This window comes from Arthrobacter sp. Cza30, assembly GCF_059090765.1.
The window spans coordinates 222,022-334,212 of the sequence record NZ_JBNHGA010000002.1; the positions used below are offsets into that span (position 1 = coordinate 222,022).

Annotated in this window: 105 protein-coding genes, 1 tRNA gene, 1 pseudogene and 2 riboswitches (2 of these 109 cut by a window edge); of the genes and pseudogenes, 44 read left to right on the plus strand and 63 right to left on the minus strand. The window is 69.5% G+C overall.

The genetic code is table 11. The features are described from left to right. Positions 1–514: the start of an MMPL family transporter gene (locus AC5RVZ_RS06285; RefSeq protein ID WP_494064926.1), read on the minus strand. Its footprint begins 1,631 nt before the window's first position; only the first 514 of its 2,145 coding nucleotides appear in the window; its start codon is at positions 512–514; its stop codon lies off the left edge, out of view. 116 nt (positions 515–630) lie between these two features. Between AC5RVZ_RS06285 and AC5RVZ_RS06290 the strand changes: the two genes are divergently transcribed. From AC5RVZ_RS06290 to AC5RVZ_RS06320, 7 genes are all read left to right on the plus strand, one after another. Continuing rightward, the gene (locus tag AC5RVZ_RS06290; protein ID WP_494064927.1) at positions 631–1,113 is read left to right on the plus strand and encodes a MarR family winged helix-turn-helix transcriptional regulator; all 483 of its coding nucleotides are present in this window, start codon (positions 631–633) and stop codon (positions 1,111–1,113) included. A gap of 57 nt (positions 1,114–1,170) precedes the next feature. Next, positions 1,171–1,977 carry a class I SAM-dependent methyltransferase gene (locus AC5RVZ_RS06295; protein WP_494000697.1) on the plus strand — a complete coding sequence of 269 codons (807 nt, stop codon included), beginning with the start codon at positions 1,171–1,173 and terminating at the stop codon, positions 1,975–1,977. 27 nt (positions 1,978–2,004) lie between these two features. Then, positions 2,005–3,582, plus strand: coding sequence for a phytoene desaturase family protein (locus AC5RVZ_RS06300; RefSeq protein WP_494064928.1), 1,578 nt, complete (start codon positions 2,005–2,007; stop codon positions 3,580–3,582). A 35-nt stretch (positions 3,583–3,617) separates the two neighbouring features. Next, positions 3,618–4,238, plus strand: a complete 621-nt coding sequence (locus AC5RVZ_RS06305; protein WP_494064929.1) for a LysE family transporter — start codon at positions 3,618–3,620, stop codon at positions 4,236–4,238. A gap of 130 nt (positions 4,239–4,368) precedes the next feature. After that, the gene (gene pabB / locus AC5RVZ_RS06310; RefSeq protein ID WP_494064930.1) at positions 4,369–6,402 is read left to right on the plus strand and encodes an aminodeoxychorismate synthase component I; all 2,034 of its coding nucleotides are present in this window, start codon (positions 4,369–4,371) and stop codon (positions 6,400–6,402) included. A gap of 86 nt (positions 6,403–6,488) precedes the next feature. Further along, positions 6,489–7,448, plus strand: a complete 960-nt coding sequence (locus tag AC5RVZ_RS06315) for a GlxA family transcriptional regulator (protein ID WP_494064931.1) — start codon at positions 6,489–6,491, stop codon at positions 7,446–7,448. 123 nt (positions 7,449–7,571) lie between these two features. After that, complete coding sequence (locus AC5RVZ_RS06320) at positions 7,572–8,210, plus strand: HD domain-containing protein (protein WP_494064932.1); 639 nt, start codon at positions 7,572–7,574, stop codon at positions 8,208–8,210. A 91-nt stretch (positions 8,211–8,301) separates the two neighbouring features. Here AC5RVZ_RS06320 and cls read toward each other — a convergent pair whose 3' ends face one another. Next, positions 8,302–9,780, minus strand: coding sequence for a cardiolipin synthase (cls, locus tag AC5RVZ_RS06325; RefSeq protein ID WP_494064933.1), 1,479 nt, complete (start codon positions 9,778–9,780; stop codon positions 8,302–8,304). Positions 9,781–9,866: 86 nt separating this feature from the next. Here cls and AC5RVZ_RS06330 point away from each other — a divergent pair, with 86 nt between their 5' ends. The 3 genes from AC5RVZ_RS06330 (at position 9,867) to AC5RVZ_RS06340 (ending at position 12,510) form a co-directional block, all read left to right on the plus strand. Continuing rightward, on the plus strand, positions 9,867–10,739 hold the full coding sequence (locus AC5RVZ_RS06330; RefSeq protein ID WP_494064934.1) for an aminodeoxychorismate lyase: 873 nt from the start codon (positions 9,867–9,869) through the stop codon (positions 10,737–10,739). A 60-nt stretch (positions 10,740–10,799) separates the two neighbouring features. Further along, a complete protein-coding gene (locus AC5RVZ_RS06335; RefSeq protein ID WP_494064935.1) occupies positions 10,800–11,165 on the plus strand; it encodes a VOC family protein in 366 nt (121 codons plus the stop codon). Between the two features lie 169 nt (positions 11,166–11,334). Next, positions 11,335–12,510: a zinc-dependent alcohol dehydrogenase gene (locus AC5RVZ_RS06340; protein ID WP_494064936.1), complete on the plus strand. Its 1,176-nt coding sequence runs from the start codon at positions 11,335–11,337 to the stop codon at positions 12,508–12,510. 59 nt (positions 12,511–12,569) lie between these two features. Here the strand turns inward: AC5RVZ_RS06340 and AC5RVZ_RS06345 are convergent, their stop codons facing one another. Genes AC5RVZ_RS06345 through AC5RVZ_RS06355 form a run of 3 tightly spaced genes read right to left on the minus strand, consistent with a single transcriptional unit; the run spans position 12,570 to position 15,510 of the window. Next, positions 12,570–13,367 carry an energy-coupling factor transporter transmembrane component T family protein gene (locus AC5RVZ_RS06345; RefSeq protein WP_494064937.1) on the minus strand — a complete coding sequence of 266 codons (798 nt, stop codon included), beginning with the start codon at positions 13,365–13,367 and terminating at the stop codon, positions 12,570–12,572. Beyond that, positions 13,364–14,881 (minus strand): ABC transporter ATP-binding protein, encoded by a 1,518-nt coding sequence (locus AC5RVZ_RS06350; RefSeq protein ID WP_494064938.1) that lies wholly within the window; start codon positions 14,879–14,881, stop codon positions 13,364–13,366. Before AC5RVZ_RS06350 ends, AC5RVZ_RS06345 begins: the two co-directional genes overlap by 4 nt. 8 nt (positions 14,882–14,889) lie before the next feature. Continuing rightward, complete coding sequence (locus AC5RVZ_RS06355) at positions 14,890–15,510, minus strand: ECF transporter S component (RefSeq protein ID WP_494000707.1); 621 nt, start codon at positions 15,508–15,510, stop codon at positions 14,890–14,892. A gap of 42 nt (positions 15,511–15,552) precedes the next feature. Next, a riboswitch (TPP riboswitch) is annotated at positions 15,553–15,686 on the minus strand. Positions 15,687–15,855: 169 nt separating this feature from the next. Here AC5RVZ_RS06355 and AC5RVZ_RS06360 point away from each other — a divergent pair. Beyond that, entirely contained in the window at positions 15,856–16,116 is a 261-nt protein-coding gene (locus tag AC5RVZ_RS06360; RefSeq protein ID WP_494000708.1) for a DUF4235 domain-containing protein, read from the plus strand. A 109-nt stretch (positions 16,117–16,225) separates the two neighbouring features. Here the strand turns inward: AC5RVZ_RS06360 and mnhG are convergent, their stop codons facing one another. Genes mnhG through AC5RVZ_RS06390 form a run of 6 tightly spaced genes read right to left on the minus strand, consistent with a single transcriptional unit; the run spans position 16,226 to position 22,669 of the window. After that, entirely contained in the window at positions 16,226–16,750 is a 525-nt protein-coding gene (mnhG, locus tag AC5RVZ_RS06365; protein ID WP_494064939.1) for a monovalent cation/H(+) antiporter subunit G, read from the minus strand. Then, positions 16,740–17,024, minus strand: a complete 285-nt coding sequence (locus AC5RVZ_RS06370; protein ID WP_494064940.1) for an MrpF/PhaF family protein — start codon at positions 17,022–17,024, stop codon at positions 16,740–16,742. The genes mnhG and AC5RVZ_RS06370 overlap by 11 nt, the downstream gene beginning before the upstream one ends. Then, a complete protein-coding gene (locus AC5RVZ_RS06375; RefSeq protein WP_494064941.1) occupies positions 17,021–17,581 on the minus strand; it encodes a Na+/H+ antiporter subunit E in 561 nt (186 codons plus the stop codon). The genes AC5RVZ_RS06370 and AC5RVZ_RS06375 overlap by 4 nt, the downstream gene beginning before the upstream one ends. Next, entirely contained in the window at positions 17,578–19,200 is a 1,623-nt protein-coding gene (locus tag AC5RVZ_RS06380; protein WP_494064942.1) for a Na+/H+ antiporter subunit D, read from the minus strand. The genes AC5RVZ_RS06375 and AC5RVZ_RS06380 overlap by 4 nt, the downstream gene beginning before the upstream one ends. Beyond that, positions 19,197–19,670, minus strand: a complete 474-nt coding sequence (locus AC5RVZ_RS06385; protein WP_493978131.1) for a Na(+)/H(+) antiporter subunit C — start codon at positions 19,668–19,670, stop codon at positions 19,197–19,199. The genes AC5RVZ_RS06380 and AC5RVZ_RS06385 overlap by 4 nt, the downstream gene beginning before the upstream one ends. Continuing rightward, positions 19,667–22,669, minus strand: a complete 3,003-nt coding sequence (locus AC5RVZ_RS06390; RefSeq protein WP_494064943.1) for a Na+/H+ antiporter subunit A — start codon at positions 22,667–22,669, stop codon at positions 19,667–19,669. The genes AC5RVZ_RS06385 and AC5RVZ_RS06390 overlap by 4 nt, the downstream gene beginning before the upstream one ends. A 240-nt stretch (positions 22,670–22,909) precedes the next feature. Between AC5RVZ_RS06390 and AC5RVZ_RS06395 the strand changes: the two genes are divergently transcribed. Next, a complete protein-coding gene (locus tag AC5RVZ_RS06395; protein ID WP_494064944.1) occupies positions 22,910–24,286 on the plus strand; it encodes an MFS transporter in 1,377 nt (458 codons plus the stop codon). A 15-nt stretch (positions 24,287–24,301) separates the two neighbouring features. Here the strand turns inward: AC5RVZ_RS06395 and dcd are convergent, their stop codons facing one another. The 4 genes from dcd to AC5RVZ_RS06415 form a co-directional block, all read right to left on the minus strand. After that, a complete protein-coding gene (dcd, locus tag AC5RVZ_RS06400; protein WP_494064945.1) occupies positions 24,302–24,883 on the minus strand; it encodes a dCTP deaminase in 582 nt (193 codons plus the stop codon). Between the two features lie 202 nt (positions 24,884–25,085). Continuing rightward, positions 25,086–25,943: a tryptophan 2,3-dioxygenase gene (locus tag AC5RVZ_RS06405; protein WP_494064946.1), complete on the minus strand. Its 858-nt coding sequence runs from the start codon at positions 25,941–25,943 to the stop codon at positions 25,086–25,088. Between the two features lie 93 nt (positions 25,944–26,036). After that, positions 26,037–26,654 (minus strand): DinB family protein, encoded by a 618-nt coding sequence (locus AC5RVZ_RS06410; protein ID WP_494064947.1) that lies wholly within the window; start codon positions 26,652–26,654, stop codon positions 26,037–26,039. Positions 26,655–26,705: 51 nt separating this feature from the next. Continuing rightward, the gene (locus tag AC5RVZ_RS06415; protein WP_494064948.1) at positions 26,706–27,521 is read right to left on the minus strand and encodes a DUF1684 domain-containing protein; all 816 of its coding nucleotides are present in this window, start codon (positions 27,519–27,521) and stop codon (positions 26,706–26,708) included. Between the two features lie 222 nt (positions 27,522–27,743). Here AC5RVZ_RS06415 and AC5RVZ_RS06420 point away from each other — a divergent pair, with 222 nt between their 5' ends. The 5 genes from AC5RVZ_RS06420 to AC5RVZ_RS06440 all read left to right on the plus strand — a co-directional run bounded on the left by AC5RVZ_RS06420 (position 27,744) and on the right by AC5RVZ_RS06440 (position 32,320). After that, positions 27,744–29,063 carry an extracellular solute-binding protein gene (locus tag AC5RVZ_RS06420; protein WP_494064949.1) on the plus strand — a complete coding sequence of 440 codons (1,320 nt, stop codon included), beginning with the start codon at positions 27,744–27,746 and terminating at the stop codon, positions 29,061–29,063. Between the two features lie 14 nt (positions 29,064–29,077). Beyond that, positions 29,078–30,037, plus strand: coding sequence for a carbohydrate ABC transporter permease (locus AC5RVZ_RS06425; RefSeq protein ID WP_494065503.1), 960 nt, complete (start codon positions 29,078–29,080; stop codon positions 30,035–30,037). Further along, positions 30,037–30,879 carry a carbohydrate ABC transporter permease gene (locus AC5RVZ_RS06430; protein WP_494012903.1) on the plus strand — a complete coding sequence of 281 codons (843 nt, stop codon included), beginning with the start codon at positions 30,037–30,039 and terminating at the stop codon, positions 30,877–30,879. Before AC5RVZ_RS06425 ends, AC5RVZ_RS06430 begins: the two co-directional genes overlap by 1 nt. A 24-nt stretch (positions 30,880–30,903) precedes the next feature. Then, positions 30,904–32,172, plus strand: a complete 1,269-nt coding sequence (locus AC5RVZ_RS06435; RefSeq protein ID WP_494064950.1) for an ABC transporter ATP-binding protein — start codon at positions 30,904–30,906, stop codon at positions 32,170–32,172. 74 nt (positions 32,173–32,246) lie between these two features. Then, a tRNA-Gly gene (locus AC5RVZ_RS06440) sits at positions 32,247–32,320 on the plus strand. A 72-nt stretch (positions 32,321–32,392) separates the two neighbouring features. On the opposite strand, the gene AC5RVZ_RS06445 is transcribed toward AC5RVZ_RS06440, so the two are convergent. Next, entirely contained in the window at positions 32,393–33,268 is an 876-nt protein-coding gene (locus AC5RVZ_RS06445) for a hypothetical protein (RefSeq protein WP_494064951.1), read from the minus strand. A gap of 138 nt (positions 33,269–33,406) precedes the next feature. On the opposite strand from AC5RVZ_RS06445, the gene panD reads away from it, so the two are divergent. Further along, on the plus strand, positions 33,407–33,820 hold the full coding sequence (panD, locus tag AC5RVZ_RS06450; protein WP_494064952.1) for an aspartate 1-decarboxylase: 414 nt from the start codon (positions 33,407–33,409) through the stop codon (positions 33,818–33,820). A gap of 16 nt (positions 33,821–33,836) precedes the next feature. Here the strand turns inward: panD and AC5RVZ_RS06455 are convergent, their stop codons facing one another. After that, positions 33,837–34,316 carry a nucleoside deaminase gene (locus AC5RVZ_RS06455; protein ID WP_494064953.1) on the minus strand — a complete coding sequence of 160 codons (480 nt, stop codon included), beginning with the start codon at positions 34,314–34,316 and terminating at the stop codon, positions 33,837–33,839. A 109-nt stretch (positions 34,317–34,425) separates the two neighbouring features. Between AC5RVZ_RS06455 and AC5RVZ_RS06460 the strand changes: the two genes are divergently transcribed. Next, on the plus strand, positions 34,426–35,412 hold the full coding sequence (locus AC5RVZ_RS06460; protein ID WP_494064954.1) for a hypothetical protein: 987 nt from the start codon (positions 34,426–34,428) through the stop codon (positions 35,410–35,412). 80 nt (positions 35,413–35,492) lie between these two features. Here AC5RVZ_RS06460 and AC5RVZ_RS06465 read toward each other — a convergent pair whose 3' ends face one another. The 16 genes from AC5RVZ_RS06465 to AC5RVZ_RS06540 all read right to left on the minus strand — a co-directional run bounded on the left by AC5RVZ_RS06465 (position 35,493) and on the right by AC5RVZ_RS06540 (position 50,187). After that, positions 35,493–37,532, minus strand: a complete 2,040-nt coding sequence (locus AC5RVZ_RS06465; RefSeq protein WP_494064955.1) for an NHL domain-containing thioredoxin family protein — start codon at positions 37,530–37,532, stop codon at positions 35,493–35,495. Further along, entirely contained in the window at positions 37,529–39,730 is a 2,202-nt protein-coding gene (locus tag AC5RVZ_RS06470; protein WP_494064956.1) for a bifunctional copper resistance protein CopD/cytochrome c oxidase assembly protein, read from the minus strand. The genes AC5RVZ_RS06465 and AC5RVZ_RS06470 overlap by 4 nt, the downstream gene beginning before the upstream one ends. After that, positions 39,723–40,385, minus strand: coding sequence for a copper resistance CopC family protein (locus AC5RVZ_RS06475; RefSeq protein ID WP_494064957.1), 663 nt, complete (start codon positions 40,383–40,385; stop codon positions 39,723–39,725). Before AC5RVZ_RS06475 ends, AC5RVZ_RS06470 begins: the two co-directional genes overlap by 8 nt. A 48-nt stretch (positions 40,386–40,433) precedes the next feature. Further along, on the minus strand, positions 40,434–41,045 hold the full coding sequence (locus AC5RVZ_RS06480; RefSeq protein ID WP_494064958.1) for a hypothetical protein: 612 nt from the start codon (positions 41,043–41,045) through the stop codon (positions 40,434–40,436). 144 nt (positions 41,046–41,189) lie between these two features. Continuing rightward, positions 41,190–41,474, minus strand: a complete 285-nt coding sequence (locus tag AC5RVZ_RS06485; RefSeq protein ID WP_136785733.1) for an HU family DNA-binding protein — start codon at positions 41,472–41,474, stop codon at positions 41,190–41,192. 349 nt (positions 41,475–41,823) lie between these two features. Beyond that, a complete protein-coding gene (gene rpsN, locus AC5RVZ_RS06490; RefSeq protein WP_127512988.1) occupies positions 41,824–42,129 on the minus strand; it encodes a 30S ribosomal protein S14 in 306 nt (101 codons plus the stop codon). Between the two features lie 2 nt (positions 42,130–42,131). Beyond that, positions 42,132–42,299: a 50S ribosomal protein L33 gene (rpmG, locus tag AC5RVZ_RS06495; protein WP_127512989.1), complete on the minus strand. Its 168-nt coding sequence runs from the start codon at positions 42,297–42,299 to the stop codon at positions 42,132–42,134. Beyond that, positions 42,299–42,535 carry a 50S ribosomal protein L28 gene (rpmB, locus tag AC5RVZ_RS06500; protein WP_136785732.1) on the minus strand — a complete coding sequence of 79 codons (237 nt, stop codon included), beginning with the start codon at positions 42,533–42,535 and terminating at the stop codon, positions 42,299–42,301. The genes rpmG and rpmB overlap by 1 nt, the downstream gene beginning before the upstream one ends. A gap of 412 nt (positions 42,536–42,947) precedes the next feature. Next, entirely contained in the window at positions 42,948–43,439 is a 492-nt protein-coding gene (locus tag AC5RVZ_RS06505; protein ID WP_494064959.1) for a MarR family winged helix-turn-helix transcriptional regulator, read from the minus strand. Positions 43,440–43,519: 80 nt separating this feature from the next. Beyond that, complete coding sequence (locus AC5RVZ_RS06510; RefSeq protein ID WP_494064960.1) at positions 43,520–44,299, minus strand: SGNH/GDSL hydrolase family protein; 780 nt, start codon at positions 44,297–44,299, stop codon at positions 43,520–43,522. Positions 44,300–44,346: 47 nt separating this feature from the next. After that, a complete protein-coding gene (locus tag AC5RVZ_RS06515; protein WP_494064961.1) occupies positions 44,347–44,685 on the minus strand; it encodes a YnfA family protein in 339 nt (112 codons plus the stop codon). A 39-nt stretch (positions 44,686–44,724) separates the two neighbouring features. After that, a complete protein-coding gene (locus AC5RVZ_RS06520) occupies positions 44,725–46,080 on the minus strand; it encodes a transaminase (RefSeq protein WP_494064962.1) in 1,356 nt (451 codons plus the stop codon). Positions 46,081–46,110: 30 nt separating this feature from the next. Beyond that, positions 46,111–46,908 (minus strand): ABC transporter permease, encoded by a 798-nt coding sequence (locus AC5RVZ_RS06525; RefSeq protein WP_494064963.1) that lies wholly within the window; start codon positions 46,906–46,908, stop codon positions 46,111–46,113. 11 nt (positions 46,909–46,919) lie between these two features. Continuing rightward, complete coding sequence (locus tag AC5RVZ_RS06530; protein WP_494064964.1) at positions 46,920–47,855, minus strand: ABC transporter permease; 936 nt, start codon at positions 47,853–47,855, stop codon at positions 46,920–46,922. Then, a complete protein-coding gene (locus AC5RVZ_RS06535; RefSeq protein ID WP_494064965.1) occupies positions 47,855–49,018 on the minus strand; it encodes an ABC transporter ATP-binding protein in 1,164 nt (387 codons plus the stop codon). The genes AC5RVZ_RS06530 and AC5RVZ_RS06535 overlap by 1 nt, the downstream gene beginning before the upstream one ends. Next, positions 49,018–50,187 carry an ABC transporter substrate-binding protein gene (locus AC5RVZ_RS06540; RefSeq protein WP_494064966.1) on the minus strand — a complete coding sequence of 390 codons (1,170 nt, stop codon included), beginning with the start codon at positions 50,185–50,187 and terminating at the stop codon, positions 49,018–49,020. Before AC5RVZ_RS06540 ends, AC5RVZ_RS06535 begins: the two co-directional genes overlap by 1 nt. Before the next feature lie 424 nt (positions 50,188–50,611). Here AC5RVZ_RS06540 and AC5RVZ_RS06545 point away from each other — a divergent pair, with 424 nt between their 5' ends. Continuing rightward, the gene (locus tag AC5RVZ_RS06545; protein ID WP_494064967.1) at positions 50,612–51,106 is read left to right on the plus strand and encodes an Lrp/AsnC family transcriptional regulator; all 495 of its coding nucleotides are present in this window, start codon (positions 50,612–50,614) and stop codon (positions 51,104–51,106) included. 74 nt (positions 51,107–51,180) lie between these two features. Continuing rightward, positions 51,181–52,569 (plus strand): aspartate aminotransferase family protein, encoded by a 1,389-nt coding sequence (locus AC5RVZ_RS06550; protein WP_494065504.1) that lies wholly within the window; start codon positions 51,181–51,183, stop codon positions 52,567–52,569. A gap of 76 nt (positions 52,570–52,645) precedes the next feature. Here AC5RVZ_RS06550 and AC5RVZ_RS06555 read toward each other — a convergent pair whose 3' ends face one another. The 5 genes from AC5RVZ_RS06555 to AC5RVZ_RS06575 form a co-directional block, all read right to left on the minus strand. Next, positions 52,646–53,197 (minus strand): hypothetical protein, encoded by a 552-nt coding sequence (locus AC5RVZ_RS06555; RefSeq protein WP_494064968.1) that lies wholly within the window; start codon positions 53,195–53,197, stop codon positions 52,646–52,648. A 141-nt stretch (positions 53,198–53,338) separates the two neighbouring features. Next, positions 53,339–54,388 carry a siderophore-interacting protein gene (locus tag AC5RVZ_RS06560; protein WP_494064969.1) on the minus strand — a complete coding sequence of 350 codons (1,050 nt, stop codon included), beginning with the start codon at positions 54,386–54,388 and terminating at the stop codon, positions 53,339–53,341. Positions 54,389–54,491: 103 nt separating this feature from the next. Next, positions 54,492–55,361 (minus strand): ABC transporter ATP-binding protein, encoded by an 870-nt coding sequence (locus AC5RVZ_RS06565; RefSeq protein WP_494064970.1) that lies wholly within the window; start codon positions 55,359–55,361, stop codon positions 54,492–54,494. Next, positions 55,362–56,459, minus strand: a complete 1,098-nt coding sequence (locus AC5RVZ_RS06570) for a FecCD family ABC transporter permease (RefSeq protein ID WP_494064971.1) — start codon at positions 56,457–56,459, stop codon at positions 55,362–55,364. It abuts the gene before it with no gap. A gap of 116 nt (positions 56,460–56,575) precedes the next feature. After that, complete coding sequence (locus AC5RVZ_RS06575; RefSeq protein WP_494064972.1) at positions 56,576–57,694, minus strand: FecCD family ABC transporter permease; 1,119 nt, start codon at positions 57,692–57,694, stop codon at positions 56,576–56,578. Positions 57,695–57,890: 196 nt separating this feature from the next. Here AC5RVZ_RS06575 and AC5RVZ_RS06580 point away from each other — a divergent pair, with 196 nt between their 5' ends. Together AC5RVZ_RS06580 and AC5RVZ_RS06585 are read left to right on the plus strand one after the other, a co-directional pair. Further along, a complete protein-coding gene (locus AC5RVZ_RS06580) occupies positions 57,891–58,454 on the plus strand; it encodes an alpha/beta fold hydrolase (protein WP_494064973.1) in 564 nt (187 codons plus the stop codon). Then, positions 58,430–58,630, plus strand: a complete 201-nt coding sequence (locus tag AC5RVZ_RS06585; protein WP_494064974.1) for an alpha/beta fold hydrolase — start codon at positions 58,430–58,432, stop codon at positions 58,628–58,630. Before AC5RVZ_RS06580 ends, AC5RVZ_RS06585 begins: the two co-directional genes overlap by 25 nt. A 38-nt stretch (positions 58,631–58,668) precedes the next feature. Here AC5RVZ_RS06585 and AC5RVZ_RS06590 read toward each other — a convergent pair whose 3' ends face one another. After that, entirely contained in the window at positions 58,669–59,706 is a 1,038-nt protein-coding gene (locus AC5RVZ_RS06590; RefSeq protein WP_494064975.1) for an LLM class flavin-dependent oxidoreductase, read from the minus strand. A gap of 166 nt (positions 59,707–59,872) precedes the next feature. On the opposite strand from AC5RVZ_RS06590, the gene AC5RVZ_RS06595 reads away from it, so the two are divergent. Continuing rightward, positions 59,873–61,906, plus strand: coding sequence for an acyl-CoA dehydrogenase family protein (locus AC5RVZ_RS06595; protein WP_494064976.1), 2,034 nt, complete (start codon positions 59,873–59,875; stop codon positions 61,904–61,906). Positions 61,907–61,920: 14 nt separating this feature from the next. Here AC5RVZ_RS06595 and AC5RVZ_RS06600 read toward each other — a convergent pair whose 3' ends face one another. Together AC5RVZ_RS06600 and AC5RVZ_RS06605 are read right to left on the minus strand one after the other, a co-directional pair. After that, positions 61,921–62,805, minus strand: coding sequence for a hypothetical protein (locus tag AC5RVZ_RS06600; RefSeq protein WP_494064977.1), 885 nt, complete (start codon positions 62,803–62,805; stop codon positions 61,921–61,923). A 93-nt stretch (positions 62,806–62,898) separates the two neighbouring features. Continuing rightward, a complete protein-coding gene (locus AC5RVZ_RS06605) occupies positions 62,899–63,948 on the minus strand; it encodes a DMT family transporter (RefSeq protein ID WP_494064978.1) in 1,050 nt (349 codons plus the stop codon). 85 nt (positions 63,949–64,033) lie between these two features. Between AC5RVZ_RS06605 and AC5RVZ_RS06610 the strand changes: the two are divergent. Next, positions 64,034–64,808 (plus strand): annotated as a pseudogene (locus tag AC5RVZ_RS06610) (MerR family transcriptional regulator). A gap of 13 nt (positions 64,809–64,821) precedes the next feature. Here the strand turns inward: AC5RVZ_RS06610 and AC5RVZ_RS06615 are convergent. From AC5RVZ_RS06615 to AC5RVZ_RS06625, 3 genes are all read right to left on the minus strand, one after another. After that, positions 64,822–65,580 carry a gamma-glutamyl-gamma-aminobutyrate hydrolase family protein gene (locus AC5RVZ_RS06615; RefSeq protein WP_494064979.1) on the minus strand — a complete coding sequence of 253 codons (759 nt, stop codon included), beginning with the start codon at positions 65,578–65,580 and terminating at the stop codon, positions 64,822–64,824. A 4-nt stretch (positions 65,581–65,584) separates the two neighbouring features. After that, entirely contained in the window at positions 65,585–66,709 is a 1,125-nt protein-coding gene (locus AC5RVZ_RS06620; protein WP_494064980.1) for a glutathione S-transferase family protein, read from the minus strand. 76 nt (positions 66,710–66,785) lie between these two features. Then, positions 66,786–68,405 (minus strand): PucR family transcriptional regulator, encoded by a 1,620-nt coding sequence (locus tag AC5RVZ_RS06625; protein ID WP_494064981.1) that lies wholly within the window; start codon positions 68,403–68,405, stop codon positions 66,786–66,788. A gap of 155 nt (positions 68,406–68,560) precedes the next feature. Between AC5RVZ_RS06625 and AC5RVZ_RS06630 the strand changes: the two genes are divergently transcribed. The 3 genes from AC5RVZ_RS06630 (at position 68,561) to AC5RVZ_RS06640 (ending at position 72,674) form a co-directional block, all read left to right on the plus strand. Then, entirely contained in the window at positions 68,561–70,054 is a 1,494-nt protein-coding gene (locus AC5RVZ_RS06630) for a CoA-acylating methylmalonate-semialdehyde dehydrogenase (RefSeq protein WP_494064982.1), read from the plus strand. 12 nt (positions 70,055–70,066) lie between these two features. Further along, positions 70,067–71,437 carry an aspartate aminotransferase family protein gene (locus AC5RVZ_RS06635; RefSeq protein WP_494064983.1) on the plus strand — a complete coding sequence of 457 codons (1,371 nt, stop codon included), beginning with the start codon at positions 70,067–70,069 and terminating at the stop codon, positions 71,435–71,437. 145 nt (positions 71,438–71,582) lie between these two features. Continuing rightward, positions 71,583–72,674, plus strand: coding sequence for a GTP pyrophosphokinase (locus tag AC5RVZ_RS06640; protein ID WP_494000753.1), 1,092 nt, complete (start codon positions 71,583–71,585; stop codon positions 72,672–72,674). A 66-nt stretch (positions 72,675–72,740) separates the two neighbouring features. Here AC5RVZ_RS06640 and AC5RVZ_RS06645 read toward each other — a convergent pair whose 3' ends face one another. Beyond that, complete coding sequence (locus AC5RVZ_RS06645) at positions 72,741–74,006, minus strand: MFS transporter (RefSeq protein ID WP_494064984.1); 1,266 nt, start codon at positions 74,004–74,006, stop codon at positions 72,741–72,743. Between the two features lie 115 nt (positions 74,007–74,121). Continuing rightward, positions 74,122–75,171 carry an iron-siderophore ABC transporter substrate-binding protein gene (locus AC5RVZ_RS06650; protein ID WP_494065505.1) on the minus strand — a complete coding sequence of 350 codons (1,050 nt, stop codon included), beginning with the start codon at positions 75,169–75,171 and terminating at the stop codon, positions 74,122–74,124. A gap of 252 nt (positions 75,172–75,423) precedes the next feature. Here AC5RVZ_RS06650 and AC5RVZ_RS06655 point away from each other — a divergent pair, with 252 nt between their 5' ends. The 11 genes from AC5RVZ_RS06655 to AC5RVZ_RS06705 all read left to right on the plus strand — a co-directional run bounded on the left by AC5RVZ_RS06655 (position 75,424) and on the right by AC5RVZ_RS06705 (position 84,892). Then, positions 75,424–77,136, plus strand: coding sequence for an amidohydrolase (locus AC5RVZ_RS06655; protein WP_494064985.1), 1,713 nt, complete (start codon positions 75,424–75,426; stop codon positions 77,134–77,136). Then, on the plus strand, positions 77,133–78,569 hold the full coding sequence (locus AC5RVZ_RS06660; protein ID WP_494064986.1) for an NAD(P)/FAD-dependent oxidoreductase: 1,437 nt from the start codon (positions 77,133–77,135) through the stop codon (positions 78,567–78,569). Before AC5RVZ_RS06655 ends, AC5RVZ_RS06660 begins: the two co-directional genes overlap by 4 nt. Before the next feature lie 11 nt (positions 78,570–78,580). Further along, entirely contained in the window at positions 78,581–80,059 is a 1,479-nt protein-coding gene (locus AC5RVZ_RS06665; RefSeq protein WP_494064987.1) for a gamma-aminobutyraldehyde dehydrogenase, read from the plus strand. Positions 80,060–80,235: 176 nt separating this feature from the next. After that, complete coding sequence (locus AC5RVZ_RS06670; protein WP_494064988.1) at positions 80,236–80,391, plus strand: hypothetical protein; 156 nt, start codon at positions 80,236–80,238, stop codon at positions 80,389–80,391. Between the two features lie 68 nt (positions 80,392–80,459). Beyond that, complete coding sequence (locus AC5RVZ_RS06675; RefSeq protein WP_494064989.1) at positions 80,460–80,960, plus strand: methylated-DNA--[protein]-cysteine S-methyltransferase; 501 nt, start codon at positions 80,460–80,462, stop codon at positions 80,958–80,960. 47 nt (positions 80,961–81,007) lie between these two features. Beyond that, entirely contained in the window at positions 81,008–81,532 is a 525-nt protein-coding gene (locus AC5RVZ_RS06680) for an RNA polymerase sigma factor (protein ID WP_494064990.1), read from the plus strand. Next, the gene (locus tag AC5RVZ_RS06685; protein WP_494064991.1) at positions 81,529–82,161 is read left to right on the plus strand and encodes a methylated-DNA--[protein]-cysteine S-methyltransferase; all 633 of its coding nucleotides are present in this window, start codon (positions 81,529–81,531) and stop codon (positions 82,159–82,161) included. The genes AC5RVZ_RS06680 and AC5RVZ_RS06685 overlap by 4 nt, the downstream gene beginning before the upstream one ends. Then, positions 82,158–82,823, plus strand: coding sequence for an alpha-ketoglutarate-dependent dioxygenase AlkB family protein (locus tag AC5RVZ_RS06690; RefSeq protein WP_494064992.1), 666 nt, complete (start codon positions 82,158–82,160; stop codon positions 82,821–82,823). The genes AC5RVZ_RS06685 and AC5RVZ_RS06690 overlap by 4 nt, the downstream gene beginning before the upstream one ends. 69 nt (positions 82,824–82,892) lie before the next feature. Next, on the plus strand, positions 82,893–83,495 hold the full coding sequence (locus AC5RVZ_RS06695) for a DNA-3-methyladenine glycosylase I (RefSeq protein WP_494064993.1): 603 nt from the start codon (positions 82,893–82,895) through the stop codon (positions 83,493–83,495). Positions 83,496–83,641: 146 nt separating this feature from the next. Next, complete coding sequence (locus AC5RVZ_RS06700; RefSeq protein WP_494064994.1) at positions 83,642–84,034, plus strand: universal stress protein; 393 nt, start codon at positions 83,642–83,644, stop codon at positions 84,032–84,034. Between the two features lie 3 nt (positions 84,035–84,037). Beyond that, on the plus strand, positions 84,038–84,892 hold the full coding sequence (locus AC5RVZ_RS06705; RefSeq protein WP_494064995.1) for a DNA-3-methyladenine glycosylase family protein: 855 nt from the start codon (positions 84,038–84,040) through the stop codon (positions 84,890–84,892). A gap of 81 nt (positions 84,893–84,973) precedes the next feature. On the opposite strand, the gene AC5RVZ_RS06710 is transcribed toward AC5RVZ_RS06705, so the two are convergent. The 3 genes from AC5RVZ_RS06710 to AC5RVZ_RS06720 all read right to left on the minus strand — a co-directional run bounded on the left by AC5RVZ_RS06710 (position 84,974) and on the right by AC5RVZ_RS06720 (position 88,988). Beyond that, positions 84,974–85,885 (minus strand): aldo/keto reductase, encoded by a 912-nt coding sequence (locus tag AC5RVZ_RS06710; RefSeq protein ID WP_494064996.1) that lies wholly within the window; start codon positions 85,883–85,885, stop codon positions 84,974–84,976. A 91-nt stretch (positions 85,886–85,976) separates the two neighbouring features. Continuing rightward, positions 85,977–87,281 carry an MFS transporter gene (locus AC5RVZ_RS06715; protein ID WP_494064997.1) on the minus strand — a complete coding sequence of 435 codons (1,305 nt, stop codon included), beginning with the start codon at positions 87,279–87,281 and terminating at the stop codon, positions 85,977–85,979. 360 nt (positions 87,282–87,641) lie between these two features. Further along, complete coding sequence (locus tag AC5RVZ_RS06720; RefSeq protein WP_494064998.1) at positions 87,642–88,988, minus strand: NAD(P)/FAD-dependent oxidoreductase; 1,347 nt, start codon at positions 88,986–88,988, stop codon at positions 87,642–87,644. Positions 88,989–89,244: 256 nt separating this feature from the next. Between AC5RVZ_RS06720 and AC5RVZ_RS06725 the strand changes: the two genes are divergently transcribed. Beyond that, positions 89,245–89,895 carry a hypothetical protein gene (locus tag AC5RVZ_RS06725; protein WP_494064999.1) on the plus strand — a complete coding sequence of 217 codons (651 nt, stop codon included), beginning with the start codon at positions 89,245–89,247 and terminating at the stop codon, positions 89,893–89,895. Here the strand turns inward: AC5RVZ_RS06725 and AC5RVZ_RS06730 are convergent. The 7 genes from AC5RVZ_RS06730 to AC5RVZ_RS06760 form a co-directional block, all read right to left on the minus strand. After that, positions 89,892–91,319: an L-serine ammonia-lyase gene (locus AC5RVZ_RS06730; protein ID WP_494065000.1), complete on the minus strand. Its 1,428-nt coding sequence runs from the start codon at positions 91,317–91,319 to the stop codon at positions 89,892–89,894. The genes AC5RVZ_RS06725 and AC5RVZ_RS06730 overlap by 4 nt on opposite strands. Before the next feature lie 86 nt (positions 91,320–91,405). After that, positions 91,406–92,557 (minus strand): glycine cleavage system aminomethyltransferase GcvT, encoded by a 1,152-nt coding sequence (gene gcvT, locus AC5RVZ_RS06735; protein WP_494065001.1) that lies wholly within the window; start codon positions 92,555–92,557, stop codon positions 91,406–91,408. A gap of 15 nt (positions 92,558–92,572) precedes the next feature. Beyond that, the gene (gcvP, locus tag AC5RVZ_RS06740; protein WP_494065002.1) at positions 92,573–95,452 is read right to left on the minus strand and encodes an aminomethyl-transferring glycine dehydrogenase; all 2,880 of its coding nucleotides are present in this window, start codon (positions 95,450–95,452) and stop codon (positions 92,573–92,575) included. 171 nt (positions 95,453–95,623) lie between these two features. Beyond that, a riboswitch (glycine riboswitch) is annotated at positions 95,624–95,723 on the minus strand. A gap of 126 nt (positions 95,724–95,849) precedes the next feature. Then, on the minus strand, positions 95,850–96,362 hold the full coding sequence (locus tag AC5RVZ_RS06745; RefSeq protein ID WP_494065003.1) for a mycothiol transferase: 513 nt from the start codon (positions 96,360–96,362) through the stop codon (positions 95,850–95,852). Between the two features lie 131 nt (positions 96,363–96,493). Continuing rightward, positions 96,494–97,543 carry a S66 family peptidase gene (locus AC5RVZ_RS06750; RefSeq protein ID WP_494065004.1) on the minus strand — a complete coding sequence of 350 codons (1,050 nt, stop codon included), beginning with the start codon at positions 97,541–97,543 and terminating at the stop codon, positions 96,494–96,496. Between the two features lie 36 nt (positions 97,544–97,579). Then, on the minus strand, positions 97,580–98,974 hold the full coding sequence (locus AC5RVZ_RS06755; protein WP_494065005.1) for an MFS transporter: 1,395 nt from the start codon (positions 98,972–98,974) through the stop codon (positions 97,580–97,582). Between the two features lie 223 nt (positions 98,975–99,197). Next, positions 99,198–99,842 (minus strand): GntR family transcriptional regulator, encoded by a 645-nt coding sequence (locus AC5RVZ_RS06760; RefSeq protein ID WP_494065006.1) that lies wholly within the window; start codon positions 99,840–99,842, stop codon positions 99,198–99,200. Positions 99,843–99,991: 149 nt separating this feature from the next. On the opposite strand from AC5RVZ_RS06760, the gene AC5RVZ_RS06765 reads away from it, so the two are divergent. Continuing rightward, positions 99,992–100,228, plus strand: a complete 237-nt coding sequence (locus AC5RVZ_RS06765; RefSeq protein ID WP_494065007.1) for a hypothetical protein — start codon at positions 99,992–99,994, stop codon at positions 100,226–100,228. Positions 100,229–100,296: 68 nt separating this feature from the next. Beyond that, positions 100,297–102,186 carry a glycogen debranching N-terminal domain-containing protein gene (locus tag AC5RVZ_RS06770; protein WP_494065008.1) on the plus strand — a complete coding sequence of 630 codons (1,890 nt, stop codon included), beginning with the start codon at positions 100,297–100,299 and terminating at the stop codon, positions 102,184–102,186. Positions 102,187–102,208: 22 nt separating this feature from the next. On the opposite strand, the gene AC5RVZ_RS06775 is transcribed toward AC5RVZ_RS06770, so the two are convergent. After that, positions 102,209–103,366, minus strand: coding sequence for a baeRF2 domain-containing protein (locus tag AC5RVZ_RS06775; RefSeq protein ID WP_494065009.1), 1,158 nt, complete (start codon positions 103,364–103,366; stop codon positions 102,209–102,211). Between the two features lie 257 nt (positions 103,367–103,623). After that, positions 103,624–104,808 carry a TerC family protein gene (locus AC5RVZ_RS06780; RefSeq protein ID WP_493978892.1) on the minus strand — a complete coding sequence of 395 codons (1,185 nt, stop codon included), beginning with the start codon at positions 104,806–104,808 and terminating at the stop codon, positions 103,624–103,626. Positions 104,809–105,139: 331 nt separating this feature from the next. Here AC5RVZ_RS06780 and AC5RVZ_RS06785 point away from each other — a divergent pair, with 331 nt between their 5' ends. Next, positions 105,140–105,463 (plus strand): hypothetical protein, encoded by a 324-nt coding sequence (locus tag AC5RVZ_RS06785; protein WP_494065010.1) that lies wholly within the window; start codon positions 105,140–105,142, stop codon positions 105,461–105,463. Between the two features lie 15 nt (positions 105,464–105,478). Here the strand turns inward: AC5RVZ_RS06785 and AC5RVZ_RS06790 are convergent, their stop codons facing one another. The 3 genes from AC5RVZ_RS06790 to AC5RVZ_RS06800 are packed head-to-tail and all read right to left on the minus strand — an operon-like array spanning position 105,479 to position 109,277. Then, complete coding sequence (locus tag AC5RVZ_RS06790; RefSeq protein ID WP_494065011.1) at positions 105,479–106,336, minus strand: glycosyltransferase family 2 protein; 858 nt, start codon at positions 106,334–106,336, stop codon at positions 105,479–105,481. Continuing rightward, the gene (gene rfaE2 / locus AC5RVZ_RS06795) at positions 106,333–107,883 is read right to left on the minus strand and encodes a D-glycero-beta-D-manno-heptose 1-phosphate adenylyltransferase (RefSeq protein WP_494065012.1); all 1,551 of its coding nucleotides are present in this window, start codon (positions 107,881–107,883) and stop codon (positions 106,333–106,335) included. Before rfaE2 ends, AC5RVZ_RS06790 begins: the two co-directional genes overlap by 4 nt. Then, positions 107,880–109,277, minus strand: coding sequence for an aldehyde dehydrogenase family protein (locus tag AC5RVZ_RS06800; RefSeq protein WP_494065013.1), 1,398 nt, complete (start codon positions 109,275–109,277; stop codon positions 107,880–107,882). Before AC5RVZ_RS06800 ends, rfaE2 begins: the two co-directional genes overlap by 4 nt. Before the next feature lie 390 nt (positions 109,278–109,667). Between AC5RVZ_RS06800 and AC5RVZ_RS06805 the strand changes: the two genes are divergently transcribed. Beyond that, the gene (locus AC5RVZ_RS06805; protein WP_494065014.1) at positions 109,668–110,858 is read left to right on the plus strand and encodes a glycosyltransferase family 9 protein; all 1,191 of its coding nucleotides are present in this window, start codon (positions 109,668–109,670) and stop codon (positions 110,856–110,858) included. Here the strand turns inward: AC5RVZ_RS06805 and AC5RVZ_RS06810 are convergent. Together AC5RVZ_RS06810 and AC5RVZ_RS06815 are read right to left on the minus strand one after the other, a co-directional pair. After that, complete coding sequence (locus tag AC5RVZ_RS06810) at positions 110,824–111,525, minus strand: SDR family oxidoreductase (protein ID WP_494065015.1); 702 nt, start codon at positions 111,523–111,525, stop codon at positions 110,824–110,826. The genes AC5RVZ_RS06805 and AC5RVZ_RS06810 overlap by 35 nt on opposite strands. Positions 111,526–111,592: 67 nt before the next feature. Then, a protein-coding gene (locus tag AC5RVZ_RS06815; RefSeq protein ID WP_494065016.1) for a PfkB family carbohydrate kinase crosses the window boundary here: on the minus strand, positions 111,593–112,191 show its 3' portion. The gene runs 763 nt beyond the window's last position; only the last 599 of its 1,362 coding nucleotides appear in the window; the start codon falls outside the window, past its right edge; the stop codon is at positions 111,593–111,595.

Below are 112,191 nucleotides of genomic sequence, written 5' to 3' on the forward strand. Positions count from 1 at the left end.
CGTCGATGCCGCCGAAGGCCTCCACCAGATCGGCGATGAAACCGGCCGGTCCGGTCACATAGCCCGTGGCGGAAGCCGGGAGCTCGGCCGCCAGCACGGCGCGCAGGCCGGCGACCACCTCGCCGGTATCCAGGTCCTCGGGCACCGGAACGATGAACTGCACCGCTTCGAGGTCTTCGGACGGAATCGGGCCGGCCACCCCGGCGGCGCCGCCTCCCCCCGGCCCGACGGCCTCCGACAGCCGTTCGGCCAGCGGGGCATACTCCGCCAACTGCTGCGGCTGGAGCGGGCCCTCGAATTCGACGACGACGATGGCCGGGACCGCATCGGCGCCCAGGAACCGCTCCTGCCATTCGCCCGCGGCGGTGGATTCGGCTCCGGCCGGAAGGAATCCCGCCTGGTCGTTGGTGGACACCTCGGAGAGCTTGCCGAAGGTCGGTCCGCCCAGGCCCGCGGCGGCGAGCCAGGCAACCGCCACCAGGGCGGGCAGGAGCATTCTGAGCCAACGGGCCATGGGAAACCGAACCTCTGTCAGTCGACGGTCTAAAACAAGCTCCACTATAGAGTAGTTCCAAGGTGGAGATAAGCCTCAGGTGAACTATCCTTGGAGAGGTTGCCGGAGGGAGGAACGTGGCGCACAAGGAAGAGCGGCTGCTGCTGTTGCTGCAGCAGTTCGTGGTGGAGAGCGAACGGTATATCGAAGCGGTCAGCCAGCGGGACGCCCTGCACCGCACCGACCTCAACGCCCTGGCCGCGATGGTCCGGGCCGCCGCCGACGGCCGCACGGTGACTCCGGGCAGCCTGCGGAACGAGCTGCACCTCAGCTCGCCGGCGACCACCGCGCTGGTGGACCGGCTGGACCGCTCCGGCCACGTGAAGCGCACCCGCAGCGACACCGACCGCCGCAAGGTGCACCTGGAGCTGACGGACCTGGCCCGCGCCACCGGCGGCGCCATGTTCGCACCGCTGGCCCGCAACATCGGCCGGGTGCTCTCCGACTATCCGGCGGAAGACCGGCAGCGGCTCGCGGCGTTCCTGGCGGACATCATCGCCGCCACCGAAACCGCCTGTGCCGAAGTCGCGTCGGCCGAAGTCACGTCGGCCGACAAATAGCGCAACATTCCGGCACGGCAGCTACGTGGCCGCGGGGCCGCGGAGTAGTCTCCCACTATGAAGGACGAGGTCTACTCCCACGGACACCACAAAAGCGTGGTCAAAGCCCATGCGATCCGGACCGCCGAGGACTGCGCGGCCTACCTGCTGCCGGAGCTCAAGCCCGGGATGATGCTGCTGGACGTGGGCTGCGGCCCGGGCAGCATCACCGTTGACCTGGCCGAGCGGGTGGCCCCGGGACAGGTGACCGGATTGGACCGGTCCGACGATGTCCTGACCCAGGCGGCCGAACTCGCCGCCCTGCGCGGGATCGAGAACGCCACCTTCGTCGCGGGCAACATCTACGACCTCGAGTTCGATGACGACACCTTCGACGTGGTGCACGCGCACCAGGTCCTCCAGCACCTGACCGACCCGGTCGCCGCGCTCTACGAGATGCGGCGGGTGGTCAAGCCGGGCGGCATCGTGGCCGTCCGGGACGCCGACTTCCACGGCATGAGCTGGTACCCGGAACTGCCCGAACTCGACGACTGGATGGAGACCTACCAGCAGCTCGCCCGCGGCAACCGCGCCGAACCGGACGCCGGCCGGCACCTCATCGCGTGGGCGCAGGCGGCCGGCTTCCACGACATCACGCCGTCGTCGTCCAACTGGCTGTATGCCACCGAGGAGCAGCGCCGCTGGCAGGGCGAGGTCTGGTCGGAGCGGGTCCTGCACTCCGGCTACGCGGAACAGTCCCTGGAGCGGGGGCTGATCGACCGGGCCGGGCTGGAACGGATAGCCCGGGGGTGGCTGACGTGGGCCGCTGCCCCGGATGCGTGGTTCCTGATTCCCAACGGCGAGATCCTGGCCCGCAAACCCTGATCCCGCCGGCGGGACGGAAGGACTGACATGCCCGAACACTACGACGTGGTCATCGCCGGCGGCGGCCACAACGGCCTGGTCGCGGCCGCCTACCTCGCCCGCGCCGGGCGGAGCGTGCTCGTGCTCGAACGCGAAGACCAGGTCGGCGGCGCCGCGGTGTCGGCGGAAGTCTTTCCCGGCACCGGGGCCCGCATCTCGCGCTATTCCTACCTGGTCAGCCTGCTGCCGCGGCGCATCATCGACGACCTGCGGCTGGACCTGCGGCTGCTGCGCCGGCGCTTCTCGTCCTACACGCCCCTGCCCGGGACCGCGGCGGGCCTGCTGGTGGACAACCAGGACCCGGACGCCACCCGCTCCTCCTTCGCCGCCGTGGGCGCGGCCACCGACTTCGAGCCCTTCACCGGGTTCTATCAGCGCACCAGCCGGCTGGCCCGGGCCCTCTGGCCCTCCGTCACCGAACCGCTGCCCCGCCGCTCCGAGGTGCGCAGCAGGGTCGGCGACGACGAGGCCTGGCACGACTTCATCGACCGGCCGATCGGCGAGGCGGTCGAGCGCAGTTTCGGCTCGGACCTGGTCCGCGGCGTGGTGCTCACCGACGCCCTGATCAGCACCTTTGCCGGCGCCCACGACGCCTCGCTGCAGCAGAACAAATGCTTCCTCTACCACGTGATCGGCGGCGGTACCGGCGACTGGGACGTGCCCGAAGGCGGCATGGGTGCGGTCAGCGCGGCGCTGGAAAAGGCGGCCCGCAGCGCCGGCGCGGAGCTGCGGACCCGGACGCGCGTCACCTCCGTCTCCCCCGAGGGAGAGGTGACGTACGACGACGGCGGCGCGGGCGGCGTCGTCGTCTCGGCCGAACGCGTGCTCGCCAACGTCTCCCCCGCCGTGCTCGACGGGCTGCTCGCCGCCGCCGGCGCCGGGCCGGCCACCCGGCCGGAGGCGGCGCCGGAAGGCGCACAGGCGAAGGTGAACCTGCTGCTGTCCCGGCTGCCGAAGCTGCGGGACGGCTCGGTGGCGCCCGAGGCGGCGTTCGGCGGCACCTTCCACATCAACGAGTTGTACTCGCAGCTGGAAGGGGCCGCCGCCGAAGCGGCCGCGGGCCGGGTGCCGGATCCGCTGCCCGCCGAGATCTACTGCCACTCCTTGACCGACCCGTCCATCCTCTCGCCGGAACTGCAGGCAGCGGGAGCCCACACGCTCACCGTGTTCACGCTGCAGACCCCGCACCGGCTGATCACCGAGGCGAACAACGACGCGATGCGGCAGCGGCTGCAGGACGCCGTGCTCGCCTCGCTCAATTCCGTACTCGCCGAGCCGATCGAGGACTGCATCCTGCGCGATCAACGCGGAGAGCCGTGCATCGAAACCAAGACCACCCTGGACCTCCAGCGGGAGCTGAACCTGACCGGCGGCAGCATCTTCCACGGCCCCCTGGACTGGCCGTTCGCCGAAGACGACGAACCGCTCGACACTCCGGCGCAGCGCTGGGGCGTGGGCACGGCGCACGAGCGGATCCTGCTCTGCGGGGCCGGCGCGCGGCGCGGCGGCGGGGTCAGCGGCCTGGGCGGCCACAACGCCGCCATGGCCGTGCTCGAGTCCCGCTGACCGAAACCCGCCGGTCCGCACCGTAGGATCATCTGGTGCAAATCTCGTTATGGCTGGCGCTGCTCGGCGCCACGCTGGTCATCAGCTTCACCCCCGGCGCCGGCGCCATCAACACCATGAGCAACTCGCTCAACGCCGGCTTCCGCCGTTCCATCTGGGGGATTCTGGGCCAGCAGGCCGCCCTGGTCGTCCACGTGGTGATCGTGGCGCTGGGCCTGGGCCTGCTGGTGTCCACGTCGCCGATGCTGTTCGCCGCCATCAAGTACGCGGGTGCGGTGTACCTGATCTACCTGGGCCTGCGGCAGTTCTTCGCCAAGCCGACGGGCGGCGCGGAAATCGAAGAGTCGCGGCGCAACGAGCCCGCGTTCTCCATGTTCCGGCGCGGTCTCTGGGTCAACCTGCTCAACCCGAAGGCGATCGTCTTCTTCCTGGCCTTCATGCCCGGCTTCATCCGGCTGGACCAGCCCCAGCTGCCGCAGTACCTGGTCCTGATCGCCACCGTGGTGGTGGTGGACATCCTCGTGATGTGGTTCTTCTTCGCCGCCGCGGCCCGGTCCTTCCAGCGCTTTACCCGGACCACGCGCGGGCTGATGATGATGAACCGGGTCTTCGGCACGCTGTTCATCGCCGTCGGCCTCATGCTGGCGTTCCTGTAGCCCGGTTCTCATAGACTCGAAGACATGTACCGCATCATCGCCGCCAGCACCGGCAGCCCCTGCCGCCGCGATCCGGTCCGGGGGCATCCCCCGGTCCGGGCCGCCGCCGCGACCGGATGCGGGGCAATCAGTGCGCACTAAGCCCGTACTGGTCGCCGTCGACGGGCGCTCGGGGGCCGGCAAGACCACGCTGGCCGTGGAACTGGCGGCGATGCTGCGGGTCCACCGCACGGTATCGCTGTTCCACTTGGAGGACATCTACCCCGGCTGGCACGGCCTCGCCGGCGGGCAGCAGCGGTATCTGGAAACCGTGCTGCGGCCCCTGGCCGCCGGGGATACCGCGCGCTGGACCGCCTGGGACTGGGACGGGAACGGCGACGGTGCCTCCCGCACCACGGAGCCGGCCGACGTGGTGGTGTTCGAGGGCGTCGGTGCCGCCCATGCCGCTGCCCGCGGGCTCCTCGACGCCGTGATCTGGCTGCAGGCGCCCTCCGCCGACCGGCGCACCCGGGCCCTGTCCCGGGACGGCGATACGTATGAACCGTTCTGGGACGTCTGGGCGGAGCAGGAAGAGGCCTGGCTGGCCGGCGACGACGTCGCGGCGGCCGCCGACGTCGTCGTCGTCGAATCCGGTCCCTCCGGCACCGATCCGGCGCAGGTGCTCCACGCGCTGGCCTCGGTGCCCGCCCTCGAACACGCCCTGGCCCCGGAGCGTGCCGCCCGCGAGGGCGTCCGTCTGGTCGCCGAACGCCTGGCCGCCTATCCGGACGCCGAAGAAATCTACCGGCGCCTGTACGCCGGCTCCCCCCGCAGCGTCTGGCTGGACAGTTCCAACACCCGTGAATCCGCCGACCGCAACCGGATCAGCGTCCTGGCCGACGACGGCGGAGCCTTCGGCGCCTGGGCCGAGCATCGCAACGGCACTACCGTGGTCGGCCGGGGCAACGCCACCGCCCGGGTCCGTGGCGGTTTCTTCCGCTGGCTGGACACCGTGTGGGGACGCCGCACCGTCACGCTGCCGGCCGGGGTCCCCGGGAACTTCGCCCTGGGCTGGCTGGGCTACCTGGGCTACGAGCTCAAGCGCGAGACCGGGGGCTCGGACGTCGGTGCCGGGGTGCCGAACGGGGCGCCGGATGCCGCGCTGCTGTTCGCCGGCCGCGCCGTCGTGCTCGACCACGAGCGGCAGTGCACGTGGCTGCTCGCCCTGGCCGGCCCGTCCGCGGGGGACGACACGGACGCCTGGCTCGCCGCTGCCGGCGCGGTGGTCAGCGGTCTGCCCGCGGCCGCCGGCCCCGCCCCGGCTCCGGCCGCGCCGCCACAGGCACCGGAATTCTGGTCCCGCGACACGCGCGAGGCCTACCTGGCCAAAATCCGGGAAGCGCAGGCGGAAATCACCGAGGGCAACACCTACGAGGTCTGCCTGACCACGGAGCTGCACGCGACCGCGGCGGAACCGCTGGACCCGCTGGACACCTACCTGGCCCTGCGCAGCCGCAACCCCGCGCCCTTTGCCAGCCTCCTGCGGTTCGGGCGGCTCACGGTGGCCAGCACGTCGCCCGAGCGGTTCCTGGGCCTCGACGCCGGTGGCCGGCTGCGGGCCGAACCGATCAAGGGCACGCGGCGCCGCCTCCCGGATCCCGACGCCGATGCCGCCGTCGTCGAAGAACTCGCCGGCAGCGCGAAGGACCGCGCCGAGAACATCATGATCGTGGACCTGCTGCGCAACGACCTGAGCCACTTTGCCGTGCCGGGCTCGCTGCAGGTCAGCCGGCTGTGCGCCATCGAGTCCTACGCGACGGTGCACCAGATGGTGTCCACGATCGACGCGCAGCTGTTGCCCGGGGCGGTGCGGGCGGAGGCCGTGGCCGCGGCTTTTCCCGCCGGATCGATGACGGGCGCCCCGAAGATCAGCACCATGGACATCCTGGACCGGTTGGAGACCGGACCGCGCGGCGTCTACTCGGGGGCTGTGGGCTACTTTTCGCTGGACGGGGCCGCAGACCTGTCCGTGGTGATCCGCACCCTCGTGATGGACGGCAACCGGTTGAGCCTGGGCGTCGGCGGCGCCATCACGGCCGATTCCGTGCCCGACGACGAATGGGACGAGGTCCGCGCCAAGGCCTACGGGGTGCTCTCGGCGCTCGGGGCAACGTTCCCGGAGTAACGCATAGACTGTGCCGCCAGAGGTGGACGGCTCGGAGAACCCGTGACCAGAATCGAGGAATTGTTGTGCCAGGAGCAGCCAGCACCATGACCACCCGCGTGGGCATTTTGGTCTTCGACGGGGTGAAGCTGCTCGATGTCGCCGGCCCGGCGGAGGCATTCGCAGAGGCAAACCACCTCGGCTGCTCCTACGAACTCGTCTTCCTGTCGCCGGACGGGAACGACGTCGCCTCCTCGGTCGGGCTGCGGGTATCGGTGGATGCCGCGGCGGCCGGTGCCGGCAGCTTCCACACCGTCCTGGTGGCCGGCGGGGACGCCCTGCCCGGCGGCCTGCTTCCGGCCGGGCTGGTCGACGCCGCCGGGCATCTTGCCGGCAACACCGGGCGGATGTCGTCCATTTGCACCGGTGCCTTCGTTCTCGCAGCGGCGGGGCTGCTGGACGGGCGCCGGGCCACGACGCACTGGAAGCACACCCGCGAGCTGGCCCGGCGTTATCCGGGGACCCAGGTGGAGCCGGACGCGATCTTCGTCAGCGACGGCCGGATCCACACCTCGGCCGGCGTCACGGCCGGGATCGATCTGGCCCTGGCGCTGATCGAGGAGGACCACGGCCCGGACCTAACCCGCGAGGTGGCCCGCTCCCTCGTGGTCTACATGCAGCGCTCCGGCGGGCAGTCGCAGTTCTCTGCGCCGCTGCAGGGAGATCCGCCCAGGTCTTCGCCCCTGCGGCCGGTGCTCGAGGCCGTGCGCGCCGACCCGGCGGCGGCGCTCTCTGTTCCCGCGCTCGCCCGGGACGCCAACCTGAGCGTGCGGCACCTGACCCGGCTCTTCCGCGAAGAGCTGCAGACCACGCCGGCGAAGTATGTGGAGCTCGTCCGCTTCGACACCGCCAAGGCCCTGCTGGACTCTGGATACAGCGTCACCGAGGCCGCCGAACGCTCCGGGTTCGGCAACTCCGAGGCGCTGCGGCGCACGTTCGTGGCACGGATCGGCGTGCCGCCGTCGAAATACCAGCAGCGTTTCCGGTCCACGGCGAAGAACGGCTGAACGCTTCCTTGCGCCGTGGCCGAATCCGAGGGAATGTCGTCCTCCGCGACGGGGCACGCAGCCGGCCGACCGGGCAGTGTGGAGAGTAGGCACACCTCCGTGCCCTGGACAAAGGAGACATTCATGGCTGAAGTCATCGCAGGCATCACGATTCCCGACACCAAACTCGTCCGGAACGCCACCGAACTGGTCCGCGACACCACCAACGACCTGTTGTTCGACCATTCCCGGCGCGTGTACCTCTTCGGCGCCCTCCAGGGCCAGCGCCTCGGCCTCGACGTCGACCACGAGCTGCTCTATGTCGGCGCGCTCTTCCACGACTTGGGCCTGACCGATACGTACAGCACGGACCACCTGCGCTTCGAGGTCGACGGCGCCAATGCCGCCAAATCCTTCCTGCTGGAGCAGGGACGTTCGGAAGAGGACGCAGCCACGGTGTGGACCGCCGTCGCGCTCCACACCACCCCCGGTGTCCCCGAATTCATGGACCCGGAGATCGCGTTGGTGACCGCGGGGGTGGAAACGGACGTGCTGGGGATCGGCTACTCCGATCTCGACCGGACGGCCATCGACGCCGTCACCGCGGCGCACCCGCGGCCGGACTTCAAGCGGCAGATCCTGGCGGCGTTCACGGAGGGCAATAAGCACCGCCCGGAGACCACCTTCGGCAACGTCAATGCCGATGTGCTCGAGCACTTTAGCCCCGGCTTCCAGCGGACCGACTTCGTGGACATCATCCAGAACTCCGCCTGGCCCGAATAGGCGCCCGCCGGGTGCCGGCGGCAGTAACGGCAGGCGTGTGGACGGGGCGCACGGCCGGCACGCAGGCCGTGCGCCGGCCGTGGGGCCCGGATTACTGCAACGTGGCCGTCAGCCTGGCCACGTTGTCCACGTAGCGCTGCCAGCGGGGCCGCTGCCTCCACTCCTGCAGCGTGAGCTCCCGGGAAATGACCCGATAGCTGTCCTGGATCTCCGAGACCTTCTCAACGATGTGGTCCCCGAGCATCATCACGGAGACCTCCATGTTCAGGGAGAAGGACCGCATGTCCATGTTGCTGGAGCCGATGACCGCGACCTCATCGTCCACCGTGAAGTGCTTAGCGTGCAGCACCAGCGGCTTCGGGTAGCGGTAGATCCGCACGCCGGCCTCCAGCAGCGCCTGATAGTAGGACTGCTGGGCGTGATGGACCAGCAGCTGGTCGCCGCGTTCGGAGACGAACAATTCGACCTCGACGCCGCGCTGGGCCGCCGTCGTGATGGCATAGAGCAGCGAGTCATCCGGAACGAAGTACGGGCTGCAGATGGACAGCCGCTCCACCGCCGCATAGATGAGCGTGTTGAACAGGCGCAGGTTGTTCTCGGTTGCGAAGCCGGGGCCGCTGGGCAGGGCCTGGCAGGTCATGGGGCCGGGCTCGCGGAAGGGGGCCGGGGTGAACAGCTCGCCTTCGAGCGTGTCGTCGGTCTCGCTGGACCAGTCGGTGGCGAACACGACGTTCAGCGCGGTGACAATGGGGCCTTCGTAGCGCGCCATCAGTTCCACCCATTTGCGGCCGATCTTATGGCTGGACGTGCGGCGGTAGCCGGGCTCGATCAGGTTTTGCGACCCGGTGAACGCCACCCGGCCGTCCACCACCAGGATCTTGCGGTGGTTGCGCAGGTCGATCCGGCGCCACTGGCCGCGGACCGGCAGGACGGGCAGCATCCGGCGCCACTCGATGTCGGTGGTCTCCAGCCAGCGGCGGAACTTGCGGTAGCCGGCGACGCGGAGGGTGCCGATGTGGTCGAACAGCAGGCGCACGCGGACACCACGGGCGGCGGCTTCTTCCAGGGCGGTGAAGAGCTTGCCGGTGGTTTCGTCGCGGCTCATGATGTAGAACTCGATGTTCACGAACTCACGCGCCTCGCGCACGGCCTCGGTCATCGCGTCAATGGACTCGTCGTAGTCCGGATACAGCTCCACGTGGTTGCTGTCCACCATGGGGAAGGCGCCGAGCCGCCGGTTTAACTCTGCCGCCGAGTGCACCCAGGCCGGGGCTTCCTGCTCGCTGGTGGGCTCCTTGAGGTTCCGCGTGGCGGCCCACACCCGGCCGTTGATCTCTGTCTGCTTGGCGATCCGGCGCTCCGAGAGGCGGAACCTGCCGAACATGAAGAAGAGCAGCAGCCCGATCAGCGGGATGAAGAAGATGGCCAGCAGCCAGGCCATGGCGGTATTGGGGCGGCGGTTCCCGGGAATCACGCCCAGGGCGATGATGCGGATGGCCATATCGACCACGCCCAGAATCACGACAGCCCACTCGGGGAATGTGCCCAGCCCCGCAAACGACCACAGCACGCGGCTGTTCCTCCCCTCCCGCCGTGTGCCGGCGCAATCCTCCCAGCCTACCCGGCGTTTGGGGGCAGACTCACTAAGCTGGAGCCATGACAGTTCTGGTGTTTTTGGACCCTGCCCACGAGGCTGGACGCGTCGCAGATGCCTCCCGGCCGCAGCTGATGGCCACCGATCTCGGGGCCACCCGCGGGGACGGCATCTTCGAGTCCCTGCTGGCAGTCGACGGGGTCCCGCGCAAGCTGCAGGCGCATCTGGACCGGCTGGCCAGCTCCGCCCGGGCCATGGACCTGCAACTTCCCTCCCCGGAGGCCTGGGAGCGTGCCATCGCGACGGCGATCGCCGAGCACCCGCCGGTCGAGGAACTGGTGATCAAGCTGCTGGTGACCCGCGGGGTGGAAGGCTCCTCCGCGCCCACGGCCTGGGTCCAGGCTTCGCTGGTGCCGGCGGCAGGGCGGCGCCAGCGGACCGACGGCATTTCCGTGCTGCTGCTCGACCGCGGGTACGACAGCTCGCTGGCCGAGCGCGCCCCGTGGCTGCTCATGGGGGCCAAGACGCTCTCCTACGCGGTCAACATGGCGGCGCTGCGTTATGCGCACAAGAACGGCGCCGACGACGCCATCTTCACGTCCAGCGACGGCCGCGTGCTGGAAGGCCCCACCTCCACGGTGCTGATGGCGCGGGTGCGCGACGGCGTGAAGACGCTGGTGACGCCGCTGCTGGAGAGCGGCATCCTGCCGGGCACGTCCCAGTCGGTGCTGTTCAAGGCGGCAGAAGCCGCCGGGTGGCGGCTCGGCTACGGTCCGCTGGAGCCGCACGACCTCTACGAAGCCGACGCCGTCTGGCTGGTTTCGAGCATCCGCCTGCTCGCCCCGGTCAAGAGCATCGACGGCAAGGAGATCCCCGTCTCGCCCGACCTGACCCAGGAACTAACGGCCCTGCTGGCCCAGGGCAGCCGGGAGTAGCCGGTGAGGAACATCGCGCTTGACGCTGACCCGACCGGGTCTTCCGAGGCGCCGCCGCCCATGTTCCTGAAGCTTGAATGCGTCTGCGTTCCGACGGTCGACGTCGAGGCCTCCGTCGGATTTTATGCCGGGCTTGGGATGCGGGAGTCCTGGCGGATCAGCCGCAAGACTCCGGCAGGACAGGATTGGACCCTGGTCGGCATGCGCTTTCCGGACGGGAACAGTTCCGAACTCGTCCTCAGCAACAACCCCGACAACCGGCGCCTCGAGGTCGAAGTGTTCGTTGGCGATGTCCGACGCGCCTACGAGGAGCTGTCTTCCGACGGCGGAGTGGAATGGATAGAGGCGCCCTTCGCCACCGAGTCGGGGCATGTGGCCGTGATGCGTGCGCCCGACGGCAACGTCTTCGTCCTGGTGGGTGCGTAGGACGACCTCCTGCCCATCTGCCTGCTGAAAAACGTCCCCCGGCACAGGAGCCTTCCGGGATCGGGACCCGCTTCGACCACCGCGTTACTGCAGTGTTAGGGTCGATTGGACCGAAATGATCAGCATGCTGTCGTTCCGTCCGGGGCGGCAGCCCCAGAGAAGGAGGGCAATGAAGGCTCTGACGTGGCAAGGGAAGCGTTCGGTCAGCGTGGAGGAGGTCCCGGATCCGCGGATCCAGGAGCCCACGGACGCGATCGTGCGGATCACCTCGACCGGAATCTGCGGCTCGGACCTGCACCTCTACGAGGTGCTCACTCCCTTCATGGACAAGGGCGACATCATCGGACACGAGCCCATGGGGATCGTTGAGGAGGTCGGCTCGGCCGTCACCCACATCAAGGCCGGGGACCGGGTGGTCATCCCGTTCAATGTCTCCTGCGGCCACTGCTTCATGTGCCGACAGGGCCTGCAGTCCCAGTGCGAGACCACCCAGGTCCGCGAGTACAACAACAATGCCCAGTTCCTGGGCTACTCGAGGCTCTACGGCTCGGTGCCCGGCGGGCAGGCCGAGTACCTGCGTGTCCCGCACGCGGACTACGGACCCATCAAGGTGCCCCACGCCGGTGAGGACGAGCGCTACCTGTACCTCTCCGATGTGGTGCCCACCGCGTGGCAGGCCGTGCAGTACGCGGCCCCGCCGGAAGGCGGCTCCCTGGCCGTGCTCGGCCTGGGCCCCATCGGCCAGATGTCCGCCCGGATCGGCCGGCACCTCGGCTACCGGGTGCTGGCGGTGGACCCCGTCGCGGAGCGGCGGGCCATGGCGGAGCGCCACGGCATCGAGACGCTGGACCTGCACGGCGACGTCGCGGACGACCTGCGGGAGCGCACGGGCGGCCGCGGGCCCGACTCGGTGGTGGACGCGGTGGGCATGGAGGCGCACGGCTCGCCCGTGGCCGGCGCGGTCCACCAGGCGGTGGGGCTGCTGCCGTCCGCCGTGGGCCGCAAGGCGATGGAGGCAGCAGGGGTGGACAGGCTCGACGCGCTCTACACCGCGATCGACGCCGTCCGGCGCGGCGGCACGATCTCGATCAGCGGCGTGTACGGCGGGATGAAGGACCCTCTGCCGATGCTGACCATGTTCGACAAGCAGCTCCAGCTGCGGATGGGCCAGTGCAACGTGAAGCGGTGGATCGACGATCTGCTGCCCCTGGTCGACCACCCGTCGGACCCGCTGGGCGTGCTCGACCTGGCGACCCACCAGGTTCCGCTGGAGCAGGCGCCGGAGATGTACGAGAAGTTCCAGAAGAAGGAGGACGGCTGCATCAAGGTGGTGCTCAAGCCGTAGTCCTGAACGGATCGGCGGACCCCGGCCGGCGTGGATCGCCGGGGTCCGCCCGTACCGGTTCACACGAAGATGAAGTTCCAGGTCCCGGCGGCCACCGCGGCAGCGGCGGCTGCGCCGGCGATGACCGCCCCGCCCAGCACCACCCACACATCCACCATGCTGTAGGTGGATTCGCGCGCCCAGGTCCGGGGCCCGGCGCCGAAGCCGCGGGCCTCCATCGCGACGGCCAGCCGGGTGGCCCGGCGGATGGCCTGCACGATCAGGCCGAACGCCTGGCCCGCGAACGCGCCCGCCTTGGCCAGCGGCCGGTTCTCCGCCCCGACACCGCGGGCGCGGCGCGCCAAACCGAGGGTGCGCCATTCCTCCACCAGCAGCCCCACCAACCGCATGGCGGCCAGCGCTCCCAGCACGAACCGGTGGGGCAGCTTCAGCTTCTGCGCCAAGGCGTCCGCCAGGTCCGTCGGGTCGGTCGTCAGGAGCAGGAAAATGCCCGGCAGCGCAACGGCGAGCGACCGCAGGCCGATGGCAACGCCGCCGGCCACCGAGTCCTCCGTGAAGATCAGCGGACCGAACCGGAACAGCACGGCCCCGGTCTTCTCGGCCAGCAAGGCCGTTGCCCAGGCCCCGACGGCAGACGCCGCCAGCAGCGGCCAGCCTCGCTTCAGCAGCAGCCACGGGCTGACACCCAGCACGGGCATCAGCAACAGTTCCGCGGCCAGCACCACGGAGGCGCTGACCCAGTCCACACTGAGCATGACCACCACGGTGACCAGGGCGGCGGCGGCCAGCTTCGATACCGGGTTGGCGCGGCTGAACGGGGAGGCGGCCAGCCGGGGGTTCATCAGGTCCATACTCATGCTGCCCTCCCAAGCGGCTGGGCCGGGCGGACGCCGCCGTCAGCCACCCGGACGCCGGCGCCGCCGAGCGCGGCGGTGAAGTCGTCGTCGTGCGTCACCGAGACTACGCTCCGGCCCTCGGCCACCAGCTCGGCCAGCAGCGTGACCAGTTCGGCCCAGGTGTTGGCGTCCTGTCCGAAGGTCGGCTCGTCCAGCATCAGGATGTCCGGGCCGGTGGCCAGCATGGTGGCTACCGACAGCCTGCGTTTCTCCCCGCCGGAGAGGGTGAACGGGTTGGCCTGCAGCAGGCGGGTCAGCCGGAGCCGCTCGGCGATCGTGTCCACCCGCCGCCGGACGCTCGCCTCGGGCAGTTTGGCCACGCGGCGCGGGCCGAATTCCAGTTCGTCGAGCACCGTGCCGGTGAGGAACTGGTGTTCCGGTTCCTGGAAAACGCTGCCGATCCGGGTCACCAGCTGCGCGGACTTCCACTTCGCCGGGGACAAGCCGGCACCGCGCTGCAACGCCGGCGTCGCCGAGAGATCCCCTCCCGCGGGTGCCAGCAGGCCGGCCAGGGTGAGGGCCAGGGTGGATTTGCCGGCACCGTTCGCGCCGGTGACGCTGAGGGCCTGCCCGGCCAACAGGTCCAGGTCCACCCCGCGCAGCACCGGCGCGGCTTTCCGGTTCCGCGACACGTCCAGTGCCGCCGCCCGCAGCAACGGGCCGCCCGGGGCCGGTGCCGCGGGCAGCTCCAGCCGCGGGGTATGACCGGGAACCCAGACGCCGGCCTCGATCAGCCGGGCGCGGGTGGCGCCTTCGGCGAGCACCTGGTCCGGCGGCCCGTCGGCCAGCACGCCGCCGCCGGCCGCGAGCACGATCACGCGGTCCACGACGTCCGCCCAGACCGCCACCCGATGCTCGACCACCACCAAGGTGGCGCCGGTGCGGTCCAGCACCCGGGCCACGGCGTCCCGTACTTCCCGCACCCCGGCGGGGTCCAGGTTTGCCGTCGGCTCATCCAGCAGCAGCAGCCCCGGCCGCATGGCCAGGACCGAGGCCAGCGCCAGCCGCTGTTTTTGGCCGCCGGACAGCGCCGACGTGGGATGGTCCAACGGGACGGCCAGGCCGACATCGGCCAGGGATTCACGGACCCGGTCCCAGATCAGCCCGCGCGGCAGCGACAGGTTCTCCGCCCCGAAGGCCACCTCGTCGCCGACCCGGGCCAGCACCAGCTGGCTCTCCGGATCCTGCAGCACGAGGCCGGCCCGGCCGCGGGCCTCGGAGGGACGCACCCCCGCCACGCTCAACCGGCCGGTCTCCTCGCCTTCGCCCTCGTCGCCGAGGACGCCGGCCATGGCGTGCAGCAGCGTGGACTTGCCGGCCCCGGAGGCGCCCAGCAGCAGGACCCGTTCGCCCGGGGCGATGCTGAAACTGGCCGCGCGCACCGCCGGATCCTTGCGGCCGGCATGCCGCCAGCCCCACCCCTCGGCGAGGACGGGCACCGGGCGGGGCGCCGCCGTCGTACTCTGCGCTCCCATTAAACGGCTCAGGCGTCTGCCGTGCGTCCCGCGGCGAAGGAGGACAGCGCACCCGTCTTCGCCAGGCCCCTGACCGCCAGCCACGGCAGCAGCCCGGCAATCACCACGCCGGACACGGCCGCGAAGCCCACGTAGGCGAGCTGCCATTCGGCGGCCCACAGCATGTTGTAGAGGATGTTCTCGCTGATCGACAGCGCCAGGCCTGCGCCCAGGCCGGCCAGCAGCGCCACGCCGAGATTAAACCTGCGGTACAGAAAGAGCAGGAAGACGACCTCGGCGCCCAGGCCCTGGATCAGGCCGGAGACCAGGACGGTCATGCCGAAGCTCGTGCCCAGCAGCGCGGAGACAACCGCCGCCAGCATCTCGCAGTAGATGGCGGCGCCGGGCTTGCGGATGATCAGCCCGCCCAGCACGCCCGCCATCAGCCAGCCGCCGGTGTACAGCCCGGCGGAAGGCGGGAAAGCTATGGTCAGGCCCTCGATCAGCGGCCAGCCCGCCGACCAGGCCCAGAAGATGACGCCGACGGCCACGGCGACCACCGAGGCAACGACGATGTCCACCACCCGCCAGCCGTAACGCTGCTTCCGGGCAGGGGTGGGCGTGGCGGGTGCATTCGAAACGGTACTCATGGAATCCTCCTGGTTGCAGGAGGGGAGGGCGGCCACGCGGCGCGCCCCGAGAACTCGACTCCCTTCGCCGGTACTAACCGGAGCAGGTTCGAGGGTCTGCGGTCTATCCGCACTCTCAGCGTCCCTCCCGGTCTCCGGTGTGCACCGGCCGGTCGGACGCTCCCCTGTCGTCACTAGATGCTGTCTGGCAGCACGTACCAGTCTACACTCGCCCGCAGCGGCGGGCATTCGGGCGCAGACCCCGGGAAAATGCACGAGGGCTTACGGCCCCGGCGGGTGCCGGGCAGTAGGCTGGGAACCGGAACAGCAGTTGAGACGGGGCTGCGGCCCCGGAAGGGAGCGGGCATGAGCGTTGTGTTGAGGCTCTTGGGCACACTGGTGAGTATCGGCGCGGGCCTGGCAGCCAGCCAGCTGCTGGGGCTTGTCTGGAAGATGGTCACCGGAAAAGATGCGCCCAAGAGCGACGATGACCTGGAGAACAGCCTGCGGGCGGCGGTGGCCTTCGCCGTGGTGTCCGGCACCGTGGCGCGGGTGATCCAGGTGCTGACCAAGCGCGCCACCGCCAAGGCGGTCATCCGCTACGACAAGACCCGGGAAATGGTCTAAGCGGTCCCTTGAGGATTCCGATGGGGGACGGGCCGCGGGCCCGTCCCCCATCGCGTTCTGGTCCCGGCCGCCGGCGCCCGCCCGCGGCCCGGTCCCCTTGGCCGGCAGGTTACGGAGCGTCCGCGGGCCCGGCGTCGTCCTGGTCGGTCCGCCCGGGAGCGGCCGCCGCCCCCGCGGTTCGCCGTTCCCCCGGCTTCCCGGCGTCCTGGCCGCCGGTGACAGCACGGCTGCCGGTGTCGGCACCGGCAGGCATGGCGTCATCGGATGACGCCACGGAATCTTCCTCCGCCGCCGCCTCCACCACCGCGTCGAGGTCGTCCACGCTGAGGATTTCCTTGCGCAGGTGTTTGGTGCGGTAGCCGGCCCGGCCCACCATGTGGGCGGACACCGGCACGGTCAGCAGCTGGAACAGCCAGGCTATGAGGAGTATGGGCACCGCCACCCAGCTGCGCAGCTGCAATCCCAGTCCCGTCAGCAGCAGCAGCAGGCCGAAGACCTGCGGCTTCGTGGCGGCGTGCATCCGCGAGAGCAGGTCCGGAAACCGCAGCAGGCCGATGGCCGCGGCCAGGGACATCCCCGCGCCGGCGATCAGGCAGACGGCGGTCCCGATGTCGAGGATCAAGTCAGTGTTCACGGGGCCGCCCGTCCGTCACGAAACGAGCCACGGCGACCGAGCCGATGAAGCCGACAACGCTGATGACGACAACCAGTGTCAGGTTGTTCATGTGGCCGCCGGCGGCCATGTCCACGATGAGTCCGGCGCAGACGATCGCCAGCAGCACGTCGATGGCCAGCAGCCGGTCCAGCAGCGACGGCCCGCGGGCCAGCCGGATCAGCGACAGTACAGCGGCCACGGCCAGCACCGCGCTCACGACGATTTGCGCAACCGGAATGATGTCCCCGTTCACACCGCACCTCCCCTGCCGGTACCTTCGGCCTTGACCATCGCCAGTTCTTCCTTCGTGCCCATCGTCCGGATCAGGCCGGCCTCGATCCGCCGCACCTGTGCGCGGAAACGCTCGGCGGCCTCCTCGGTGGCCACGTCGATCACGTGCAGGTACAGCGTGGACGTCGAGCGGTCCACGTCCACCACAAAGCTGCCGGGGATCAGCGAAATGGCGTGCCCGGTGGCAGTCACGAGCAGGTCCGAGCGGCTTCTCAGCCGGACCGCGACCACCGCGTTGCGCAGCGTCGGGCCGCGGGTCAGCGCCAGCCACAGGACTTGGACGCTTGCGACCGCGACCTGCCACACGAACGTGGCGGCGAAGATTGCCGCGGCCAGCGGATTGAAGCGCCCGCTGAGTTCGACCGGCGGCAGGTAGAACAGGTTCACGATGAGCAGCGCGATCAGCAGGCCGAAGATCAGGTTGCCCGGGCTGAAATCCTGCCACAGGGAGCCCCAGAGGATGACCAGCCAGGCCAGCAGCGGCAGCTCGACCCAGAGGGAGATGCGCGGTTTCCTCATTGGCCCCCCTCCTGCAGGGCGCCCTCACCCAGGACGGCCTCGACGTAGGGGGTGCGCTGCAGCATCTCGCGCGCCGCCTGGTCGCTGAGCTCGAACAGGGGCCCGGCGAACACCGTCAGGGCAACGCCCATCGCCACCAGCCCGACCGTCGGCCAGACCATGGGCAGCGGCAGCAACTGAACGATGCCCCGCCCGGTGAACCGCCCGTGCGGAGCGTTCTCCACGTGGCGGGTGGTCCGCAGCGCGGACCCGTCGGGCTTGGTAGCCACCAGGACCGGGTCCGGGTGCTCGGCGTCTTCCGGGCGGCGCCAGAACACGCGGTTCCAGACCCGTGCCATGGCCAGCAGGGTCAGCAGCGACGTGACCATGCTGCCCGCCACGAGCACCCAGGCGACCGGCGTGCCCAGTTCCACGCCGCCCTGCACCAGGCCGATCTTGCCCAGGAAGCCGGAGAAGGGCGGGATGCCGGCCAGGTTCATGGCCGGGACGAAGAACAGGATGGCCAGCAGCGGCGACAGCTTGGCCATGCCGCCCAGCCGGTCCATGTTCGTGGTTCCGCCGCGGCGTTCGATCAGGCCGGCCACCAGGAACAGGCTGGTCTGCACCGTAATGTGGTGCGCCACGTAATAGACCGCCGCGCCGAGCCCCACCACCGAGGACATGGCCAGGCCAAACACCATGTAGCCGATGTGGCTGACCAGCGTGAAAGAGAGCATGCGCTTGATGTCGATCTGGGCCACGGCCCCGAGGATGCCCACCACCATGGTCAGCACCGCCACGACCATCAGGAACGTGTTCAGCCGGTCGCCGGGGAACAGCAGGGTCTCCGTACGGATCATGGCGTAGACGCCCACCTTGGTGAGCAGGCCGGCGAACACCGCGGTAACCGGCGCCGGCGCCGTCGGATAGGAGTCGGGGAGCCAGAAGGACAGCGGGAATACCGCCGCCTTGATGCCGAAGGCCACCAGCAGCATCAGGTGCAGCGTCATCTGGGTGGCCGGATCCAACTGGCCGAGCTTGATCGCCAGGTCGGCCATGTTGATGGTCCCGGTGGCCGCGTAGATCATCGCGATGGAGACCAGGAACAGCACCGAGGAAATGACGCTGACGACGACGTATGTCACCCCGGCGCGGATCCGCGGGCTGGTGCCGCCCAGCGTCATCAGCACGTAGCTGGCCGTGAGCAGCATTTCGAAGCCGACGTACAGGTTGAACAGGTCGCCGGTCAGGAACGCGTTGGAAACCCCCGCCACCAGGATCAGGTAGGTCGGGTGGAAGATTGAGACCGGGCCTTCTTCGTCGCCGTCGGTCATGCCCTGCCCGGAGGCATACAGCAGCACCGCCAGGCTGACGGCGGAGGAGACCACCAGCATCAGGGCGGACAGCTCATCCACCACCAGGGTGATGCCAAAGGGGGGAAGCCAGCCGCCGAGGTTTACCGCCTGCGCGCCGTTGGTCCACGCCGAGGCCAGCAACACGGCTTCCAGTGCCAGCGTCACCGTGAGGGTGGTGGCACCGGTCCGGCGCTGGGCGTTGGGGTGGCGGATCAGCACGAATGCCAGGGCAGCACCCAACAGCGGCAGGACTACTGCCAGCGGCGCGAGGGTGGCGGCGTTCACTGCTTCCTCTCCATCCGTGACCTGGTGGTGGCTGGCGTTTCTTCGGCTTCGTCGGGCGGCACGAACTCGGTGGTCTCGGCCGGAATTTCCGCGTCGTCCTCGGCGTCGAAGGTGGGCTGGTTGGCCACCCGGCGGTCCTCGATGTCGTCCTGGACCTCGTCCTGCCGTCCCAGCACCCAGGAGCGGTAAATGATGGCCAGCATGAAGGCGGTGACGGCGAAGGAAATCACGATGGAGGTCAGGATCAATGCCTGCGGCAGCGGATCGCTGTAGGCGTCGGCGGGGATGTCACCGCCGAAAAGGGGTGCTAGGCCCGCGGGCCCGCCGGTGCTGAGCAGCAGCAGGTTGGCGCCGTTGGTGATGAGCATGAGGCCAAGCATGACCCGGGTCAGGCTGCGTTCGAGGATCAGGTAGACGCCCACGGCGAACAGTACGCCCATCACCAGCAGCAGCGTCAGGTTCACGGTCACCGGGACACCTCCTCCTCGATCGTTGCGGGTACTTGCAGTTCGGCGGCCTTGCGGCGGCCGTGGGTCCGTTCCTCGGTGCGTTCGTCGATTTCGGCGCCGAAGCTGCGCAGCACGTCCAGCACCAAACCCACCACCACCAGGTAGACCCCGATGTCGAAGATCGTCGAGGTGACGAATTTGTGGTCGCCGAAGACCGGGAGGCTGAATTCAAGGATCGCGCTCTGGAAGACCTGGCCGCCCAGGAAGAGCGGGACGACGGCGGTCAGCGCCGCGGCCCCAAGCCCCAGTCCGAGCAGCAGGCCGGCGCTGATGGGGGTGGCTTCGGCCAGCTCGATCCGTCCGCCGGCCAGATAGCGGACGGTCAGCGCGATACCGGCCAGCAGGCCGCCGGCGAATCCGCCGCCGGGGAGATTGTGCCCGGTCAATAGCAGGTAGACGGAGAAGATCATCACCGAGTGGAAGAGCAGGCGGGTGATCACCTCGAAGATGATGGAGCGGCGTTCCGGGGCCAGGGTCCGGCCGGCCACCAGCCAGGCGTCGCGCGGGACGAGGGCGAACTTGCGGGCCGTCGCCAGGGCCGCCGCCTCACGGTCCGAGTGCGCCACCGTCTCGTAGCCGCGCCCCACGGACCCGCTGGCGACGGCGTCCACGGGCTCCGGACGCTTCTCCCCGCGGCTCCGGATGAAGATCAGGCTGGCCACGCCGGTAGCTGCCAGGGCCAGCACGGAAATCTCGCCGAACGTGTCCCAGGCCCGGATGTCCACCAGGATGACGTTGACGATGTTCTCGCCGCCGCCGCCCTCATAGGCCAGCTGCGGCAAGGCCAGGGACACCGGATCGGCCGTGCGTGACGCCATCGCCGTCATCGCGATCACGATCATTGTGAGGCCGAAAGCGGCTCCGATGATGGCGCGCAGCAGTTTGAAGCGCCCCGGCGTGCGCAGCCACAGCCGCGCCGGCAGGGAACGAAGGGCCAGCACGATGGCCACCAGCGAGACTGTTTCCACCAGCAGCTGGGTCAGCGCCAGATCCGGCGCCCCCTGCATGGCGAAGATGAAGGCCAGCCCATAGCCTGCCACCGAAACCATCAGCACCGCCATGAAGCGCTTGTTCGCGCGGATGGCACCAAGCGCGCCTGCCGCCACGATCAGCCCCGCGATGGCCTGGGCCGGGGTATCGAACCACACCAGGCTCTCGGGCAGCGGGGCGTCCATCAGGACGATGGCGCTCAGCGGAGTCACGATCGCCACGATCAGGATCACGCACAGGTAGAAGACCAGCGAGCCCCGCTGGGTCCGGCCGGTGACCCAGATGGCCACCTCGTCCAGCACGCCGATGATGCCGCGGTAGATCCGGTCCGCGTCCGGGATGAAGCGAATCCGGGCCTGGAAGGCCGCTATCGGGGTGCGCAGCAGGAACAGGGCGACACCGGCGGCGATGGTGATCACGGTCAGCCCGAGCGCCGGCGTCAATCCGTGCCACAGCGCCAGGTGCGTGGCCGCGGTGTCCAGGGTGAAGAGTCCGGCGTAGGGGGCGACGGCGGCTTCCACCGGGGCGGGCCAGAGCCCGAACACCACCGTGGCCACGGCGAGCACGGCCGGAGCCGCCAGGAAGGCCCACGGAATGGGCTTGAACTCGATGGCCGCGCGGCCGGGTTTGGCCGCGAACCCGCCCCAGACGAAGCGGGCACTGTAGGCGAAGGTCAGGATGGACCCGGCCACCACGCCGGCCAGGAGCAGGCCTCCCGTCCAGCCGGAGACTTCGGCCCGGTGGACGAAGGCTTCGTAAACCGACTCTTTGGCGACGAAGCCCAACAGCGGCGGCAGGCCCGCCATCGACGCGGCACCGATGACGGCGACCACGAACAGTTTCGGGGCCTTGCGGTACAGGTGCGACAGCTCGCGGATGTCACGCGTTCCGGCCTGGTGGTCGATGATGCCCACCACCAGGAACAGCGTCGCCTTGAAGAAACCGTGGGCCAGCAGCAGGCCCATTCCCGCCAGCGCGGCTTCCTGCGAACCGAGCCCGACCACCAGGGTCAGGAAGCCCAGTTGGCTGACCGTCCCGTAGGCGAGGATCAGCTTCAGGTCGTTCTGGCGCATGGCTTGCCAGCCGCCCACCAGCATGGTCAGCAGCCCGAGCCCCAGCACGACGCCGTGCCAGTAGTCGGTGCTGGAGAATCCGGGCGACAGCCGCGCCACCAGGTAGATGCCGGCCTTGACCATGGCGGCGGCATGGAGGTAGGCGCTGACCGGGGTCGGCGCCGCCATGGCCGCCGGGAGCCAAAAGTGGAGGGGCACCAGCGCGGACTTGCTGACCGCACCGATGAGTACCAGCAGGATGGCGATGTCGATGATCTGGCCGTGCGCCATCAGCGTTCCGGCTGCCGCGAGGATCTCGGAGATCCGGTAGGTGCCGGCGGTCTGGCCGATGATCAGCAGGCCAACCAGCATGGTCAGCCCGCCGAGGGTGGTAACCATCAGGGCCTGCAAGGCGGACCGGCGCGCCGAGAGGCGGTGCCTGGCGTACCCGATCAGCAGGTAGGACAGGACGGTGGTGAGTTCCCAGAAAATGTAGAGCAGGATCAGGTCGTCTGCGGTGACCAGGCCGAACATGGCGCCGCTGAAGGCCAGCAGCTGCGCGCCGAAAGGACCGATGTCCGGATCGTCGGCCTTGAAGTAGCGGGCGCAGTAGAACAGCACCAGGGCGCCGACACCCAGGATCAGGATGCACAGCACCGCCGCGAGGGTGTCCATCCGAAAGGCCAGTTCCAGCTGCAGGCCCGGGACCCACGCGAAGACCTCCGACGGCGGGGCGTTGGGAGCGTCGTCCAGCGCTGCCTGGCTCGACCCGGTGTAGTTGTCGAAGGTGGCGATCAGCCAGACGAATCCGGCGGCGGGAACCGCGGCGAGGATATAGAACGTCGACCGACCGAGCTTCCGGAAAATTAAGGGCGCTATAAAGGCCACCGCAAAAAGCAGGGTGAGCACAATCAGCACGAGGATACTCCGGAACTTCCTTCAGGTTTGCCAAGGATTAGACGGACAGGGCCAAGGTCCATTCTACCCATGGCATAGACGGCGCGGCCCCCGCGGAGGGCCGCGGACAGCAGCCGGGAGGGCCGCGGACAGCCGCCGGGAGGGCCGCGGCGGGTGGGTGATCTCGCTGTTCGCCAAAGATTCACGCGGCTCCCGGCGCTGCTCAAAGTTCGCAGCAGGCGAAACGGATAGCATCGCGGTATGACTGAGTCGGCCGGCATTCCGGCAACCCACACGGCGGGCGGCGCGGCCGCGGAGCGGTTGAATAAAAAGCACGTCCTGGCCTGGGCCTCCTGGGACTGGGGCTCGGCCGCCTTCAACGCGGTCATGACGACCTTTGTGTTCACCGTCTATCTGACCAGCGACGCCTTCGGCGGCGAGGCCTTCGCGTCCGAAATCCTCGGCTACGGGCTGGCCATCGCCGGGCTGGCCATCGCCCTCCTCGCCCCGGTCACCGGGCAACGCTCCGACACCGGGGGCCGCCGCAGGCTGTGGCTCGGGCTCAACAGCGTCGCCGTCGCGGTACTGACCGGCCTGTGCTTCTTCGTCTTCCCCTCCCCCGGCTTCCTCTTCCTGGGCGTGGGACTCATTGCGCTGGCCAACATCTTCTTCGAGTTCGCGAACGTGAATTACTACGCGATGCTCACCCAGATCTCCACGCCGTCGACCATCGGCAAGGTCAGCGGCTTCGGCTGGGCCATGGGTTACGTCGGCGGGGTCGTGGCGCTGGCCCTGGTGCTGGTCGGGTTTGTCCTGCCCGAAACCGGCTGGTTCGGCGCGACGGCGGAGAACGGACTGAACATCCGCCTGGTGGCGGTGTTCTGCGCCGTGTGGTTCATGGCCTTCGCGCTGCCGGTACTGTTCGCCGTCCCGGAGATCCCGCGCCAGCCTGCCGCCGCGTCGCTGAGCTTTTTTGCGTCCTATGGGCTGCTCTTCCGCCGCATCAAGGCGATCTTCACCTCCAGCCCGCACACGATTTTCTTCCTGATCGCCAGCGCCATCTTCCGCGACGGGCTCGCGGCGGTGTTTACCTTCGGCGGGGTGATCGCCGCCGGCACCTTCGGCTTCTCGCTCAGCCAGGTGATCGTCTTCGCCATCGCCGGAAACGTCGTCGCCGCGATCGGCGCGGTCGCGGGCGGGATTTTGGACGACCGCATCGGCCCGAAGAACGTCATCGTAGGGGCACTGGTCGGGCTGATCGTCGCCGCCGTCGCCATTTTCGCACTGGGCCCGGACAACCACATGTTCCTGGGCAACGCCTGGACCGGCGACACCACGTTCTGGGTCTTCGGCCTGCTGCTGTGCCTGTTCGTGGGGCCGGCCCAGTCGTCGTCGCGGGCCTACCTGGCCCGGCTCGCGCCGCGCGGCGAGGAGGGCGAATTCTTCGGCCTCTACGCCACCACCGGGCGCGCCGTCAGCTTCCTGGCCCCGTCCCTGTTTGCGCTGTTCATCACTGTCTTCGGCGAACAGCGTCACGGCATCCTGGGTATCCTCGTCGTGCTGGTCGCCGGCCTGCTGGCGCTGCTGCCGGTCAAGACACCGGCACGGATCCAGCGCGCCAGTACGCCCCGCGCCTGAGCCGCCCGGCCGGCGTCAGCGTTCGATGACGGTGCGGTGGAAGTTCTGGTAGCTGCGCGAAGCCGTGGGGCCGCGCTGGCCCTGGTAACGGTTGCCGTATTCGCCCGAACCATACGGATGCTCCGCCGGCGAGGACAACCGGAAGAAGCACAACTGGCCGATCTTGGAGCCCGGCCAGAGCATGATCGGCAGCGTCGCCATGTTGGAGAGTTCCAGCGTCACGTGTCCGGAGAAACCGGGATCGATGAATCCTGCGGTCGAGTGGGTCAGCAGGCCCAGCCGGCCCAGCGAGGATTTGCCCTCCAGCCGGGCCGCTATGTCATGGGGCAGCGTCACGGTCTCGTAGGTGGAGCCGAGCACGAATTCGCCGGGATGCAGGACGAACGGTTCCTCGGGGTCCACTTCCACCAGCCGGGTCAGCTCCGGCTGCTCCAGCTCCGGGTCGATGTGGGCGTACTTGTGGTTGTCGAACAGCCGGAAGAACCGGTCGAGCCGCACGTCGACGCTTGAGGGCTGGATCATGTCCGGCTGGAACGGATCCAGGACGATGCGTTGGGAGTCCAGTTCGGCACGTATATCGCGGTCGGAGATCAGCACCCTTCAAAAATACACGGGACCGGCGCTCTCCCCTGACGCATGACGCGGCCGCCGCCCGGGCTTTTGCACCGGGCCCCTGTTCGGAACGGTGTCAGCGGTGCGACGATTGAACCAGGCGGGCCGCAGCACCCTCGGTGGCGGCCACCGGGCCGCTGTCGGCGGGGGAACGAACGGCCTCCGCCGGCAGCTTCGAAGCCGGTGGTCAGGCTTTGCCGATTTCCGTGCGCACCGCGTACAGCTCCGGGAAGAAGGTGAGCTCCAGCGCCCGGCGAAGGAAGCCGGCGCCGGAGGATCCGCCGGTGCCATGCTTCATCCCGATGGTCCGCTCCACCGTCTTCAGGTGCCGGAAGCGCCAGAGCTGGAAGTTGTCTTCCAGGTCCACCAGTTCTTCGCAGGCCTCATAGACGTCCCAGTTCGCGCGGGCATTCTCGTAGACGGCCTTGAACGTCCCTACCAGTTCCTGGTTGAACTCGTGGGCCTCGGTCACATCACGGTCCAGCAGCTCCGCCGGAACCGGGTAGCCGTGCCGGTGCAGGTAGGCCAGGAATTCGTCGTACACGCTGCTCTGTTCCAACAGCTCGCCCAGCATGGCCTGGGCGGCCGGATCGTCGGCGAAGACGGCCAGCATGCCCTTGTTCTTGTTGCCCAGCAGGAACTCCACGGCACGGTACTGGTAGGACTGGAAGCCCGACGCCGCACCCAAATCGCCGCGGAATTCGGCGTATTCGGAAGGCGTCAGCGTGGCCAGCACCGACCATTGCTCGGTCAGCGAGCGCTGGATGTGCTTAATCCGGGCGATGCCTTTCATGGCGAACCGCAAGTCGTCGTCGCGCAGCTTCTGCCGGACGGTGCGCAGCTCGTGCAGCACCAGCTTCAACCACAGCTCGGACGTCTGGTGCTGAATGATGAACAGCATCTCGTCGTGGTGCTCCGGGCTGCTGACCGGGTGCTGGGCAGAGAGCAACTGGCCCAGGGACAGGTAGGAGCCATAGCTCATCTTGTCCGAGAAATCAGTCTCGATCTCGTCCTCGAGACGTCGGGTGTTCTTGTCTACGGTCATGGCGGCTTCCGTCGGTCCTCCTGCCTCGTTGCAGGCCTGCTACCAGCCTACGACCCCGGCGCCGCGAATGCCCCGCCGCCGCGCTGGGGCCCCTCAGCCGCGGACCGAGGAGTCCCACCGCCACGTCCGGCCGCGGGTTTCGGGCGTCCTGCCGCTGGCGTGGAGCAGATCCTGCCAGGGATCGTCGGTGCGCCGCGCCGCCGGGAAGATGCGGTTCAGCACCCGCCTGATGACGGCGTCGTCGGGCCGGTAGCCGACCCCGTGGACGGCTAGTATGTCGAATCCGTGCAACACGGCTTCGGCGATGCCCATCGCCGCGAAACCGGAGGCGTCCGAGGTCCCGGCCGGATGGTAACCGCGGTGGGTGTGGGGGGCCGCGGCCGTCACCGCGTAGAGCAGTCCCGCGGCGGCATCGAAACAACTGGCGATGCCGGCCGTTCCCGTGGCAGGGTCGGGCCAGAACAGGATCTGCGGCCCGCCCGGGCGCCAGGGCGGAGGGTCCAGCAGCGCCACGTAGCCGTCCTGCGGCGGGTTCCGCCCCGACAGCTGCAGGGCGTAGAACGCGAAGTCGTCCATGATGTGGGCCACCGTCTCGCGGCAGCTCCACTCCAGCTCCAGCGCGGGCTTGTCCCAGGCATCGTCAGGGAGCTCCGCCAAGCGGCCGGCCAGGTCATCGGTGATGGTGCGGAAATCCTCCGCCGTTGGTTCCATCCGCCGATCCTGCCGCAGAGAAGCCGCAAGCGCCACCTTTCCGGGAGATGCTCAGCCCATGCGGCGCTCCCCGGCCTCCACCGGCGCCGCAATGATGTTGCCTTCCACCGGCATCGGGCAGGTGCCGAACTCGGTGAAGGCGCTGGGAAAGTTGGTGGCCCGGTTGAAATCGATCAGCACCGTGCCGTCGGGGCCGGGACGGCGGGTCACCACGGAACGCCAGCCGGCGGTGCTGTCTCCGTTGGTTTCGTCGTGGAAGTTCAGCGACAAGGCGCCCAGTTTCTCTTGCTCCGCCACCAGGGTATGGACGGTTCCGCCCAATTCGAAGCTGACCGTGCCGACGGCGGTGGCGATGCCTCCCACGTCCGGGTTCGACGTGGCTATCTGCAGCGTGAGGGGCTCCGGATACGCCTCGAACCGGCCGGCCACCACCAGGTCCGGGTTGTAATCGAAAACCGGGACCCCGTCGAAGTCCTGCCGGTTGGGCGAGTCGTTGTCCCGGGTCCGGATGGCGTACCGGTCGCCGCGGACGGCCAATTCGACGGCGATGCTGCCGCGGCGCACCCAGAGCAGCGACTCCTCGTTCCCCAGGGACGCCGTCAAGGTACCGACGGCCGGCTCCCCGCTGTCTGCCAGGTACAGGCCGTCCTCGGCGCCCGCCGTCAACGAGGCGTGGCCGCCGCCGGATGCCGGCCCGGTGGCGCTCCACAGGCCGCTGATCTTTTCCATCCGCGCGGGCTCGGCCGGCAGCCACTGCAGCGAGGTGAGCGTCAGCCAGCCGTGCTCCGCTGCCAGCGCCTGGTTCCGGTTGTCCCTGAACCGGAGCCAGCTTTCCCGCCGGCGGGTCTCGTCGCGTGGAGTGGTCATGCTCGCCTTCCCTCAATCAATTGCCGGGCACTTGCCCGGCGGTACGGGGCACAACGTGCCGCCCGGCGTGCGGTATTCCCCGGCCCGCAGTCCCCCGACCTCCCCCGAACCATGGCGCATTCGCCTGCAGGAGAATACGCTCTATTTCACAAGGCTGCGTGGCACAAAGCGCAACGGAAGCCGGGCGGCCAGTGCGTCTACCAGAATGGGAGGCTCATGCCGATGCCCAAGGACGAAAACCGGCGGCGCCGCCGGCGCGCGACGGCCCGCTTGGGGGCGGCGGTGACGCTGGCGCTGGGAGCCACGCTGCTGGCGGGCTGCAGCCCCGAGGATGGAACCCCCACCCTAACCTGGTACATCAACCCCGACGACGGCGGGCAGGCGACGATCGCCGAGCTGTGCACCGATCAGGCGGACGGCGAGTACCGGATCGAGACGTCGCTGCTGCCCAATGACGCGGCCTCCCAGCGGGAGCAGCTTGCCCGGCGCCTTGCCGCCGGCGATTCGTCGCTGGACATCATGAGCCTGGACCCGCCGTTCATCCCCGAACTGGCCGAGCCCGGGTTCCTGGCGCCGGTACCGGACGATGTTGCGGAGCGCACCACGCAGAACGTCGTGGAAGGCGCGCTCGCGGGGGCCACATGGAAAGACGAGCTGGTCACCGTCCCGTTCTGGGCCAACACCCAACTGCTGTGGTACCGGAAGTCGGTGGCCGAAGCCGCCGGTCTGGACATGACGCAGCCGGTCACCTGGCAGCAGCTGATGGATGCCGCGGCCGAGCAGGAGAAGTTCCTGGGCGTCCAGGGCCAGCGCGGCGAGTCCATGACCGTGTGGCTGAACGCGTTGGTCGAATCGGCAGGCGGGCAAATCCTGGAGAACCCCGAGGCGGACGCCGACCAGATAGAGCTGGGGCTGGCCGGGGAGCCCGGGACGGCTGCGGCGGAAGTCATCTCCACCATCGGCCGGGAGGGGCTGGGCGGCCCCGGGCTGCCGACCCAGGACGAGAACAACTCCATGATCCTGTTCCAGGGCGACGAGGGCTCGTTCATGGTCAACTGGCCGTTCGTCTGGCCGGCCACGAACACCGCCGCGGAAGACGGCACGGTGGACCCCTCGCTGATCGAGGACATCGGCTGGACGCTTTACCCGCAGATGAACGACACCGACCCCGCCGCCCCGCCGCTGGGCGGCATCAATCTGGGCGTCGGCGCCGCGAGCGAGCATCCCGACCTGGCCTACGCGGCCATCGAATGCATCGTCACCCCCGAGAACCAGGCCGAGTACTTCATCACCAACGGCAACCCGCCTTCAAATACGGAGGCCTACGAAGATCCGCGGATCGAGGAGTCCTTCCCGATGGCGGACACCATCCGCGAATCACTGGAGCTGTCCGCGCCGCGGCCGCAGACCGTCTTCTACAACGAAGTTTCCACCAGCCTGCAGCAGAATTTCGCCCCGCCGTCGCAAGTGGATCCGGCCACGACGCCGCAGGAAACCTCAGACTTCATCGTCTCCGTTCTACGGGGGGAGAACCTGCTGTGAGCACCTCGACCGAAATCCCCACCCAGCCCGCCAGCGGGACCGGACGGGCCGGGCGGCGGCGCGCGGTCCAGCAGTACAGCGACCGTGCCAAGGCCGAGCGGCGGCTGGGCTGGCTGCTGGCCGGTCCCGCCTTCGTCATCATGCTGGCCGTCACCGCCTACCCGATCCTGCAGGCCGTGTTCGACTCGCTCTTCAGCTACCGCCTCACCGCGCCCGACGAGCGCGAGTTCATCGGGCTGGGCAACTACGGCGTGATCCTCACGGACATGGTCTGGTGGCGGGACCTGGGCGTCACGCTGCTGATCACCGTGGTGACCGTCGTCGTCGAACTCGTCCTGGGCTTCGCGCTGGCCTTGGTCATGCACAAGGCGCTGAAGGCGGTGCGAGGCTGGCTGCGCACCGCGATCCTGGTTCCATACGGCATCATCACCGTGGTGTCTGCGTTCGCCTGGTTCTACATGTTCGATATCAACTCCGGCTTCGTGAACTCATGGTTCGACTGGGTGCCCGGGATTGATCCCGACCTGAACTGGTTCGCCAACACCGGAACATCGCTGAGCGTGATCATGGCCAGCGAGATCTGGAAGACCACGCCGTTCATCTCGTTGCTGCTGCTCGCCGGCCTGGCCCAGGTCCCCGACGAACTCACCGAGGCGGCGGAGGTCGACGGCGCCACCTGGTGGCAGCGGATGCGGCGGGTGATCCTGCCGAACATGAAGGCGGCGATCATGGTGGCCGTCCTGTTCCGCGCGCTGGATGCGTTCCGCATCTTCGACAACGTGTTCATCATGACCAACGGCGCGTTCGGCACCGAGGTGCTGTCGCTGCTGGCCTACCGGACCTCGATCGGGCGGCTGGAAATCGGGCTGGGTTCGGCGGTGTCCGTGCTGCTCTTCGTCTGCGTACTGCTGATCTGTTTCATCGCCGTCAAGCTGTTCAAAGTGGACCTCGCCGGCCAGAGAGGAGGCAAGTGATGAGAGCGTCGCGGACCAAGGAGCGGGTCATCTGGACCATCATCTCCGTGCTGGTGCTTATTTATGCGCTGTTCCCGGTAGCGTCCATCCTGGCCACCTCGTTTAAGCTGCCCAGCGAACTGACCTCCGGACAGTTCCTGCCCAACACCTGGACGGGTTCGAACTACGAGCAGATCCTGGTCGGCTCGGCGCAGGAGCTGTTCCTGAGCTCGCTGCGGAACTCGATCGGCATCGCGCTGATCGCGACCTTCATCGCCGTCGTGCTGGCCACCCTGTGCGCCTACGCCATCGCGCGGCTGGATTTTCCCGGCAAGAAGGTCATCCTGACCACCGCGCTGGCCGTGTCCATCTTCCCGGTGATCTCGATCGTCACGCCGCTGTTCAACATCTGGCGGAACGTCGGCCTCTATGACACCTGGCCCGGGCTGATCATCCCCTACCTCTCGCTGACCCTGCCGATCTCCATCTGGACCCTGGCCGCGTTCTTCCGCCAGATCCCGTGGGAACTGGAACAGGCCGCACAGGTTGACGGGGCCACCACCTGGCAGGCGTTCCGCAAGGCCATCGTGCCGCTGGCCGCACCCGGTGTCTTTACGACGGCGATCATCGCCTTCTTCATCGCGTGGAACGACTTCGTCTACGGCATCTCGCTGACGTCCACCGAAGCGGCGCGGCCGGTTCCCGCGGCGCTGGCGTTTTTCACCGGCGCCTCCCAGTTCGAATCCCCCGTCGGCGCTATCTCCGCGGCGGCCATCATCGTCACCATTCCCATCGTGCTGCTGGTCCTGCTGTTCCAGCGCCAAATCGTCTCCGGCCTGACCCAAGGCGCCGTCAAGGGCTGAGCCCGCGGCAGGAAAGGAAATCCCATGGCATCGATCACGCTGCAGAACCTCGTCAAGGAGTACGGCGACGGTTTCGCCGCCGTCAACGACGTCAGCATCGACATCGCCGACGGCGAGTTCATTATCCTGGTGGGACCGTCCGGCTGCGGCAAGTCGACCCTCCTGCGCATGATCGTGGGGCTGGAGGACATCACCTCCGGCGACCTGTTGATCGACGGCGAGCGCGTCAACGAGAAGGCCCCTCGGGACCGGAACCTGGCCATGGTGTTCCAGAATTATGCCCTCTACCCGCACCTGACCGTGTTCGAGAACATCGCGTTCCCGCTGCGCCTGGCCAAGGGTAAGTTCACCGAGGACGATATCCGGAGGCGCGTCACCGACGCCGCGAAGACCCTGGAACTGACCGACCACCTGGAGCGCAAGCCGGGGAACCTGTCCGGCGGCCAGCGGCAGCGCGTGGCCATGGGCCGGGCGATCGTGCGTCAGGCCGATGCCTTCCTGTTCGACGAGCCGCTGTCCAACCTGGACGCGAAGCTGCGCGGCCAGATGCGCTCCGAGATCTCGCAGATGCAACGGCGGCTGGGAGTCACCAGCGTCTACGTCACGCACGACCAGACCGAGGCGATGACCCTTGGCGACCGGGTGGCGGTGCTGAAAAAGGGCTTGCTGCAGCAGATCGCTTCCCCGCGGGAACTCTACGAGCAGCCCGTCAACCTGTTCGTGGCGGGCTTCATCGGATCGCCGTCCATGAATTTCCTGCCGGCCACCTTGGAGGGCAACGTCCTGAAGACGCCGATCGGCGACATCCCCGTGTCCGGTGACAGGGCCAGGGCGGCCGAAGGCAGGAAGGTAGTGCTCGCGGGTTTGCGGCCCGAGTTCTTTGAGGACGCCTCCCTGGTGGAAGAACACAAGAAGGACCGGGGATCCACGTTCATCGCCGAACTGACCCACACCGAGTGGCTGGGCAACGAGCAGTACGGATACATCAACTTCGACCCGGACCCCGCCGTGCGGGAGCTGCTGAATTCGCTGGCCAGCGAGATGGACGCCGAGGAACTGCGGCCGCAGATCGTGGTCACGCTGGATGCCGCCAGCCGGATTCGCGGCGGGCGCTCCGCCGAACTGTGGCTGGACACCCGGAAGATGCACCTGTTCGACCCCGAGACCGGTGAAAACCTGACCCGTGATGCCTCGGCCGGCGCGGCGCTGACGGAGGAAGCCAACCGTGCCCGGGCAGAGGAAATCGCCGAAGCCCGCGAACGGGAAGCCTCCACGGCCGGCCAGCCGGCCTGAATTCCGGCCAGCCGCAGAACTGGGGTAAACTCGGTTTCGTTGTTGACCGGATCCGCCTGCACGGCGGATCCTGTGCGGGCGTAGCTCAATGGTAGAGCGCTAGCTTCCCAAGCTCGATACGCGGGTTCGATTCCCGTCGCCCGCTCCACCCGCACTGCGCACCCCGGCCCCTCGGACCGGGGTGCCTTTGTTTGTCCCGTCCCTGCGGGAAGCGGCCGCCCTACTCGTCGTCGTCCGGCACGAAGCCGGCACGGTCGATGGCCCGGTGGTAGTGCATGCCCGCGGCACCGCCCAGAAGCGCCCCGGCGAGACTCGCCAGCAGCACCACGGCCAGCGCCACCAGGGCCGGCACCGCCAACTGCCCGATGGGGCGGTCGATAACCGGCGCCGGTCCCGTCAGCAGGCCGAGCCCGCCGGCGGACAGCCCGACCACGCCCGCGATGACCGCCATGACCAGGCCCCAAAGCCAGACCGCGAAGCCCTGCCGGACGCCGTCGAACCGCGCCATCCGTCCGGCCACGTAGCCGCCGGCAAAATAGGCGATCAGGATGCCGGCCGCCAATGCCGCCCCCGCGATCATGGCGTCCGGCCCGTTGCCGGCGGAGATGTCGTCCAGCCGGCCGCGCACGTCCGCCTCGTTGGCGAGGCCGAAAACCGCGGCGGCGCCGGCGGCGGCCGCGGCGAGCAACACGATCATGGCCGTGGCGGCCAGCCAGCCGAAAAACGCCGACCCCAGCCTCAGCCCGCCGTAGGCATTGTGCTGCCGCTGGTACAGCAAGTCCTCGTCGAGGGTCGGTTCGGGGCGGTAGGCGCTGGTGTCCCGGTAGCTCCGCTCGGCGTACATCCCGTCATCCGGGCTCCCGCCGGCGGCGTCGGGGTCCATGCCGTCCGCCGTGGGCCGGCGGCCGAACTCGGCCGTTTCCGGACGGTCGTTGCGTGTGCGGTCCCGGCCCGCCACCGGCATCGCCTCGGTCGGCGGAGGGTCGGCCTGCGCGGGCTCGGTCCCGCCGTCCCGCGGTGCGCGGGCGGCTGCCGGAACATCGTCGCCCGGCCGCACCCCGCCGTCCTGCCGGCTGCTGCCGATTTCCGAACTCATCACATGCCTCCTGCGTCGATCGCCCTCGCTGAAGCAGGTTGTTGCCCCCTGTGGGTACACCCTAGACCCGCCGCCTGCGGCGGGCCAGATCGGGAACCCTTTCGGGGGCGGCCGGGGCGGGGACTAAACTGGGAGGCGATGATGCGCAAAATGTTCAAGTCCAAGATCCACCGTGCCACGGTCACGCACGCGGATCTTCACTACGTCGGGTCCGTGACCGTGGACCTCGACCTGCTGGACGCCGCCGACATCCTTCCCGGCGAGCTGGTTTCCATCGTGGACATCACGAACGGCGCCCGGCTGGAGACGTACACCATCGCCGGCGAACGCGGCTCGGGCGTGCTGGGCATCAACGGTGCCGCCGCCCACCTGGTGCACGAAGGCGATCTCGTCATCCTGATTACCTATGCCGACATGACCGACGACGAGGCCAGGTCCTTCGTTCCGTCGGTGGTGCACGTGGACGCCGGCAACAGGATCGTCGACCTGGGCTCCGATCCGGCGGAGTCCGTGGACGACGGGCTGATGCGCCCGCCGTTCGCGGTCAAGTAACCATCCCCGACGGCGCTCAGCCCCGGTGGTACTGCCGGTGCAGCCCGCGGACCTCGTCCGCCAGTTCGCCGGACGGCCCGTCGACCACGGTGCCAGGCGCCACCTGCTGAATCGGCAGCGCGGCCACCGGCGCCGGCCCGACGCCCCACTCCGCCAACCACCGGCCCAGCTGTTCGGATGACACTGCGTAGACAATCCGTCCCAGGCCCACCCAGGCGTGCGCCGCCGAACACATCGGACAGTGCTCGCCCGAGGTGTAGACGGTCGCGGCCCTGCGTTCCCCGGGCGGCAGGTTCCTGGCGGCCCACCGGGCGATCTCGAACTCCGGGTGCCGGGTATGGTCCCCGTCCTTGACGCGGTTGCGGTCCTCGAACACGACGGTGCCGCCGGCATCGACCAGCACCGAACCGAACGGCTCGTCGCCGTCGTCCAACGCTTCACGCGCCAGTTCAACGCAGCGCCGCAGATGCATGAGGTCCTTCGTTGCCAGTTCCATGGGCCGATTATGGCAGAGCGGCCGGCCGCCGGCATGTAACGCAGCTGACACCGATCCGTGGAACCGCGCCAACAGGTAACGGGCGCCCCCAGCAGGTAACGTAGGGCGGGTGGGAAATTCGACAGTGCTCAGGACCGTGGCCACGTGGCTGCTGTGCCTGATGCTTGCCGTGGCCGCTGCCGCCGTGACGATCATGCTGGTCAATGCGTTCGTGTTCAGCCCGCAGCACCAGGTGAAGGCGTACTTCAAAGCGTTGGAAGACGGCGACGGCGGGGCGGCGCTCGGTCTGCTGCACGCCACCGTGCCGGATGCCAACGCCGCCATGCTCGACGGCGCCGCGCTCAAGGCCTCGGTGGAGGACATCGAAGACCTGGAAGTCGGCGATCCGGTGCCGGCGGGCGAGGACAAGGTGGACCTGCCCGTCCAGTACACGGTTGGCGGGGCGCCGCACACCTCGACGTTCACGTTGGAAAAGACCGGCACCACGTGGATCTTTTTCAACCAGTGGTCCTTCGTGCCCAGCACTCTTCCCACCATCAGTGTGGACGTGATCAACGAGAACGAGGCCTCGCTGAACGGAACCCGGGTGGCGCTGCCGGACGGCAAGAATTCCTTTGCGGTGTTCTATCCCGGCACCTTCGAGGCGCACTACGCGAGCGACTACTTCGCCGCCCCGGTCGTGGAATCCGTGCTGACCGGCCCGGAAAACGCGCAGGACGCCCGGCTCTCGCTGGCGACGGCTGCGACCCCCAAGCTGGTTCAGGACCTGGGCGCCCAGGTCAACGCCTTCCTCGACTCGTGCGCGGAGCAGCGCGTGCTGCAGCCCTCCGGCTGCCCGTTCAGCGCCGCGATGGACCGCGTCCAGGACAACACCATCAACTGGTCGATCGTGAAGTACCCGGACGTCAAGATAGAACCCTTCAAGGGCAGCTGGGTGCTGAGCCCGCTGACCGGCGTCGCGAAGCTGAACGTCGTGGAGATCGATTTGTTCACCGGCGCCTCCGTCGAGCGGGAGATCGAGCAGGAGTTCGGCTTCACCGGCCGGCTGTCCGTCATCGACGGCAACGTGACCCTGACCCCCGTCGTGGAGTACTGAGTCCGCTCCTGACCAGACGCCGGAGGCGGACAGGCTGTCCTGTCCGCCTCCGGCGTTGTCAGACCCTGCCGCGCGCCCGCCTAGTTCAGCCCGCGCAGGTCCAGGGTCATCTCGCCCGTTCCGGAGCCAATGACCACGGGGATGCCCCAGTCCTGCTGGTACAGGTGGCAGGCGGCATGGTCCGGGATCTCGCCGCCGGGTTCGCCGTCGCAGGCCGCCGCCCGTGCGGTGATGTGCAGGACGCCCTCGGCGACCTCGTCGGACAGCACCAGTTCGCGCACCAGCCCCACCGAGGTGCCGGCGCCGGAAACCAGCAGGTTCTCCGGCGAAGAAGAGATCTTCAGCTGGGTCGGGTCGCCCCAGCGGTCATCCAGCTTCTGGCCGGTGGGGGCCGCGAAGCGGACGGTCAGCGCCAGAGGCCCGGCCGAGACCTCGGTCTTGGGCCGCTGCGTCTGCGAGGCCCCCTCGTCCACCTTCAGGGCCTCCTGGGGGACGGGAAGCCGGACGAGCTGGTGCTTGTTCGCTTCCACCACCAGCAGCAGCGGCTCGCCTCCCCCGGCCACTGCAGAGGTGTCCAGCATGACGTCGGACGGCTCGGCCAGACCGCGTGCCAGGGTGGAGACGGTCCCGCTCACCGGGTCATACCGGCGTACCGCCCCGTTGTAGGTATCCGCCACGGCCACCGAGCCGTCCGGCAGGACGGCCACGCCCAACGGATGCTGCAGCCGCGCCTCGGCTGCCTCCCCGTCGCGGAATCCGAAGTCGAAGAGACCGGTGCCGACGGCGGTGGAGACGTGTGCCCGCTGCTCGCCCTTGACCTCCACGAAGGAGATCTTGCGCAGGGCCGACGTCTCCGAGTCCGCGACCCAAATGCCTCCCGCCGCGTCCTCGGCCAGGCCCGACGACTGGGCGAACCAGGCCGCGGTGGCCTCGCCGTCCTGCAGGCCTTCCAGCCCGGTACCGGCAAGGATGGCGACGGCGCCGGAGGCCGGGTCGAAGGTGAAGATCTGGTGCACGCCGGCCATGGCGATCACCACTGCCTCCAACCGGGTCGACCACAGGACGTCCCACGGCGAGCTGAGCGAGACGGCGAGCGGGTCGGCGGGAAGCTGCTCCCGGCCCGATGCGATGGCTTCCGCCAGTTCCTCCCCCAGCGCTTCCCCGGAAGCCGCTTCGTCCGCCACGGATCCGGGACCGGCTTCGGCGAGCCCCGGCGCGGTGCGCTGGGAGCCGGCATCGAGCAGCCGCTGCACCCCGCTGCCGGCGATCGTGGTCACCTCGCCGGTGGCCAGGGACAGGCCGCGGAGGCGGTGGTTCACGGAGTCGGCAACGACGACGTCGTAGCCCGCCGTCCCGCGGATTCCTTCCGGAAGCAGGGCCACGCCCTGGGGCTCGTTGAACTGAGCGGCATCGGCCGGCCCGTCCTGCCAGCCCTTCACGCCCGAACCGTAGGTCTTGAGCACGGTCGACAGGTCCGCGGCCAGTTCCACCAGCCGGTGGTGGCCGGTGTCGCTGACCAGGAAGGACCCGCCGGCGGAGCCGACGCCGTCCGGCAGCGGGATGGCCTTGCCCGGGAAGCGCAGGTCGCCGGCGGTGGTTTCCGCGGGCACGTACGGCCCGTCGCCGCGGTGCAGCGTGCCCTTGGCTTCGTGTTCGGCCACCAGCTCTTCCACCAGCGACGCCAGGCCGCCGGAGTGGCCCTCTCCGGACAGGTGCGCCACGATGTAGCCCTCGGGGTCCACGACCACCAGCGTCGGCCACGCCCGGGCGGCGTAGGCCTGCCAGGTCTCCAGCTCCGGATCGTCGAGTACCGGGTGGTGGATTTCGTACCGCTCCACGGCCGCCGCCAGCGCCACGGGGTCGGCCTCGTGCTCGAACTTCGGGGAGTGCACGCCGACGGTGACCAGCACGTCCTTGTACTTTTCCTCCAACGGCCTCAGCTCGTCCAGCACGTGCAGGCAGTTAATGCAGCAGAAGGTCCAGAAGTCCAGCAGCACAATCTTGCCCCGCAGGTCTTCCAGCCCCAGCTGCTTGCCGCCGGTGTTCAGCCAGTTGCGCCCCACCAGGTCCGAGGCACGGACCCGGTAGTTGCTGCGGATGGTGTCGGCTGCCTCAGTCATCTGGTTTCTCCTTGTGTCCGGCCGGCGTCATCCGGTTCCGGAACGGGCGGCTGCCCGGTGGTGGTTGTCGGAAGTTCATGGTCGCCGGAGTCCGTGCCGGGCCCGGCGGCAGGCCGTGCTGCCCCCGGCGGGACCAAGCGTGCATCCTGCCGGGCCATCTTGGCAAACATATCGTTATAAGCCGCCAGTTCGGCGTCGTTATTCCTATCGGCCGAACGATCTTTACGCTTTGTTTCCCGCGCGTCCGACCGCGACCAGGCAATGGCCACTCCGACGGCGATGCAGAGGGTGGGTATTTCCCCGATGCCCCACATGATGGCCCCGCCGAGCTGCTGGTCGTCCATGGCCGGCAGTCCCCACTCGCGTCCCATGCTGCCGAACCAGGAGGCCTGGATCAGGGCCGTGGAGCTGGTCAGGGCGACGCCGAAGAATGCGTGGAAGGCCATCGTCGCGAACAGCAGCAACAGCCGCAACGGATAGGGCGCCCGCCGCGGCAGCGGATCCTGGCCGATCATCGAGAGGATGAACAGGTAGCCGGTGAGCAGGAAGTGCAGGTTCATCAGCTCGTGCCCCACGTGCTCGCGCAGGGCGAAGCCGAACAGCGGCGAGTAGTAAAAGATGATGATCGAGCCGGCGAAGTTCGCTGCCGTGAAGAGCGGATGGGTGATGACCGCGGAATACTTCGAATGCACCAGCCAGAGGATCCATTCGCGCAGGCCCTTGCTGCCGTCGCGGCGCGGCGGCAGCGCCTTCAGCGCCAGCGTGACCGGCGAGCCCAGCACGAGGAACAGCGGCACCACCATGGTCAGGGCCATGTGGTCCAGCATGTGCGCGCTGAACAGCACCATCCCGTAGACTGCCGGCGCCCCGGACGTGACGTAGGTAAGCGCCAGCAGGCCGACGATCCAGCTGATGGTCCGGGCCACCGGCCAGCCGTCTCCGCGCCGGCGCAGCCTGGCGGCCGCGACCAGGTAGGCGATGCCGGTGACCAGGGCGAACGTCACCCACAGCCAGTCCCACCGCCAGACGGTCAGCCAGCTGCTCCCGACCAGTTCCGGCGGCAGCTCGTAACCGGTCAGGATGCGTGCCGGGGACGCGTCCGGCGGCAGTTCCTCGGGCGTGGGCGGCGCGGTGCGGGCCAACGCCGTGGCCACGCCGAACACCGCGGCCATGATGAGGAGTTCCACGGTGATCAGCTGCCACAGGACGCGCTTGCCGGACTTTGTTCCGAGTTCGGGGATGATCCACTGCCGGTGCATGAGGCCGATGGCCCCCAGCAGCAGCGTGGCGAGGGCTTTGATCACCACGAGTACCCCGTAGGGGCTGGAGAGCTGGTCCAGCGAGGTGATCCGAATGGACGCGTTGATGATGCCGGAGAAGAACACCAGGCCGAAGCTGATTAGCGCCAGCGATGAGTAGCGGCGCAGCACCTGCCCGGTGATGTCCTTGGTGCCCAGCGTCCCGGAGATGACCGCGAGCACGATGATTCCGCCCACCCAGAGGCAGGCTCCCAGCAGGTGCAGTCCGATCGAGTTGACCGCCCCGTAGTGGTCGTCGCCGCCGGCCGAGTGGCCGATCAGGGCCATCGGCAGCAGCCCGCCGATGGTGGCCAGCGCCAGGGTGGCGCCCAGCCCCGGGAGGGAGCGGAGCCCGAAGATCAGCGTGGCCACGACGGCGGCCACCATGGTGATGGCGAGCCAGGCCTGGCCGGTCCCGATGTCCGTCATGAAGCCGATGAAGCCGGCGGTGTAGTTGGCGTCCCCGCTGACGGGCAGCCCGGCGACGTCGGAGAAACTGAAGACCAGCACGGCCATGGCAGCCAGCGTCCAGACGACGGCGGCGACCGCGGCCAGCCGCAGCGCGGCCGTGAAGGCGGGATGCTCGGGGCCCTGGTCGCCGTTGCCCGGCCTGCGGCCGGGACGCAGCTGCCGGGGAAGGATGCCGACGGCGAAGAGCAGCGCCGCGATGACGGCAGCCAAAGCGGTGTTGTTGGCGGCCTTGGCCACCGGCAGCGCCCATCGGGTCAAGGCGCCGGGGTCGGAGAGCTGGCGGGTAGCGGCCGCCCCGGAGTACAGCAGGGCTGCCGCCAGCGCCAGGACGAGGACGACCGCACCGGCCAGGAGCCATCCCCTGCCGATCCCGTCGGCGGTGATCGCAGCAGGACGCCGGTCAGCCGCAGGGGTCAGCCGCTCAGCCACGACCGCCAGCGCCTCCGCCCCGCTTGCTCATCACGAAGGCGGCCAGTCCGGCCAGGATAGCCAGCGTGCCGGCGCCCAACGCGAGGAACAGTCCGGCGCCGCCGGCGCCGCCCTCTTCCCCGGCCACCTCGGCGGTGTCGCCGGCTGCGGCTGCGGATGCCGGAGCGGAGGCCGAGGCAGTGCCGCCGGCCGCGAGGGAGAATTTTGTGGTTCCTTCGATCGGGTGGCCGTCGCTGGAGACAACCCGCCAGCCAAGCTGGTAGTCGCCGTCGGGCATCCCGTCCTGCAGGGGAATGGTGACCTCGCGGCCGCCGAGCACCGGCGCTCCGGCGGCCCAGTCGGTGCCGGCGGTGTCCAGGACCTGGGTGGTGGTGCCGATATCCATCACATTCGCGCTGAATTCCAGCACGATGTTCTCGGGCTGGACGTCGAGGACGGCGCCGTTTTCCGGGGTGGATCCGATCAGTTCGTCGTGGGCCGCGGCCGGGCGTGCCAGCGTCAGCGCCGCCGACAGCCACAGCAGCATGGCGACCAAGGCGGCCGCGAGCAGCCGGCGCAGGCCCGCCTGCCGGGCAAGGCGTCGGGCGTCCTCGCGGCGCTGCCTGGCTGCCGAAGGCCCGGAGGCGGCAACGCGGACGGGTGCAGGGGTGTTCATCAGGGGGTTCATCACGTTCTTTCGTCGGGGGATGCGCGGGTGCGCCGGTCAGAAAGCGTGATGCAGGGGCGGCCCCCGGTGCCGCAGGGAAAGCAGCGGCGCTCCAAGCGCGGCGAGGGTTCGGACAGTCCGTGCCCCGGGGCTGGCCAGCCTGGCCCGCGGTACCGGATGCCAGCCGTACAGCCGGCGCGGGATTGCCAACAGCATGGTTCCGGCCAGGGCCGCGGCAGCTTGCTCGCCGCGGCGCAGCAGCAGGACCGTTGCAACGGCAGCGGCAAGGTGGGCTGCGAGCATCGCCGGATCCTCGGCGGCGGCCGGCGGGGCTGGTGCGGCCGCCACCCAGTCGCCGGGAGGCAGCGCCGGGCCGTGGCCGGCATGGGCTCCCGCGCCGGGGGTTATTCCCGCCGGGGCGCCGTGGCCCGCCCGGAAGAGCAGGTGGTAGATGGCCTGGCTGCCTCCCACCGCGGCCAGCAGGCGCGGCCAGGACAATGACTTGCCGGCCAGGCCCACGCAGACGAGCCCGGAGAGGGCGAGGGACAGGGACCAGACGGCCAGCGCGGGCGCGTGCCCTCCGCCGGCCAGATGCGACAGCGCAGCCGCGGAGGTGGCCACGGCAGCGCCGAGCCAGCCGCGCAGCAGCCGCGCTTCCCGCTGGACCATGCCGAGTCCTCCGTCCGATGCTTCCGGGTGTGCCAATGGCGCACGCCCCGCCCGGCTATTTTACCGCCGGTAGAAGTTAAGGCGTTAAAGAGCAGGACCGCCACCGGTTGCCGGTGACGGTCCTGCGGAAGCCTGGTGGGAAAACTACTTCTTGGCGACAGCAGCCTTCAGCTTGGAACCAGCGGTCAGCTTCACGCTGTGGCCGGCCGGAATCTGGATGGATTCGCCGGTCTGCGGGTTGCGGCCGGTGCGGGCCGCGCGGTCGGTGCGCTCGACGGCGAGCCAGCCCGGGATGGTGATCTTCTCGCCCTTGGCGACGGAGGTCGCGAAGATGTCGAACACGGCGTCCAGGACACCGTTCACTGCGGTCTGGCTGGTGCCGGCCTTCTCTGCAACAGCTGCAACAAGTTCACTGCGATTGATAGCCAATTTTTGTCCTCCTGGACTGCTTCGGTTTGGTCAGAGCCTCCGCAGGCTGCGGAAAAGCTACTGAGCGAAAACTTACCAGCTTGGCCGCCCCGATCCGGCAAAATCCGCGGAATCTGGCGGAATTTTTAGCGAAATCCCCCGAATTTGGGCCGATTCAGCCCCGCGGGGTCCGCTTTTTGCGCCGAGAGCATATGATGGGCCGTTTCCGCGCGCCCCGGCTGCCCCCGGTTTCGTGTGGCACGGCCGTCGTTCTCCCCGCTGCCTGCCGGAGCCTCCCGGGCATGGCAAAGGCGGCGGCCCTGTTGGACCGCCGCCTTAATGCAGCTTCACCGGGAAGCCGGCCGGATTGCTACCAGCTGGACTTCTTGATGCCCGGCAGTTCGCCGTTGTGCGCCATGGTACGGAAACGCACGCGCGAGATTCCGAACTTCTGGAGCGTGCCGCGGGGGCGGCCGTCGATCTGGTCGCGGTTGCGGACGCGGACCGGGGACGCGTTGCGGGGCAGCTTCTGCAGGCCCAGGCGGGCCTCTTCGCGGGCCTCATCGGTCGCGTTGGCGTCGACCAGGGTCTTCTTCAGCTCGGCACGCTTCGCGGCGTAACGCTCGACTACGACCTTGCGCTGCTCGTTGCGAGCAATCTTGGACTTCTTGGCCATGTTTAGCGCTCCTCTCGGAATTCGACGTGCTTGCGGATGACCGGGTCGTACTTCTTCAGGACAATGCGGTCCGGGTCGTTACGACGGTTCTTCCGGGTCACGTAGGTGAAGCCGGTGCCGGCGGTGGACTTCAGCTTGATGATGGGACGTACGTCCTTGTCCTTAGCCACTAAAGCTTCACACCCTTCGCGAGGAGCTCGGCGACGACAGCGTCGATGCCGCGAACGTCAATGGTCTTGATGCCGCGGGCCGAAACCTGCAGCGTGACGTTGCGGCGCAGGGACGGAACCCAGTAGCGCTTCTTCTGAATGTTCGGATCGAACCGGCGCTTGTTGCGGCGGTGCGAGTGCGAAATGCTGTGGCCAAAGCCGGGCTCGGCTCCGGTCACCTGGCAGTGTGCTGCCATGATCTCTCCTCCAGTTGTAGTAAATATTGACGGACCTGACGCAGAAACGTAAGTAAAGCGCCTGCGAATCTGCGTGTAAGAGCGCCCGCCACCAGTTGTGACACCGTTATTACTGCGACTTTCCGGAGGTGAACCTGGCGGGGTGAGATCCAGCCGAAGTGCCTCGCCGCGGGGAAGACGGTGAAGTCAGGTGCAATAAGCCGCTTGCCTCCCGGGGGAGGCACGGCCTATCCGCGACCCTCAATTCTAGGTAAACACGGACGCCACGCAACGTCGCCATCCCCCCGCCTGGGCAAGGGGGTGCCAAGTTGCGTGACTTAACGCCTTTCCATCTTAGGGGCAGCGGCGGTTTGGATCAAACCAGCGGCCGGCCCTCGACGGCGGCCGTGAACCGCGGCGCCGGGCGCGCGGCTCAGCTGTTCAGCCGCGGTTCGCGCAGCACCCAGCTGTTGGGCTCCAACTGCTGCACGATCTTCTTGCCGATCCGCTCCAGGTCCTGCACATCCCTGCGGTCCAGTCCGTCGAAAACCGCCTGGCGCACGGTCTCGACGTGTCCCGGCGCCAAGGCCACGATCGCGTCCATCCCCGCATCCGTGAGCAACGCCATGGTCACCCGGGCGTCGTCGGCGCACTGCGTCCGGGTAACCCAGCCGCGGCCCTGGAGCTTTTTGACCACGTGCGAGAGCCGGGACAGCGAGGAATAGGTGCGGGAGGCCAGCTCGCTCATGGGCAGCGACCGGTCCGGAGCCTCGGACAACATGGCCAGCACGTTGTAATCGAAGAGCGTCAGCTTGCCCTCCCGGTACAGCGGGGCGTCGAGGTTGCCCGGCAACAGGGTGGACACCGCCAGCAAGGCCAGCCAGGCCTGGCGTTCTTCGGGGTCGAGCCAGCGTGCAGAAGTCATGCCTCTATTCTGCCATAAAACTTGAGGCTTCAACTGTTAGGCCGGGCGGGCCGGCACCAACCGCTTCTGCCCGCACGGCACTAGACCCGTCCGGTGGCGTGGAGCCCCGTGAGCTGCGGGTACTTCGCGGTGAGCGAGTCCCCCGAGGACGTGCCGCGCAGCCGGCGTCCCATCCACGGGCCCAGGTGCTCGCGGGCCCACCGGACGTTGGCGACCATCGCGCGCCGGCGGGTCAGCGCCGCCAGGTCCGGCAGCGCCGGCAGGTCGATGATGTCCTCGGCCTGCAGCACTTCCAGCACCTTCTTGGCCATCAGGGTGTGCCCGGCCGTGGACATGTGCAGGCGGTCGTCGTCCCAGTAACGCCAGTCGCGGAACTCGCGCATCCGCCAGTAGTCAACGATTCTTGCCCCGTGCAGGTCGGCAATCTCCCGCACCCACTCGTTGTAGATGGCGGTGCGGCCGCGGGTCTTGCTGAAGACCGCCGAGGCCACCGTGTCAAAGCCAGTAAACAGCACGACGTCGGCCCCGGTGGCGGCCAGCTTGGCCACGCCGGCTTCGTACCCTGCCATCAGCGCGTCGATGTCCACCCGCGGGCGCAGGAGATCGTTGCCGCCGGCGTAGAGGGTGACCATGGTCGGCCGAAGCGCTACGGCGGCGTCGATCTGGTCGTTCAGCACCTGGGTGATCTTTTTGCCGCGGATGGCGAGGTTCGCATAGCCCCAGCCGGTGTCGGCGAGCATCAGCTGCTCGGCAACCCGGTCGGCCCAGCCGCGTACACCATTGGGCAGGCTGGGGTCCTTGTCTCCCACCCCCTCGGTGAACGAATCCCCCAAGGCCACAAAACGCTTCGCGAAAGTCACCGGACCAGATTAACAAAGAAACCGTTCCGGCAGCTGCGCGGCGCGGCCTAGGCGACGCTGCGCGGTGCGTACATGATGACGGCGACCCCGGCGAGCGCGAGCCCGGCACCAAGGTAATCCCAGCGGTCCGGCTGGAAACCGTCCAGCAGCATTCCCCAGGCCAGCGATCCGGCGATGAACACTCCGCCGTACGCGGCCAGCACCCGGCCGAAGTTCGCATCCGGCTGCTGGGCGGCGATGAAACCGTACAGGCCCAGGGCCATCACGCCCAGGCCGGCGAACCACCAGTCCCGGCCTTCGCGCACCGCCTGCCAGACCAGCCAGGCGCCGCCGATCTCCGCAATGGCGGCGAGGACAAACAGGATGGCGGATTTGGCGATCGTCATCCATCCAGTATCCCAAGCCAACGGCTCGCGCCCGCCGCCTCAGCCGCCCGTCAGTTCCCGGACGGCTTCTTCGAAGACCTCGTGGTGCCGTTCGACGTCGGCGCTGGTGGTTTCCGGGCACATCAGGGCCATGTTGTGGAACGGGGTGAGCAGGATGCCGCGGTTGACCAGGTACAGGTGCAGGAAGTCTTCCAACCCGCCGTCGTGGCTGGCCGCCGACTCCGTGCCGTTGCGGGGGGCCGGGTTGGCGAAGCGGTATTCGGCCCGGGCACCCAACTGGGACACGGACCACGGCAGCGAATACGTGTCGATCACCCGCTGCACGCCGGTGGCGAACTCCGTGGCACGGGCGGTCATGGCGGCGAAGGCCTGGTCGGTCAGCACGTGTTCGAGGGTGGCCCGCATGGCCGCGACGGACAGCGGGTTTCCGGCCAGGGTGCCGCCCACGCCGCCCATATCCACCAGGTCAAGGTCGGCGCGGCCCAGTGCCCGCTCGGCCAGTTCGGCGCTGAGCCCGTAGGCGCCGCAGGGGATGCCGCCGCCGATGGATTTGCCGATCACCACCACGTCCGGCTCGAGCCCCCACGCCGCGGTTGCCCCGCCCGGGCCGGCGGAAAAGGTGTGCGTCTCGTCGATGATCAGCAGCGTGCCGTGCCGGCGGGTCAGTTCCCGCACGCCGTCCAGGTAGCCCGGTTCCGGCAGCACGATGCCGATGTTGGTCAGTGCCGGTTCCATCAGCACGGCCGCCACGTCTCCGTAGGCAAGCTGGCGCTCCAGGGCGGCAAGATTGTTGAACTCGGCGACCCTGCTGGTTTCCGTCACGTCCACCGGCGCCCCGACGTTGCCCGGGCGGTTCAGCCCCTCGCCGTCGGGGCCGGCCACGATCAGCGATTCGTCCACCGACCCGTGGTAGCAGTACGGGCTGAACAGGATCTTGCTCCGGCCGGTCAGGGCCCGGACCAGCCGGATGGCCCACCGGTTGGCATCGGTGGCGGTGAGCGAGAAGCTCCAGCGCTCCACGCCGAACCGGCGGGCCAGCTCCGCCCCCACCCACTCGGCGTCCGCGGTGGGCAGCATGGTGGCCAGTCCCCCGTCGTCGGCGGCGCGCCGGATTATCGCCTCGACGGTGGGCTGCGGGGAGTGGCCGGCCATCGCGCCGGTGTCGCCCAGCGCGAAGTCCACGTATTCGAGTCCGTCCACGTCCCACACCCGGCAGCCGCGGGCCCGCGCGAGGTAGAGGGGGAAGCTGCCCGCCTTCTTGTTCATCCAGGTCATCGGGACTTTTCCGAAGAGGTGGGACGCGCCGTCGTACAGTGCCTTGGACTGGGGATGCTTGGCCTCGAAGTCCTGCAGTTCGCGGGCGAACAGCGCCCCCAGCCGGTTCCGGTCGATCATGAAGTGCTCCTAGTCAGCAGGCCGGGCGGGTCAGCGTGCCGCCAGCATCTTGGCGCGGCGGTGCGCGAGGATCTGCCCGCCGATCACGATCAGCAGCGCGATGATGAACATGGCAGAGCCGATCACGTTGGCCTGGGCGGGAATGCCGCGGGTGGCTGCCACGTAGATGAACTTCGGGAAGGTATCCACGTTGCCGGAGTTGAAGTTGGTGATGATGAAGTCGTCGAAGCTGATCGCGAAACTCAGCAGGGCCGCCGCCACGATCCCCGGCAGCAGCAGCGGGAAGGTGACCCGCCAGAACGCCTGCATCGGGGAGGCATAGAGGTCCGCCGCCGCCTCCTCCAGCTTGGGGTCGAGGCTGGCGACCCGTGCCTTGACCGTGACCACGACGAACGAGATGCAGAAAACGGTGTGGGCGATGATGATGGTGCCCTTGCCCAGTTCCGCGCCCACGTTCAGGAACTGCGCCAGCAGCGAGGCGCCGAGGACGACTTCCGGGGTGGCCAGCGGGAGGAAGATCAGCATGTTGGCGGTGGAATTGAACCGGAACCGGTAGCGGACCAGCCCGATGGCGATGGCCGTGCCCAGGAGGACGGCTATCACCGTGGCAACCGCGCCGATCTGGAGGCTGTTGCCCAGCGCCTGGCAGACTGCCGGGGCGCCGCACGGGTTGGCCCAGTTGTCCCAGGTGAAGGCGCGCCAGGTGAGGTTGGTGCGCCCGGCGTCGTTGAAGGAGAACACGAAGACGTAGGCGATGGGGACCAGCAGGAAGACGAATGCCAGGCCGCCGAACACAGGGACCAGCCAGCGGCCGAAGGAGTTTTTCACGTCAGAGCCCCCTACAGCAGTTCTTTGGTGCCGAAACGGCGCACGTAGATGAAGACCAGGGCGAGGATGGCCAGCATCAGCACAAAGGACAGTGCCGAAGCGCCCGGATAGTCGACGATGCGGAAGAACCGGGAGTCGACGACCTGGCCGATCATGGTCGTGTTCTGGTTGTTGCCCAGCAGCGAGGCGTTGATGTAGTCGCCGGCAGCCGGAATGAAGGTGAGCAGCGTTCCGGCCATCACCCCGGGCATCGACAGCGGCAGCGTGACCGTCCTGAAGGTGGTGAAGCCGTTGGCGTAGAGGTCGTTGCCGGCCTCGATCAGCCGGGTGTCCAGCCGCTCCAGGTTCGCGTAGATGGGCAGGGTCATAAAGGGCAGGAAGTTGTAGGTCAGGCCGCAGACCACGGCGAAGGCGGTGGCCGTGAGCCGCCCGTCCGGCGGAAGCAAGGCCAACGCCCTGAGCACGGAAACCACCGGGCCCTCGTCGGCGAGGATCTGTTTCCAGGCCTGGGTGCGCAGGATGAAGCTGGTGAAGAACGGCGCGATGATCAGCACCAGCAGGATGCCCCGCAGCAGGCCGCGCCCGCGCAGCCTGACCGCAATCAGGTAGGCCATCGGATAGCCGATCAGCAGCGCCGCGGCGGTGGCGACCAGCGCGAACCCGAAGGAACGCAGCAGCTCCGGCCAGTAGCTGCCCAGCACCCGGACGTAGTTGTTGAACTCCAGCGCCGGCACGAATTGGCCGATGTCGGCCCCCGGCGGCTTCGTGTAGAGCGAGGTCGCGAGCAGCGAGAACACCGGGAGCACGAAGAACAACAGCAGGAAGAAGAAACCGGGCAGGATCAGCCAATAGCCCATCCGCCCCCGGCGGCGTTCCTCCTTGAGTTCCCCGCTGCCGCGTCCCTTATCCGGCGCGGATGACGTGTCTGCGGTGGCCAGGGCACTCATCAGACACCGTCCTCGGGCGCCCCGTACTGCGGTTCCTCGTCGCCGTCGAGGCCAAAGGCGTGTTCCGTGTCCCAGCTGAGCACCACGGCGTCGCCCGGCTGGGCCAGCTGCTGGCCGTGGTTTTGGCTGAAGACGCCCACCGTGCCGATCCCGGCTACCTCTACCAGGTACTCGGTACTGACCCCGGTGAACGAGGTGTCGAGCACGGTGCCGCGCAGGACGTTGGCGGCCTCGGCCGGCGCATCATCCGGCCACATCATCTTCAGCTTCTCCGGGCGGATCCCGATCAGCGCCTTGCCCCGGTGCGCGGTCGCGCGCTCCTTCAGCACGGTCAGCCGGTTGCCGTTGGCATTGACGACGACGGCGTCGCCCCGGTCCTCGATGATCTCACCGGCGACCAGGTTGGATTTGCCCAGGAAGTTGGCCACGAAGACGGTGCGCGGCAGTTCGTAGAGCTCGCGGGGAGCACCCATCTGCTCCACCTTGCCGGCGTTCATGACGGCCACGGTGTCCGCCATGGTCATGGCTTCTTCCTGGTCGTGGGTGACGTGGACAAAGGTCAGTCCGACCTCGGTCTGGATCTTCTTCAGTTCCACCTGCATTTGCCGGCGCAGCTTCATGTCCAGCGCGCCCAGCGGCTCGTCCAGCAGCAGCACCGCCGGCTGGTTGACGATGGCCCGCGCCAGCGCCACGCGCTGCTGCTGCCCGCCGGAGAGCTGGGCCGGCCGGCGTGCGGCCAGGTGCGACAGCTCCACCAGCGCCAGTGCCTTCTTCGCCTGCTCCTGGGCATCGCGGACCTTGCGCCGGCGCAGCCCGAACGCCACATTGTCCAGCACGCTCATGTGCGGAAACAGGGCGTAGTTCTGGAACACGGTGTTGACCGGCCGCTGATGCGGGCTGGCCTTGCTGATGTCCTTGCCGCCGATGCTGATGCTGCCGGACGTGGGCTGTTCAAGCCCGGCTACCATCCGCAGCGTGGTGGTCTTGCCGCAGCCGGAGGGGCCGAGCAAGGCAAAGAACTGGCCGGCCGGAATGGTCAGGTCCAGGTCATCGACGGCCACGAAATCGCCGAACCGCTTGGTCACGGACGCCAGCACCAGATCCGCGCCGCTGTCTACGCCGACGGCATTGGCGTGCTCTGTCCTCAGTGGTGCCTGGGTCATCAGTTGCCGATCGCCTGCTGGAAACGGTTGCCGAAATCGGTTTCCTCGTCGGCCTCAAGGCTGCGGAAGACCTTGACCTTGGCCAGGTCTTCGTCCGTCGGGAAGATCAGCGGATTGTCGACCAGTTCCGGATCGATCTTCTCCATGGCTTCCTTGGCCCCCTGCACCGGGCAGATGTAGTTCACGTAGGCCGCGACGGTCGCCGCGTTTTCCGGATCGTAGTAGAAGTCCATCAGCGTTTCCGCGTTCTTCTTGTGCGGCGAGCCGATCGGCACCAGCAGGTTGTCCGACCACAGGGTTCCGCCGGCTTCCGGGAGCGCGAATTGCCACTTGTCGCCCTCTTCGAAATTCAGCTGCGTGATGTCGCCGGACCAGCAGATCACCGCCAGCGCGTCACCGGAGATCAGGTCTTCCTTGTAGGAGTTGCCCTTGACCTGGCGGATCTGGCCGTCGGCGATCTGCTTTTGCAGGACCTCCAGGGCAGCGTCGTATTCGCTCGTGCCCCAGTCACCGGAAATGTCCACGCCGTTGTCCAGCATGAGCAGGCCCATGGTGTCGCGCATCTCGTCGAGCACTTCCACGCGTCCCTTGAGCTCGGGCTTCCACAGATCGGATACCGTCCGCAGCCCGCCCGGGACCGCTTCCTTGTTCCAGGCAATGCCCGCGTACCCGGATTGCCAGGTCAGGGAGTTCTTCCGGTCCGGGTCGAAGTCCACGTTCTTCAGGGTCTCCAACAGGTTGGCCGCGTTCGGAATGTTCGCGTGGTCCAGTTCCTGTGTGTAGCCGAGCCGGATCAGGCGGTCCGCCATCCAGTCGGTGAGCGTGATGATGTCCTGTCCGATGTCCTGCCCGGCGGCGAGCTGGCCCTGGACCTTCCCGAAGTACGTGTCGTTTCCGTCGATGTCCTCGGAGTAGTTGGCCTGGATCCCGGTTTTCTTCGTGAAGGCCTCCAGCGACGGGTAGGTCTGGCTGGAGTCGTCATAGTCCAGGTACAGGGTCCAGTTGGCCCAGTTGACTTCCTTTTCCTGGTCCGACAGGTCTTCCGCCGGGGACAGCGCACCCGCCGAGCCGGTGTTCGACGAGCCGCCCGTGCCGCCCGTGCCACACGCAGCGAGCAGGCCGGCCAAAGTCAGTCCGCCGGCGCCCATCAGGACGTTCCGGCGGGACATTTGCGCAGCGATCAGGCGTCGCAGGCGTGGGTCTTCAGGTAGTCGTTTCGGCATCTGGTGCTCCTGTTGACGGATCGGACCTCGCTGGTGCGTCGATACTTGCAGACGCCGGAGGCCCCGACAATAGTTTCAGTTGTAAATTTTTGGTGACACGACGAAATCCGAAGCACGCCCCGCTGCCTGAACGTGAATTGTTCCCTCCCGAAGGGCGCACCCGCGAAGTATGCACCCGGCGGACGGAACGGCCGCACGCTGAAGCTGAAGTGAGCTGCTTCACAACAGATAGTAGCCTCTAGATCTGCGTATATCGATAGCCTCGGCGGCGAATCTTTTCGGATTCAGCACTTGCGCTCTCATCAGACAACGGATTCAATAGTCAGCAATCCCTGCCGGTGGCGGGTATTCGCTTAGGAGGTGGATACGCTTGACCTTGCTGCCCAGTGCCGGCCACGGCCTCATCGGCAACGGCCACAGCCCTGCGGTTGACGAGGTCTCCAAGGCCATCATCGAGCAACTGCAGGAAGACGGCCGGCGCTCCTACGCCGCCATCGGCAAGGCGGTCGGGCTCTCCGAAGCAGCCGTCAGGCAGCGGGTGCAGAAGCTGATCGACTCCGGCGTCGTGCAGATCGTCGCGGTCACCGATCCGCTGCAGCTCGGCTTTGCGCGGCAGGCCATGCTGGGCATCAAGACCGCCGCCGACCTGCTGGAAGTGTCGGACAAGATCGCCGAACTGGACCAGGTGCACTACTGCCTGGTCACCGCGGGCTCGTTCGACATTCTGGCCGAAATCATTTGCGAAAACGACCAGGATTTGTTGCGGCTGGTAAACCAGATCCGCGGCATTCCCGGTGTCCTGAGCACCGAAACATTCATGTATCTCTCTCTGCGCAAGCAGGAATACAACTGGGGAACCCGATGACACAGACATCAGCATCGCCAAGCACCAGCATCCCGGGCCAAGGCACGCCCGCCGGCACCACGACCGACGCCCCGATGCGCCGGTCCTACACCACTCCGATGGGAACGGACCGCCAGCAGGCGGCCCGCGACCACCTGTGGATGCACATGGCCCGCCACTCGCCGCTGGCTGCCGGCGGCAATGTACCGGTGATAACCCGCGGCGAGGGCCACCTCATCTACGACGATCAGGGCCGCGAATACATCGACGGCCTGGCCGGGCTCTTCGTGGTCCAGGTGGGCCACGGCCGCGAGGAACTCGCGCAGGCGGCCGCCCGGCAGGCCAGGGAACTGGCCTTCATGCCGCTGTGGTCCTATGCCCACCCGGCGGCCATCGAGTTGGCCGAACGCCTCGCCCACCACGCCCCGGGCGACCTGAACCGGGTCTTCTTCACCACCGGCGGTGGAGAAGCCGTGGAATCCGCGTGGAAGCTGGCCAAGCAGTACTTCAAGCTGCAGGGCAAGCCCAACAAGACCAAGGTGATCTCCCGCGCCGTCGCCTATCACGGCACCCCGCAGGGAGCGCTCTCGATCACCGGGATCCCGGACATGAAGGCACCCTTCGAACCGCTGGTGCCCGGCGCTTTCCGCGTCCCCAACACGAACCAGTACCGCGCCCCGGCGGGCCTGGAAGACCCGAAGGCCTTCGGCCGCTGGGCCGCGGACCGGATCGGCGAAGCCATCGAGTTCGAAGGCCCGGACACCGTTGCCGCCGTGTTCCTGGAACCGGTGCAGAATTCCGGCGGCTGTTTCCCGCCGCCGCCCGGGTACTTCGAGCGGGTGCGGGAAATCTGCGACGAGTACGACGTTCTGCTGGTCTCCGACGAGGTTATCTGCGCGTTCGGCCGGATCGGTTCCATGTTCGCCTCCACCGACTTCGACTACGTGCCGGACATGATCACCTGCGCCAAGGGCATGACCAGCGGCTACTCGCCGATCGGCGCGATGATCGCCTCGGACCGCCTGTTCGAACCGTTCAAGCATGGCGACACGACGTTCTATCACGGCTACACCTTCGGCGGGCACCCGGTCTCGGCCGCCGTCGCCATGGCCAACCTGGACATCTTCGAACGCGAGGGCCTGAACAACCACGTCAAGGAGAACGCCCCGGCCTTCCGCAAGACGCTGGAGAAGCTGCTGGACCTGCCGATCGTCGGCGATGTCCGCGGCGAGGGCTATTTCTACGGGATCGAACTGGTCAAGGACAAGGCCACCAAGGAGACGTTCAACGACGAAGAGTCGGAGCACCTGCTGCGCGGCTACCTGTCCAACGCGCTGTTCGACGCCGGCTTGTACTGCCGGGCGGACGACCGTGGCGACCCCGTAGTGCAGCTGGCTCCGCCGCTGACCATCGGACAGCGCGAATTCGACCAGATCGAGCAGATCCTGCGCTCCGTCCTGACGGAGGGCATGAACCACCTCTGACCGGCAGCAGGACTCCCGGGGAGGGGGCCTGTCCCCGAAACGGTGAGGGCGGTGGGTGGCGGGCCACCCACCGCCCTCAGCCGGCTTCGCCGCGGACCTGCCGCAGCCACCTACGCCGCGCGGCCAGGCAAGGCTCGATGTCGGCCACGCTTTCCAGCGCCACCGCCTGCGCCTCGAGCCCGGCCGCTTCGATGATGATGCCGTAACGTCCACGCTCGGCACCGGCCCACCACTTGCCGCCGTCCTGCCAGAGCGCGAACTCCACCAGTTCACCGTCGACGGCGATGCCCACCATCCGCGGCTCCTGGCGGTCCAACTCGTCCAGCTGCCGCAGGTAGGCGTCCTTGTCCTCCACCATGGCGCGGGCGCCCAGCCGCATGGTTCGAATGCTCTGGTTTACCTCGTGGGCCGTGGTCAGGACCTGCGCATAAGGCGAACCAAGCCCCGGATCGCCATGCAGCAACCCGTGGGGGCCGCCGTCGAAAATCCATTCGCCGACCATGACGCCGCCGTCCCAATCGCGGAGGCCGAAACACGGCAACTCCGGAAAAGTCTCGCGAATGCGCTGCTCCCCTTCGGCCACGATGGCCCAAAATCCGTCCTGGTCCCGCTGCCCCTCAACGCCCATGGAGCAAGTATGGCAGCGGCCTGCCCGGTTTCGCCCGGAAATTTTGGCCGCGGGCCCCGCGGACCCGGCGGGCACGTACACCACGCCCGTGTCCCCGGCCGGCGATGCCGCCGCCAGGAGGGACAGTCCGGTGCCGGCGCCCTACAGTTCGGCTTTACCGGCCCGCCAATAGCCCATGAACGCCACCTGTTTGCGATCCACTCCCACGTCCCGGACCAGGTAGCGGCGCAGCCCGCGGATGACCGCCGCCTCCCCCGCCATCCAGGCGTAGAACGGCCGGGTGGAACCGGCGGTGGTTTCCCACAGGATCACCTGGTCGATGTCCACTTCTTCGGGGTCCTCCCCCGTCGCCGGCGCCAGGCCGGCTCCGGGCACGACGACGGCGGCGCGCACCGCTTCGTCCAGCAGCTCGCCGTGCGGGCGGCCGCCCCGCGCCAGCCAGGAGACCTGCACGTCCGCCGCAGACCGGATGTCCTGAAAGTCCGCCGGGTCGGGGACCTCGAGTACGGCGTGGCCCGTCATGTGCCCCGGGAGGCTCTCCAGGATGGCCGCGATGGCGGGAACGGCGGTTTCGTCGCCGGCGAGCAGCACGTGCGAAGCCAGCCCGGGCCGCCACTCAATGCCGCCGTAACTCTTCGCCGTCGCGCAGTTGGCCGCCGCGGCGTTCGGGCCGATGATGGTGACCTCGTCGCCGGGCACGGCGGCGGCCGCCCAGCACGACGCCGGGCCGCCGTTTCCGTCGGCGTCGAAATGCAGCACAAAGTCCACGTCCAGTTCGGGCCCCCGCCCGCCTTCCGCCGGCCGGAAGGCGCGGACGGTGTAGGTGCGCATAAAGCCGCGGCGGGCCGGGTCCATGGCCAGCCACTGCTGGTACCAGCCGCCGCCCAGTTCCACCGCGGCGTCCGTGCCGGCCGCCGAGGTTCCCTGGCCGGCCGGCGTTCCAGGACCGGACGGGCGCGCGGCGCCGCCGAACGCCGGCAGCGGCAGCGGACGCCCGTCTGCGCCGGTGGACGGGATCATCACCTTGATCCGCAGATCCAGCGTCGGCCCGTCCACGCCGAAACGGCGGAGCGACTCCCCGCAAAAGGTGACCCGCCGGTAGCTCGGCGAGAGGTCCTCCACCCGGGCGACGGCTACGCCGAAGGCCAGCACCGGCACCACGGCGGATGTTTCAGTTGCTACAGCGGTCATCGTGCTCCGTTCTCCATGTCCGTTCCTTCGGCTGCGCGCCGGGTTTTCCTTCCGGCGCCGCCGGGACCCTGTCCGGGCGGTTGTAGGCGCCTGCCGGCCGCGCTCACGCCGCGGGCTCTTCGTGCTTGAGGTCCGTCGTGGACAGGGTTGGGGCGGCGCCGGGTTCCCCGGCCGGGGCGGGCGCCTCGCAGTGGTGGCGGCCGACCGGAACCACCATCGGCGTTCCGGAGACCGGGTCCGGGATCACCCGCGATTCCAGTCCGAACACCGTCTGCACCAGCTCCTCGGTGACCACCTGGGCGGGGGCGCCCTCGGCCACCACCCGGCCGCCCTTCATCGCCACGAGCTGGTCGGCGTAGCGGGCGGCGAGGTTCAGGTCGTGCAGCACGATGGCCACGGAGGTGCCGCGGCGCCGGTTCAGGTCGGTGATCAGGTCCAGCACCTCCACCTGGTGGGCCACGTCCAGGAACGTGGTCGGCTCATCCAACAGCAGCACGTCGGTCTCCTGGGCCAGCGCCATCGCAATCCACACCCGCTGGCGCTGGCCACCGGAGAGTTCATCCACGTTCCGGTCGCCCAGCTCCAGGGTGTCGGTGGCCGCCAAGGCCGCGTTGACGGCGTCGTCGTCCTCCCGGGTCCACTGCCGGAACCAGCCCTGGTGCGGATACCGGCCGCGGCCCACCAGCTCCGCGACGGTGATGCCGTCGGGTGCCGCCGGGCTTTGCGGCAGCAGGCCCAGCACCTTCGCCACCTCGCGGGTGGACTGCCGGTGGATGTCCTTGCCGTCCAACAGCACGGACCCGGCACCCGGCTTGAGCAGCCGCGCCAGCCCGCGCAGCAGCGTCGACTTGCCGCAGGCGTTCGCCCCGACGATGATCGTCACCTTGCCCTCCGGCAGCCTGACGGTGAGGTCCTGCACGACGGTGCGCTGGTCGTATGCCAGCGTCAGGTTCCGGGATTCGAGCGTGCGCACTTAGCCTCCTTGGCCTCGGCGGTTGGTGGTGACCAGCAGCCAGAGCAGGAACGGCGCACCCAGCGCACCCGTCACCACCCCGACCGGCAGCGAGGCGCCGTCGGTCAGATACATCGGAATGAGGTTGGCCGCGGCGAAGTCGGCGGCCAGCACGATCAGGGCACCCACCAGCGCGGCCGCCGGCAGCGATGCCGCACCCCCCAGCAACCGGCGGGCGATCGGCCCGGACAGGAACGCGATGAACGCGACCGGACCTGCCGCGGCAGTGGCCGCGGCGGCCAGCAGCACCCCCACCGCCATCAGGCCCAGCCGGGCCGGCGCCACCCGGACGCCCAGCGCGGCAGCGGCGTCGTCGCCCATTTCCAGGCCGTGCAGGCTGCGGGCCAACAGTGCCACGGCCACGAACAGGACGCACAGCCCCGCCACCAGGACCGCTGCCCGGTCCCAATTGCTGGAGTTCAGCGACCCGTTCAGCCAGACCAGCGCGCCCTGGGCGGTGCGGATATCCGTGCGGGTCAGCAGGTAGCTGACCAGCGCCTGCATCACCGCGGCGAAGCCGATGCCCACCAGGATCAGCCGCGAGTTGGCAGCCCCGGACACCGTGCTGGAGCGGTACGAGATCGCGTAGATTCCCCCCGCCACCACCAGCGCACCGGCCATGGCGGCGGCGGAGACCGCGGCGCCGGCCGCGCCGAACACGACGATCGCGGTCACGGCGGAGGCGCTGGCCCCGTAGCTGATGCCGATGATGTCCGGGCTGGCCAGCGGGTTCCGCAGCATGGTCTGGAAGATGCTGCCGGCCAGGCCGAACGCGAGCCCGACCAGCACGCCAATCACGGCCCGCGGCAGTTTGTGCTCCATCACGATGAAGCTGGCCCCGGGGATCTGTTCGCCGGCCAGCAGCCGGAAGAAGTCCGGAACGGTCACGGTGTAGCTGCCCAGCAGGACGTTGACCAAAAACAGGACGACGACGATGCCCGCCAGGGCGGCGATGACCGCCGCGCGCCGCCGGCTGCGTCGTCCGGCCCTGACGGGAGCCGCGGCTCGCCGGCCGCCGCCTCCGCGGGTGCGGGGTAAATCTTCGAGTGCACCCTCCATATACCCTGCACTCGACGACAAACCCTGTCCTGGCCGGTCCGGGGCCTGGGGCAAAGCGGAGCCGGCCGCCTGCTGCGCCGATTCGGGGCGCTTTCCGCGCGGGGTGTCCACCTTGCTCACAGCCCGGCCGCCTTCCGCCGCCGGACCAGCCAGATGAACACGGGCGCGCCGATCACCGCGGTGGTGATGCCGGCTTCGATCTCGCCGGGCGGTGCCAGGAAGCGGCCGGCCACGTCGGCGCCGACCAGCAGCACGGGGGCCAGCACCATGGAGCAGGGCAGGATCCAGCGGTAGTCGGGTCCGGTCAGGGCGCGGACCATGTGCGGGATGATCAGGCCCACGAAGGCGATCGGGCCGGCGATGGCGGTCGCCGCGCCGCACAGGATCACCACGCCGAGCGCCGTGACGGCACGGGACAGGCCCACCTTCTGGCCCAGCCCGCGGGCCACGTCGTCGCCCAGCGACAAGTTGTTCAGGATCCTCCCGGTGAACAGCGTGATCACCAGTCCGACGGCGATGAACGGGGCCACCTGGCCGATCAGGTCCCAGCCGCGGCCGGCCACGGATCCCACCTGCCAGTAGCGGAAGCCCTCCAGCGTGTCCTGGTTGGTCACCAGCACCGAGTACATCAGTGAGCTCAGCCCCGCGGACAGGGCGGCGCCGGCCAGCGCCAGCTTGATCGGGGTGGCCCCTTCCCGTCCCATGCTCGCCACCCCGTAGACCAGCACGGCAGCGAGCGCGGCGCCGGCGAACGCGAACCAGACGTAGCCGGAAAGTTGGGTCACGCCGAACAGGAAGATGCCCGCCACGACCGCGAGCGCGGCCCCGGCGTTTACGCCCAGGATGCCGGGATCGCCCAGCGGGTTGCGCGCCACGCCCTGCATGGCGGCGCCGGCGACGCCCAGGGCCGCTCCCACCAGCAGTCCGGTGACCGTCCGCGGGATGCGCGAGTGGACCACGGCGTGGTCTCCGTTGGCGGGGTCGAAGGCGACAAAGGCCTGGATGAACGTCTCCACGCTGATGGGGCGCGCCCCGAGGGCCAGCGAGGCGCAGCAGACCAGCGCCAGGACCACCAGGGCGGCCGGGATGCCCGCCAGCACCCTGCGCGGGAGCCGTGCCGCGCCGGGAGCGGTCGAGGACGGCCTGCCGGTCCCGTTCGCGCCGCCCGCAGCGCGGCCCAGCCGAGGCCCGGGCGCCGGCCGGGAAGGCGCCGTTGCCGCCGGATCAGCTGGCATGCGCATACCCCCTCGGGCCGGAAAAAGCGACTCAAGTAAGGCTAACCTATGTTCTCCGCGATTAAGAAACGCTTCCCTGCCCTAATTGCTGCCCGTGCCGCACGCAGGCCGCGGGCCCGGACAGCGCGGCGCCCGCCCGCCTCACCGGCCGCCCGGGGCGCCCTGTTTCCGGCGGACTGCCGGGCATAATCGAGCCATGACGCATCCGATCGTCCTGCTGCACGGCTGGGCCTGCTCCGCCGGCTACTGGAAACCGCTGGCCGCCCGGCTCTCCGCCGGCGGCCGCGACGTCGCGGCCCCGGACCTTCCCGGCTACGGCAGCGGCCCGCCCGCCGGCTTCGACTGGACCGTGGAGAACGTCGCCGCAGCCCTGGTCGACCGCTTCGGCAGCGGGCCGGTGCACTGGGTCGGGCACTCCCTGGGCGGCAACATCGCCGCCACCATCGCGGCGCGCTTCCCGCGGACGACGGCGTCGCTCACCGTCATTGGGATGGTGCCGGTGCCGCCGTCGGCGGCAACCGTCGACAAGCTCAGCCGCCTGTTCGGCGGGGAATCTTCCGATCCGGCGGCGGACCTGGCCGCCGGCGAGGAGCTGATTCGCGCGTGGTTTAGCGGCGGCAGCGAGCCGCAGGGCGGGGACCGCGAAACATTCCGGGCCCCCTTCAGGCGGCACCCCGACGTCGTGCGCCGGAGCCTGCCCGCGGGGCTGGCCGGGGCCGCAAGGTCGCGGCGCTGGTGGCCGCTCCCACCCTCGTGCTGACCGGCACCCGCGATCCCACCCGGCCGCCTGCCGCGGTCGCCGACTTCCTGGCCCGGCACCCGCACTGGCACCACGTGGCCGTGCAGGATGCCGGGCACATGGTGCACTGGGAGCAGCCCGCCGCCTGCGCCGACGCCGTCCTGCGGCACGCGGAGGCCGCCGAGCACGGCGCCTGACCCGGCCGCGCGGGACCGAGCCCGTCAGCCAGGGCGCGCTAGGGCTGCTTGGCCGGATGCGTCTCCCGCTGGATGACCGGCATGATCTCGGTGGCCAGGAGTTCGATGGACCGGGCGGTGTCCGCGAACGGCAGCCCGCCAAGTCCCACCTGGGCCATGTAGCGGTCGTGGCCGAACAGCTGGTACTGCTCCATGATCTTGTCGATCACTTCCTGCGGGCTCCCGGCGAGCAGGCCGCCGCCCGGGCCTGCCCACGCTTCGAAGGTCTCTCGGGGGAAGTGCCCGGCCGGCCGCGGCATGTTCTGCTCGAAGTATGCGCGGTAGTACGGGTAGAACGTGTCGCGCGCCTGCTGCGAGGTCGGAGCCACGAAAAAGTGGCCGCCCGTTCCCACCGGCAGCGCGGCCGGATCGTGCCCGTGCGCCGCGGCGGATTCGCGGTAGTACTCAATGTGCCGGACGAAGTGCTGCGGACCGGAGAGCAGCGCCAGGTACAGCGGCAGCCCCAGGCGCCCGGCCCGCTCGAAGGAAGAAGGCGTGCCGCCCACGCCCACCCAGACGGGCAGCCTCTCCTGCAGCGGCCGCGGCGACACGTCCATGCCCCGGATGCTGTGATGGTAGGTGCCGTCCCAAGTCAGGTTTTCCTGTCCGCGGGCGGCCAGCAGCAACTGAAGCTTCTCTTCGAACAGTCCGTCATAGTCGGCCGTGTCGTATCCGAACAGCGGGTAGGACTCGGTGAAGGCGCCGCGGCCGGCAATGACCTCGGCGCGTCCGCCGGAGAGCAGATCCAGCGTGGCGAACTGCTCGAACAGGCGCACCGGGTCCTGGGTGGACAGCACGGTCACGGCCGTGGCCAGGCGCAGGTTGGTGGTCTCGCGGGCGATGGCAGCCAGGACGATTTCCGGCGCCGAAATGGCGAAGTCCTTGCGGTGGTGCTCGCCCAGCCCCAGGAACGAGATGCCCGCCTGGTCGGCGATCTTGGCCAGCTGAACGAGTTCCTCCAGTCGCCGGCGCGGCGACAGCGCCTCCCCGCCCGGGCCGCGCGTCAATTCGCCGAAGGTAAAAATGCCGAAGTCCATGGTGCTCCCGGGGTAGCGCGTGCAATAACTATTTAGTTGAAGCTTCAGCTATTCGCAGTTATTCCCGTTCTTAGGATTCCACCCTCGGCAAAAGGGCTACCGGGCAGTAACATGAGGGGACAGCACAGGGCCTGGAGCCCGCAGGCCCGCGTCGAAGGGGACTGCCATGAGCGCCGAGACCGACCAGACAACTGCCGCCCGCACCGCCGCTGCCGGAGCGAAGGCCGGGAACGCCGCCACGGCGCCCGACGCGGGACCGCTGCCGGCCGAAGCAGGGACAGCCGGCCCGGCCGAGAGCGGGGAGCGGGAGGCGAGGGAACTCGCCGAGGCAGCCCGCGAAACCGAATGGAACCGGCCAAGTTTCGCCAAGGGCCTGTACATGGGCCGCTTCGACCTGGACCTGATCCATCCACATCCGCTGCCGACTCCGTCCGAGCGCGAGGCCGGCGAAGCGTTCCTGGCGACGCTGGCGGAGTTCGCCCGGACCATGGACGGGGCGCGGATCGAGCGCGAGGCGAAAATCCCCGACGAGTACCTGGCCGGCCTGGCCGGGATCGGCGCGTTCGGCATCAAGATCCCGGTCGACTACGGCGGCCTCGGACTGTCGTTGCTGTACTACGGCCGCGCCCTGATGCTGCTGGGCTCCGTGCACCCCTCGCTCGGCGCGCTGGTCTCGGCCCACCAGTCCATCGGCGTGCCCGAGCCGGTGAAAGTCTTCGGCACCGAGGAGCAAAAGCGCGAATACCTGCCCCGCTGCGCGGCCGGCGCCGTGACGGCGTTCCTGCTGACCGAGCCCGACGTCGGCTCCGACCCCGCCCGGCTGGGCACCACCGCGACCCTCACCGAGGACGGCGGCGCGTACCTGCTCAACGGCAGCAAGCTGTGGACCACGAACGGCGTGATCGCGGAACTGGTAGTGGTGATGGCCAAGGTGCCGGAGCATGACGGCCAGCGCGGCGGCATCTCCGCCTTCGTGGTGGAAGCGGACTCACCCGGCATCACGGTGGAAAACCGCAACGCCTTCATGGGCCTGAGGGGCATCGAAAACGGCGTGACCCGGTTCGACAATGTCCGCGTCCCCGCAGCCAACCGCCTGGGCCGTGAAGGCCAGGGCCTGAAGATCGCCCTGACCACGCTGAATACCGGGCGCCTGTCCATTCCCGCGCTCTGCGCCGCGAACGGCAAGTGGTCCCTGAAGATCGCCCGCGAATGGTCCAATGCAAGGGTGCAGTGGGGCAGACCCGTGGGCAAGCACGAGGCGGTCGGCAAGAAGATTGCCTTCATCGCCGCGGGCTCCTTCGCCCTGAACGCGGTCTTTGAACTGTCTGCCGGACTCGCGGATGCCGGCATGAAGGACATCCGGATTGAAGCGGCGCTGGCCAAGCTGTGGTCCAGCGAAACCGCCTTCAGGATTGCCGACGAACTGGTCCAGATCCGCGGTGGCCGGGGCTACGAGACCGCCGAGTCGCTGGCTGCCCGCGGTGAGCGGGCCGTTCCGGCGGAACAAGCGCTCCGCGACATGCGGATCAACCGGATCTTCGAAGGCTCTACCGAAATCATGCACTTGTTGATTGCCCGCGAGGCCGTCGACGCCCACCTGGCCGCGGCCGGAGACCTGGCCTCGCCCGACGCCGGCGCCCAAGCCAAGGCGAAGGCAGCCCTGGGCGCCAGCAGCTTCTATGCCAGATGGCTTCCCCAATTGCTCGCCGGCCGCGGCATGAACCCGCGGTCCTACAGCGATTTCGGCCTGCTGGCCCGGCACCTGCGGTTCATCGAACGGTCCTCCCGCCGGCTGGCCCGGCAGACATTCCTCGGGATGGGCCGGTGGCAGGCCGGGTTGGAGAAGCGGCAGGCCTTTTTGGGCAGGATCGTGGATATCGGTGCCGAACTCTTTGCCATGGCGGCCTGCTGCAGCCACGCCGAAATGCTGCGCAGCCGGGACGCCGCCCAGGGCAGGTCGGCCTATCAGCTGGCCGACGCCTTCTGCCTGCAGGCCCGGCAACGGATCGGCCACCTCTTCGACGACCTCTGGCGTAATTCCGACGCCAGCGACGGCAGGCTGGCCGCGCACGTGCTGGCGGGCGACTACACCTGGCTGGAAGCCGGCGTGCTGGACCCGTCCGAGGGCACCGGACCGTGGATTTCCCAGCGCCCGGACGGCGCCTCCGCCAAGGAAAACCTGCACCGCTCCTACCGCTGATTCCCCGCCGGGGCTCAGAGCAAGGGCCACACCCGGCGCTCCCTGTCGAAAACGTCCCAGGCCCGCGGCACCAGGCCCAGCGACACCTCGCACATCCGCCGCAGCTGCCGCATGCTCCCCGGCCGGAACTCCTCGGCCCCGGAGTCGCTGAACGGATCCGGATACCGGACCCCCTGGGCGGATGCCCACTGAAGCCCGTGCGAATGCCCGCTGCAGAACTGCCAGACATACATTAACGACGGCGGCAGATCCCCCTCCCGCAGGTCCTTCAGGATGGAGGTTTGCGTACGGTTCTTGGTGGCGTAGCCCCAGGAACCGTCGGCCTTGCGGGCGAAAATCGGCGGCAGCTGCAGCGACTCGGCGGCCTCGTTGACCGCGCGCCGGAGGCCATCGAAGTAGTCCATGGTCCGGGCATGCCGGTCCGGCCGCAGGTCACCCAGATACGCATCCCAGAACGACGCCGCATTGAAGACGTCGCGGGCAATGAGAACCAGGCCGCGCCGCGCCCGCTCCGTTCCTCCCGCGGGCTGGAGGGCCCACAGCACCGTGGAGGTGCATTCGATGACCGACCGCACCAGCGAGTACGGCGAGTGCGTGTGCACCCGATACGACGTCGTTGCTTGCTCCCCCTGTTCCTCGAACAGCAGCCGGCGCAGCGCCAGCACATTGTCCGTCGCCGCAGCCAAGGACTGGCCCAGCAGGCTGCTCACGCTGTGGACCGCGGCGAATCGATCGTCCAGCAGCGCCAGCGCGGACCCCGGCTCGACGGCGGCCCCGTCCCGCAACAGCCATGGCTCAAGGTCCCGCAGCATCTGCAGGACGGCCAGGGCCGCGCGGCTCTCCGGATCCGCTCCGGAGACCGAGCGCACCGGGCCGCAGGAGGCACCGCCGTCGTCCATGGGGCCATGGTAGCGCCGCCCACCGCGAGGCTTCCCGCGGCGCCCGACCTTCCTGACGCGCGCGGCCGGAACGGCGTGCGGCGCCCGGCCTTCCTAGCGAACGCGGTCGGAACGGCGTGCGCGGCCGGAACGGGCGGCGATCAGCAGCCCGGCGCCCGTCAGCGCGATGCCCACCAGCGTCTGCGGACCGACCGCGCTCCCCGCGGACGCCCAGAACAGATCCAACACCAGCGCACCCACCAGCTGTCCGCCGATCACCGTCAGGGTGGTCAGCAGCACGCCGGTGCTGGCCACCGCGACGGTGCCGGCGGCCAGGATCAGGGTTCCGAGCGGCCCGCCCAGGTACAACCACCAGTCGCCGGTCATCAGGTCGGCCCGCCCGGTCATCACAGCCTGGGCCGCCCAGACCGCCAGCAACGCGGCCGTCCCTACCCCGAAGTTCAGCAGCGTGGAAATCACCGGGCTGCCGTGTGCCGCGCCGACCTGGCCGAGGACGCCTTGCTGCACGCTCTGCAGCAACCCGGCCACCAGCGGGATCAGCATGAACAGTACGAGCAGCCCCGCTGTCCTTGACGATCCGAGGTGGGCGCTGGCGGCGATGAGCGAGGCCAGGAAAGCCAGCGCCGCGCCGGCGAACCTGGCACCGCTGACCTCGATTTTCCGTCCGGCCCCGATTCCCCACCGGTCCATCAGGAGGCCGGAAGCCATTTGGCCGGACACAATGGCAATGGTGAACAGCGACAACCCGATCGGCCCGACGGTGGCCGCCTGAGCGAACACGTAGAAGGCGCCGACCAACCCGGCCCCCAGGTACCAGCGCGGATAGGCCCGCTGCCGCAGGAGCCGGGGAACGGCACGCAACTTGCCCCGCACCGACGGGTGCACGAGCGCGAAGAGCAGAACGGCCGCCAGCCCGGTACCGAAACTCACCAGGGCCGCTCCCACCTGGTCCCCCAGCTCGATGCCCAATTGGCTGTTGAGGCGGCTCTGCATGGCCAGTCCGACCCCTGCCAACAACGCCAGGAACAACGCGAGCGGCGCGGACATCCGGATGCCTTGGCGGTGCGCCACGTTCTGCCCGCCGGGCGGGGAGGCACCGCTGCCGGGGCCTCGGGGAGAATCTGCGGGCCGGTCGGTGTGCACGTGCCGATGCTATCCCGGACGGCCGGGGATCCGCCGCACCGGACCACTTGACCTTGCCGCTGCGTCAACCTCCATAGTGGTTGTCATGGGAACAGCACCGCAGGTTGAACGGGGCGAATACTCGATCCAGGAGGTCGCCAAGACGGCGGGAACAACCAGCAGGACCCTCCGGCATTACCAGGACATTGGCCTGCTTGCGCCGAGCCGCATCGGCCACAACGGCTACCGCTATTACGACGACGGAGCCCTCCTGCGGTTGCAGCGCATTTTGCTGCTGCGGGAACTCGGGTTGGGGCTGCCGGAGATCGGCAAGGTGTTCGAGGGCACCCGGGACGCGTCGGCGGCCCTGCGGGGCCACCTGGAACTTCTCCTGCAGGAGCGCGATCGACTGGAGCGGCAGATCGCCTCCGTCAAGACCACCATCGACAAGACGGAAAGGGGCGAGGATCTCGTGCCCAGTGAGATGTTCGACGGATTCGACCACACGCAGTACAGGCAGGAGGTCGAAGAGCGCTGGGGCAAGGACGCGTATGCCAAGGGCGACAAGTGGTGGCGCGGGATGTCCGACGCGGAGCGGAAGGCCTGGACGGAACGGTCCCGCCAATTGATGGCCGACTGGGTCGCGGCCGGCCAGGCCGGGGTCGCCGCCGACAGCGCGGAAGCCCAGGCCTTGGCGCAGCGCCAGTTCGACTGGCTTTCCAGCGTCAACGGCGGCCAGCAGGTGTCCTACGGTTACTTCACCGGCTTGGGCGAGATGTACGTGGCCGACCCCGCGGTTCGGCGCCAACTACGGCGGCGAGGCCGGCGCATCGTTCGTGCGGGATGCCATGAAGGCCTACGCCGAGAGGCATTTGGCTTAAGTGCCGGCCTCTGTCAGCCCAGGCCTGCGGTCGTCTTCCGGCACGCCTCGACGAAGGGCCTGAGCAGCGCCTGGAACTGCCCTTCGGGCGACCCGGGTTCTTCGGGGTGCCACTGGACCGCCAGCAGCCAGCCTTCATCGGGGCGGGCGAGTTCCACGGCTTCCACCACGCCGTCGGCCGCGGTGGCCACGACGCGGAGCCGGTCCCCCAACCGGCGCACGGCCTGGTGATGGCCGGACTGGACCGCGACTTCGCCGGTGCCGAGCGCCGCCGCCAGCAGGCTGTCGGGGGCAATCCGTACCGGATGGCTGGCCATGGGCGGCTGCGGCCGATGGATCTTGTGGAACGACTCCGGGCCCAGATCCTCAAAGAGGGTGCCGGCGAAGGCGACGTTGATCAGCTGGAGACCGCGGCAGATGCCGAGGACCGGCCGGCCGTTGGCAATAGCCCCCTTGACCAGGTCGATCTCGGTCTCGTCGGCGGCCGTGTCCACGCCGTGGACGGTTTTTTCGTCGGTGTCGCCACCGTAGCGGGCCGGGTCCACATCCCCGCCGCCCAGGATGACCACGCCGTCATAGTCGAGTGCGCTGAAGACGTGGCCCGACGCGGAATTCACGACGACGGGATCCGCGCCGGCGGCTTTCAGGCCTGCGGCCGCGTGCCGGGCCAGAGAGGCCAGGACGTCAGAGAACCAGGCGGGATGCGACGCGGCGTCCCGGGCGTAGCTGACGGCAATGCGGGGACCGCCGTCGTCATCCACCCCGCGGGACATGCTGCTACGCGGGGTAGAGCGGGTTGTGGCCGGCGGTGACACGTTCGGATTCGCGCACCGGACCCGGTGCGGTGCCGTCCCCGAAGGGGCTGCCACCGAGGGCCTCGCGGCCGTGATCGGTCAGCCAGACGGAGAGCTCGGGGCCTTGCGGAACGATCCGGGTGGGATTGATGTCCTCGTGCACGATGTAATAGTGCTGCTTGATCTGCACGAAGTCGGTGGTGTCGCCGAAGCCCGGGGTCTGGAAGAGGTCACGGGCGTAGCCCCACAGCGCGGGCATCTCGGTCAGCTTGTTCCGGTTGCACTTGAAGTGGCCGTGGTAGACGGCGTCGAAGCGGGCCAGCGTGGTGAAGAGGCGGACGTCCGCCTCGGTGATGGTGTCGCCCATCAGGTAGCGCCGGCTGGTGAGGCGCTCCTCGAGCCAATCCATGGCGGCCCAGAGCCGGTCGTAGGCGGCGTTGTAGGCTTCCTGCGAACCGGCGAAACCGCAGCGGTAGACGCCATTGTTGACCTCGGTGTAGATGCGCTTGATGACCGGCTGCATTTCGTCGAGCTTGTCCGCGGGCAGCAGGTCCGGGGCGCCGTCGCGGTGGAATTCCTTCCACTCGGTGGAGAAGTCCAGGGTCATCTGCGGGTAGTCATTGGTGACGACGGCGCCGCTCGCCTCGTCCACGATGGCCGGCACGGTGATGCCGCGGGGGTAGTCCGGGAAGCGCTTGAAGTAGTTCTCCTGCAGGCGCTCGGTGCCCAAAACCGGGTCCCGGCCGCCGGGGTCCAGGTCAAAGGTCCAGGAACGGGCATCGTGGGTGGGGCCGGGCAGGCCGAGCGAAATGGCGTCCTCGAGCCCGAGCAGGCGCCGGACGATGATGGCGCGATTGGCCCAGGGGCAGGCGCGGGCGGCGACCAGGCGGTAGCGGCCGGCCTCCACCGGCCAGGCTTTGGCGCCGTCGCCGAGGCCGCCGTTCGGGTTGCCGATGGTGCCGCCGGTCGGCCCGTCCGAGGCACGCACGGCATCGGGATCGGCCACGATCCGGTCCTCGATGTAGTTCGTGTCCCGGTCGAATTCTTCGCCGCTGTGGACGTAGGCGCCCTTGGTGCTGAACTCCGCCGTGTCGCTGCTCTGGCTCATGCCTCCACCATATCGGCCGGTCGGCCACCGCTGGCAAGGGTTCGCTGCCGGCCTCGCCTGCGCCGGGCCGGCCGGGTCAGCCGCGCAGCCGGTGCAGCAGCAGGGCCACGTGCAGCGACGTCCGCGACTCGGCGTCCTCGAGCGGGACGCCGAGCTGCTCCTGCAGGCGCGCCAGCCTCGCATAAAGCGTGGGGCGGCTGAGGTAACCGTCGCGCGCGAGCCGGGCCTTGTTGCCTCCGGCCTCCAGATACCGCTGCAGCAGGTCCAGGGCGTCGCGGTCGTGGGCGACGGCGGCGAGTTCGGCGTCGGCGAAGGCGGCCACGCGCGGATCGTCGCGCAGCAGGGAGAGCACGCCGCGCAACCGGACGTCCGAAGAGCGGTAGAACCGTTTGCCGGTGCCGAGCCCGGCCGCGGCTTCGGCTACATGTGCCGCTTCGTCCATCCCCGCCGCAGCGGCCAGCAGCTCCGGCCGGCCGCGGCCAACCCCCACGGTCCAGTCGGGGCTGGTCTGCTCGGCCAACTGGCCGCACAGCCGTTCCAGCACCGGGTCTTCCAGCTGTCTGGCCGGCACCGAGACCAACAGCCCGATAGAGCCGGCCTGCAGGCTCGCCGCCAGCGCCGACACCCGGGCGGCCGCGGCCACACTGTTCAGCAGGTCCAGCAGCGCCCGCTCCCGCCGCTGCAGTTCGATCGGTTCCTCGGCGGCAGGCCGCGCCAACTGGAACACCACCGGCAGGTAGACCGGAGCGGACGCCAGCCCCAGGGCCGCAGCCCTGGCCAGGGCCTCGGCCTCGTCCAGTGCGCCGGGCCGGCGGAGTTCGTGCAGCAGGCCGGAGCGGGCTTGGTGGGCAAGTTCGCGCTGGTCCCGTTCCGCCATGCGGTTGATGGTCAGGGCCTGGCCGGCCCGCTCCAGCACCATGGCGGCGTCGGCGTCGGCGGTTTCGGCAGTCCCGCCCGCCCGCCCGCCGGCCAACGGTTCGCCCGCCACCGGCACCACGAGGCGGCCCCAGCGCTGGCCGCGCAGTCCCACCGGCGCCTGCAGCCATCCTGCCGATCCGGCACGGGCCGTCTCCTCGCGATAGTGCACCAGGCGCGAGCGTTCGGCCCAGCCGTCGAGCAGTTCGGAAGCAGGCATGCCGGCCGGGGCGAACGCGAGCACCAGATGGGCCACGTCTTCCAGCACCACAGGGGCATTGATCAGTTCGGCGGCCCGGGCCACGATCTCTTCCGGCGGGGCGTTCTCCAGGCTGAGCATGGTGAAAACCTCGTGCACCTGGCGCGATCGCTCCAGCTGCGCCAGCTGTCCGGCCACCAGCATGCGGTGGACCACCTCGGTGACCTCCACGAACCTGATGCGGCGGGTCACCAGGATGACCGGCAGGCCGGCGGTGCGGCCGGCCTCGCGCAGCGCGGCGGCGGCCTGCGGTCTCTGGGCGGTGATTTCGACGATGACGGCGGCGGCCCCTGCCGCTGCCAGCTCGGCGAGGTAGCGGGTCGCGTCGGCGGCGGAGTCCTCGAACGCCAGGCCGGTGGTCAGGACCAGCTCGCCGCCCTCCAGCAGGCCGGCAAGGCTCCGCAGCTCGGCCACGTGGACCCAGCGGACGGGCGAGGCCAAGGCGTCGGCGCCCGAGAGGACCTCGGGTTCGCCGGCCCGCACCACCTCGAGGTCGAGTACGTCCCGCACGCTCAGCTGCATTGACACAGTGTAAGCCCCAGCGCGTATCTTCCGACAGAGTGTCAGTGGCACCGGCAGTCCGGGCACCCGAGGATAGGGGAAGACCCTTCGCACGTGTCCCGGTTCACTTCGTGGCCGCGGCCAAGTGCGGGTAACAACTCAAAGCAAGGAGCACCATGCAGACCATCCAGCACTGGATCCAGGGGACCTACACCGCCCCGGAGCCCGACAGCCGACTCGGCGACGTGAGCAACCCGGCCACCGGCAAGGTCTCCGCCCGCGTCGCCCTGGCCAGCACCGCCGTCGTCGATCAAGCGGTGCAGGCGGCAGCGGCAGCGTTCCCGGCCTGGCGCGACACGTCGCTGGCCCGCCGCATGCAGATCCTGTTCAACTTCCGTGAGCTGCTGAACGCGCGCAAGGGCGAACTGGCCGCCATCATCACCGCCGAGCACGGCAAGGTGCTGGACGACGCGCTCGGCGAGGTGTCGCGCGGGCAGGAGGTTGTGGAATTCGCCTGCGGCATCCCGCACCTGCTGAAGGGCGGCTACACCGAGAACGCCTCCACCAAGGTGGACGTGCACTCGATCCGGCAGCCGGTGGGGCCGGCCGCGATCATCTCGCCCTTCAACTTCCCCGCGATGGTACCCATGTGGTTCTTCCCGGTGGCGATCGCCAGCGGCAACACCGTGGTCCTGAAGCCCAGCGAAAAGGACCCGACGGCCGCTAATTGGATGGCCGAGCTGTGGAAGGAAGCCGGGCTGCCCGACGGCGTCTTTAACGTGGTGCACGGCGACAAGGAAGCCGTGGACGCCCTGCTGGAGCACCCCGAGATCAAGTCCGTTTCCTTCGTCGGGTCGACGCCGATCGCCCGCTACGTGTATGAGCGCGGCACGGCCTCCGGCAAGCGGGTGCAGGCGCTGGGCGGGGCCAAGAACCACATGCTGGTGCTCCCCGATGCCGACCTGGACCTGGCCGCCGATGCCGCGGTCAACGCCGGCTACGGCGCGGCCGGCGAGCGCTGCATGGCGATCTCCGCGGTGGTGGCAGTGGAGTCCGTCGCGGACGAACTGGTGGCCAAGATCGCCGAGCGGACCGCAAAGCTGCGCGTGGGCGACGGCCTGCGCGGCACGGATATGGGGCCCCTGATCACGGCGGCTCACCGGGACAAGGTGGCCGGCTACATCACGGCAGGCGTTGAAGCAGGCGCCGAACTGGTGCTGGACGGGCGCACCGTGGAACCGGATGCGGAGGGCGACGGCTTCTTCCTGGCCCCGACGCTGTTCGACCGGGTGACGCCGGAGATGTCCATCTACACGGATGAGATCTTCGGACCGGTCCTGTCGGTGGTGCGGGTGCCGGGCTACGACGAAGGGCTGGCGCTGATCAACGAGAATCAGTACGGCAACGGCACGGCGATTTTCACCAACGACGGCGGTGCCGCCCGCCGCTTCGAGAACGAGGTGCAGGTGGGTATGGTGGGGATCAACGTGCCGATCCCGGTGCCCATGGCGTACTACTCGTTCGGCGGCTGGAAGAACTCGCTGTTCGGTGACAGCCATGCGCATGGTTCCGAGGGCGTGCACTTCTTCACCCGCGGCAAGGTTGTGACCTCGCGCTGGCTGGACCCGAGCCACGGCGGCATCAACCTGGGCTTCCCGCAGAACATCTAGGAGGAGAGAGCCATGACCACCACCACAGGCACACCGTTGAGTTCGGCCGAGCTGGAAGCCGGACGCCGCGCCTACCAGCTGGACCGGCAGCATGTGTTCCATTCCTGGTCCGCCCAGGAACAGATCACCCCTATGGTTGTCACCCGGGCGGAGGGGTCCTGGGTCTGGGACGGCGAGGGCAACAAGCTGCTGGACTTCTCCTCGCAGCTGGTGAACACCAATATCGGCCACCAGCATCCCAAGGTGGTCGCGGCCATCCAGGAGCAGGCCGGGCTGCTGTGCACCGTGGCGCCGCAGCATGCGAACGCCGCCCGGTCCGAGGCCGCGCGGCTGATCGCCGAGCTGACCCCCGGGGACCTGAACCGGGTCTTCTTCACGAACGGCGGCGCGGACGCCGTGGAGCACGCGGTCCGGATGGCCCGTCTCCACACCGGCCGCTACAAGGTGCTCTCCGCCTATCGCTCCTACCACGGCGGGACGGCGCTGGCGGTCAACATCACCGGCGACCCCCGGCGGGTGGCGAACGACTACGGCAACGCCGGCACGGTCCACTTCCACGCCCCCTTCCTGTACCGCAGCCAGTTCCACTCCGCCGACGAGGCGCAGGAATGCCAGCGCGCGCTGGAACACCTGGAAACCACGATCCAGCTGGAAGGAGCGGCCAACATCGCCGCCATCGTGCTGGAATCGATCCCGGGCACCGCGGGCGTCATGGTGCCCCCGCCCGGCTACCTCCAGGGTGTCCGCGACCTGGCGACCAAATACGGGATCGTGTTCATCGCGGACGAGGTGATGGCCGGGTTCGGCCGTGCCGGCAAGTGGTTCGCCATCGACCACGCCGGCGTGGTGCCGGACCTGCTCACCTTCGCCAAGGGCGTGAACTCCGGCTACGTGCCGCTGGGCGGCGTGGCGATCTCCGAGGAGATCTACGCGACCTTCGCCCAACGCGCCTACCCCGGCGGGCTGACCTACTCCGGGCACCCGCTGGCCTGCGCCGCGGCGGTGGCCACGATCAACGCGATGCGGGACGAGAAGATGGTCGAGCATGCGGCGGAGCTGGGCACCACGGTGTTCGGCCCGGGACTTGCGGAGCTGGCGGCCAAGCACCCGTCGGTCGGCGAGGTCCGCGGCGTCGGGGCCTTCTGGGCGGTGGAACTGGTCCGCGACCGGGCCACGCGCGAACCGCTGGCGCCATACGGTTCCTCCAGCCCGGAGATGAACGAGCTGATCGCGGCCTGCAAGTCCCGCGGGCTGCTGCCGTTCGCCAACTTCAACCGGATCCATGTGGTGCCGCCGCTGAACATCAGTGCGGAGGATGCACGCACCGGCTTGGCCATCCTGGACGAGGTGCTGGAGCTGGCGGACACGCACGCCGCGGGCTGAGCCGGCGCGGCGGGCGCGCCCCGAACTGGGTGCGTTCGCCGCGGGCCCGCAGCCCGCTCCCGGCATCCTGCGGATACGTTCCGCGGCCGCTGTCTTGGTAGGTTATTCACTTACCGCATGAAGCTACCGCAGGAGAGCCAGGAGCATGGGCATGCATTGGGATCGGTTGGATGAGCAACTGCGCCCGCAGGTGGAAGCCAGCACGGCGCACTACGAGCGGGTTCGCCCGGCGTTGGAAACGGTCACCTCGCAGCTGCAGTCGGACATCCGCAACATCTTCCGCACCGCCGAACTCACGCCGCTGTTCGTCACGGCCCGGACCAAGAGCGTGGAGTCTTTCCGGGACAAGGCGTCGCGGATGCTCCAGCCGGCCGAACCCGGCGGCGCCCCGGCGCTGGAATTCCCCGATCCGCTGCGCGAGATCCAGGATCTGGTGGGCGTACGGGTGATCGTCAGCCTGCCGCACCAGATCCGGCAGGCCGCCGCGCTGATCAAGCGCCAGCGCAGCGACTTCGACTGCCGCGCCGACCGGGAGAAGGATATCGGCTCGATCGAGTCCGGCACCTACGGCTACGCCAGCCGCCACCTGATCCTGCGCACGCTGCAGAACAACGCGGTGAAGGCGTACCAGCAGGCCCTGGGCGAACCTGCCCGCGCCACCGGCAGCTACCTCTTCGAGGTCCAGATCCGTACGATCCTTTCGCACGCCTGGTCGGAACTGGAGCACGATATCCGCTTCAAGTCCGCTGACCCGCGTGCTTGGAGCCCCTATTTCGACCGGCAGTTCACGGCCACGGCGGCCATGCTGGAGGCAGTCGAGTCGGCCTTCGCCGAACTCCACGACCGCTACGAAACCGTCACCGGCTACTGGGACGAAGAGGGCGAAGGCGCCGCGCCGCTGACCCCCCGCCGGGTCCGCGAGGTCTGGCAGACCCTGCTGCCGCACGTGGACCGCAAGTCCGACGACGACTGGGGCTGGGCGGCGGAGTTGCTGGCGGCGCACGGCCTGAAGACCACGACCGAGCTGGCGGCCTTGCTGAATCCGGAAACCATCACGGATGTCCGCGCCGCCCTGGAACACCGCTACTCCCCCGGACCGGACCGCCTGCTGGACGATCTGCTGCTGTGGCGCTTCGGCCGCCGCCACATCGAGCTCACCGCCGGCGAGGACGAGCACCGGCGCGAGTCGCTGCAGCGCCGGTTCCGGCAGCTGGAGACCTACCGCCAGGGCATGTAGGCGGCCGCCGCCCAGACTGTCAGGCGCCCGGTCGCTTGGCCGTTCACCCGGCCGGCGCGGACGGGCTCACCCGGCCGGCGCGGTCGGGCTCACCGGTGTGAAGGCGAAGCGGTCCCGTCCAACCAGCAGCCCGATCGCCGCCTGCGCCACGGCGATGAGGCACAGCAGCGCCAGGGAGGTTTCCCAGGCCCCGGTGGCGGCAAAGAGCCCGCCGAAGATCGGCGGGCCGGCGGCGGCCAGCAGGTATCCGATCGACTGCGCCATGCCGGAGAGGGCGCCGGCTTCGCGGTGGGTGCGGGTGCGCAGGCCGAAGAGCGAGAGCGCGGTGACCAGGGAGCTGCCGCAGCCGAAGCCCGCCACCAGCACCCAGAACAGCATGACCTGCGGCATCAGCATCATGCCCAGGCCGCCGGCCACCACCAGCAGGGGCGGCAGCGAAGCGGCCAGGCGCTGGGTCGGCCCGCGCAGGGCAACGGGGGTCAGCAGGCTGGATACCACCCCGATCAGCTGGAACAGCATGAGGTCCCAGCCGGAGGCCAGGTCCCCGCGGCCGTGGAAGCGTTCCAGGGTGGGCAGCCACGTGATGAGAATGTAGAAGGTCATCGACTGCAGGCCCATGTACACCGTCACGTGCCAGGCGAGGCCGGACTTCCACACCGAACCCCGGACCAGAGCCGGCGCGGCGGCGGCACGGGCCCGCTCTTCGGCCGCGGTGCCGCCGCGCAGGCGGGGAAGCCACAGCAGCACGGCCGGCACCGCCAGCACCACGAACGCCGCCAGGGCGAAGCGCCAGCCGGCCGGTCCGCCGCCCACCGGAAGGAGCGCCAGCGGCACCGCCAGGCCGGCGCCGAGGGATGCGCAGCCGCCCAGCACAGCAGAATAGGCGCCGGTCAGCGAGGCCATCCGGTCCGGGAAGTCCCGCTTGAGCAGCGCGGGCAGCATCACGTTGCAGACGGCAATGGCCGCACCGATCAGGAAGGTGCCGATCCACAGATTCGCGATGGCGCCGGGAACCGGGCGCAGGAACGTCCCGGCCACCAACAGCATCAGGGCACCGAAAACCGTGCGCTCGACGCCGAACTTTTCGCTCAGTCCGTGCGCCAGCGGGGACACCGCGCCGAAGGCCAGCAGCGGGACCGCGGCGAGCACGCCCAGGGCGGTGGTGCCCAGCCCGGTGTCCGCGCCGATCTGGTCCAGCAGCGGGCCCACGCTGGTCAGCACCGGGCGCAGGTTGGCTGCCACCAGCAGGATGCCGGCAATCAGCAACCCGGCGGACAACGACTGGCTGGTCCCGCGGGTCTTCACCGCCCCCACCCCTTCCGCGATAGGCAATCTCCGGCAACCTTATGCGACGGGACAGGCAAAGGGGCACCCTGCCCGCGCCGGCACTGCTCACGCTGCGCGGAGGGAGCCCCTCGCCGTAGTCCTGGGGATCGGCGGCCGCGGACTACTTGGCGGCGGCGGCGTCAGCCGCGTCAGCGGCCTCGGCAAGCATGGGCAGGAAGGTATCCAGCGCCCACGGCAGGCTCAGCGGCGATGCGGCGGAAATGGACAGGGTCAGCGTATTGTCCGAGTCAGCCACCAGCGCACCGTCTTTAATCGCCGGGATTTGGCCCAGCAGCGGGTCCTTGCTGATTTGCCGGGCGGTCTTGTCATCCGGCACCCAGGTCACGAACACATCGGATTCCAGTTCGTTGGCCTTCTCGGCCGACCACGGGATGAAGAACTCCTCGGAGCCGGCGGTGGCCTCGGTAACAACATCCGCCTGCACCATGCCAATGCTGGTGAGGAACTTGGGCCGGTTGTCGTTGGCGGTGTAGACGTTCACGCCGTCGCCCTTGGCCGGTTCAAGGTTGCCGTAGATGAAGCTCTTGCCAGCCAGCTGCGGGTACTCCGCGGCCTTGGCCACGATGGTCTGCTCGGTTTCGGCCACCAGGTCCTCGGCTTCCGCACTGCGTCCGAGCGCCTGACCGATCAGCCGGGTGGAGTCCTGCCAGTCCGTGCCGTAGGGAGTCTCCGGGTAAGCGACGACCGGGGCGATCTTGCTGAGTGTGTCGTAGTCCTCCTGGGTCAACCCGGAGTAGGCGGCAAGGATGACGTCCGGGGCCAGCTCGGCAATCTCGTCGAAGGCGATGCCGTCCACCTCCGAATACAGGGTGGGCGCATTCTCGCTGCCGATCGCGGCGCCCAGCTCCTCCAGCTTGGCGTCACGCCACGGGGTGGACCCGTTCTCGTTTCCGCCCCAGTCTTCTTTGGGCATGCCGACCGGAACCACACCCAGCGCCAGCGACACATCGGAATTAACCCAGGACACGGTGGCCACGCGTTCGGGCTGCTCTTCGATCACCGTCTCGCCGAAGGCGTGTTCCACCGTCACCGGGAACTGGTCCGACGCCGCGGCCGACGGGCCTCCCTCGGAACCTCCGCCCGCGGGACCGGTGGAACAGGCGGTCAGGGACATCAGGACGACGGCGGCGGCAGCTGCCAATCCGCGCATGCGTGAAAGGGCCAACTCGGGCCTCCTCGGATCAAGGGATGGAAACAAAGTAAGGGTAGCCTACGCTCACACGGATTAAGCAACTACTTCGTTGCGTATTTCGACGCCGCTGCCGCGGGGCTGCCGGCAGAGCCGGGCCGACGCCGTCACGTTCCGGGGAACCAGCGAAATCCGTTGACAAAGAGACCCCGGTCACTGTGTCATAAGTGAAACCCATTCATTTCCGGCATCCGCCGGGTCAGAGGAGCGGCCATGGCGGCGGACTGGATCTTTCACTCCGGCAGGATCTTCGATGGACGGCGCCTGCTGTCCGGAGCCCCGGCCGTCGCCGTCGCGGACGGGGTGGTCACCGCCATCGGGACCGACGCCGAAGCCCGGGCGGCGGCGGGACCTCATGCCACCGTCGTGGACCTGCGCGGCCGGCTGCTGGCGCCCGGCTTCACGGACGCCCACGTGCATGCCGTGATGGGCGGGATGGAACGGTTGGGCTGCGACCTGTCCCTGTGCGCCGGGGCCGACGAGGTGCTGGACCGGATAGCCGCGTGTGCCTCCTCCGCCGACGGCGGGTGGATCACCGGCGGCGGCTGGCACAAGGCGGATTTCCCGGGCGGCTATCCGACCCGGCAGGCGCTGGATGCGGTGGTCCCGGACCGCCCGGTCTACCTGGTCAACGCGGACCACCACAGTGCCTGGGTCAACAGCCGCGCGCTGGAGTTGGCCGGCATCGATGCCGCCACCCCCGACCCGAAGGACGGCCTGCTGGAGCGCGATGCCTCCGGAAACCCGGACGGGACCCTGCACGAAGGTGCCATGGACCTGGTCAACCGGGTCATCCCGCGGGCGACGGTCGAGGACATGCGGGCCGGTTTGCTGGAGGCCCAGGGCTACCTCCACTCGGTAGGCGTCACCGGATGGCAGGAAGCGATCCTGGGCGACTACGCCGGCTATCCGGAGGCCAGCGCCGCGTACCGGGCCTTGTTGGACGAGGGCCGGCTGACCGGCCGCGCCGCCGGAGCCCTGTGGGTGCCGCGGAACACCAGCCTGGCGACGGTCCCCGACCTGGTCGCGGACTTTATCGCCCGCCGGGAGCAGAATGCGGCGGCCGGTTTCCGCACCACCAGCGCCAAGATCATGGTGGACGGGGTGCCGGAGAACAGGACCGCCGCCATGTTGGAGCCCTACCTGCAGCCCTGCGCCTGTGCCGGCCCGGCCGGACACGAAAGCCCTGCCGCCCCGGACAACGCGGCGGACGGCCCGACGGCGGTCCGCGGGCTGACCTATCTTCCCGAGGACGTTCTGGTGGCAGTAGTGACGGCGCTGGATGCTGCCGGCTTCGACCTGCACCTGCACGTGATCGGCGACCGCGCCGTGCGGGAGGGACTTGACGCCGTCGAGCGTGCCCGGCGGGCAAACGGCCCCGGCAGCGGCCGGCACCACATGGCGCATCTGCAGATCATCCACCCCGCCGACGTCGCCCGCTTCGGCGAATTGGACGTCACCGCGAACCTGCAGGCGCTCTGGGCCTGCAACGACGCCCAGATGCGCGAGCTGACCGTGCCGCTGATCGGCGAGGAACGGGCCGGCTGGCAGTACCCGTTCGCCTCCCTGGCCGCCTCCGGCGCCCGGCTCGCGATGGGCTCGGACTGGCCGGTGTCCAGCCCGGATCCTTGGCAGGCCATCCACGTGGCGGTGAACCGCCGGCACCCGGACGACGGCTCCGACGGGCCGCTGCTTCCGGGCGAGGCGCTGTCCCTGCAGGCCGCGCTGGCCGCCTATACCTCCGGCTCGGCCTGGCTGAACCGCCAGGACGACGGCGGCCGGATTGTTCCCGGGGCGCCGGCCGACCTGGCCGTGCTGACCGTCGACCCGTTCAGCCTTCCCCCGGAGGAACTGCACACCGTCGGCACCGACATGACCCTGGTGGCCGGCCAACCGGTGTTCGAACGGCAGGGGGCGGCTGCATGAAAACGTTCTACGACCGTGCCGAAGAGCAGATCCCGGCCGCACGCCTCGACGCCGCGTTGGCCGGGGCGTCCCCGACGCCGTACTGGCTGGATGACCCCTCGCGCCCCGAACCGTTGTCGTCCTTGCGCGGCACCGTAACGGCGGACCTGGCGGTGGTCGGCGGCGGCTACACCGGGTTGTGGACCGCGCTGCTGGCCAAGGAGCGCGACCCGGACCGCTCGGTAGTGCTCCTGGAGGGCAACCGCATCGGCTGGGCCGCGTCCGGCCGCAACGGCGGCTTCTGCGAAGCCAGCCTGACCCACGGGAGCGCGAACGGGCAAAGACACCTCCCCGGCGAAAACGAACTGCTGGACAAGCTGGGTTTGCAGAACCTGGACGAGATCGAAGAGAGCCTGGCCCGGTACGGGATCGACGCCGGCTTTGAACGCACCGGCACGCTGTCCGTGGCCACCGAAGAGCACCACGTCGGCTGGCTTGCCGAGGAGGCCGCCGAGGACCCCGCGCTCGAGTTCCTGGACCAGGCCGCCGTCCAACAGCAGGTGGCCTCCCCCGCCTACCGGGCAGGGTTGCGGGACCGGCGGGGAACGGCGATGGTGCATCCGGCGAAACTGGCCTGGGGGCTGCGCGACGCCTGCCTGCGCGCCGGCGTCGAGATTTATGAACACACGCCGGCACGTTCCCTGTCCCAGCGGGCGGGGTCCATCCTGCTGCGCACCGACGCCGGCTCCGTGGCCGCCGGACGCGTCGCGCTGGCGACCAATGCCTTCCCGTCGCTGCTGGCGCGCACCCGGCTGCATACCGTCCCGGTGTACGACTACGCGTTGATGACGGAACCGCTGACCGGCGGGCAACGGGAATCGCTGGGCTGGTCCGAGCGGTTCGGCATCGCCGACAACGACAACCGGTTCCATTACTACCGGCTGACCACCGACGCCGACGGGCAGGACCGGATGCTGTTCGGCGGCTACGACGCCGTCTACCACTACGGCAGGTCGCTCCGGCACTCCTACGACCACCGCCCGGAAACCTACCGCCGGCTCGCCGCCCACTTCGCCGCCACCTTCCCGCAACTGGCCGACGTGCGCTTCAGCCACGCCTGGGGCGGTGCCATCGATACCTGCAGCCGCTTCTTCTCCTTCTTCGACACCGCCTACGCCGGCCGGGTGGCCTATTGCGCCGGCTTCACCGGCCTCGGCGTGGGAGCGTCGCGCTTCGGCGCCAACGTGATGCTCGACCTGCTGTCCGGCCGGCCGACGGAACGGACGGAACTGGAGCTGGTGCGGCGGAAGCCGCTGCCGTTCCCGCCCGAGCCGCTCGCCTGGCTCGGCATCAAGCTCACCACCGCTGCCCTGATCCGTGCCGACCGCAACCGGGGACGGCGCGGCCCCTGGCTGAAAGCCATGGACGCGGCCGGCATGGGCTTCGACTCGTAAAGGAGACAAGGATGCACCAGTACATCAACGGCGGGCTCCGCGAGGGCCGCGGAGAGCGCGCCACGCGCGTGAACCCGGCTACCGGCGAGGCCGCGGAGACCATCGCCTATGCTTCCGGGGCCGACGTGGACGACGCCGTGGCGGCGGCCAAGACCGCCTTCCCGGCCTGGGCCGGCGCGACGCCCGCCGAACGTTCCGAGGCCCTGCTGAAGCTGGCGGCCGAACTCGACCGCAGGGCCGCGGAACTGGCGGCGGTGGAGACCGCGCAGACCGGCAAGAGCATCCGCCTGGCCACCGGATTCGACGTACCCGGGACGGTCGACAACGCGGCCTTCTTCGCGGGCGCGGCCCGCCAGTTGCAGGGAGTGGCGGCCGGCGAATACGGCACCGGCGGCACCTCCATGATCCGGCGCGAGCCGATCGGCGTGGTGGGTTCCGTGGCGCCGTGGAATTACCCGCTGCAAATGGCCGCGTGGAAGATCCTGCCGGCGATCGCCGCCGGCAACACCATTGTGCTCAAGCCCTCCGAGCTCACGCCGGGCACCAGCCTGATCTTCGCCGAAGCCGCGGCCGCGGCCGGAATACCGGACGGCGTGGTCAACATCGTCACCGGCGGCGGCCGGGAAGCGGGCGAGGCCCTGGTGACCCACCCGGATGTAGCCATGACGTCATTCACCGGCTCCACCGCCGTCGGACGCCGCATCATGGCGCTGGCCGCGGGGCGCGGAAACCGCGTGCACCTGGAGCTGGGCGGCAAGGCACCGTTCGTGGTGTTCGACGACGCGGACCTGGAAGCCGCCGCGCACGGAGCGGTGGCCGGCTGCACCATCAACGGCGGCCAGGACTGCACCGCCGCCACCCGGGCGTACATCCAGCGGCCGCTGTTCGACGCCTTCACCGCACGGGTCGCCGAGCTGATGGAACGGGTGGTGGTCGGCGACCCCACCGACGACGCCACCGACATGGGCTCCCTGATCAGCCGCGCGCACCGGGACAAGGTGGCGGGCTTCGTGAACCGGGCGCGGGACGCGGGGGCGAAAATCCTCGCCGGCGGCGCCGCTCCCGGCGCCGACCTGGCGGACGGTGCGTACTACCGGCCCACGCTGGTCACCGGCATCGGGCAGGACGCGGAAATAGTCCGCGAGGAAATCTTCGGCCCGGTGCTGACCGCGATTCCGTTCGATACCGACGGCGAGGGCCTCGCGCTGGCCAATGACACGCAGTACGGGCTGGCCGCCTCCGCGTGGACCAGCAGCCTGGCCCGTTCGCTGCGCGCCTCGGCCGAGATCCAGGCCGGCTGCGTCTGGATCAACGACCACATCCCGATCGTCTCCGAAATGCCGCACGGCGGGTACAAGGCGTCCGGCTTCGGCAAGGACATGTCCGCCTATTCGCTGGAGGACTACACGAACATCAAACACGTGAGCATGGGCAGCGACCCGGCCGCGCACAAGGAATGGCAGGACACGGTGTTCCGTTACCGCGGCTGACGGGCCCCGCCCCGACCACCCGCCCCGGCGGCACGTCGTCGCGGCGGCCACGCACCCCGGCGGCACGTCGTCCCCCTGCGCCGCCCCGCCGGTGTGTCCACGAGGCCGGCACTCCCGACGCCGGTAGGCTGGCCCGGACTGTCCGCATTCGGCGGGACGGCTCGAGGAGACACACGGTGACAATGGTTTCGGTGCTTGGGTTCTTGCCCTTGTTGTTCACGCTCGTCGTGGCGGTGCTGGCCGTATGGGTGCTGATCCTGCTGATCGGCTACCTGCGCCTGAAGAACGCGGAACTTCGGGCTGCCGCCGCCCGGAGGCAGGCGGAACAGTAGCGCGGGCTCACATTAACGCGCGCCGGAACGTCTGCACGGGAGAGAATGAAAGCGGACGAAGGAGCGCCATGACCCGCGTGCACACCCTCATCGACACCCCGCTCGGGGAACTGACGGCCGTCGCCGAGGACGGGTCGCTGACCGCGCTCTACTTTCCAAGCCACAAGCGGATGCCGGCTGCCGCAGTGTTCGGCGACCGCACCACCGTCGGCTTCGAAGCCGTCACCGCGCAACTGGACGAGTACTTCGCCGGCCGGCGCACCGGGTTCGACCTGCCGCTGGCGCCGAAGGGCGACCCCTTTAAGCTGAAGGTGTGGGCGCTGCTGCGGCACATCCCCTACGGCCAGACCCGCTCGTACGGCCAGCTCGCAGCCGAGCTGGGCGACCCGCATCTGGCCCAGGCCGTCGGCCATGCCAACGGCCACAACCCGCTGTCCATCGTCGTGCCGTGCCACCGGGTGGTCGGAGCGGACGGATCGCTGGTGGGTTATGCCGGCGGGCTGGAGCGGAAACGCTTCCTGCTGGAGCTGGAAGAGCCGGCGGATGTGAAAGCGGGCAAGCTTTTCTGATGCCCACCTCACGGAATGCGCCCGGCGGGCGTCTACAAGGTGTGCAGATGAAACCCTTCGAGCAACTGGTCAGCGACCACGGCCCCACCGTGCTGCGCGTCTGCCGGGTGGTGCTGGGCCCCGGGCCGGACGCCGAGGACGCCTGGTCGGAGACGTTCCTTTCCGCGCTCAGGGCCTATCCGGGGCTGCCCGCCGCCGCAAACCATGAGGCCTGGCTGGTCACCATCGCCCACCGCAAGGCCATTGACGTGGTCCGGCGGCGGGAGCGCGCTCCGGTGCCGGCAGGGTATCTGCCCGAGTCGCCGTCGACGTTGGGAATCCCCGGGAATGACGACGACGAACTGCACCAGGCCGTCGCGGCCCTGCCCCTGAGGCAGCGCGAAGCCGTCGCGCTGCATTACCTGGCCGGGTTGCCGTACGCCGAAGCCGCCGCACTGACCGGCTCCACCACCGGAGCCGTCCGCCGCGCGGCCGCCGACGGCATCGCCAAGCTGCGGGCGTCGTACCGCGGCGGCCGGGAGCGGGACGCGGGAGCGGCGGCACACCACGCGAGTGAAGGAGTTCTGCGATGACCAACGCACAATCTGCGGCCCGGGACGGCGCTTCCGGACCCGTGCTGGACGTGCTGACCCGCCTGGATCCGGCGCTGTTGCAGCGGCTGCACACCAGGCTGGAACATCAGGCCGCCGCCGAAGGATCCCTCGACCTGGCCTACGCCACCGCCGACACGCCGCTGGGGCGGCTGCTGCTGGCCGCCACGGAGGAAGGACTGGTCCGCGTGGCCTTCGAGGGCGAAAACCACGATGCCGTACTGGCTGAGCTGGCAGCCGGCGTCAGCCCCCGGATCCTGCATGCTCCGGCCCGGCTTGCGGCCGCCGCCCGGCAACTGGACGAGTACTTCGCCGGCCGGCGGCGCTCCTTCGACCTCCGGCTGGACCGCCGGTTGTCCAAGGGATTCCGGGCGGAAGTACTCAGGCACTTGCCCGAGATCCCCTACGGCCGGACCGAAAGCTACGCGCAGGTGGCCGCCGCGGTCGGGAATCCCAAGGCGGTGCGCGCGGTGGGCAGCGCCTGCGCCACCAACCCGCTGCCCGTCGTCGTGCCCTGCCACCGCGTGCTGCGCTCGGACGGCGCCTTCGGCGGCTACCTCGGCGGGCCGGAGGCCAAGGCCTACCTGCTGCACCTGGAGGCAGCGGCGTGAGCACCCTGTTCGAGCACGCTCCGGCCAGCCCGCGCGAGATCGCGCCGGGCGCGGTGCATGTGCCCGGCTGGCTGACCGTGGAACAGCAGCGGGAACTGGTCCGGGCCTGCCGGGAATTCGGCCGCGGACCGGTCCCCTACCGTGCCGCCAAGCTGCCGGGCGGCCACGAAATGAGCGTGCGGACGCTGTGCCTGGGCTGGCATTGGGCGCCGTACAAGTACACCCGCACCGCCGACGACGTGAACGGCGCGCGCGTGCTGGAGTTCCCCGGCTGGCTCGCCGACTGGGGCCGGCGGGCGCTGGCCGACGCCTCGGGGGATCCGGCCGCGGCGCAAGGCTACGAGCCGGATACGGCCCTGATCAACTTCTACGACGACACCGCCAAGATGGGCATGCACCAGGACAAGGACGAACAGGCGGACTTCCCGGTGGTTTCGCTCAGCGTGGGTGACGACTGCTTGTTCCGCTTCGGCAACACCGAAACGCGGACCAAGCCGTATACGGACGTCCGGCTGCGGTCCGGCGACCTGTTCGTCTTCGGCGGGCCGGCCCGGTTTGCCTACCACGGCGTGCCCAGGATCTACCCTCGCACGGCCGATCCCGCCTGCGGGCTGACCGGCGGCCGGCTGAACCTGACCATGCGGGTGACCGGCCTGGGATGAGGGTCCGCGGTTTTCCACAGCATGCAGGGCGGGCCTGCGGGCCGCGCCTCGGTAGGAGAGAATCGAATCATGGAGACAACCGCTTCCGGCGTAGTCCTCTGCGAGGACGGCCTGGCCCGGCCCACGTGGGCCGCCACGGACCCGCTGCTGCGCGAGTACTACGACAGCGAATGGGGCATGCCCGTCCGGGGCGAGCAAGGCGTCTATGAGCGCATCACGCTGGAGGGCTTCCAGGCCGGGCTCTCCTGGGCCACGATCCTGCGCAAACGTCCCGCCTTCCGACAAGCGTTCCATGATTTCCAGGTGGATACCGTCGCCGCGTTCACCGAAGACGACGTCGAGGCGCTGATGCAGGACGCCGGAATCGTGCGGAACCGGGCCAAGATCCGCGCCGCCATCACCAACGCGAAGGCCACCATCGACCTGCGCGCAGAAGGCGGCCTGAGCGACTTCGTCTGGTCGTTCCAGCCGGAGGAGACGCCCGAGCCGCGGCACATCCAGGACGTGCCCACCACATCCCCGGAGTCCGTCGCGCTGTCCAAGGCCCTGCGCAAGCGCGGCTTTGCCTTCGTCGGCCCCACCACCATGTTCGCCCTGATGGAAGCCATCGGCATGATCGACACCCACCTGGTGGACAGCCACCGCCGCGGCTCCTCCGGCGTTTGGGACTAGCACCGGCTTTCACAATCACTTCACGCATCCGCCGCACCGTGGGATGCGTGCCACAATGATGTGCACCCGCTGGCTTTGGGGGGAACCGGACGTGCATGTTCGACCTGGAGCCGGCACCGCAGGAGTTATCCGGTAAGGAGAGCACGTTGACGATTCTTGTTGCCTACGCCCCGCGTCCCGAGGGCCGGGCGGCCCTGAGCAAGGGCATTCAAATGGCCACGCAGAACAATGAGAAGCTGGTGGTCGTCAACGCCAGCCCGGGCGGGGCGCAGAAGGACGAGTCGTTCTCGGACGCCCACGACGCGGCATGGGTGCAGCAGGAACTGTACAATTCCGGCCTGCAGGCAGAGTTCAAGCAGTATGTCCGCGGCAAGGACGCCGTGGACGAGATCGTGGAACTGGTTGAAGAACTCTCGGTCTCGCTGCTGGTCATCGGCCTGCGCCGGCGCTCCCCGGTGGGCAAGCTGATCATGGGCAGCACCGCCCAAGAGATCCTGCTGACCGTCGACTGTCCGGTCCTGGCGGTCAAGGCCCGCTGACCCATGCAGGTCGGCCTGCCGCTGCTTCCGCCGTTCGACTCCCCCGCCGCGCTGGCCGCCCTGGCCGCCCATGCGGTACCCGGCCTCGAAACCGTCGATGTGGCGGCGGGCACCTGCACGCGCCTGTTCAACACCGGCGCCGGCCCGGTGCCGGTCACGGCCACCCTGTCACCCGACGCCGTTGACCTGGACATCGGCAGCGACTCCCCAGCAGTCCTGAGGGAGATTACGACGGCGGTGCGCGGCTGGCTCGACCTGGACTTGGAACCGGAGCGGGTGGCGGCTGCGTTGGGTGCCGACCCGGTGCTCGGGCCCCTGCTCGCCGACCGCCCCGGGCTGCGGATCCTTGGGTACCCGGACGGCTTCGAAGGTGCCGTCTCCACCGTGATCGGCCAGCAGGTCTCGCTCGCCGCGGCCCGCACCTTCACGGCCCGGCTGGTCTCTGCCTTCGGCTCCCGGCCAGGCACCGGCCTGGCACTGTTCCCAACTCCGGCTGCCCTGGCCGACGCCGGCCCCGACGCCGTCCGCGAAGCCGTCGGGCTGACCTGCGCCCGCGCCCGGACCGTCCAGGTCCTGGCCGAAGCCTGCGGGGACGGTCTGGACCTCTCTCCGGATGCGGACCTCCCGGACACCCGCCGCCGCCTGCTGGCGCTGCCCGGCATCGGCCCGTGGACGGTCGAGTACCTCGCCATGCGGGCGCTGCACGACCGCGATGCCTATCCCGACGGCGACCTGGTGCTGCGGCGGGCCCTCGGAGTGAAAACCGCCGCCGAGGCCCGCGCGCTCGGCCGGTCCTGGTCGCCGGTGCGGGCCTACGCCGTTTTCCATCTCTGGACCGCCTCGGCGTACCTGCCTTAGGCAAGCCCTGCACCGGCGACCCGTGCAGGGGGCGAAAGCGGCGTCTCCTTCCGGCCGCTTACGCTCCGGGGAGTGCACCCCTCATCTCCGGGCCGCAGAGCCCGCCTGCTCGATGCGCTCCAACAGCTCCGCCGGCAACCGGATCTGCGGCGCCGTGAGGTTGGAGCGCAGGTGTTCCGGTTTCACGGTGCCGATCACCGCACTGGAGACCCCCGGATGGCTGAGCACGAAGGCCAGCGCGATCTCGCTCGCGGAGAGGCCGTCGACGTCGTTGATGAACCGGTACTTCCGGCCCTGCACAAACTTGTGCCGGTGGTTCTTCAGCGCCCGCAACAGGTACCAGACGTCGCTGGGGCCGGTGATCTTGAAGATGTCGCGCGAGTAGAGGGTCTGGGCCAGCGGCGACTTGAGCTTGACGCCCACTCCGGCTTCCTGCGCCTGCGAGATCACCGGCGCCAGCGACCGGTCCACGATGTTGTATTCCAGCATGAGGGCGTCGAAAATGCCCAGCTTCAGCGCCTTCGCGGCCCCGCCGCGGCCGGTGGAGACGCCGAGCGCCCCGACCTTCCCCTGTTCCTTCAGCTTCAGGACGGTGTCGATCGCGGGACCGGCCGGATGCGGGAAACCATGGAAGTGCAGCAAGGGCAGGTGGTCCAGCTGGAGCCGCCGCAGGCTGCCGTGCACGCTGTTTTCGATGGCGCGGGCCGAGTAATCCTTTACGTTCCGGTTGTTGATCCAGTGGGATCCGACCTTCGTGGAGATCACCAGATTTTCGGTGCGGCCCTTGAGGAGCCGGCCCAACCGCTCCTCGGCGTTCCCGCGGCTGTAATTCGGGCCGGTGTCAAAGGCGGTGATGCCGCCGTCGAGCGCCTGGCCGATCAAATGTGCCGCCTGCCGTTCGGGGAAAGCCTTCATGCCCCAGTACCCGCCGGCCCCAAAACTCAGTTCTGAGACGTGCAATCCCGACCGTCCGAGTGCGCGTTGTTTCACCATGTGCCTTCCTGCCGTCCCAAATCTAACCATTCACCAAGCTACCCGAGGCGGCTCTCCGGCCCTGCCCCGGAAGCCGGTCAGGCCAGGCGTGTCAGCGCACGACGCCGGCGCGGTTGCCGTAGGCGCGGAGGGCGACGGCCAGCACCGAGCACAGCAGGTATCCGGCGCCCACCAGGAGCCAGCCGGTATCGAAGCTGCCGGTGGTCTCGAGCAGCAGGCCCATGAGCAGGGGACCGGCGGCGAAACCGACATACATCCCCATCGAGACAATCCCGGAGGCCGCTCCCACCCGTTCGGCCGCAACCACGCGCATCACCCCCGCGATCACCACCACATTGGTGCCCAGCACGGTGGCCCCGTGCAGGACGACGCCCAGCCAGAGCAACGCCGGGACTCCGAGCGAGCCCGAGGCCAGGAATGCTCCCGCTCCGCCGAGCGCCCCGATTCCGAGCAGGATGAGCAGCGTGGAGGCCCGCACACCGGTGGCCATGCGCCGCCCCCACAGCACCCGGGAGGTCACGCCGACGACGCCGGAGACGCCGGCTGCCACGCCGCCCATGACCAGGCTGAAGCCCAGTTCCCGGACGGTGAACAGCGGCAGGTAGACGTTGGTGGCCTGCATGCCCAGGCCGGACAACAGCGCGTAACCGGCGAACAGCCAGACCGAGAGCGGGAACCGGGCCGGCGCGCCGGCGCCCTCGGTTTGCTGTGTGCGGTCTGTGCGGCCCGGCGGGGCGGCCGGGGCGCTCGCGCCAGGTGCGGCCGGGGCATCGGTCGGCGGTGTGGCGGACGGCGCCGCGTTTGCGGGAGGCGCCTTCGCCGCCGTCGTTTCGGTGCCCCGTTCAGGGAGTTGGCGCAGCCCGTAGAGCAACAGCCCGACGGCGACGACGGCCGCCAGGGCGGTGGCGCCTTGCCAGCCGGCCCAGAGCGCGGCGACGGGGAAGAACAAGCCCGAGAACAGCTGGCTGCCCTGAACGCCGGATTGCTTGACCCCGATCCAGCCCGGGCGCTTGGGCGCTGGAACCTGGGTCATGATGATCCGGTTCGTGGTCGGGTTGGAAATGGCCTGCGTGGGGCCGGCCAGCAGCGCGGCGATCACCAGCACCAGATAGTGATGGGACAGCGAGGCGACCACCAGTGCCACCGCCGTGCCGGCGAAGATCAGGATCAGCTGGGCGCGGCTGGAAATCCGGTCGCTGAGTTTGCCCAGCCACATGCTGGAGACGGCGGCGCTGGCGAAAATGGCCGTGGCCAGCAGGCCGAATTGGGCCTCGCTGATGCCCAGGTCGTCGATGACCAGCGGGCTGACGGTGCTCAGGCCGTAGTTCAGCAGCGGGCCGACGCCCATGGCGCAGGTCAGGACGAAAAGCAGTGCGCCACTGGGGTGTCTGGACATACTGCTCTCCTCGCTGCCCGGGTCGGGCTCCGTCCAGCAGGTTACTCCCCGCGCCGGCCTTCCGGCGGCAGGCTTCGCAGCAGAACGGTCTCCGACCGTAACAATGGAGAGGTAACTCACGTGCGGCGGCGCCGGCCGGACTCCCGCCGCCCTGGTGGCGCCCGGACGGGCGCGGGAGGGCGCGGGAGGGTGCGGGCCGGTGGCTTCCGCCCTGCCGGCGGGCAGCCACGGAGCTACCGGCGGCGGCGCGACACTAACTCAGCCCCAGCCGGGGCCGGCGACCTGCCTGCGGCCCGCCCGACACCTGCCTTCTTGCCCGGGGGCTGCCTGCTTGGCCGGGGCCTGCCTGCTGGCCCGGGCCTACGCCCGGCCCTTCTGCGTGCCGGCATGCGCCTCCACAAAGGCGCGCCGGGGATGCTGGGTGGCGCCCATCGACGTGATGTCCCGGCCGCCGAACACCAGCGGGCTCCAGCCAGCCAGCAGGCGCCATTTGTGGATCCAGGTGGGCAGCGCCAAGCCGTGGTAGCCCATGGCGGCATACCAGGCGGGCTTGCCCTTTAACTCGTAGCCAAAGATCTTCGCGGCGCCCCGGCCGACGCCGTAGGTCGCGACCGTTCCCAGCGATTTGTGCCGGTACTCGGCGGGCGGCCGCCCCTCCACCGCGTTGACTATGTTGTGGGCGAGGTGCTTGGCCTGGCGGACCGCATGCTGGGCGTTCGGCGGGCAGTAGGCCGGCTGCTTTTCCGCCTCCAGATCGGGTACCTGGGCGCAGTCGCCGGCGGCCCATGCACCTTGCACTACCTGACCGGCATCGTCGATGACCTGCAGCCGGGCGTTGGCGTTCACGTGTCCCTTCGGGCCGCGCGGCACGTTCGTGTGGTCCAGCACCGGATTGGGCTTCATGCCGGCCGTCCAGATGATGAGACCGGCCGGAATGCGCTCGCCGGTACTGAGTTCGGCCACCGAGTCCTCGCAGGACGGCATGGTGGTGTTCAGCCGCACATCGATGCCGCGCTGGCGCAGCTGGTCCAGGGTCCACTCCGAGAGATTCGGTCCGACCTCGGGGGCCACCCGGTCCAGCGCCTCGACCAGCACCCAGCGCAGCTGCGAACGGTCCAGCTCCGGATGCGCGTCCACGGCGAGTTTGGACAGGTCGCTTAACTCGGTCAGGGCCTCGACGCCGGTGTAGCCGCCGCCGACCACCACGAACGTGAGTGCCTTGGCCCGTTCCTCCGGGTCGCTCGTGCCGGCGGCCAGCGCCACGTTGTCGAGCACCTTGTCACGGCAGTAGATGGCCTCTTCCACGGTCTTGAACCCGATGCCGTGCTGCTCCAGCCCAGGCGTGGGGAAGGTCCTGGTGACCGCTCCGACGGCGAAGACCACATGGTCGTAGGCCACCGAAAATTGGTCGCCGCCGAGCTCGCGCAGCTGGGCGTTCTTCGCCTGGACGTCCAGCGAAACCAGCTTGCCGCGGACGATGTCGACCTTCTTCAGCGCGCTGCGGAGGTTGACCGTGACGATTCGCGGTTCGATTTCCCCGCCGCCCACCTCCGGCAGCAGCGGCTGGTACGTCATGTAGGAGTTGGGCTCAACCACGGTGATCCGTGCCGCCGACGGGCCCAGCCGCTTGCGGATTCCCCAGGCAGTGTAGAGGCCGACGTAGCCGCCGCCCAGGATGAGGATGTGGGGCGTCGCTGAAGTGGTCATGGTCCAGGTTTCCTCCCTGTTTGTCGACAGTGATTCGGTGGTCCTGGTGCATTCTTCGCCGGCAGGTGCGGGGCCGGCCTGCGGCCAGACTAGCACCGCCCCAGACGCAGCTGAACCCTCGGTCGGGCCCCGCTTCCGGCAGGGCCGCATTCGCCGGCCCGCTCCCCCGGCGTGCCCTGCGTGCCCTGCGCACGCGGCTGCCTACAATGTGCTCAGGTGCCCCGATTCGTGGGGCTGTCGTTGGGGAGTAGGAAGCGTGGAGGCGGCCAAGTACACCGTGCGCGGGCGGTCGCTCCGCACCTACCGCCGGGCCCGCACCACGCTCTGCGGGGTCATGGTTTTCTGGCTCTGGCTGCTGCTGGGAGCCGCGGCCTTCGTCGCCGGCCTGTTTGATTCCCCCGCCAAGGTTTTCCTGGCCATGTATGCCGGCGCCGTTGCCGTGCTGGTCTCCATCCCGGTCGCCTTGCTCGCGGCCATCCTGATGGTGCTCAACCGGCCCGAGACGGGTGGCCGGCGCCGGGCCACCGAACGGCTTTCGGCCGCGGCACGCGCCGCCGGCCCGGCGATCTCCGCGCTGCCGTGGGCCGAGGCCGCGGGTCGTGCCAAGGAGCTGGGCGGCAAGATCACTTCCGCTTCCCGCAGGATTGGCGCTGCCGCCAAGTCCGGTACAGGGCGGCTGCGCGCCGGTGCCGGGCCGTGGCGCGACGTCGCGGGTCACCGGCCGGGGACACCCGGTGCGCCGCAGCCCGCTCCTACCCGGCCGCAGCCCGCCGAACACCCGGTCGCCGACCTGCCCGGTGCCCGAAAGCCGCTCGTCCCGCGCCGGCCGCCGATGCCGCCGCGGCGTCCCGCGGACCCGCCGGCCGTCGGCCCGTCAGGACAGGATCTGGAGGACGTGGCTTCCTAGCACTCCACGACGTTGACGGCGAGGCCGCCGGTGGCGGTTTCCTTGTACTTGTCGCTCATGTCGCGGCCGGTCTCGCGCATCGTGATGATGACCTCGTCCAGCGACACCCGGTGCGTGCCGTCGCCCATCAGCGCCATCTTGGCCGCGTTCACGGCCTTGGCGGCACCGATGGCGTTCCGTTCGATGCACGGGATCTGCACCAGCCCGCCGATCGGGTCGCAGGTGAGCCCCAGGTTGTGCTCCATCGCGATTTCGGCCGCGTTTTCCACCTGGGCCGGCGTTCCGCCGAGGATTTCGGCCAGTCCCCCGGCAGCCATCGACGAGGCGGAGCCGACTTCGCCCTGGCAGCCGACCTCGGCGCCGGAGATGGAGGCCTGCTCCTTGTAGAGGACCCCGATGGCGCCGGCGGTCAACAGGAACTTCACGACCACCTTCTCCTTGTCCTCGCGGGTGGCATGTTCCATGCCGGGTGCGTAGTGCGTGGCGTAGAACAGCACGGCGGGGATGATGCCGGCGGCCCCGTTGGTGGGCGCGGTGACCACCCGCCCGCCCGAGGCGTTCTCCTCGTTCACCGCCAGCGCCACCAGGTTGACCCATTCCTGCCAGTACTTGTGGTCACGGTCCGGGTCTTCCTTGCGCAGCCGCTCGTGCCAGGCGGGGGCCCGACGGCGGACGTTGAGTCCCCCGGGCAGCTCGCCTTCGCGGCGGATGGCCGAGTCCTTGCACTCCTCCATCACGTTGTAAATGTGCACGAGTCCGGCCTCGATCTCTTCCCGCGGGCGGGAGGCCTCCTCGTTGAGCATCATGATGTCGCTGATGGCCAGGCCGGTGCTGCGGCAGTGCTCCAGCAGCCCCGCCGCCGTGCGGAACGGGTAGGGCAGCTGCTGCTTGGAGGACTCCAGCTCCTCCCGGGCGGCTTCCTCCTCGCCGCCGCGGACAATGAAGCCGCCGCCCACGGAGAAGAAGGTGGCTTCGTGCAGGAGCCGTGCCTCGCCGTCGTCGTTCGCTTCCAGTACCTGGAACGTCATGCCGTTGGTGTGCCGGGGCAGCACGGTCAGCGGGTGCAGCACCATGTCCTGCACCCCGTAGTCCAGCGGCCGGGCGGCGGCGCCGGGAAGTTCCGCGCCCAGCCGCAGCCGGCCGGACGCGGCGATGTCTGCCAGCCGCTCCTCCACCTGGTCGGGCAGGATGTGCTCCGGTTCGAAGCCCTCCAGCCCCAGCAGCACGGCGGTGAATGTCCCGTGCCCGCGACCGGTGGCGGCGAGGGAGCCGTACAGGTCCACGCGCAGCCCGTTAACCCTGTCGAGCAGGCCGGCGTCGGCCACCTCCCGCACGAACGCGGAGGCGGCCCTCATCGGGCCGACCGTGTGCGAGCTGGAGGGACCGATGCCTACGGAGAAAAGGTCGAAAACGCCTACGGCCATGTCATCCCTTTCCTGTCTGTGTGGAGAGGTGCGGCGCCGCCGTCCCCGCGGCCGCGGGACGGCGGCACCCTGGTAGCGGGTGAGGACTACTTTTCCCGCCGGTAGAACGGCAGCTCTACAACCTCGAACGGTTCGGGCTTGCCGCGCAGGTCAACGTCCACCCTGGTTCCGGGCTCGGCATACTCGGCGTCCACGTAGGCCAGCGCCACCGGGTAGCCGAGGGTGGGGCTGGGCTGGCCGGAGGTGACTTCGCCGATGGTCCGGCCGTCTTTCAGCACCGGGTAGTGGGAGCGGCCGGCGCGCCGGCCAACCCCCTTGAGCCCCACGAGCTTGCGGGCCGAGCCCTTCTCCTTCTGCGCCTCGAGGGCGCCGCGGCCCACGAAGTCGCCGTCCTTCTTCAGCGCCACCACGCCGCCCAGGCCGGCGTCGAACGGGCTGGTCTCGAGGGTGAGCTCGTTGCCGTACAGCGGCATGCCCGCCTCCAGCCGGAGCGAGTCGCGGCAGGCCAGCCCGGCCGGCAGCAGGTCGGCGCCCCGCCCGGCTTCCAGCAGGGCGTTCCAGAGCGCGGCCGCGTTGGTGTTCGGAACGTAGATCTCAAAGCCGTCCTCGCCGGTGTACCCGGTCCGGGCCAGCAGCAGCTTCAGCGGCGCCCCGGACACCGTGAAGTCCACCTCGTCGGCGGCGTAGTACTTCATGTCCCGCACCGTGCCATGCTGGTTGGCGGGCACCAGCTGGAGCAGGATTTCCACGGACTTCGGTCCCTGCACTGCCACCAGCGAGGTCTCGGCCGTGGCGTCCTCCACCGTGGCGTCGAAACCTTCGACCCGTGCGGCGAGTTCCGCGGCGACCGTCGGGGCGTTGCCGGCATTGGGCACCACCAGGTAACGGTCCCCGTGCTGGTCGGCGGGACGCCGGTAGATGATCAGGTCATCGATGATGCCGCCGTCGGCGTTGCAGATCAGCGAATACTTGGCCCGGCCCTCGGTGACGGCGGAGAGCTTGCCGACGAGTGCGTAGTCCAGGAACTTCCCGGCCTCCGGGCCGGTGACCCAAACTTCGCCCATGTGCGAGAGGTCGAACAGGCCGGCGCTGCTGCGCACTGCGCGGTGCTCGGCCAATTCGCTGCTGTACTTCAGCGGCATCATCCAGCCGCCGAAGTCGGTGAAGGACGCACCCAGCCGCTCGTGTTCCTCGTAGAGCGCGGTGTGCCGGGGCATGGTGGTGGTCTCGGTAGTCATGCGGTGCTGACCTCTCTAGTTCTCGAAGGCTTCGGGCGGCGGGCAGCTGCAAATCAGGTTGCGGTCGCCGCCGGCGCCGTCGATCCGTCCGACCGGGGCGAAGTATTTGTCCACTTGCAGGCCCGGTACCGGGAAGGCGGCCTGCTCCCGGGTGTACGGCCGGTCCCAGTCGGAGCTGACCACGGCGGCGGCGGTGTGCGGGGCCAGGCGCAGCGGGCTGGCGTCGAGCGGGAAGTCGCCGGCGATCACCTGGTCGATTTCACCCTTGATCGCGATCATCGCGTCGATAAACCGCTCAATCTCCGCCAGGTCCTCGGACTCGGTCGGCTCCACCATCAGGGTGCCGGCCACGGGGAAGGACAGGGTGGGCGCGTGGAAGCCATAGTCGATCAGGCGCTTGGCCACGTCCTCGGCGGTCACCCCCGACTTGGCGGTGAGTTCGCGCAGGTCCAGGATGCACTCGTGCGCGACCAGCCCGTCGTTGCCGGTGTAGAGCACCGGGAAGTGCTCGTTCAGCCGGGCGGCGACGTAGTTGGCGGCCAGCAGGGCGCTCTTCGTTGCCTCGGTCAGGCCCTCTGCCCCCATCATGGCCACGTAGGCCCAGGAGATCGGCAGCACGCCGGCCGAGCCGTACTCGCTGGCCGAGACGGGCACGCCCTTGCCTTCGTGTTCGGCCAGCGCGGCGTTGCCCGGCAGGAACGGCACCAGGTGTTCGGCCACCGCTACCGGCCCGACGCCGGGGCCGCCGCCGCCGTGCGGGATGCAGAAGGTCTTGTGCAGGTTCAGGTGGGAGACGTCGCCGCCGAACTTGCCCGGCTGCGCGAGTCCTACCAGCGCGTTGAGGTTGGCCCCGTCGATGTACACCTGCCCGCCGGCGGCATGGACCGCCTCGCACACGTCGCGCACATCGGCGTCGTACACGCCGTGCGTCGACGGATAAGTGATCATGATGGCCGACAGCGCGTCGGCGTGCTGGTCGATCTTCGCGCGCAGGTCGGCGTGGTCGATGGTGCCGTCCGGTGCCGTCGCGACCACTACGACCTTCATGCCGGCCAGCACGGCCGAGGCGGCGTTGGTGCCGTGCGCGGAGGCGGGGATCAGGCAGACGTCGCGCTGGTCGTCGCCGTTGGCCAGGTGGTAGCGGCGGATGGCGAGCAGGCCGGCGTATTCGCCCTGCGAACCGGCGTTGGGCTGGATGGAGACGCCGGCGTAGCCGGTGATCGCCGCGAGGCGTTCCTCCAGATCGGTGATCAGCTCTCGCCAGCCGGCGGTCTGGCTGGCCGGGGCGAACGGGTGGATGGACGCGAATTCCGGCCAGGTCATCGCCTCCATTTCCGCAGTCGCGTTCAGCTTCATGGTGCACGAGCCCAGCGGGATCATGGTCCGGTCCAGGGCCAGGTCGCGGTCCGACAGCCGGCGCAGGTAGCGCAGCATCTGGGTCTCGGAGCGGTGGCTGTGGAACACCGGATGGTCCAGGTAGGAGGAGCTGCGCAGCAGGTCGTCCGGCAGTTCGAAGCCGGTGTTCTCCGCCGCTTCGGCGATCTTGCCGGCGGCGTCCTCCACGCCAAAGGCCTCCGCGACCAGGGTGAGGTGCTCCGGCGTCGTTGTTTCATCGGCGGAAATGCCAACGTGGTCGGCGTCGATGCGGCGCAGGTTCACGCCCTTGGCCTCCGCGGCGGCGGCGACTTCCGCGGCCTTGCCCGGAGCCTTCACCGTGAGGGTGTCGAAGAACCGGTCGGCCGCCAGCGCGTAGCCGGCGCCGGTGAGCGCGCCGGCCAGGGTGCGGGCGGCCTCATTGGCGTGCTGCGCGATCGCCTTCAGGCCCTCGGGGCCGTGGTAGACGGCGTACATGCTGGCAACGACGGCCAGCAGCGCCTGCGCGGTGCAGATGTTGGAGGTGGCCTTCTCGCGGCGGATGTGCTGCTCACGGGTCTGCAGCGCCAGGCGGTAGGCGGGGCGGCCGGCGTCGTCCTTCGAGACGCCCACCAGGCGGCCGGGCAAGGAGCGCTCCAGCCCCTTGCGGACGGCCATGTAGGCGGCGTGCGGGCCGCCGAAGAAGAGCGGCACGCCGAAACGCTGGGTGTTGCCGACGGCGATGTCCGCGCCCTGCTCGCCGGGCGGCGTGATCAGGGTCAGCGCCAGCAGGTCGGCGGCCACGGTGACCAAGGCGCCGCGCTCCTTGGCCTGCGCGATCACCGGAGCCTGGTCGAACACCCGGCCGGAGGCTCCCGGCTGCTGCAGCACGATGCCCGAGATGTCGCCGTCCGGCAGGCCAGCGGAGAGGTCGGCAACCTCTACGTCGAAGTCCAGCGCTTCGGCCCGGCCCTTGACGACGGCGATGGTCTGCGGCAGCAGGTCCGCGTCCAGCACGGTCTTGCCGGCGGACTTGGACTTGTTGGACCGGCGCATCAGCAGCACCGCTTCGGCCACGGCGGTGGCTTCGTCCAGCAGCGAGGCGTTGGCGATCGGCAGCGCGGTGAGGTCCTGGACCATGGTCTGGAAGTTCAGCAGCGCCTCCAGCCGGCCCTGCGAGATTTCCGGCTGGTAGGGCGTGTAGGCGGTGTACCAGGCCGGGTCCTCCACCACATTGCGGCGGATCACCGGCGGCGTGATGGTGTCGTAGTAGCCCTGGCCGATCATCTGCACGGCCGTCACGTTCTTCGCGGCGAGGGCGCGCAGGTCCCCGAGGACCTGGGACTCGCTGCGGGCGGCGGGCAGCGCCAGCGGTTCCTGCTGGCGGATGTCGGCGGGCACGGCCGCGTCCACCAGGTCGTCGATGCTGCCGTAGCCCAACTGCTTGAGCATGGTTTCCGCGTCGTTCCGGCGCGGACCAATGTGTCGGTCGGTGAAGGAGGCGCTGCCGGGCCGGGTAGCGCTGGTGGACTTAGCCGTCATGTGAGGAACTCCAGTTATCCCCGGCTGGGCGGACCATGCCGGTAGTGAAGGGTTCCTCCCCGCTCTGTGACTGAACCTGAGAGATTCCGCAGGCTGCGGCCCAGGGGGCCGCCTCCTGCTTGCACCGTCGGTGAGCCGGTCCTGAACGGTCCGGCTGCTTTCCAGAGTTGCCTCTCCGCGGCGGTACAGGGGCCTGAGAGATTCCTGGGGAGGTATTGCTCCTACGGCGCCTGCTGACTGGTACCCAGCAGGACTCTCCCGCCGCATGTCGAAGGCTGTATGCAGTTGTGTCTGACTCCTTGAATGGTAGTCCAGCGGCTGGCGGGCAACAAGGCGGCGACGCCCGACGGCGCGGTGTGCGGCCGCCGCGGGGGCGCCGGAACCCGCGTGGCCGCGGCTACGCTTCGGTGCGCGAGAGCATGCCCTTCACGTAGGCGGCCTGCCCGATGTGCTCCAGGCAGTCGTCCAGGACGCTGACCAGCCGCACCCCCAGGCTGACGTGCGGGTCCCACCGGGTGTCCACGATCCGGTCCAGGTCATCCTCGCTCAGCCCGGCGAGGTACTTCAGGGTGCCGGCATGGACGTCGTCGTAATAGCCGCGCAGCAGGTCGGCCGATTCGACCCGGACGGCCGCTACCTGCTCGGACGTGTGGCCGTAGCCATGGTCTTTTCGCGGCAGCGGCAGGTCGAACCGCTCCGCCCAGCCGGTCAGCCAGTACTGGTCCGTGCCGGCGACATCGGCAATATGGTCGTCCTGGATGCGCGTCAGATGCCAGACCAGCCAGGCGATCGAGTTGCTGTCGCCGCCGGGCCGGGTGGCCAACTGTCCGGCGTCCAGCCCGTCCAACACGAAGTGGACGCGTTCCTGGATCCTGCCGTAGGCATCTGCGAGCAGGTCGTTGAACTTCATGGCGCCTCCCGCCGGTCGACTGTGGCGCCAGCTTACCGGCCGGGGCCGCGGCGAGGAATGCGTGCCCGCCGGCAGGGGGGGCGGTCCCGGTGCCCGCGCATCCGCCGCCCGGACCGCCTGCCACCCGGCGGTCAACTGTAATCGGCCGTGATGGTTCGATCTCGGCCATTGAGCCGCATTGTCCCGCCGTAGGGCACGATCCATTGCGGACGGGTATGGCCGAACGGGACTCCGACGCAGACGACGGCGTGGTCGTTGTAGCGCTTCATCTCGGCGAGGACTGCATCGCGTTGCGCGGCGCGGAGCCGTGCCCGCTCCTCCGCCGGCGGGACCGTACCGTGACTGCTCACCGGCGGCCGGGCGACGAGCACTCCTTCCACGGCCGAGAGGACGCCCCGTTCCCCCAATGCCCGGACCCATCTCTTGACCCACGCTGCCGGAGGCAACTCCTCGCTGGTTTCAAGGATCAGGATCGACCCCTCGAGGGCTTCCCGAGGCGGAAGCCGGTCGGCCATGGCCAGCTGATCGATGACTTCCAGGCAGCCGCCCCACGTGCGGCCGGTCGCTTCCCGCTCGGGCCCCGCCCAGGTCCACGGCTGCGTGGGTTCCCGTTCGCCGAAGTCGACAAGGGCTTGCGGCGTCAGCCAGTCCGGCCCGAAGTCCTCGGACTCTCCCGGGTCCATAATTTCCAGCTCACCGCCCGTCAACAGCGCGGCCTTCAGCGAGGCGAGGTGCTGGTCGTCAATGTGCGGTCCGGCGCCGAGGTGCACCTGGGTCGAGCCCCCGTAGTAGCCCGCTATCCCGAGCGACCACAGCCAGTTCAAGAGGTTCGTGTTGTCGCTGTAGCCCATGAAGATCTTGGGGTTCGCGGCGGCGAGGCCGGCGTCCAGATGGGGAATGAGGGCTACCTGGTCGTCGCCGCCTATGGTCGCGAGGATGGCCCGGATAGCCGGGTCGGACAAAGCGGCGTGTAGATCCGCGGCGCGTTCCGCGGCGGAAGCGCCAAGCTTCCGGGTCGTCGGGTATTCCACGGGGACCAGCCCCGTTTCGGCGCTGAGTCGACGCATCGCCTGCTCGTGGACATCCGGCGCGAACCCCGGGGCAGCAAAGGACGGGGAGAGAACCGCGACCCGGTCACCGGGCTCAAGCTTGGGCGGGGATACGCGGGCATGGCTCGGCATTTCCCCATCCAACCACGGGCTGTGCCTAAGCGGCCGCTATTCATCCCGGGCCGAATCCTCCAGATAGCGGGGCCGCCCCACGATGACCAGGCCCACGGCCAGGATGAGCAAGGCACCGCCCAGCAGTCCGAAGGAGGCACCCCAGCCGCCGCTGGCCTCGCGCAGCAGCCCGAACATCAGCGGGCCGGCGCAGGCGACCGTGTAGCCGATGCCTTGCGCGAACCCGGAGAGCCGCCCCGCGCCGGCCGTGGTGCGGGTCCGGAGGTTCACCAGCAGCAGGGCCAGCGCAAAGGTGCCCTGGCCGAGCCCCGCCAGGGTGATCCACAACCAGGTGCCGAACGAGGGTGACAGCAGCAGCCCGGCGTATCCGGCCGCGTAGAAGCCGATGAACAGCAGGCCCAGGCCCAGCGGATTGCGCAGCCGCCCGGCGATCAGCGGCACCACCAACAGGCTGGTGGGCAGGCCCAGGATGGCGTAGTAGGCCAGCATGGTGCCCGCCGTCGCGGGCAACATCCCGCTGTCCACCAGCAACGGCGGCAACCACGTGAACATGGCAAACATGTTCGACAAGGTGCCGGCAAACACCAGGGCGAGGCCCCAGGCGACCGACGAGCGCCAGACGCGGACCGCCGTCGTCCCGACGGAACCGGCCCGGGCTTCCGCTGCGGGCCACGAGGCTTCCGCAGCGGGCGGCCCGCCGGGCCCTGCGGGGCCGGACCCAAGCCCGGGGCCGGACCCAGGCCCGGGGCCGGCAGCGCCGGGGCCAACTCCCGTACCGGGACCAACGGCAGGCCCGGGACCGGCCGGCTGCTGGGCGCTGCCCTCATCCGGCGGATGGATATCCAAGCCGCCGGGCCTGTAGGGCTGCAGCACCAGGCGCGCGGTGCGGCGGCGCCAATGTTCCGTCCACGCGGTCATCAGCCACGGCACGAGGGCGGCCACGCTCACGGCCGCCCACACCCCGATCGAGAACCGCCAGCCCGCAGCCTGCTCAAGCGGCACGGCAAGCAGCGGGCTGAGCGCCGTGCCGACCGCCAGCAAGGTCACGTAAAGCGCGGTGATGAGGCCCATCCGGTCCGGGAAATAGCGCTTCACCAGCGGCGGCAGCAAAATGTTGCCGATCCCGTAGCCAACCATGGTGAGGCCGGACAGGATCAGGAATGCCGGCACATCGGAGACCATGGCGCGGCCCAGTTGGCCGACGGCGGCCATGCCCAGTGCCACGAGCAGCAGCGCTTCCATACCGATCCGGCGCATCAGCAACGGAACGGCGAACCCGGCAGCGGCGAAGGCGGCGGTGGGCAGCATGCCCAGCACACCCGTGGAGGCCGTGCCGAACGGCAGATCCGCGGCAATATCCGCCAACACCGGCGACACGCCGGAGACAGCCAGCCGCAGGTTGAGCGCCAGCAGCAGGACGCCGACGAGCACGGTCAGCCGGCCGGCAAATGGGGCGGGCGGCCGCCGAGCGGGGCCCGCCCCTGGGCGGGCATCCGGAGGCGGCGGGGAATCGGGGCTCGGTGGGGCGTCGGCGGTCAGTTGTGCGGGCGAGGGCAAGCGTGGTCCATGGGTCGAAAGGCCGGGCGGGCGGCCGGGATCAAAACCGGCAAGGAATCACTTTATCCCGTCGCGGCCCGGCTGCCCGGCAGGCGGGCTAGGAACCCTCCTGGCCCAGCCCTTCGGCGAGGATCCAGAATGTCTGGCGCAGCCGCTCCACCGCCGCCTCGTGCTGCCCCCGCTGGAGGTACTGCACGGTCTCGCGCCAGCCGTCGGCCCAGAGAGGATAGGCGACGGCGTGTTGGAACAGGTGCAACCGGGCCAGCGAGCGGTCGAGCACGTGCATGTTAACCGCCCTCAGTTCCTGATGATCCGCCGCCCCAAGGATGACGGTTACCAGGCTGCCGACGGCGCGGTAGGCGCCCAGCACGTCCTCTCGGTCGATCGCCGCCCTCAGGTCGTCCGCCATCGCGGCCATGGTGTCGATCTCCTCAGGCGACAGCCGCGGGGCTGCCCGCTCGAACAGCGCAACTAGCACCACGCCCATCACATCCAGGAGTTGGATGGCCTGTTGGGGACCGGGATTGGCGATCCGGTGTTCGTGGCCGGTGGCCTCGATCAGGCCTTCTTGCGTGAGATCGCCGACGGCGTCGCGCACCAAGGCTTCCTCCGCACCGATGCGGCCGGCGAGCCCGGCAACGGTGACCCTTGAGCCCGGCTCCAAACCGCCCGCCAGGATGTCCTCCCGCAACCTGCGGACCGCTTCGTCGCGGACCGCTCCCCCGGGACCGCTGCCCCTCATCATGACCCCCTGCCGCGTATGACCAACGTCACATACGAGTAATGTACGCGAAAAGGTAGATCGGGGTCACCGGTGCTGGCTACTCTGATGGGACCTGCGGCACAGCGTCGTGCGGCAGGTTCTAAACGTGCAGTCAGGATGTGCGCAGAATGAACGCCACCTATACCGCCACCGCAACCGCCAACAGCAAAAACCACCAGGACTGGGGGCGGGCGATGGCCGCCGCGTTGGCCGATCTGGTACAGCAAAGCGAAAGCGGCCCCGCCGGGCCGCGGGAGCTCTATGGCGATGAGCTGCGCCTGGTGATCGAAGAGACGGCGGAGGGGGTCCTGATCCACCTGTCCTGGACACCCGGCGGGCGGGGCGCCTCCGACACCGTCGCCTGACTCCAGCCGGCCGGTGTCCGGCCGGCCGAAGATTGTTCCGCCGCCGCCGATGCTGCCAAGATGATTCCATGGTCTACCGCCAGCCGTACCTGCACGATCTCACGGGAGTATTTGCGGCACCCGTCCAAGCCTGGAGCGAGCCCCACGGGCAGATCAGGGGTACCGGAGCCCAAGGGGTCTACTGCGGGGACGACCGGGTGCTGGCCCGCTGCCTGCTGGCGGTGAACGGGCAGGAACCGGAGTGGATCTCCACCCAGTCGCGCTCGGCCGGACGCGCCGACTTCTTCTCCTTCATCCGGACCGCCGAAGACGGGACCGATCCGCTGGTCACCCTGAACCGCTCGCGGGCGGCGGAAGGCGGCCGGCTGGCCGAGGCGCTGACGTTCACGTCGGCACTCGAGGACGAGTTGGAACTCCAGGTCCGCGTCGACCTGGTGGCCGATGCCATTCCCCTGGAACAGGTGCGCGCCGGCGCCGCGGGCGAGGCCGGCTCGGTGGCCCCCGGCGACGCCGTCTGGAGCTGGCGGGACAATACACGCGCCGCGCTGACGGCCGAAGGCGCCCGGGTCAGTTTCGACGGCAGCTTGGTCCGGCTGGAGTGGACGGAACGGCTCAAGCCGGGCGCCGTCGTCGTCCTGTCCTGGAGCCTGGAGCTTGACGACGCCGAGGCTCCCCTGACCGGCGCGGCCGCGCCCCCGCTGCGCACGCCGTCATTGGCCGGGGATCCCCGGCTGCAACGGCTGATGAGCCGCTCCGTGACCGACCTCAACAGCCTGCGGATGGCCGGGCGCCAAACCCCGGGCGACGTCTTCCTGGCCGCGGGGGCCCCGTGGTTCCTGACGCTGTACGGCCGGGAGGCGCTGGTTGCCGCCCGGCTGCTGCTGCCGGTCGACGCCGCGGTAGCGGAAGGGACGCTGCGGGCGGTGGCAGCCTGGCAGGGCACGGCCGAGTCGGCGGAATCGGGCGAACAGCCCGGCCTGATGGTCCAGGAGGTGCGGCAACGCCGCCTGTCGATGCCCGCCGACGCTGCGGTCCGGCAACTGCCCCCGGTCCTGTACGGGTCGCCCGACGCCACGCTGCTGTGGATCGTGCTGCTGCACGACGCCTGGCACTCGGGGATGCCGGAGGATGCCGTCCGGGACCTGCTGCCCCATTTGGAGGCCGCGCTGGACTGGCTGCGCATCGACGGCGACCCCGACGGCGACGGCTTCCTGGAGGCGCCCGTTCCCGCCCTGCAGGGTCCGGGACACCAGGGGTCCGGCGACACGCGGGCCGCCTACCACTATCTGGACGGCAGGCCAGCCACCGGAACCGTCGCGCCGGCCGAACTCCAGGCCTACGCCTACGAGGCGGCCCGTGCCGCGGCCGTGCTGCTCGACTACTTCGGCGAAATGAACGCCGGCGCCGAGTGGCGCGACTACGCGTCGCGGCTGGCGGAGAACTTCCGCAGCCGGTTCTGGTGCACCGACGACGCCGGCCCGTACCCAGCGATGGCACTCGACGAACGGAAGCAGCGGGTGGACGGGGTCGGGTCCGGCATGGGACACCTGCTGGGCACGGGACTGCTGAACCCCGAGGAGACCCGGACGGTGGCCGCGCGGCTGATGGACCGGACCTTGTTCTCCGGCTACGGCGTCCGGACCCTGTCGACGGCGAACCCCGGGTTTTGGCCCACCCGCCGCCGCGCGGGGGCGGTCTGGACGCAGGAGACCGCGTGGACTGTGATGGGGCTGCTGCGCACCGGCTTCCAGGAACAGGCCGCACAGCTGGCGGCAGGATTGCTCGACGCCGCCGAGGGATTCGGCTACCGGTTGCCGGAGCTCTTCAGCGGGCAGGCCGCGGTGGAGGTCCGGCCGGCACTGCCGTATCCGTCCGCCTGCCGGCCGCACGCCGGGGCAGCCGCCGCCGCGGTGCCCGTGGCGCTGGCACTGGGAGGATTCAGCGCCTCGGCCGTCTAGCCATTCGGCCGCCGATGAGGCGTTAGCCGCCCGGCACGTCGGGGCCGGTGGGCCAGCGCAGCAGCGCCGCTATGCTTTTGCCTCCCGGCAGGGCTCCCTCGGGGACCATGGTCACACGCGCGTCGGTCAGCGCCGCGGCGCGGACCAGCGCCGCCGGGGCAGGTACCTTGGCCAGCAGGTCGCCGTTGACGGCCTGCTCGCCGGCCGTAGCGATCCACGGTTCGGCCGTCAGGGCATGCACGTGGTGATCGGCGAGGGCGTCGTCGTTCAAGAGCAGCGTGCCGACCTGCGCCTGCTGCAGGGCCCGGACACACTCGCCCAGGCCCGCCGTCCACTCCGGATGGGCCTGCCCGGTCTGGTTGGCCAGGCGGTCCAGGATGGCTTTGCGCTGCTCCGTCCACACATGGGCCACCCGGGCGGCTATTTCGGCCCGGAGCGCGTCCTTGTCCGCGCCGCCTGTGCGTGTGTGCGACTCGATGGTGACTTCGATCGCCCGGCTGGCCTCGGAGAGCTGATCGACCACAAGCTCCCGGGCCCGGATATCGCCCGCCACAATCAGCAGCCGCGCCCTGCTGGCCTGCACCACGCGGTCGATCTCGGCGGCGATCTCATCGGCGTTCTTGCGCCAGATTTCCTCGGTGCGGTGCTGATAGCGGCCCTGGGACCAGCCGCCGCCGGGAACCTTCGTGAGGTTCTCCCGCTCGCCCTCCACCGTCCTCGTTTCCACCACGCCGTTTCGGCGGGCGTACTGCAGGTGGACCTCGCCGCCGTCCCGGCCCACCTCGGCCACCACGTACGGGAAGTCGTCGCCGCGGGCCTTCAACAGGGGCACCAGGTCCGGAATCGGGCCGGTGTGAACCACCTCCGTACCGGACATTTCGCCCGGGAGCACCTCGTTGATTTCGGCCTCACCGCCGCGCACCAGCACAAAGCGGGAGACCGGAGACGGAACGCCGGTGGCCGGGGAAACGGCCTCGATCACGGCCGCTATGTCCGCCTTCGCGGCGCCCTGCTTCTCGAGCGATTCCCGCAGCCTGTCCGGCAGCACATCCCCCGCCCGCAGGGAATCCACGGTGCCCGTGCTGGCGTCCACGTAGACCGTGATCCAAGGCCCCGGCTTCTTGTACAGTTCGGCGTACCTCTTGTTCGCCGCGTGGGTCGTATTGACCTGCTCGGTCATCGTGATCACCTTCCCTGCTATTGGAACTGCGGGTTTTCTTGATCAGTAGAACCTCACGGTAGCACCGGACGTTTTGCCCTTGAAGGGGGCCCGATCCCGTCCCTACCGGCCCCGGCGAATCCGTCCGCCGGGCCGGTTTTCCGACGTTGTCCGCCGGAGGCGCTTGAGCGCTGGAACGGCGCTCCGGGCCCGCCGGCGCCCCGGGCGGGACGTCCTTTTGGGGTCCCGATCCCCGGGGCCGGCCGGCCCGGGCGGCCCTAGCTCCGCTGGTATTCCGCGTGCTGGCGGTGGGCCTCGGCCACCTGTTCGCGGATGATGTCCACGTCCTTGGCCTTGTTGCGGTACTTCGGTTCCATTTGCACAATCTGGCGCTCTTCTTCCACCAGCAGCCGGTAAATGCGTTCACGTTCTGCCGGGTCAGCGGTGTAGGAGAGATCCATGTAGTTGATTGCGTGCCGCCGCGCGTTGTTGATGGCGTTCTGTGCCTTGCCGGCCTTGCTCAGCAGCGAGGCGACGACGGTGATTATCAGGATGCCGATGATGACGGTGAGCGAGAGTCCGGTGCTGATCTCGACCACGGGGACCGGGTTGCCGTCGTTGACGAAGGGCAGGTTGTTCTCGTGCAGTGCGTGCAGGATCAGCTTCACGCCGATGAAGGCCAGGATCGCTGCCAGGCCGTAGGACAGGTAGATCAACCGGTCCAGCAGGCCGTCGATCAGGAAGTACAGCTGGCGCAGGCCCATCAGCGAGAAGGCGGTGGCCGTGAAGACGATGTAGACGTTCTGCGTCAGGCCGAAGATCGCGGGAATCGAGTCGAGCGCGAACAGGATGTCCGTGCCGCCGATGGCCACCATGACCAGCAGCATCGGCGTCATCGCCTTCTTGCCGTCCTTGACGGTGAACAGTTTGTCGCCGTCGTAGTAATCCGTGGTGTGGAAGAAGCGCTTGGCCAGCCGGATGATGAAGTTGTCCGCCTCGCCGCCGTCGTGTCCGGGCTTGAGCAGGTTGCCCGCCGTGATGATCAGGATCAGGCCGAAGGCGTAGAAGACCCAGGCGAAGGTGTTGATCAGCGCGGCGCCCAGGAAGATGAACCCGGTGCGCGCGATCAGCGAGAACACGATGCCGAACAGCAGCACTTTCTGCTGGTCTTCGCGCGGCACCTTGAAACTGGCGATGATGATGAGGAAGACAAACAGGTTGTCCACCGAGAGCGCCTTCTCGGTGATGTAGCCGGCGAAGTACTCGGAGCCCATGTCCACGCCGCCGTAGATCAGCACCAGGATTCCGAAGACGATGGCGATGCCCACGTACAGGGCGGACCAGATGGCGGCTTCCTTCAGCGACGGCACGTGCGCCTTGCGGATGTGGAAGAAATAGTCGAAGGCGAGCAACGCGACGATAACGGCGATCGTGATGCCCCAAATCAGGGGAGAAACGCTCATGTGTTTCCTTTCGTAAGCGGGTAGCGGTAAGCCCGCAAGTCTCTCCTCCGGCACGGCCGGCCACTGCAACCGGCCGGGCGTCGGTGCCCTACGTGTTGACGGCTGCAGCGCATCTGGATACTCCCTTACGCACCTGCCAGTCTAACGACGACGACGGTGCACGGCTAACGGGCCGCGGGCGAATCGGAGGCGGCCGGGGCCGGATCGCCCCGCCGGATGGGCTAGGACCTTCGCGGCCTATGCACCGGATTTCGGCTGTGACAGGCTGGGCGTGGGCCGCCGCCCGCGAAGGACCGGCCGGCGGCCGACCAGCACCGAAAGGAGCACCGCCTTGTCCTATTACCTGGAGTACACCATCCCGGCCGCGCCGGACGGGGGAAGCTTCGAGTTTCCGGTCAGCGACGAGCACCGCGGCTATACGGTTCCGCTGAGCGAAACCGATGCGGAAATCGTCCGCACCGACCAGTTGCCTGCCCGCAGCGAGGTGTTCGGGGCCTCGCTGGCGGAGGCCAAGGAGGCGGCGGAGTCCATCCTGTCCAACAGCAAGGCGGACGCGGCGCAGCTCTATGACGATCCCGACGACTCGATGCAGCCCGGGGCGGGCACGCTGGTCGCCAGCTACACGGTCGGCGGCGGGTGGCAGGACGCGGGGTAGGTTGCCGCCCGGGGACTAGTCCCGCAGCACCACGTCCGCGGCTTCCGTGGAGCGATCGGTGACCGTGGTGGGCGATTCCAGGTGGACGGCGCCGGATGGCAGGATGCCGGCACCGCCGTAGCGTTCCATGACCCTCAGCTGCGCCACCACGTCCTCCCCGGCGTGGGCCGGCGGCAGTTCCTGCCAGAACCCGAACCCGCCGCACTCCAGCAGCGCACGCCTCCGGTACAGCACGCAGCCGCCGGCCCACGCGATCTTGTACAGCCGCCAGCCGCCGTCCGGGATGCCCAACTCGGCGGCGATGTGCGTCAGGTTTGCCGCGTTATGCAGCTGCCAGCGGCCGAACCGGTGGTCCTCGCGGCGGATGCGCTCGGGCCGCACCGGACCGTCCCACAGCTCGAAGGGTTCCTGCTCCCCCGGCCGCACGTCGTCCAGGTAGGACATGCCCTGCACCGCGGCACCGATAAATCCGCAGCCCGCCTCCCGTATGGCCGCCGTCATCCGGACCAGCATGCCCGGTTCCAGCCACACGTCGTTGTCCAGGAACAGCACCAGTTCAGCGGTGGCAAGCCGGAGCAGGAAGTCGCGCTGCTCGGCCAGCCCGCGCCGGGGCAGATTCCGCTCCAGCCGGACCGGGCGCCCCTGGGCTTCCAGCACCCGGATCATCGCCCCGACGGCAGGGTGCTCCCAGGCGGGGGCGCCGTCGGTCTGGTCGCTGACGATGACGGAGAACGCCGGGCCGTCCTGCGCCGCCAACCCGGCGAGAGTCACCGCCAGCTCCGCTTCCCGGCCATAGCTGGGCACCAACACCTCCAGCTCCGGCCCTGTTTCCGGTGCCGCCAGGGCCCAGCTGGCCGAACTCCTGCGGCTCACGCCGAATCGACTCCCGCGGGCGGGGTCGGATTCGCTCCCGAGGCCGGGGCCGAACCCGTCTCCGCCGGGGGCGCCGAGCCGCGGATCCGGCGGACCACCGCCGTGGTGGAGTGGTCGGACACATAGTCCAGGATGCAGACCTCGCCGCCGCAGGCTTCGACCACGGCCGTCTCCTCGAGCATCTCCGGGGAGTAGTCCCCGCCCTTGGCGTAGATGTCGGGCCGGATCGCTTCGATCAGCGGGATGGGCGTGTCCGTGTCGAACACGGTCACGTAGTCCACGCAGCTGAGCGCGGCGATGATCCCGGCCCGGTCGGCGGCCGGGTTGATCGGCCGGTCCGGTCCCTTCAGCCGCCGGGCAGATGCGTCGCTGTTCAGCGCCACGACCAACACGTCGCCCAGTTGCTTGGCTTGGTTCAGGTAGCGGGTGTGGCCGCGGTGCAACACGTCGAAACACCCGTTCGTGAGCACAATGCGCTTGCCCGAGGCCCGCTCCGCGGCGACCGCCTGCCCGAGCGCCTCCGCATCCAGGGCGGCATCGGAGAAGGTGCCCAGGTGCGAGGCGAGGTCGGTGGTGCTGCAGACCGACGTGCCGCGCCGGCGCACCACGACGTCCGCGGCGGCCTGGGCCAGGTCCAAGCTGGTGCTCAGCTGCAGCCCAGCGGCCCGCGCCAGGGTCAGGCAGGCCACATAGGTGTCGCCGGCGCCCGAAGCCTGCTTCTCGGTGACCGGGGTGGCCCAGGTGCGGTGGGTCCCGCCGTCGGGTGTGAGCAGGAAGGAGCCGTCCTTGTCCAGGGTGACGACGGCGGCGCCCGCCCCGGTCGCGTCCAGCAGCTCCCGGGCGTGGCCTGCCAGGGCGGCGGCCCGGTCCGTGTCGGGATCCAGCGTCACGCCCAGCAGCGCGGCAGCTTCGGCGGCATTGGGCGTGACCAGGTCGGGCGCAACCTCCGACCAGGGCCGCGGGTCGTGGGCATCGACCACCAGCAGCCGGCCGCCGCGGTGACGGGCCAGCACGCTGCGCACGGGACCGCCCAACGCGCCGGAACCGTAGTCGCAGACCACCACGGCGTCGCTGCCGGCGAGCGCGTCCGGCACTGCTGCGGCCAGCTGCTCCTGCGCCGCTTCCGGCACCCGCTCCGTGCGCTCGTCCAGCCGCAGCATGATCTGGTCGCCGCCGATGATGCGGTACTTGGTGGTGGTCAGGACGTCTTCGTGTTCCACCAGCCCCGAGATGTCCACCCCCGCACCCTGCAGGAGGGCAGCCAGCCGCCGTCCGGCGTCGTCCCCGCCGATCAGGCCGAGAATGCGCACCCGGGCCCCGAGGGCGGCGAGGTTCATGGCCGTGTTGGCGGCGCCGCCCGGGGCGTACTCCCGCCTGGTCATGTCCACTACCGGCGCCGGGGCTTCCCGGCAGAACCGTTCGATCCGGCCGCTGAACCAGCCGTCCAGCATGACGTCACCGACCACGGTGACCCGCGGTGCGGCCTCCGCCAGCCGGGACGGCAGCCAGCCGGCCAGCCCGGAGACGTCCGACAGGGGCGTGCTCATGGCCGCACCCCGCCGGGCAGGCCCACGTGGACCACCTTCACGGCGCTGAACTCGTCCAGCAGTTCGGGGCCGTAGCCGAACCCGTCGCCGCTGTCCCGGCGGGGCTGGGCGGAGCCGCCCGGGGCGCCGCCGAAGACGGCATTGATCTTGACCGTGCCCACCTGGAGCCCCGCAACGGCTCGGTGCGCATGTTCCAGGTCCGCGGTCAGCACCGTGGCGGCCAGGCCGTACCGGCCCTCCGCCGCCAGCTGAAGCCCGTCGTCGAAGCTGTCCACCACCCGGACCGGGGCCACCGGGCCGAAGGTCTCCTCCTGCATCACGGTCATGCGGTCCGTGCAGTCCAGCAGCACGGTGGCCGGATAGTGGGCGCCCGGACCCTCTGGAACCGAGCCGCCCTCGGCGGCCGTCGCCCCGAGCGAGAGCGCCTCGGCCACCTGGGCGTTGACGCTGTCCCGGAGCCTGCGGTCCACCAGCGGCGCCATCGCCCCGTCGTCGTTGCGTTTGCGGGCTTCGGCGGCGAGCGCCTCGCAGAACGGGCCGGCGACGTCGCGGTGCACGTAGATGCGCTCTACCGACGTGCAGATCTGGCCGCTGTTGGCGAACGCCCCGATGGCCGCCTGCTCCGCCGCCCACGCCGGATCCACGCCGGCGTCGACGATCAGCGGATCGTTTCCGCCGTTCTCGCGGATGACATGGGCGCCGGTGAGCGCCGCGGCCCGGGCAATCCTGGCGCCGGTGAGGCTGGATCCGACGTGCGCGATCACATCGACGTCCGGGTGGCCGGCCAGCGCCGCCCCGACCGCGGGGCCGCCGGTCAGCGTCGTCATGACCTGCGGCGGCAGCACCTCCGAGAGAATCCGGCCGAGCAGCTCACCCAGATGCGGGCAGCGTTCGCTTGGTTTGTGCAGGACCGTGTTTCCCGTCGCCAGCGCGGCACCCAGCAGCCCGGCGGCCACGGCCACCGGATCGTTCCACGGCGTGAGCACAACGGCCACGCCCCGCGGTTCGTTCACGGTGTAGTCGGCGGCAAGCGAACCGCCGCGCAGGCTGCGCCCGCGGTGCACCGGGCCCAGCTGGGCGTACTGGCGCAGGGTCCCGGCCCCGGCCAGCACGCCTTCCAGGGCTTCGTGTTCCGGCCGGCCGGTCTCCCGCGCGTTCATCGCGGCCAGCTCCTGCGAGTGCTCCTGCAAGGCCGCCGCGGCCGCTTCCAGCAGTTCGCCGCGGGCGGCGGCGTCGGTGGCTGCCCAGCCGGGCTGCGCCGCCTTGGCGGCGGCGACGGCGGCCCGCACCTCGTCGGAGCTGGCTTCCTCCAGCACGCCCACCAGGCTGCCGTCCCGCGGGTCGTGCACCTCCAGAATGGCAAGGTCCCGGGCGGTATCGGAATCGGTGGTCATATTGCTACTCCCCTCCAAGGCGGCCTGGGCCTGCCCGTTGGTGTCTGGCCAAAGTCCACGGTCACGCGGCCGCACAGTGCAGTGCCCGCGGGCACGCAACACCGGCAACAACGCGTGGTACTGGTTCCCTACCCCCCATCGCCCGGTTTCAGACACGCCGCCGGTTTAAGACACACGGCGCGGTTTCAGGCACGCCCGGTGCGGGCGGTTCCTGCGGGCCGGTTCCTGCCTCGGGTCCCGATTCCGGCTCTGGCCAGCGGCTCGAATGCCCCTTAGGGTGAAGTTCACGAGGCGGCCCGCGGGGGCGGGTCACAGGGGGTTGCGGCAGGCACGGTACCCGGGCGCCGGGTGGATGCGCCGCAGCGCGGAACGTTAATCCAGGAGGTGGAGATGGCTGGTTCTCCCACAGGCGGCGCCGCTTTCGGTGACCAGAGGCTCAGTATCGAGGCCCGGCATGGCCGGGGCATCGGGCCGGTGTTGGAGCCCTTCGAGGGGGTGCGGAAGATTGCGGTGCTCCGGGGTGGAGGACTGGGCGACGTCCTTTTTTCGGTTCCGGCACTCGAGTCGCTGGCTGCCGCCTATCCCGAGGCCAGCCTGACCCTGCTGGGCACGGAGGCCCATGCCGCCCTGTTCCGCGGCAGGCCGGGCCCGGTGCACCGGGTGGAACCGTTGCCGTTCGCGCACGGGGTTCGCCCGGGACCGGAGGACCCGCAGGCCATCGGCCGGTTCCACCAGCGGATGCGGGGCGAGCAGTTCGATCTGGCCGTGCAGCTGCACGGCGGCGGCCGGAACTCGAACCCGTTCCTGCTGGAACTGGGCGCGCGGCACACGGTGGGCACCCGGACCCCGGACGCGGCCGCGCTCGAGCGCACCATCCCCTACGTGTACTACCAGCACGAGGTGTTGCGCGCGCTGGAGGTGGTGGGCCTGGCCGGCGCGTCTCCGGCCGCGCTGCAGCCGGAACTGCAGCCCCTGGCCGATGAAGAGGCCTTGCTGGCCGGGCTCTTGGAGGAAGGCCGGCCGTCGCTGGTGACCATCCACCCGGGTGCCACGGACCCGCGGCGGCGGTGGCCGGCGTCGGAGTTTGCCCAGGTGGCCGCGTGGGCGGCCGACGACGGATGCCAGGTCCTGGTGGTAGGCGACCAATCCGACGTGGCGCTGGCCGGGGAAGTAGTGGGCCTGGCCCGCGGGGCGGCCGGTGCCGGCGGCGGCGGCAGCATCGACTCCGTGGCGGGCCGGCTGGAACTGGATGAACTGTCCGCCGTGCTGCGCGCCAGTGACGTGATGGTCGGCAACGACAGCGGGCCGCGGCATCTGGCGCAGGCGGTGGGAACACCCACGGTGGGCATCTACTGGGCCGGCAACATGATCATGGCCGGGGCGCTGGGCCGGACCATGCACCGGGTCCACATGTCCTGGATGACGCAGTGCCCGGCCTGCGGGGCCGACCTGAGCCAGGTGGGCTGGACCGCCGAACGCTGCAGCCACGAATTCTCCCTGACGGACCAGGTCCGCGCAGAGGATGTCTACGCGGACCTGCGCCAGCTTAGGGCCACGAGTCTTCTTCTTCGTGGCAAATGACCAGCTCGCGCACCTCGCAGCCCTTCGGCTGTGACAGGGCGAAGATGATGGCATCGGCCACGCGTTCGGGATCGTTAAGCCGGGAGTCGTCCTGCGGCTTGTACTGCTCGGTCCGGTCGTCGAAGAACCTGGTCTTCATGCCGGCGGGAATCATGGTGGTCACTCCGACCTGACCGCGGGTTTCGGCCGCCAGCGCCCGGCTGAAGCCGACCACGCCGAACTTGGAGGCGCAGTAGGCGGTGGCGTCGGAGACCGCCTTGATCCCCAGCGACGAGGCGACCGTGATCACGCGCCCGTGGGTGGACATCAAATGCGGCAGGGCCGCGCGCACCACGGAGACGGTGCCCATCAGGTTGACCCCGATGACCTTCTCCCATTCCTCGGCCGGGACGTCTTCCAGGCGCCCGCAGCGGTCGATCCCGGCAGCCGTCACGACGGCGTCCAGCCCGCCGAGGGTGTCGGCGGCCTGCTGCACGGCCGCTTCGACGGCGGCGCGGTCGGCGACGTCCACCTCGATGCTCTTGGCCCGGCCCACCCGGCTGACGTCTCGGTCCAGCACGACCGGCGTGCCGCCGGCGGCAAGGACCGCCTCCACGACGGCGGCTCCCAGGCCGGAGCCTCCGCCGGTGACCAGGACGCGCCCGGGGTTCGTTGGGGCAATGCTCATGTTTTCCTCCTCAGGTTCGGGATTCTTCAGTTCGGGGCGCGCCGGATCGGCGGAGCCGTCCGCCGGGTCAGCCGACCTTCGCCAGGGCGGCGGCCAGGCCGGTGGTGGAACGCGCCGGGTAGTAGGGCACTGTGACGGTTTGCCCGCCCCAGGATTGCAGCAGGCGCGCCTCGGGCAGCTGGTCCGCGGTGTAGTCGCCGCCCTTGACCCAGATGTCCGGCCGCAGCCTTTCCAGCGCCGCTTCGGGGGTGGCTTCGTCGAAGACCAGCACCGCATCCACGCACTCCAGCGCCAGCAGCAGCTCGGTGCGGTCCTCCTGGTTCATGATCGGACGCTCTTCGCCTTTGAGGCGGCGGACCGAATCGTCCGAGTTAAGGCAGACGATCAGGCAGTCGCCCAGCTTCCGGGCGGCGGCCAGGGTCCTGGCGTGGCCGGCGTGCAGCAAGTCGAAGCAGCCTCCGGTGGCTACCACCGTGCCGCCGGCTTCGCGGGTCTGCGCGGCGACCCGCATGGCGTCCACCCCCGGACCGCGCAGCTGGACCGGGGCCGTTTCCTGCCGAAGCGACGCCACCCCGCCCGCGGCGAGGAAGGCCGCCGCCTGCCCGACGGCCTCTTCCACCGCCTCGGCCAGCGGCCGCCCGGAGGCCAGCGCCACCGCCAGGGAGG

What these genes read in the sequence shown, in the direction of transcription:
- AC5RVZ_RS06295 (WP_494000697.1), top strand. Translation starts at nt 1,171, where the DNA reads ATGAAGGACGAGGTCTACTCCCACGGACACCACAAAAGCGTGGTCAAA.
- AC5RVZ_RS06300 (WP_494064928.1), top strand. Translation starts at nt 2,005, where the DNA reads ATGCCCGAACACTACGACGTGGTCATCGCCGGCGGCGGCCACAACGGC.
- AC5RVZ_RS06315 (WP_494064931.1), top strand. Translation starts at nt 6,489, where the DNA reads ATGACCACCCGCGTGGGCATTTTGGTCTTCGACGGGGTGAAGCTGCTC.
- AC5RVZ_RS06320 (WP_494064932.1), top strand. Translation starts at nt 7,572, where the DNA reads ATGGCTGAAGTCATCGCAGGCATCACGATTCCCGACACCAAACTCGTC.
- AC5RVZ_RS06330 (WP_494064934.1), top strand. Translation starts at nt 9,867, where the DNA reads ATGACAGTTCTGGTGTTTTTGGACCCTGCCCACGAGGCTGGACGCGTC.
- AC5RVZ_RS06335 (WP_494064935.1), top strand. Translation starts at nt 10,800, where the DNA reads ATGTTCCTGAAGCTTGAATGCGTCTGCGTTCCGACGGTCGACGTCGAG.
- AC5RVZ_RS06340 (WP_494064936.1), top strand. Translation starts at nt 11,335, where the DNA reads ATGAAGGCTCTGACGTGGCAAGGGAAGCGTTCGGTCAGCGTGGAGGAG.
- AC5RVZ_RS06345 (WP_494064937.1), bottom strand. Translation starts at nt 13,367, where the DNA reads ATGAGTATGGACCTGATGAACCCCCGGCTGGCCGCCTCCCCGTTCAGC.
- AC5RVZ_RS06350 (WP_494064938.1), bottom strand. Translation starts at nt 14,881, where the DNA reads ATGGGAGCGCAGAGTACGACGGCGGCGCCCCGCCCGGTGCCCGTCCTC.
- AC5RVZ_RS06355 (WP_494000707.1), bottom strand. Translation starts at nt 15,510, where the DNA reads ATGAGTACCGTTTCGAATGCACCCGCCACGCCCACCCCTGCCCGGAAG.
- AC5RVZ_RS06360 (WP_494000708.1), top strand. Translation starts at nt 15,856, where the DNA reads ATGAGCGTTGTGTTGAGGCTCTTGGGCACACTGGTGAGTATCGGCGCG.
- AC5RVZ_RS06375 (WP_494064941.1), bottom strand. Translation starts at nt 17,581, where the DNA reads ATGAGGAAACCGCGCATCTCCCTCTGGGTCGAGCTGCCGCTGCTGGCC.
- AC5RVZ_RS06395 (WP_494064944.1), top strand. Translation starts at nt 22,910, where the DNA reads ATGACTGAGTCGGCCGGCATTCCGGCAACCCACACGGCGGGCGGCGCG.
- AC5RVZ_RS06405 (WP_494064946.1), bottom strand. Translation starts at nt 25,943, where the DNA reads ATGACCGTAGACAAGAACACCCGACGTCTCGAGGACGAGATCGAGACT.
- AC5RVZ_RS06410 (WP_494064947.1), bottom strand. Translation starts at nt 26,654, where the DNA reads ATGGAACCAACGGCGGAGGATTTCCGCACCATCACCGATGACCTGGCC.
- AC5RVZ_RS06415 (WP_494064948.1), bottom strand. Translation starts at nt 27,521, where the DNA reads ATGACCACTCCACGCGACGAGACCCGCCGGCGGGAAAGCTGGCTCCGG.
- AC5RVZ_RS06420 (WP_494064949.1), top strand. Translation starts at nt 27,744, where the DNA reads ATGCCCAAGGACGAAAACCGGCGGCGCCGCCGGCGCGCGACGGCCCGC.
- AC5RVZ_RS06430 (WP_494012903.1), top strand. Translation starts at nt 30,037, where the DNA reads ATGAGAGCGTCGCGGACCAAGGAGCGGGTCATCTGGACCATCATCTCC.
- AC5RVZ_RS06435 (WP_494064950.1), top strand. Translation starts at nt 30,904, where the DNA reads ATGGCATCGATCACGCTGCAGAACCTCGTCAAGGAGTACGGCGACGGT.
- AC5RVZ_RS06445 (WP_494064951.1), bottom strand. Translation starts at nt 33,268, where the DNA reads ATGAGTTCGGAAATCGGCAGCAGCCGGCAGGACGGCGGGGTGCGGCCG.
- panD (WP_494064952.1), top strand. Translation starts at nt 33,407, where the DNA reads ATGATGCGCAAAATGTTCAAGTCCAAGATCCACCGTGCCACGGTCACG.
- AC5RVZ_RS06455 (WP_494064953.1), bottom strand. Translation starts at nt 34,316, where the DNA reads ATGGAACTGGCAACGAAGGACCTCATGCATCTGCGGCGCTGCGTTGAA.
- AC5RVZ_RS06465 (WP_494064955.1), bottom strand. Translation starts at nt 37,532, where the DNA reads ATGACTGAGGCAGCCGACACCATCCGCAGCAACTACCGGGTCCGTGCC.
- AC5RVZ_RS06475 (WP_494064957.1), bottom strand. Translation starts at nt 40,385, where the DNA reads ATGAACACCCCTGCACCCGTCCGCGTTGCCGCCTCCGGGCCTTCGGCA.
- AC5RVZ_RS06480 (WP_494064958.1), bottom strand. Translation starts at nt 41,045, where the DNA reads ATGGTCCAGCGGGAAGCGCGGCTGCTGCGCGGCTGGCTCGGCGCTGCC.
- rpsN (WP_127512988.1), bottom strand. Translation starts at nt 42,129, where the DNA reads ATGGCCAAGAAGTCCAAGATTGCTCGCAACGAGCAGCGCAAGGTCGTA.
- rpmB (WP_136785732.1), bottom strand. Translation starts at nt 42,535, where the DNA reads ATGGCAGCACACTGCCAGGTGACCGGAGCCGAGCCCGGCTTTGGCCAC.
- AC5RVZ_RS06505 (WP_494064959.1), bottom strand. Translation starts at nt 43,439, where the DNA reads ATGACTTCTGCACGCTGGCTCGACCCCGAAGAACGCCAGGCCTGGCTG.
- AC5RVZ_RS06515 (WP_494064961.1), bottom strand. Translation starts at nt 44,685, where the DNA reads ATGACGATCGCCAAATCCGCCATCCTGTTTGTCCTCGCCGCCATTGCG.
- AC5RVZ_RS06520 (WP_494064962.1), bottom strand. Translation starts at nt 46,080, where the DNA reads ATGATCGACCGGAACCGGCTGGGGGCGCTGTTCGCCCGCGAACTGCAG.
- AC5RVZ_RS06530 (WP_494064964.1), bottom strand. Translation starts at nt 47,855, where the DNA reads ATGAGTGCCCTGGCCACCGCAGACACGTCATCCGCGCCGGATAAGGGA.
- AC5RVZ_RS06535 (WP_494064965.1), bottom strand. Translation starts at nt 49,018, where the DNA reads ATGACCCAGGCACCACTGAGGACAGAGCACGCCAATGCCGTCGGCGTA.
- AC5RVZ_RS06540 (WP_494064966.1), bottom strand. Translation starts at nt 50,187, where the DNA reads ATGTCCCGCCGGAACGTCCTGATGGGCGCCGGCGGACTGACTTTGGCC.
- AC5RVZ_RS06550 (WP_494065504.1), top strand. Translation starts at nt 51,181, where the DNA reads ATGCGCCGGTCCTACACCACTCCGATGGGAACGGACCGCCAGCAGGCG.
- AC5RVZ_RS06555 (WP_494064968.1), bottom strand. Translation starts at nt 53,197, where the DNA reads ATGGGCGTTGAGGGGCAGCGGGACCAGGACGGATTTTGGGCCATCGTG.
- AC5RVZ_RS06560 (WP_494064969.1), bottom strand. Translation starts at nt 54,388, where the DNA reads ATGACCGCTGTAGCAACTGAAACATCCGCCGTGGTGCCGGTGCTGGCC.
- AC5RVZ_RS06570 (WP_494064971.1), bottom strand. Translation starts at nt 56,459, where the DNA reads ATGGAGGGTGCACTCGAAGATTTACCCCGCACCCGCGGAGGCGGCGGC.
- AC5RVZ_RS06575 (WP_494064972.1), bottom strand. Translation starts at nt 57,694, where the DNA reads ATGCCAGCTGATCCGGCGGCAACGGCGCCTTCCCGGCCGGCGCCCGGG.
- AC5RVZ_RS06580 (WP_494064973.1), top strand. Translation starts at nt 57,891, where the DNA reads ATGACGCATCCGATCGTCCTGCTGCACGGCTGGGCCTGCTCCGCCGGC.
- AC5RVZ_RS06590 (WP_494064975.1), bottom strand. Translation starts at nt 59,706, where the DNA reads ATGGACTTCGGCATTTTTACCTTCGGCGAATTGACGCGCGGCCCGGGC.
- AC5RVZ_RS06595 (WP_494064976.1), top strand. Translation starts at nt 59,873, where the DNA reads ATGAGCGCCGAGACCGACCAGACAACTGCCGCCCGCACCGCCGCTGCC.
- AC5RVZ_RS06600 (WP_494064977.1), bottom strand. Translation starts at nt 62,805, where the DNA reads ATGGACGACGGCGGTGCCTCCTGCGGCCCGGTGCGCTCGGTCTCCGGA.
- AC5RVZ_RS06615 (WP_494064979.1), bottom strand. Translation starts at nt 65,580, where the DNA reads ATGTCCCGCGGGGTGGATGACGACGGCGGTCCCCGCATTGCCGTCAGC.
- AC5RVZ_RS06620 (WP_494064980.1), bottom strand. Translation starts at nt 66,709, where the DNA reads ATGAGCCAGAGCAGCGACACGGCGGAGTTCAGCACCAAGGGCGCCTAC.
- AC5RVZ_RS06625 (WP_494064981.1), bottom strand. Translation starts at nt 68,405, where the DNA reads ATGCAGCTGAGCGTGCGGGACGTACTCGACCTCGAGGTGGTGCGGGCC.
- AC5RVZ_RS06630 (WP_494064982.1), top strand. Translation starts at nt 68,561, where the DNA reads ATGCAGACCATCCAGCACTGGATCCAGGGGACCTACACCGCCCCGGAG.
- AC5RVZ_RS06635 (WP_494064983.1), top strand. Translation starts at nt 70,067, where the DNA reads ATGACCACCACCACAGGCACACCGTTGAGTTCGGCCGAGCTGGAAGCC.
- AC5RVZ_RS06640 (WP_494000753.1), top strand. Translation starts at nt 71,583, where the DNA reads ATGGGCATGCATTGGGATCGGTTGGATGAGCAACTGCGCCCGCAGGTG.
- AC5RVZ_RS06650 (WP_494065505.1), bottom strand. Translation starts at nt 75,171, where the DNA reads ATGCGCGGATTGGCAGCTGCCGCCGCCGTCGTCCTGATGTCCCTGACC.
- AC5RVZ_RS06655 (WP_494064985.1), top strand. Translation starts at nt 75,424, where the DNA reads ATGGCGGCGGACTGGATCTTTCACTCCGGCAGGATCTTCGATGGACGG.
- AC5RVZ_RS06660 (WP_494064986.1), top strand. Translation starts at nt 77,133, where the DNA reads ATGAAAACGTTCTACGACCGTGCCGAAGAGCAGATCCCGGCCGCACGC.
- AC5RVZ_RS06665 (WP_494064987.1), top strand. Translation starts at nt 78,581, where the DNA reads ATGCACCAGTACATCAACGGCGGGCTCCGCGAGGGCCGCGGAGAGCGC.
- AC5RVZ_RS06675 (WP_494064989.1), top strand. Translation starts at nt 80,460, where the DNA reads ATGACCCGCGTGCACACCCTCATCGACACCCCGCTCGGGGAACTGACG.
- AC5RVZ_RS06680 (WP_494064990.1), top strand. Translation starts at nt 81,008, where the DNA reads ATGAAACCCTTCGAGCAACTGGTCAGCGACCACGGCCCCACCGTGCTG.
- AC5RVZ_RS06685 (WP_494064991.1), top strand. Translation starts at nt 81,529, where the DNA reads ATGACCAACGCACAATCTGCGGCCCGGGACGGCGCTTCCGGACCCGTG.
- AC5RVZ_RS06695 (WP_494064993.1), top strand. Translation starts at nt 82,893, where the DNA reads ATGGAGACAACCGCTTCCGGCGTAGTCCTCTGCGAGGACGGCCTGGCC.
- AC5RVZ_RS06705 (WP_494064995.1), top strand. Translation starts at nt 84,038, where the DNA reads ATGCAGGTCGGCCTGCCGCTGCTTCCGCCGTTCGACTCCCCCGCCGCG.
- AC5RVZ_RS06710 (WP_494064996.1), bottom strand. Translation starts at nt 85,885, where the DNA reads ATGGTGAAACAACGCGCACTCGGACGGTCGGGATTGCACGTCTCAGAA.
- AC5RVZ_RS06715 (WP_494064997.1), bottom strand. Translation starts at nt 87,281, where the DNA reads ATGTCCAGACACCCCAGTGGCGCACTGCTTTTCGTCCTGACCTGCGCC.
- AC5RVZ_RS06720 (WP_494064998.1), bottom strand. Translation starts at nt 88,988, where the DNA reads ATGACCACTTCAGCGACGCCCCACATCCTCATCCTGGGCGGCGGCTAC.
- AC5RVZ_RS06730 (WP_494065000.1), bottom strand. Translation starts at nt 91,319, where the DNA reads ATGGCCGTAGGCGTTTTCGACCTTTTCTCCGTAGGCATCGGTCCCTCC.
- gcvT (WP_494065001.1), bottom strand. Translation starts at nt 92,557, where the DNA reads ATGACTACCGAGACCACCACCATGCCCCGGCACACCGCGCTCTACGAG.
- gcvP (WP_494065002.1), bottom strand. Translation starts at nt 95,452, where the DNA reads ATGACGGCTAAGTCCACCAGCGCTACCCGGCCCGGCAGCGCCTCCTTC.
- AC5RVZ_RS06745 (WP_494065003.1), bottom strand. Translation starts at nt 96,362, where the DNA reads ATGAAGTTCAACGACCTGCTCGCAGATGCCTACGGCAGGATCCAGGAA.
- AC5RVZ_RS06750 (WP_494065004.1), bottom strand. Translation starts at nt 97,543, where the DNA reads ATGCCGAGCCATGCCCGCGTATCCCCGCCCAAGCTTGAGCCCGGTGAC.
- AC5RVZ_RS06760 (WP_494065006.1), bottom strand. Translation starts at nt 99,842, where the DNA reads ATGAGGGGCAGCGGTCCCGGGGGAGCGGTCCGCGACGAAGCGGTCCGC.
- AC5RVZ_RS06765 (WP_494065007.1), top strand. Translation starts at nt 99,992, where the DNA reads ATGAACGCCACCTATACCGCCACCGCAACCGCCAACAGCAAAAACCAC.
- AC5RVZ_RS06770 (WP_494065008.1), top strand. Translation starts at nt 100,297, where the DNA reads ATGGTCTACCGCCAGCCGTACCTGCACGATCTCACGGGAGTATTTGCG.
- AC5RVZ_RS06775 (WP_494065009.1), bottom strand. Translation starts at nt 103,366, where the DNA reads ATGACCGAGCAGGTCAATACGACCCACGCGGCGAACAAGAGGTACGCC.
- AC5RVZ_RS06780 (WP_493978892.1), bottom strand. Translation starts at nt 104,808, where the DNA reads ATGAGCGTTTCTCCCCTGATTTGGGGCATCACGATCGCCGTTATCGTC.
- rfaE2 (WP_494065012.1), bottom strand. Translation starts at nt 107,883, where the DNA reads ATGAGCACGCCCCTGTCGGACGTCTCCGGGCTGGCCGGCTGGCTGCCG.
- AC5RVZ_RS06800 (WP_494065013.1), bottom strand. Translation starts at nt 109,277, where the DNA reads ATGACCACCGATTCCGATACCGCCCGGGACCTTGCCATTCTGGAGGTG.
- AC5RVZ_RS06805 (WP_494065014.1), top strand. Translation starts at nt 109,668, where the DNA reads ATGGCTGGTTCTCCCACAGGCGGCGCCGCTTTCGGTGACCAGAGGCTC.
- AC5RVZ_RS06810 (WP_494065015.1), bottom strand. Translation starts at nt 111,525, where the DNA reads ATGAGCATTGCCCCAACGAACCCCGGGCGCGTCCTGGTCACCGGCGGA.